Consider the following 115,343-nt stretch of genomic DNA (forward strand, 5'->3'; position numbering starts at 1 on the left):
ATCTGACTATGGGATTTTAGGATCCTTAGTGGGAAGGATTGTAAAGGACGAAGTCCCATATTTTGTATTTAAAAATGGTATCTCTGGAGATAAGTACAGTAAGTTGAAGGCTCTCGGAGCCTCCTTAGCCGCCAGTGGTAGTGTGGCACTCTATCACGTTGAAGGAATAACTCCAGAATGTAGAATGAACAAAATAGATATAGATATCACGGAGAGGATAACTGTAACTAAGGAAGATCTAGAGGAAGAATACCATAGATTAAATACTACAGAAGAGAAACCTGATCTCATATGTATAGGGTGTCCACACTGTAGTTTAGAAGAGATAAAAGAAGTTGTAGATTTTATAGTGAAGAACAACATCAGAAGAACAGGATTTAAATGTGACCTATGGGTATGTACTTCTATACATATCAAGGTCATTGCAGACAGAATGGGCTATACTGAAGTTATTGAAAGGGCTGGAGGTAAGGTGGTATGTGACACCTGTATGGTTGTTGCCCCAATTGAAGAGATGGGTTATAAAAATATTGCCACAAATTCAGGGAAGGCGGCAACATATCTACCTAATTTCTGTGGTAGTAATGTTATATATGGTAGTACCTCGGAGGTATTAAAGAAGGGATTGTGATTATAATTATAAAAAGTTAAAATTCCTGGGACAAATAGGAATTCTAATGAAAATAAAGATAGAATTCTGTTAAACTCTTCTTCTTATTTTAATTTATAACCATACTAATCTCTCAAGAAGTTTCCTAAACATTAGATATAAAATTGAAAAAAGGAGTAAGGGAAGAGTTATCTATTTATACTTTAAAAATTTTATGTTCAAATGAATATGGAGTATTTATTTTTATAATATTCTTTTTCGTTATTTTAATTTTTATTGTTTAATTTGTGTTATAATAGAAAAATAATTTATTCAACACTCACTTATTAAATTACTCCAGTATCCTATATAAGGTATTTCTCTCCTTAGGAATCCTACCTATTTCCTTAATAATGTTTCTTATCTCCTCCACAGATAGGCTGACACCGTATTGAGCACCTGCAGCCCTAGAGATATTTTCTTCCATAAGTGTTCCTCCAAAGTCATTGGCACCACACCTTAGGGCGACCTGAGCCATCTTCACCCCTAACTTTACCCATGACACTTGGATATTCCTTATGAGATCTTTAAACAGTATCCTACTTATTGCGTAGATCTTAAGATCTTCTATACCTGTTGCACCTCTCCTAGCCCTACCATTGAGGTATATAGGAGCGAATCTGTGCATGAATGTTAGAGGTACAAACTCTGTAAATCCTCCAGTCTCTTCCTGTATCTCCTTTAATATAAAGAGGTGTTTAACTATATGCCTGTACTCCTCGATGTGACCGTACATTATAGTGCATGTTGTCCTTATTTCCAACTTATGGGCTGTTTTTATTACCTTTATCCACTCCCTTGTGGAAAGTTTAGAAGGACAGAGTTCAGCTCGGATAGTGTCATCTAGTATCTCAGCAGCTGTCCCAGGCATAGTGTTTAATCCCTTTTCCTTTAATATCATTAATGCCTCCTTTATATCGAGACCTGCATTTTCAGCTGCAAATTTAACTTCCATTGGAGAGAATGCATGGATATGGATACCTCCGTAAGGTTCAGTGACACTATGAACTTTCTCCAGAATCTTTCCTTGGAAGTAGGTATCTACCTTGGGGTGGAGACCTCCCTGGATACATACCTCTGTGCAACCCATCTTTTTTGCCTCTAAGGCTCTCCTGGCGATTTCGTCCACATCTAAAAAGTAGGCCCTTTTATCTCCCATATCCACCCTAAAGGCACAGAATTTACAGTCACCTACACAGATGTTGGTATAGTTGATATTTCTGTTGACTACGTAAGTTACTACATCTCCCACAATAATTTTTCTGAGATTATCTCCTATCTTTAAAATATCAAATAAATTTTCTTCGTCCCTAAAAAGTTCTAAACACTCTCTCCGTGAGATATCTCTTGTATATAGTTTATCTAAATCCATGAAATCACCGAAAAAAAGAGTTAGATGATGAATTAATATAATTAAGTAATAATTAAAAATTAATAACATATTTTATACTATTGGATTTTAGTATATCTAATACCCCATATTAGGTTTTTAGATTGCTCAGAGTATTTAAAGGTTATATTTATATTTTTCTATTTGATTTAAATGGGAATTAAATATATATCATTAATACTAATAGTAACAATAGTAATATAGTGAGTAACAATATTTAGGTGAAAAAATGAAAGTTGGTATAGAGTTTGTACCTAATGAGCCAATAGTAAAGATATGCTATTATGTAAAGTTAGCAGAGGATAATGGATTCCAATACTGTTGGATCACTGATCACTACAACAACAGGAATGTATATATGGCACTAACAGCCATTGCAAGTGTAACAAACAAGATTAAACTGGGACCTGGAGTAACTAACCCCTATATAAGAAATCCTGCCATTACTGCATCTGCAGTAGTTACACTGGATGAGTTATCAGGCGGAAGGGCAGTTTTAGGTATAGGACCAGGTGACAAGGCTACATTTGACGCTTTAGGTATAGAGTGGGCAAAACCAGTATCAACGATTAAGAAGGCTATAGCAGATATAAGAGCTCTTATTAAGGGAGAGAAATTAGAGACAGGTGCCCAGTTGTCTATAAAACCAATATCTGAAATACCAATATATATGGGAGCTCAAGGACCAAAGATGCTTGAAACTGCAGGAATGATAGCAGATGGAGTTCTAATCAACGCATCAAATCCAAAGGACTTTGAAGCGGCAATACCGATGATCAGGAAAGGGGCTGAATCTGCAGGTAGAAACATGGAAGAGATCGACGTTGCAGCATACGCTTGTATGTCAGTGGATAAAAATCCAGAAAAGGCTAAACAGGCAGCAGTCCCAGTAGTAGCATTTATCGCGGCAGGATCTCCTCCAATGGTGCTGGAAAGACATGGCATAGACATGGAGAAAGTGGAGAAGATAAGAAACGCCTTAAAGAAAGGAGACTTTGGTACCGCATTTTCTACAGTGGATGACACTATGTTAGAGGCCTTCTCCCTCTATGGAACTCCTGAAGATGTTGTAGAGAAGATAAAAGGTTTAGCAAAGATGGGTGTTACCCAGGTTGTAGCAGGTTCTCCAATTGGACCTAACAAGGAGAAGAGTATCAAGTTGATAGGTAAGGAGATAATTCCTGCTGTAAAAGAATTGTAATTTTTATTTTTCTATTTTATTAATTTTATTATAAATAAAAATATTATAATAATTTTAACAATAATTTTAAATTATAATAAATCTAAATTTTCACACAGATTAAGACGGTGATAATTATGCCAGTACTCTACGGGAGAGTAACTTCTGGGAAGGGAGAAGGTAGATATTACATGTCTTTAAAACCATATAGGAAGAAATTTAAAAGTTTATTGGGATACTACCCTTACGAAGGAACGTTAAATATTAAATTAAGTGAATATGTACCATTAGACATGTCCAAGTGTTTAGAGATTGAAGGTTTTGAATACAACGGTGAGAGGTACTACGGAGTAAAACTCCTCCCTGCAAAAATATCTAAGGATGAATTTGGTGTATACGGTGCCTTAATCTTCCCTGAGAAATCCCACCATTCCAAGGATATAGTAGAGGTCATATCGCCCCTAAATCTTAGAAACTATTTATCCCTAAGAAACGGAGATGTTGTTAAGATATTGGTAGAGTGATATTAAATGTTTATTAAAATATGTGGTATTAAAACCCAGAAGGAGTTAAAGGTTGTAGAAAAATATGCAGATGCTACAGGAGTGGTGGTGGAGTCAGAGTCTAAAAGGAGAGTAAGTTTAGATAAGGCTAAGGAGTTAATAGAGGCTTCCAGTATTCCAGTATTTACAGTTTCTACATTAGAGGACTTTAAGTCGTGGTCAGAGGTAATAGAAAAAACTGGGACTGAATATATCCAAATCCACTCAGATATGGATACTGATACTGTAGAAAAGTTGAAGGAAGAACACAGTGTATTTATAATGAAAGCTTTCAAAGTGCCTAAGAGGAGCTCTTTTCCTGAGATGGATGCAGAAGATCTTATAAAGAGAATAGTTGAGTATAAAGGCATAGTGGATAGGATCCTCTTAGATACAGGTAAAGGATGTGGTGTTACCCACGATCATAGAGTTAGTAAAATAGTCTGTAGAAAATTTGATGTAGTGCTTGCAGGAGGATTAAACCCTGAGAATGTTAGGGAGATTGTTGATTACGTGCAACCTTCTGGAGTGGATGTATCAAGTGGTGTTGAGAGAGATGGTGAGAAAAGGGAGGAGCTAATAAAATCCTTTGTAGAACGTTTAAAAATGAGATAACGGGATCTTATGAAAATTGCTGTAGTTTTCGACTGCTCTGGTACCTTGGTGGACGTTAAGAGGATCATCAAAGAAATAGAATCCCAAAAGTTTCTATGTAATCACCAGACCGTGGATATCGTAGATAAGAAAAGAGGTAGGGTGTTAATCGTTATAGGAGAAAAGATCGATCTGTTAAATTTAGATCCAAATATGCTAATGAAAAATCTACTTGAGAGGATAAAGTGGAAGATTACTTACTGCCACCCTCCTATTTTTAAGGATAATATTTTAAAAGATAGTAGAACCAAAGTAAAGGAACTACAGGATCCTGCATATATACTTAACAGATTCAAGATCGAGACAGATCCTGGATATGCCCTAATCTGTGACACTATAGAAGGGAAAGTGGAATACACTATCGCCACTGGAGGCTGTCTATTTGATGGAGTACAGGAAACCATAAAAGAATTAAAAGATATGGGTATTGAGATATATATAGCTTCTGGAGATAGCAAGTATGCCATTGAAAAGTTGAGTATGTTGATAGATATTGAGAAAAATCATATCTTTCCAGAGGCTCATCAACACCTTAAGAAAGATTTAGTGTTAAAGTTAAAGAAAGAAGGATATAAGGTAGTGATGGTAGGGGATGGAACTAACGATGTACCTGCAATGCTTGAAAGTGATCTATCAGTCATCAACTTACAGGGAGGTAAAGTTTCAAAAAAAGCCTTAGATATTGCAGATATAAGGATAGAAGATATCAAAGAAGTGGTCGATATTGTGAAGAAATTGAAAGAATGATTATTATAAAAAAAATAATAAAAATAATAGAATAAAAATGAGGAAGAAATTATTAAAATTATTAAATTTTATATCTTTTTTTATAAAACTTCATACATCTTTTCTATCTTTTTTACAACATCTACTGCATCTTCTCCAAATACAATAATTTTATCCCTAAGGTAGATAACATCAGGTGCCCTATCGGACTTCTTACATACAATCTTTACATCCTCTTCAATTCCTCTGTTTTCCATTTTATCAGATAAGGAGAAGAGAGTAAACCCGCACTCTCTCAAAACCTCCAAAATATCTGGAGAGTATCTTATTGTCATTGCACTTCTAACTTTAGGGTTGTAATAGTTGATGGTAATTATCATCTTAGATACAATATTAGGGACTCCAAACTCTACATATTCAACTTTACCTTTCTCTGTAATCCTTAAACTAGCAACATCTTCGATACCTCTTGGAAGGACTAGACACTCTCCAACGTAAGAACCATCTTCTGGAATAAGATGTTGGAGATTCATATCCCTCAGGAGATGGAAGGCATAATATAAACTCTTTAGTACTCCTTCCCTGCTTATATAGACAGGATTGGAGTTATACCCGTACTTAGTCTTAGTTGCATATATCACAGATGTCAGCACCACTCTCTTTCCCTCTTCAATGGCATCTACAATATTATATCCCTTTGCAATAAAGGATGCTACTGCAGAGGCAAATACACAACCTGTACCATGTACTTCTCTGTCTATCTTTCTCCCCCTGAACTTCCTTATTATATTACCTTTATAGAGAAGTTTATCTTCTATCCCAGTGATCAGTATATAGTTATCCTCCTTCTCTAAATCCTTAAAGTATTTAGACCGTCTTATTATGTTGTACTCCTGGAAGTTAGGTAGTATTAAAAGGGATCTTTTGAAAAGTTCAAAATACTTTTTTAGAGTTTTGTCATCTATGAAGGTATAACCTGTTGTGGATCTCAAGACAGGATCACACACTATTTTAAAGTTATACTCTTTCTGATAGTTTAGAAGTATGTCTATGGCATCTCCAGTCAGTACCCCAGTCTTTACAGTGGATACTTGGAAGTCCTCAAAGATAGCCTGGAGTTGGTTCTCTATAACATCCCTTGGGAGATCCACCTTGGAATACACCTTCTTGTTGTTTTGAGGTATTAAGGAAGTTATCACAGTTAAAGGATTACATCCTAGTAACTTAACTGTCTTCACATCTGCAACTATCCCAGCTCCACCTGTAGGATCGTAACCCCCAACCAGCAAGATATTTACCTTTGACATCTTATCCATTCCTCTATAGACAATATTATACATCTTCCATGTTTTTTAAGGTATTCTATCAACTCCTTGGCATACCTTAATTTCTTTATCTTGATATCATCCCCTCTCTCCACCTCTCTCCTCAAGTTAGGCCTTGAGTATTTAGTTATGTACTCTCCAAAGTCCATACCACAGAGCACTATCCTTTTAGCACCACAATACTCTGCAAGGAAGCAACATCTATCGCCGTCTGTAAATCCCCCGTAATTGATAAGCCCTGGAATCTGGAGAGGAACCTGGTAACTTCCTACAATATTTTTCAACTTTGGAAGGTATTTCTTTATCTTATCTATGTTATCTCCATGAGCATGTACTATAACTATGGAACCTCTTCTATTACTCTCCAGTATACTTTCCATGTCTCCATCTAAATCTGAAACTACTATATCTGGAAGGATGTCTTCCTCTAGAAGTGCTTTTGTAGCCCCATCTGCAGAGATAATTACATCTCTCTCTTTTAAGATTTTTAGTATCTTTACATGTCTCTTTATAGAAGGGCCAGCCCCAACTACATAGACTATTTTACCTTCTATAACCTCCCTTAACCTTTTCTCCGGAATATTGTTATTTAACTTATCAATTAGATCCTTCAGTAGCAATCCACTCTTTAAATCTCTCTCCCTGTTAAATTTAAAATCTTCTATAATCTTGGAGTACATAGGTGCCCAATCTCTAAGATCCATAATCTTCACTATTTTATGTGTTTAAGACTTATTATTCTATTTTTTTATTTTTAAATTTTTATATAATTACAATAATGATTATTAAAAATTTAAAACATTGTAAGATTGATATATGGTTATTCAGTTTATAACTATTAGAAATTATGAGGGTGATAAATGTGAAATTTCCAGGAAACGACATGATAACTATAGAGGATGGATTCCTAAAGATAGATGGATACAGTGCAGAGGAACTTGCAGAAAAGTATGGTACCCCTCTATACGTAATGAGTGAAAATCAGATTGTAAGAAACTACAGAGCATACGAAGATGCATTTAAGGAGTATAAAAAGAAAACTGGAAAAGACTTTATCCTATGCTACGCCTACAAGGCAAATTCCAACCTAGCTATTACAAGGTTGTTGTCTAAGTTGGGAAGTGGTGCAGATGTTGTAAGTGGTGGTGAATTGTATATAGCAAGACTCTCCAAGGTACCTCCTGAGAAGATAGTATTCAACGGAAACTGTAAAACAGAGGAAGAAATTGTAATGGGTATAGAGAATAACATAAGGGCCTTCAACGTAGACAGTATAAGTGAGTTGATACTTATAGATAAGATAGCTGGAGAAATGGGATCTGAAGCAAATGTTGCATTTAGGATAAATCCAGATGTAGATCCAAAGACTCATCCTAAGATATCTACAGGTTTAAAGAGGAGTAAATTTGGGCTTGACGTCCAATCTGGTATGGCTATGAAGGCCATAAAAATGGCTCTAGATATGGACAACGTGAATGTTGTAGGGCTACACTGCCATATAGGGTCTCAACTAACAGATTTATCTCCATTTGTGGAGGAAACTAGGAAGGTTATGGATTTTGTTATGGAGTTGGAAAAGGAAGGTATAAAGATAGAGGATATTAATTTAGGAGGTGGTTTAGGGATACCGTACCATAAAGATAAAGATGTACCCGATCCCTATCAGTTGGCAGAGGTTATAATTAATACCGTTATGGAGTATGAAGATAAGGTAGATCTACCTAACCTCCTCCTTGAACCTGGAAGGAGTATAGTGGGAACAGCAGGAGTGCTCCTTGGAAAGGTCTATCACATAAAAGAAACCCCATATGGAAAGTGGATAATGATAGATGCAGGTATGAACGACATGATGAGGCCTGCAATATATGACGCCTACCATGAAATAGTACCCTGTATACTTAGGGAAGAGAAAGAAGTTGTAAATATTGCTGGAGGATTATGTGAAAGTTCAGATGTTTTCGGAAGAGATAGGTATATTCCAAAGGTTGAGGTTGGAGATATAGTGGCTATACTGGATGTTGGAGCATACGGTATAAGTATGGCAAACAACTACAACGGTAGAGGGAGGCCAAGGGTGGTACTAACTAATGATAAGGGGGTCTTTGTTATCAGGGAGAGGGAGACTTACGGTGATCTCATTGCAAAGGATATTGTACCTAGACATTTACTTTAAACCTTTTTAGAAATATCACTAATCTTTTATTGGAAGTTCACCTTCATCTCCAATACTCAGTTATATCTCTATGAAGAATGTTAACAGGGAAAATGATGAAATACTTTAGGTGATAAATTTTAATTATCGAATATTTTTATTAATTTATCTTTTTTCAATCAACTCATTAAAACTCAGGGCTATGGGGGAGATTTTATAGTAATCTACTAGGTAACTTTTACCTTCTACCTTTAATAGGTAGGGGTCTATAAATAGAATTTTTTCCTTTATCTTTACTGCAATATAGGGCTTAGCTCCAAAGGTTTCTGAAAATAGTAAAAGTTTTAAGATATTCTCCTTTGAGATATAAAAACTCTCCCTCGATGTAGATTTACATTCAAAGGCGTAGATATCCCCCTTCTTCCCTGCTATTAGATCTACTCCATGACTACCTGCACTCCTTATCACTGCAAAACCTTCCTTTTCAAGCATTCTTTTAAGTTCCCATTCAAATTTTGCACCTTTTCTGTACTTAGAACCATATCTTCCCAAATTATACACCTAATACTCCTTTTAAACTTTATTAAAAAATTTTAAATTTTTTATAAAATATTATAATTAAAATAAGCAAAATAAATACTAATAATACTTAAAATAAATGAATTAGTTTAGAAATATTGGAGACTACCTGTTAACAAATATAGAGATGTTTTGTCCTTTTTTTATTTTCACGTAAATGTAAAATTAAAATAAATAAATTAAAATAAATTAAAATTAAATATAAACAAAGAGATTTAGGAACCTCCACAAACGTAGAATCCTACACTCTATTACCAGAAACATCCTGAGAGTAATATATATGGGATTTTTACCTTTTGATATTCAACAATCTAATTTTTGTCCAAGAACTGTAATTAACTGTTTTAATTAAAGTTAACTGGTGAGATGGTGATCCTCGGAATAGATATAGGAGGAGCAAACACAAAGATAACTGAGTTAGAGGAAAAATATTACAAAATACACCATATATATTTCCCAATGTGGAAAAAACATAAAAAACTAACTGAGCTCCTAAGAGTGTACAACAGTGGGAATGTTGAAAAAGTTGGTATAGTTATGACAGCTGAACTCGTAGATGCATACAGGAGTAAAAGGGAGGGAGTGGAAGACATACTAAACTCTGTGGAGAGAGCGTTTCCTGATAAAGATATTTATGTTTTTGATGTAGATGGGAATTTTTTAGAAATAGATGTTGCTAAGAAAAAATATATTAAAGTCTCGGCTTCAAATTGGACTGCTACTGCTTACTTTGTAATAAAGGATATTTGCGACAACTGTATACTTGTGGACATGGGCTCCACAACAACAGATATTATACCTATAAAGGATGGAGAGATACTGGCTGAAGAAACAGATCTAAAGAGATTGATGAACAACCAGTTAGTATATGTGGGGGCACTTAGGACTCCTCTTTCATTCCTCACCAATACTGTAGTCTTTAGAGGTTTTAAAACCAATGTATCTTCGGAGTACTTTTCTATAACTGGGGATGTAAATCTTATACTAAACAAGATAAATCCAGAAGATTACACCTGTGATACACCTGATGGTGTTCCAGTAGATAGGAAAAGTTGTATGAGGAGAGTGGCTAGGGTTTTATGTAGTGATTTGGAGGAAGTAAATGAGGAGGAGATTTTAGATATATCACTTCAATTTTACAGAAAACTCTTAAATATGGTCAGAAGCAACTTAGATCGGGTCTTTGAGAGGTATGAGATCAGAGATGTTGTAATTACAGGCCTTGGAGAGGGTATACTAAAGGAAGCCTTGGAAGGTTATAGTATTATATCCGTAGGAGAGAGGTATGGAAAGGAGGTGTCCCTAAGTACACCAAGTTTCGCAGTTGCTAAGTTATTAGAAAACTACTAAGTGAAACTATGGGGTACAGTAGAAGAAGAAAAATAAAAAAGATAAAAAAGATAGCTCTAGAGAGAATAGATATCCTGATGAACCTAGCTGAAGAAGCTTACAGGAAGGGGCGACTGGATAGGATGAGAAGGTATATTGAATTGAGTAGAAGAATTGCCATGAAGGTAAGGGTACATTTTCCAAAGAAGTGGAAGAGAAGATTATGTAAAAAGTGTCTAACTATACTAATTTACGGTGAGAACTGTAAGGTTAGGACAGTTAGTGATAAGAACTGCCCTCATGTTGCTATAAAGTGTTTAAACTGTGGTAACGTTATTAAAATCCCCATGGTGAAAGAAAAAAAGTTAAAAAGAAGACTTAAAAGAATGATTAAAAGTAGTGGTTCTGATACAGGTTCTTCAAAATTATGAGTACCTGTCAATAAACCTGAATAATTATCTACACAAAAAATATTTAATTGGAGTTATTAGATAAAATAAATAAAATCTGAGAATAGGGGTGCAGGGGAAGGTTAATGGATATTTCAGATCCTTTGTTATCTAGGATGCGTCATCATCTCCAAAAAATAAGGAGAGATACTATGGAATCTAAAAACTTAAATGACGGTTTGAAATCTGATGAGAATGTTGATACTGTTGATTACAGTTTAGATGAAGAGGAACTGATAAAAAAATCTGAAACTTTAAAAAAGATAGTAGAAAATTTACAGAATAGAATAAAAAAGGCTATAATAGGTATCCAGTTGGAAGATAAAAGTGAAGAATTTGTAAAGGAGGATCAGAAAAAATCTGAAAGAGAAGAAACAGTTAGCCAGACGGAGTATTTAAAGGAGATTAGTAAAAAACTGGAAGAGTTGCCTAAGGTTATGGAGACTAGCAATCCAAAGATAGAAGAAACACTGAATCAAATATTGGAAAAAATTAATATCCTCATAGATAAAAATACTGAAAATGCCTTAAAATTAGACAAAATAATCGAGAAAATAGATAAGGTTATTTCTAAACTGGAAGACATATCTGAGAAGATGGTAAAATTGTACGAAAGTGGCAGTGTAACTGTGTTGGATATTATAAACCTTATTAGAGAGATACATAGTGGAATCTGTGAAATAAGAGAGATCTTAAGTACATACCGATATGATGAGATAGACAGGGCTATAGAGATAGCAGATAATTTAAACAACAAAATGGATATTTACTTAAAAGAGTTCGAAAAAATTGTTAATGAATCTGTAAGTGTGGCATAAGGTGATCCAATGGTAATCAAAGTTGCTGTAACTGGAGCTCTTGGAAGAATGGGCAGTAGAATAATAAAAACTATACAACAACATCCAGATCTTAAGTTAGTTGCTGCAATTGAAGTCCCTAATCATGAAAAGAGAGGAGAAGATGTTGGTAAGTTGTTAGGTATTGGTGAAATAGGGGTTATACTGGAAACTGCTGATAGATTGGAAGATATCTTAAAGAAAAGTAAGCCAGATGTTCTCGTAGATTTTACAGCTCCCGAGGCCACTGTAAATGCTGTAAAGGTAGCTGCTTCCCAAGGTATAAATTTAGTTATTGGAACCACAGGATTCACTGAAGAACAGAGAAAAGAGATTGAAGATACTATAAAAAAACATAGGGTTGCTGCAGTGATATCCCAAAACTATGCAGTAGGTGTGAATATATTCTTCAAGGTTTTGGAGTTTTTAGCCAGAAAACTTAGAGACTATGACATAGAGATAGTGGAGATGCATCATAGATACAAGAGGGATGCACCAAGTGGTACTGCACTGAGGGCAGCAGAGATAATAAGAGACAATTTGGATAGAGACGTCTCTATCATCTACGGTAGGGCGGGAATCATTGGAGAGAGGAAAAAAGATGAGATATGTATCCATGCTATAAGGGGAGGGGATGTTGTAGGTGAGCATAAAGTTATATTTGCAGGTGATGGTGAGAGGTTGGAGGTTACTCATAGGGCAAGTAGTAGACAGGCCTTTGTAAATGGGGTGATATTGGCAGTTAAGTTTGTTAGTGGAAAGAGAGGAGGTATATATGATACCTTTGATGTACTAGGGCTGAAAGATTAAGGTGGAAGTTTGAGAGAGTTTATACTGAAGGCCAACAAGGCCATAACTTCAGGGAATGTCAATTTAAAGGATCTTCCTGGTAGTTGTGGTAGGTTAGATCTTGTATGTAGGTGCATAAGTAGTGCATTTTTTCTCTCTCATGATATAAGAAGAGATACTGTTTTTTACTCTGTACACTACGGAGAGCCTAATCCTCCAGTAGCCCTGAAATTTGTAGGATCTGAATTGAAAAGACTGAGCCCTGACGAGAGAAGTATAGCTATATTCATAAAGAAGGCACTAAGTAAGGAGCATAACTCCAAATGGAGGGAAAGTACTCCAGGTATATACCACGCCAAGAAGGATTTTAGGGAAATTGTACTTGAGAAAATAGAAAAAGGTAGAAATGTCTATTTCTTACATCTAAGGGGAAAACCTATTAAGGATGTTATAAACTCTAGAACTTATAATGAGATAAAAGATAGGGGGTTTGTCTTTATACTGGGGGATCATATAGGATTAACTGAAGAGGATGAGAGATTCTTAAATGATTTAAAAATAGAGAAGTTATCTTTATCGCCTTTAGAATTACATGCAAACCAGTGTATAGATATAGTCCATAACATACTAGACAAATTAGAATATAGGAGATAGGTCATTTTCCCGGTGATAACATGGAAGAGACTCCTAAAATGGTAGTTTTTAAGTTAGGTTCCAATGAATATGCTTTAAAAGTTGATGAAGTGAGAGAAGTGTTAAAACTTCAAGATATTACTGCTCTACCTAATAGTCCAGATTATGTAATAGGTGTTACTAATATAAGGGGGGAGATCACCCCTATTATCGATCTGAGAAAAAAATTAAACATCTCTGGATACTATGGAGAAGATAGTAAAAGGGACAAAGAAATGTTAGTTATGGTCGTAGAGATTGACGGCGTTCCTGTTGGTATATTGGTTGATGCAGTTAACGATGTTATACAGATACCAAAGGAGAACATAGAAAAGGTAGATGGAATTGGAAGTAATATGGGTGTAGATTATATAGAAGGAATTGGAAAAATAGATAATAGACTTATTATAATACTAAATATTGACAAATTAATTAAACCTCAAGAAGGATTTTAAACTAAAATAGGCCACTTAGGAATTAACAAATGGGGTGATACTTTGGAAAAAATTAGAGTCCTGGTAGTGGACGATTCTGCATTCATGAGAAAGGTAGTCTCAGATATATTGAACTCTGATGAAGAGATAGAAGTGGTAGGTACTGCAAAGGACGGTGTAGAAGCTGTTGAACTTACTCAGAAATTGAAACCTGATGTTATCACTATGGATGTAGAGATGCCGAGGATGAATGGAATAGAGGCTGTTAGAAAAATAATGGAAATTCAGCCAACGCCAGTACTGATGTTATCAGCACTTACTAAAAGAGGATCCAAGGAAACCTTGGAGGCTTTAGAGGCAGGAGCTGTTGATTTTATTCCAAAACCATCTGGTACCATCTCTTTAGATATTAGAGAGATTGGAGATGAACTAATAAAAAAAGTAAAGGCTGTAGCTAAGGCACGAGTAAGGAGAAGGGTATCTATAAAACCCAGTGAAGAAAGTAAAAAGAAAGAAGAGACTCCCAAGAAAGAAAAAAAAGTTACCTCTGGACTTGAATTGGATATTCCTCCCGAGAAACTTTCCAAAATGGCTGTAATGATAGGTTCTTCAACAGGAGGTCCCCCTGTAGTAACTGAGATAGTCTCAAAACTTCCAAAAAACATGCCACCAGTATTTATAGTTCAACACATGCCTGGAGGATTTACAAAGATGTTTGCAGAGAGGCTGAATGCAGAATCTTTACTAACTGTAAAAGAGGCTGAAGATGGGGAGATAGTGAGACCAGGATATGCCTATGTGGCTCCAGGAGGCTATCACATGTTGTTGAAAAAGAGGGGAAACAACGTACATATCGTACTAGACAGTAAGATGCCCAAAGTCCATGGTACAAAACCTTCTGTTGAGGTTACCGCCGAATATGTGGCAAGAATATACGGTGGAAAAACTGTGGCAGTAATGTTAACTGGAATAGGTAGAGATGGGGCAGAGGCATATAAGTTAATAAAGGAGAAAGGGGGGAAAATAATAGCTCAAGATAAGGACTCTTGCGTTGTATTTGGAATGCCAAAGGCCGTTATTGAGTTAGGTATTGCGGATGCTATATTACCTCCCTCAAAGATACCTGAAGCTATTGTTAAGTTTATTAAGAGTATCTACAAGGGATAACTATGGATGAGATGGAACAGTATAAAGAACTGTTCTTGGCAGAAGCGAGGGAACACCTTCAGGCTCTAAATCAGTATTTAGTAGAACTTGAAAACAATCCTGAAAATTTAGAGATAATTAATTTAATATTTAGATCTGCACATACTTTGAAAGGATCGGCGAGAACTGTAGGGTTTGATCATATATCCAATCTCACCCACCATATGGAGGATATCTTGGATTATCTGAGGGAGGGAAAGATACCTGTAACTTCGGAAATTATGGATCTACTTTTTGAGTGTCTCGATGCCCTTGAGACAATGGTCAATGAAATCGAAGAAGGTATTACTGAAACATCTGTAGATGTAGATGGATTAGTTGAGAAAATAAAGATGTTGAAGGAGAAGTATCTCTCAGGTAGTGTAGAGAAGGAAACAGCGCCTGCAGAAGAGGAAAAAAAGGAAGAAGTGATATCTACTACTAAAGAAGAAAAAAAGGAAGAGAAAAAAAACAAAATTAAAGTTATTTTGAAGAACCCTACAACTACTATAAAAGTCAAAAAGACAGTGAAAATTCCAGCAACATCTGAAGAGGAGATAAAAAAACCAAAAAACTTAGAAGATATCCTTGAACAGATGAGTAAATCTGTTGAGGTCCTCAGTATAATTGCAGAAGCCCTTGAGTACAGTGAATTAATAACTGTACTAAAAAAGATAGAGAAGTTAGTAAACAAAGTGATGAATGACAGTATTGTTTTTACTAAGTCGGTAATGGATGCTCTAAAGTATTCTTTAGATGCTATGGAAAAGATAGCCAAGACTGTAGAAGAAGGTAAGGATCTTTCAAATATAGACGTTGACTTATCGGAATTAAGTGATATGTTAGATAAGGCATTATCAACAGAATCTAAGGAAGTAGTTTCTGAAGAAGTTAAAGAGTATGAGGTAACTCTAGACCATACAAAATTTAAAATTGACGAGTATGGAGAGCGTATTAAAGAACTTTTTGAGAAAGGTTATAAATTGTATCACTTAAAGGCCAAAACTGCTGAGGACTGTACTTTAAAATCTGTTAGATTGCTGATGGTATTAAACACAGTACAGAAAATAGGTGAAGTGTTGGATACAATACCTAAGGAAGAAGTACTCAAGGAAGGAGGGGGAGGAGAAGAGTTGGAAATACTCTTCCTCTCAGATAAACCTATAGAAGAAATTCAGAAGGAATTAGATGCAATAAGTGAAATGGAATACATAGTGGTATCTCTCGTTGATGTAGAGTTAGAAGTTGAAGAAGAAGAAATAAAAGAAGAAGAGAAGGAAGAGAAAAAAACTGAAGAAGATCTACAGGATGCCTATAAAGTAGAAGTAGTAATAGACGAAGAGTGTTTATTAAAATCAGTTAGAGCCTACATGGTTATAAAGGAACTTGAAGATTTGGGGGAGATTGTTAAAGTAGAGCCTTCGTTAGAAATGATACAGAAGGGAGAGTTCAAGGATACAAAGGTTATCATATACCTCATAACGGACAAGGAACCTGACGATATAAAAGAGGCTGTACTAAATATTCCTGAAATAAAGGAAGTTTCTGTAGAACTCCCAAAATACATGGAAGAAATAAAAACTGAAAAAAAAGTGGAAACTAAATCTCACAAAAAGGAAGTAGAGAAAAAGAAGACAGAACCTCCTACAAAAAAAGCTTCTAAAGAAGTAACAACAAAAAAATCCTCGACAGTTCAAACTGTAAGGGTAAATATTGAAAAGTTGGACAAACTTATGAACTTGGTGGGAGAGTTAGTAATAAATAGAGCTAATTTTGCCCAAATAGCAGAGAAATACGATATAAAGGAGTTACACAATGCAGTAAATAGACTCAACATGCTAACCACAGAACTCCAAGAGGAAGTTATGGCAATGAGGATGATTCCAGTATCCTTTATATTCAACAGGTTTCCAAGAACGGTGAGGGATCTTGCAAAGGCTCTTAACAAGGAAGTTGAATTGATAATTGAAGGTTCAGATATTGAATTGGATAGAACTGTATTGGATGAACTCGCTGAACCTCTGACTCACATTATTAGAAATGCATTAGATCATGGTATAGAACCTCCTGAAGAAAGGGAGAAATTAGGTAAACCTAGGAAAGGAAAGTTAATATTAAAGGCAGCAAGAGAGAGAAATCATGTACTTATTATTGTAGAAGATGACGGTAGGGGGATAGATCCAGAAGTTATAAAGAGAAAGGCTATAGAAAAAGGTCTTATTACAGAAGAAGAAGCTAAGAGAATGTCTGATCAGGAGGCTATTAATTTGATATTCCTACCAGGGTTCAGTACTGCTGAAAAGGTTTCGGATATATCTGGAAGAGGAGTGGGGATGGATGTTGTAAAGACAAAGATAGAGTCCCTTGGGGGTAGTGTAACTATCTACTCTGAAAAGGGTAAAGGTACAAGAGTAGTACTCCAGTTACCACTGACAATGGCTATCATATTAGTATTACTAGTTAGATTGGAAGATCAGGTATATGCAATACCTCTAACAAGCGTTTTAGACGTTACACATATTAAAAGAGATGAGATAAAAAACATAGAGGGCCAGGATGCTATACTTTACAGAGGAGATATACTACCAGTAATGTGGTTAAAAGATATACTTAACTTCCCATGGAATGATGAAAAATCTGAGGAACTATATATTGTAGTTATAGAGAGAAATAAAGGTAAATTGGGTATTGTTGTAGACGATGTTATAGGACGTGAAGAGATTGTAGTAAAACCTCTCCAAGGTATCTTAAAGAATATTCAGGGCTTTGCGGGGGCAACTATATTAGGAGATGGAAGGGTAGCGTTTATTTTAGATTTAAACAGTGTGTAGGTTGTTTATAATGGTAATAAGGGTAAAAATAGGTGGTTTGGAAGTAGCAAAAAGTCCAGAGGTGCTTGAAACTTTATTGGGCTCCTGTGTAGCCCTGATGCTATACGACAAAGGGAAGAAAATAGGAGGTATGGCACATATAATGCTCCCTTATACCAACGATCCAAATGTGAAAGATCCTGGTAAATACGCAAATACTGCGGTACCTGCATTAATTACTAAAATGATAACTTTAGGGGCAAGACCTAATAAATTAGTGGCTAAGATAGCGGGAGGAGCTGCTATGTTTAAAACTTCCAATACTATAAATGTTGGAAAAAAAAATGTTGAAGCAACAAAGAGAGAGTTAAGTAAGTATAAAATAAGGATAGTCGGTGAAGATGTAGGAGGTGAAGGTAGTAGGACTGTTAAATTTTTTTTAAAGGATGGAAGGGCAGTCGTGATCCATAAAGGAAAGAGTAAGATTATATAATAGTTCTAATAGATATTAAAAATAATATAAATATTATTACCAATTTTAAAAATTTTTAAATTCTAATTCCAAAATTTACAATAAATTCAAAAAAGCTTTTAAATAATACAAAAAAAAAGAGAAATCTGATATTAAAATGTTGGAAAAATTCACTATGGTAGGATTATACCTATGATCATTCTCTGGAATTGAAGTAGATATAAAGATTTAGTATAAATTTAGTATATAAATAAAAGGTGATAAAATGGATTGTAAGAGATTACTAATATTAATTCTAATACTACCTATCTTTTTATTTTTTATAATATTATTGGCAGTATTTTACTTAACGGCTCCTCATATTATCCCTGTCATTCTACAAAATGCTATCTTTATAATCTTGGGAATAGTAATTTCAGTAGGTATATCCTATATTGTTGCATCCAAGCTATTTAAAAGATTAGAAAAATGTAGAAACTTACTTCAAAATATAGTCTTATTATTAGAAATGGACCCCTCTATTATAGATGACCCAAATGTATTTGAAACATTAACTGAAGAGATAGAGAAATTAAAAAAATCTCATAAAAAACTAATAGATTACAAAAAAGAAATTAGACGTACAATTAATGAAATTGTAGAGGCCCTCTCCAAACTTGAACAGGGAGATTTGACAGTTAGAATGGATGAAAATAGGAAGTACAACAGACTCCAGAAAATATTTAATAGGGCTGTATCAAATATGTCACAACTCATCAAAGATCTAAGAAAACATATAGATAGACTAAATGAGGAAATAAATATACTCAGAGAAGAGATAGAGAAGACTAAGGAGATCTCAGATCAGGTAACAGATGCCGCATCCCAGGTAGCCACTGCAGCCACAGATCAATCCGCAAAACTCCAGGATATCACCCAAGAGTTAGAAGAAACTACGAAACTAATTGAAAACACAGCCCAGAGTGCAGAGGAAGGTGTAAAGGCTGCAGAAGAAGTAAGTAACTACTCAGAGGAAGGTGTAAAGAAGGTAGAGAACGCAATAACAACGATGCAAAACATCGCAAATGTAATAGACGAGTTAGGTAAAGCTATCCAGGAACTCGGTGAAGAGAGTAAGAAGATCAACGAGATTACAGTACTTATCAAGGACATAGCAGAGCAGACTGGACTCCTGGCCCTCAACGCCTCTATAGAGGCTGCCAGGGCTGGAGAGGCAGGGAGAGGTTTCGCAGTTGTTGCAAGTGAGATAAAATCCTTAGCAGAAGAGATAGGGAAGTCTGTGGACGACATTAAGAAAACTATCTCCGAGATACAGAGTAAGATCGAGAAAACTGTAGATCTAGGTTTAACTGGTAAGGATGAAGTAGATAAGGGAGTTATTGCAATAGACGAGGTAAATAATGCATTCCTCAAAATCAAGGATGGAGTTTATACAACATTGGAAAAGATAAACGCAATCAAAGAACATGCAGAAGAGTCCAGCAACAACATTCAGAGTGCTCTTAGACACGTCCAAGATATTGCCTCTATATCCGAGGAGTTTGCAGCCACTGCAGAGGAGTTGACTGCCAGTGCTGAGGAACAGAATGGAGTTGTGGAAGAGGTTAGTAAGGTCATTGATGAACTTGCCAAGATATCTGAAGAGGTCTCACATAGTGTAAGTAAATTTAGAGTATAATTTGCTTTAAATAACCTTTCCTCTCACTTTGTTTATATCAAATTTTGCAGTCTCTGCAACTGTCATTACTGCTATTACTCCAGCCTGTACAGGATCAGTCACTACTAAATCTACCACCTTAGGAACACTACCAACCATTTTTAAGGAGATAACGTAAATACCAGTTTTTTCCTTAAGTCTTCTTATCGCTTCAGTTATCTTTCCACCCATAAGAGATCCAGCAAGAACTAACAGTCCTACCCTCGGAAGTTTTTCCACTGAGAGCACAGCATTGGCTATATTCTCTTCCCCAACTATAGGTATAGTATCTATACTTATTCTCTCCCCTCGAATGTTGTGTCTATCTGCTTCTATTATAGCCCCTAGGGCAACCTGGGAAACTTGGGCACCCCCTCCTATTATTATTATTCTCTTTCCAAAGATCTTTTTGAGGGTGGAATGTATCTCCACTTCTATTATCTCATCTAAACTCTTTAAGGTATTTATGAGACTGTCTTCATCTTCTATATTTTCTATCTCCATGTAGATTAATCCGGTATTGTTATTCCTTATAAACTGTTGAGTATAGGTGATATTGCCTCCTAACTTTGAAATAATACCAGTTATTCTATGTAAGATACCTATCTTGTTATATGCTATCAACGTTAATCCTATCTCCATACTTCTACCATTTTTTAATTTTTAAATAACTATAATCGGTAATATAATAAATTATTAAATATTAATAAGTCATTATTAAATTATTGTTAGATAATTATTAGGGTGTAAATGTTATGGTTATACATGTTATAGAAGGAAACTTAATTAAAATATTTGAAGATGAAGATGTAGATAAAATACTAAAGGAATCAAAGAACTTCACTGGCTATATTAAACTTTCGATAAAGAGGGATGGAGGTTTTGAAGAAGGATATATATTTTTGAAGAATGGAACTGTTATCGGTTACTACTACAACTATAATAACACAGAGATTTTTGGAGATAGATCCGTAGAACGCATAGAAGATATGAAAAAGGACAAACCTCTGATAGAAGTATATGAATACACCTTAGAGAAGTTGAATACTATGATGGACATATATAAAGAAATATTCTTAAAAGAAGCAAAAATTCTTAAAAAGGAAAAGGAAAGTACGGAATTTGAAGAAAATCTCCATTATTACAACTTGGATCTATGGATACCCGAAGGTAAGCCTTTGAGGTTAAATTTAGGAAAGAATTATAAGGACTATTTGAAAGGATATACATTAGTGGAGATATTTAAAAAGGATGGAGAGGGATACAAAAAGGGATATATAATATATAAAGATAAAACACCTATACTATCTGCCTATGAGAGCAACAACAAAGTTCTATTTGGTAAAGATGCATGTCACATGATTAAAAAACTTTTAACATGTCAGGATATAGTGGTAGATATCTTCGAGTACGATGAAAATAAGGTAGAGATACTTGTAGAATACTATCCACAGATGGCGTTAGTAAATGTTGAATCTTTGAAAAAAGATGAAGATGTTATTCAAGAAAAGACGGAAAATACAGAAGAAGAAATAAATGAAGAGATTATTTCCGATAAGGAAGAACTTTTAAAGAAATTCAATATTACACCACCAGATGAGGAATTTATTGATAATCTCATTAGAAGTACTTTTGAGCCATCCTATGAAGAATTGGAGAGTATAAAAAAGGACTTAGAAGAAAAAATATATTCCTATTTAAAGAATCAAGGAGATATAAAAAGTTTTAATGTAAATATAGATGTACATTACAATGGGAAATATTATTGTACTTGTGACATAAAAATAAAAATAAATCCAAAATCCATACTTAAACTTATACTCTACCGTGGAAGATTGTTTAAAAATAGGGATGCAGAAAAAATTAAAAAAGACATAGAATGTATAATATCTCAGTATGTTATAGATATAATTCCAAAAGTGAATGTTGAGATAGTGTAAGAACAGGTGCTATTATGGATCTAATATTTTTAATATTTCTGTTTATTATATTTTTTTTGATAGGATTAGTATTTGTAATGTTGGGATGGTATATATACATCACTGAAAAAGAGAAGAAGCGATTATTAGAAAAGGAGAAACTTGAAGATGAAATTGTTAACAGTCTATTGGAGTTAAAGAAATACACCACCGAAAGTATAAATATCAGCGATGAAAAGTTATCAGATAAGTTCGATCTTATAGAAGTTGCTTTGGAAAATGATGTAGGTAGTATAACTATAACCTCTGAAGAAGGTCTTCCCATCATATCTACAATTAGGGATGCTGAAGAGGTATCTGCAAAGTACAGTGCCCTATTCCAACGTACCCATAAATTATTAAAGGATAAACCTAAAAGGGTATCTATTAAATTTGAGGATTACTATATTCATATACTCTCTATCTCCAAGGACGACGTTAATCTCTACGTCATAGTTAGATCTAACTTTGAGTTAGATCCTGTAAATGAGAAAAAGTTAATAAAAGATATTCTCAAAGTTTTAGAAGATTACATACCTAATTAAGGCAGATGATGAAGTTGTCCCCGGCTGATAAGGGATGAGAACCTTTTAAAATCTGATGCCTAATAAAAAAATAAAAAAAAAGAAAATGTTATAATAGGAAATTTATACTCTCTCTCCAAAGGCAAACCTATCCTTAACTGCAGTTATTTTAACTGTAACTGTCTCTCCTTTAGTAGTATTTGGGATAAAGATAACAAACCCTTCTACTCTTGCTATTCCATCTCCTCCCCTTCCCATATCTTCAATTGTTACCTTATATTCCTTCCCCTCAACTACAGGAATTCTTCTATTATTTCTCTGTCTATTAAAGGACATTCTATTCACCATATTTAAATACAATACAATATTATTCAATTCCGTTCTCTCCTTAAGGTTTTATAAGTAAGACCTTAAGGAGTTCTCCCATTCCATCTGTATTTTATTAACCAGATGTCATCAGGAGCTTTCAGGGGGAACGGAACTCCCCACATTTAAATGAATCGTTTTAGATTTCTAAAGTGTTTTTATCAACTGTAATTTTCATCCTATAAAAACCTATCTATCGTTTAGAATTTAAAACGATTATTCCCTAACAGGTCCCACATCTTCAAACCCCTGTCTTAATCCCTTACCAGCGTTTTTCTCCAAGAACTTCCTGTTGAAAAGTAGATAATATACATTCTCAGCATGCTCCTCTGCCCTCCTCTTTGCAAGCCATTCCAACTCTCTCTCATCCTTAGCTTCATCCTCATGGACAAATACCTCTATGATATGTTTGTTGGTCATAAGTTGAGCCATCATAATTCCTTGGGAAGCCTCATGGGCACATATTTTATCCTTTTTCTCCTTTCCAGGCATCCCAAGGGCCATTACAATCTCACATTTCTCCTCCTCAATAAGTTTTTTACAGGCCACAGGCAAATCTTTTATACCAGGTACTGTGTATCTAACTATCTTTATCTTGGGTGTTAACTCCTTAAGTTTTTTTATCGCAGCAGATGCCATATCTACCCTTGCAAAGGTAGTATCGGCAATACCTACCCTTACAGTCATAATATCACCTGTTATCTCTTCCTCTCTAAGTAGTAGTTTATAATATCCTCCCCACTGAGAAATACCAAGTTATGTTTCTCTGCATATCTCCTGGCTTCACTCTTATCCATGGCGTAGCCGTCTTCTCCCATCATCTCACATATTGTGGTGATTGGTGTCATATTTGCCAACTCTGCAAGAGCCACCGTCATTTCTGTATGACCTCTCCTGTTTCTAACAAGACCTTCTGCAGCCCTTAGGAGAATAACATGTCCTGGAGATCTGAACTCTCTACCAAAGTCGTTAAACCTTTTCTCCTTACAAAGATCTGCAAATTTTCTTATGGTAAATGCTCTATCTCTATCTGTGATACCAGTAAATGTCTTTCTATGGTTTATAGTGATGGAGAAGGAAGACTTCTCGTCGTAGGGGATATCAGAGGGGTAAAGTTCCTTCAGTAATGGGTATCTCTTTGAAGCCTCAAGAAGTATATCTACCATAAAGGGAATGCCTATGGAGGTGCAGATCTTGGGATGTACTGCAGTACATATAAGTCCCCCACCGTCTTTTCTCATAGTTTTTATATGCTCAAATGTTATCTTTTCCGAAGCCACTACCATGTCAGTTTCTCCTTCTCTATCGTCGCTGTCGTAGACAAGTACTATCTTCCCACTTCTTAAACTGTAGATTGCCTTTTTTATTAACTCCATTTACTCACCAGGTTTTTGTTATTTTTTTTAGATATTATAATAACATCGTTAAAATTACAATAATATATTATTGTAAATAATATAATTAATAAATAATATAATGTAAAAATAAATTAGTATCTACAACTATAGACCAAATTCCAATATTTTCTCTCCTTCTATTCTTTTTTAGAGGCTTTAATAAGTATAGGCTATTATATATTTTAAATCCTAGTTTCATCAGATACTATTAATAATAAAATTAAAAAATCTTGAGGAGATGAGAAAGTAAACTGAATCTTTTATAATCCATTTCGCAATTTTATGTTATCGAATGATTTAAGTAGTAAGAGAGTTGGCTGTTAGGTTTTAATTCATTGACAATAAGACTAAAGTTATAATTGCTATAATATTAAGATAACTATAAATTAGGATATTAAAACTGGGATATTTATGGAAGTTAAAAATAACTTTCAAGGTATTTTTACTGTTAACAATGTTGGAAAAGGGATCAACTACAGAGGTAGCAACAGAAGTGAAGAGAAATATCTTGTTATTATAGTGGATATAGACGATGATGTAGGTAGGAAGGCCAATATTAAAACACCAGTACTCGGGAGGTCTGACTGTATAAACGCTGCTATTAGACTGGGACTGGCAGATCCTGGTGACACTGATGTAAATTCAATACTTGGAGGTGTAAAACTATATGATGATCTAAAAAAGGAAGAGAAGGATGTAGAGTTAGCACTGATATCAGGTTATAAAAATGTTGAATCTAAGGAGTGTGCCAAAAGAATAAAGGAACAGTTGGATTTTCTCCTCTATCTCTATGAACCTACATTTGTATATTTTGTATCTGATGGTAAAGAAGATGAATTGGTATTGAAATATTTAGAAAACAAGGATGTATTTGTATGGAAAAAAAGAATAGTTGTAAAACAGAGTGAATCTTTAGAATCTACTTACTACTTAGTTCAAGAGTTCCTTGAAAAGACAATGTCACAGTATTTACCTTTTATATTTACATCCATAGGATTTGCTATGGTTATCTATGCTATATTTGCAGATCTTGGGTGGAGGATCATTGTTGGTATAGTAGGGTTATATATTCTCTCAGAAGGCTCGGGTTTAACTAAAGATCTAAAGAAAGCCTTCAAAGAGGGGAAAAAAAGTTTTGAATTTAGAAGACTTACACCTATGGGGAATGTTATAGCCATAGTTATAACAACGATAGGTGCCCTTTACTCTTACAGTATGGCCCATACCAAGGATCTTGTCAATTTTGTGGGAATATTTCTCCACTATTTTACAGATATGTTTGTACTCAGTATGTTTATAATTTTAGTAGCACATTCTATAGACGATATCATTTATTCCAGTAAGGATGTTTTAGATATATTAAAGAGATTTCTCTTTGGAATCGTGATTTTGTTTATACTTAGAGAGATTCTACTTAAGTTTTCAGACCTTCTATGTGGAAAGACTCAGTTCATAGAACTTATAGTATCTGTTATATTATATACCTTAATAACTGGTATTCTATTTGTAGTACTCTTTTATAACAGGAGTAGGAAGAGATATAGATAATAATTGAGATATTGGGATAGACATGCTAAAGATTTTGGGATATAGGGACGAAAATATAATCAAAATAAATTTGGAAGATCTAGAAAATCACAGAGACTATATACTAATATGGATGGATTGCTATGCCCCCTCAGATGAAGAACTTTTAAAACTTTCTAAGAAAATAGGTATCGGTGTAGATGAACTGAGAGTAGGTTTAGATGAACAGGAAGTTCCAAGGGTTGAAGAGGAGGAAGATTACTACTTAATCATCTACAAGGCACCTCTCTTTGAAGAAGATGTTACCACCACATCCTTTGGAATATTTATAAAAGACAATATAGTATTAACCATCCATAGTGACAAGATAAAATCCATAGGAAAGATATACAGTTTACTGAAATCTAAAAAACCAAAGACACTCCTAGGTAAGGGTATAGGTTTTTTTCTCTATGTACTTTTAAATCAGATCACTTTAAACTACTCGAGAATCTTGTTGAACTTAGAAGACAAGTTAGATAGATTGGAGTACGCCCTAATCCACGGAGGTAAGAATGTGACAGAGGAGATTTTACAACTGAGAAAAACTTTGGTATACTTCCACAAGGCTTTGGTATCTAACAAAGACGTCTTATCTATATTAAAGAGAAAGTACCTTCCAATTACTACCCAGGAAGATAGGGAACATTTGGAGGATCTTTACTACGATACACTTCAGTTGTTAGATATGGAGACTACATATAGAGAATTGCTGGTCTCGATGATGGATATGAGTCTCTCCATAGAGAATATAAGGATGAATCAGATAATGAAGATACTAACTATGGTTACCACTGTATTTGCAGTCCCTGTCTGGATAACTGGAGTATTTGGTATGAATTTCAAGTATATGCCTCTGATAGATAGTCCCTACGGGTTTTGGATGGTTATGGGAGTATGCTTAATCACGGTAATTATACTTATGTATGTATTCGTAAAGGAAGGGTGGTTATAGGATGAAGGAAATTGTTATCTGGCCAGTTTATATAGATAGAGAGAAAAGTCGGAAGGAAGGAAGACGGATACCTCAGAGTTTAGGTGTTAAAAATCCAAAGTTGGAGAACATATATAAGACGTTAAAGAAGATGGGTTATTCTGCTGAGATCGTTAGAAACAAGTGCTATCCAAGAATACACTGGGAACTTTGTGGGTATATCAAGGTTAAAGTGGAGAATAGTACTTCAAAGTCAGAGTTACTTAAGGAGATATGTAAAAACTATTTAAGATAAGACATAGGATTCTAGACAGAGAAATATTTATAAAACCGAAAACCTTATATATATGTTTGTAATATTAACAGATTGGATTGGGCTCGTGGTCTAGCTGGCTATGATGCCGCCCTGACACGGCGGTGGTCGGGAGTTCGAATCTCCCCGAGCCCACTATTTTTTGGAAATATTTATTTATATATTTGAATATATTATTAATTTAGGTACAACTTTTTAACTTAACAACAGTTTTTCTCAAATCTCCAGTCTCAAGCAATAACCTTTCAACATCCTCTTTTTTAAATCCTTTTTTCTCCAAAAATTCTACTGTCTCCTTAAAAAATTTGGATTTTCTTAATATCTCTTGAGCCAGTTTTTCTTTCAATTTCATATACTCCTCCTTACTCATCCCAATCCTCATGAGAGCGTTATCTCTGAAGGGACATGGTTTGCTTATCTTGCAACACCATACTAAACTACCAAAACATGTACCTTTTCCTTCCCCCAATTTTGTTTTCTTTCCAAACTCTTCCTTTATCTTTACAAACTCTTCAGGAGTCATCTTCAATATTCTTAGAGCATCGTAGATAGGACAGTTCTTTACAGGAGGACAGCAGAAAGCCAACCCTCTAAGATCTCCCCCTCTACATATGTGAGATGGTGCATCTTTCCACATTATTATCACCTTCTTCATTTTATTTTCCATTTCTCGTTTAGAGGAAGATGTTATTAAATTTGTATTTTTCTCAGTAATTAGTATGAAGTATTGAGATGATTGTCAATAGATAAAATTTTAAAGATAAAAAAACACTGTTATTTATTTGTTTTTAATTTATCAATACCTTTTCCCATATAATAATTAACATAAAAATAATTCCAATAATTAATTTTTTACCTTAATTATAATTATTATTTTTTACCTTTTTGATGGACCAGGGTTTATTAATATTTTATTTTTATATGTTTATCTACAAATGACATTAGGTGAAGGGAATGAAGATAATACACTTTAAAAGTATTTCACTACTCATAGAAGAAGAGAAAATAACGTATACAGGGAAGGAGTTGGAACCTCTATGGGCCTTTGAGAGATACAGTATCCAGAGAGACAGTATTGTTGCATTTAGAGGAAAGATAGAAGTACCTCTAGAGAATATGAAGGATCTAAAGGATGTCAAGGAAGAAGGTTTTAGAAGTAAGGCACTAATAACTTCCTCAGATGCTATAAACTTTATCGTTGAACACTTTGACAATCCAGACCTAAAAATAACATACTTGAGACAGAGACTTTTAGTACTTATAACTAAAGAAGTGCTGGAGGAAATTTCTGGAAAGAGAATAGTAAGAAGAGGTGACGATCTATACTATAAAGGAGGTAAGTTATCGGTATCTATAGCCTCCAGGGGCATATCTTCGGGAAAAATACATATAGGTATAAATATATCTAAGAAAGGTACACCCCCTTATATTAAAACATCCTCCTTAGAGGATTTAGGAGTAAATGTTGAGGAAGACAGTGTATTGGATATTATGGAGAGTGTAGGAAGGAGATATGGAGAAGAGATGGACAAGATAGAAGAAGATATAAGGAAAACTAAATGTTTATTTTAAATCCTTCGTTGTTACCTTTGGTAATCACTACTTCTCCGTCTATACCCCGTCTATCAAAAAACTCCTTAGAGGTTTCAACTACTTTCTTAATATCTTCTCTACCATTACATATAGAGTACAGTGTAGGCCCAAAACTGGACAATCCACTGTAACTTACCTTCTGAAGTTCCTTTAGAAGATCCTTAACTGTATCTCTTTGAAGTCCCACCTCCACCCTTTTGAATCCTAAATATTGAAGTTTGTTAATACTTTCACCAAAAGAGACAATATCCTCTTCAACTACAGCGGGCAGCATTTTCATAAGGATAATATGGCATATTTTCTGAGTTTCTTCCAAGGGCACAGGACAGTACCTTTTAAAGATATCTATCTCCCTCTCCCCATGGATGTTTTCCCCTTTAGGTATTGTAAGTACAACACTCCAGTTGAAGTCATGCCTAAATATTAAGGGAGGTGTTCTAACATTTTTTGAGGCTGAGGACGGAGAGAATCTTTCTTTATCCTTTCCCTTCCCAAAGGTATGTCCTCCATCTACTATGAAACCACCCCTTTCAAAGGCATATACTCCTATCCCCGAGGTTCCACCTCTACCTGTAATACTGGCTAAGGTTTTAACATCCAAGTCCTTTTTGTATATTTTTGATATCAACATACCAGTGGAAAGTGCCATCTGAGTACCACTTCCCAGCCCACTGTGTAGAGGGATGATACTCTTCACCTTTATATAAATCCCATCTTCTCCAATGTAGTTTAAAACCTTCTTAGATACCCACAACAACCTATCTTTTATACTCCTTAAGATATCTTCCTGTATTCCTTTGGATTTTACCTCTATCTCAATTTCTGAACTCTCTTTACCCTCAATATAGAAATTAGGGAAGTCTAATGCAATCCCCACTCCCCCATCTATTCTACCTATACTTCCATTGAGATCTATTAATCCAATATGTATTCTTGAGGGAGATTTAATAGTTAATCCCATAATACTACACCTTATGGATCTTTGGAATCTACATCTAATCTTTTGAAATACATAGAATACACTCTAGGACATAAAAAAGATGAGAAAAGAAGATACTTTAAAGAGCGAGAAGATAAAGATAAGCAGATGATATTTCTTCGTATACTATATATTAATTCATAGGACCAGACCTAATCCCGTAGAGGGTTCTTAGGTTTAGTTTAACATAATTTCTTCCCTACATTCTTAAGGGTAAGATATTTACCGTAGAATATAGACCTCTTTAAGGTTAAATCAACTTCCTTGAGGAGTTCTCTACTTATCTTATCTAAGTATATCTTAAACTCCCCATCGTATATTAACTCGTCCCCTTTACCCGGAGTTTTTAAACTTATGTTGAATTTAGGACCTCCTCATCCAAAACCTTCAAATGAAATCACCAATGTGTTGATTCCAGTTTTTTCAACCTTTTCTTTTATGTATTTTAAGGCATCTTCAGATATCTTAACAGATACCATTTACACCACCTATACTAAAGTTGTAAATCATTTAGACCTATTATATAGTTTATGATTATTGTAGTATTAAGGTTATTGTTATATAATATAATAGGAGTTAAAATTTTTAATATAGTTATGAACAAAATTATATGTACCAAAAAATAAAAAATAATAACCTTAATTCCTATCAAAAAACGATAAATTGAATATTATAAAAATAATAAGAAAAAAATAACCTTATTGAATATAATAACAACCTCAGGATCTTGAATAAAAAATAATAGATAATAAGGATGGTAAATCCTGGACTATAGATAAATTTTTCCTTTTCCTACGACTGTACTTCTACTTCAGTTCATCTACAGTAACTAGAGGTATTAACTTAACTCCTATCTTTTCTAAATTCTCTTTAGCTCCTTCTTCCCTATCCACCACTACAAAAACCTTATCGACATTTCCCCCTATAGATCTAATCTCTTCTACAGCCTTCATTACACTTCTCCCTGTAGTTGTAACGTCTTCGACGAGAATCACTTTATCTCCTTTTTTTAGCTCTCCCTCTATCTTACTTTTAGTACCGTATTCTTTAGATTTTTTACGTATAATTATCAGATCTTTATCTGTTTCAAGAGATACTGCAGTAGCTATTGGTACAGAGCCTAACTCAATTCCTCCAATTTTCAAATTTTCGTCTAATTCTTCATTTAGATACCATCTTATTATTTTTGCTATAGTTTTTAGTATTCCTGGATTTGTGATAGCCCTTTTGATATCTACGTAGTAGTTACTCTTCCTTCCAGATGAAAGAATGAAATCTCCAAATTTGACACAGTTTGTATTCTTTAAAGAGTATATTAATTCTTCTCTTAAATTTGTTATATCTATTTCTATATTCCTCTTCAATATCTCACCTATTTTAATTATATTTTAATTAATTATTATTAATTATTATAACGAAAATTAATAAAAATAAATTCTCTATTATCCTATAAACAAATAACAAATAAGCTGGTGATAACTTTGAGATACATTGCAATAATTAGAATTACCTTAATAGCTCTTTTAATATCTCTAATCCCTCTAAGTTACTCCCTACCTATACTGGATACTCCAACCTTGATAATATCGAACAAGAACACTCCAGATATAGATTACGCAAATATGATTATGGATAAATATTACCTTAAGAGAAAGATTCAGATCTTAAACGATAGTGCAGCAAATATCTTTGAAAGAAAAATAAGATATATTCTTGCCCATGATAAAAACTTTTCAATAATAGGGAACAACTCCAAATTATATGTAGAATACGATATAGAAAATAATACAGTTAAATATAAAAAGATCATCTACTCAGTTAAAATAGCTAAAGATGAAGTAGATCTCTTCGATATTAAATACAGGATATTAAATAGAAGTAGTAACAAAGTAATCCTATACACTCTATCGAAAAAGATAACTACCAACTCTTCCTTTGACTACGGTGATTATAAAGTTGTCCTAAAGTTAGTATCTTTAGATAACAGAATACTGGTTGTAAATATCTACAAAGATAACAGATTGATAGAGAAAGATAAGGAATTATATAAAGATAAGATTTTCTACTTAAATAGAAGTATAGCTTTACTCTACGAGGGGACAGATAGAGGAAAGTATGTTATAACAGTATACAATATTATTATCTTAGAAGATGGTAAAGATTTTGTACTCAATAGGAATTTTAGAGTATCTCTATCGAAGGATAAGATAAGTTTGATATACAAAGATCTTAGGAATATTGGAAATTCTTTTCATATATTCAACTACCATATTGAGGTTATAAATAACTCACCTTTCAAATACTTTAGAGTAACTTACATCAACAACTATACAATAGAGTTAGAAGACAATGATACTGTAGATCTTGGAGAAGGGACATTTTTAATAAAAAATGGCACGAGGATATTTATCTTCAAGGATGGGGAAATATTCGATAGGGAGTTGAAGGAGTACTATACTCCAAGTATTCTCTTGGATAGTGAAAATGTATTAAAGACAGACTGTAATATTATTTTGGTAGGAGGGCCTGAAGTAAACAGATTAACTAAGAATATCTCAAAATACTTAAAGGTGCCTATAACGAACACATATCCGGGGAAAAATACAGGAGTTATACAAACTATAAAGAATCCATACAATCCAAAGTACTCTATAATGGTAGTTGCAGGTTCAGATAGATGGGGCACTAAGGCCTGTGTATTGGCACTACTAGATAACGTATATAGTGGAGGTAATATCACGTATGTTAAATGGATGAATGGTACCTATAGGGTTCTAAATTAAAGATTTTTACCTTTCCTCTTAAAACTCTTTTAGAGTAGTTCACGGATCCTCTCGGCAGTTATTAACTGTATCTCCTCATAGAAGAATCTTATAGATGCAGTTTTTTCACCTTTAAATCCGTATCTCTTTAACATGTCAAAGGTTCTTTTCTCCCCAGTTAGGGAGGACTGTACTATCTGAATTACTCCATCCTCATTTAAATATTTCCCAACCTCTGAGATAAATTTATCTAACACCTTCCTTCCATCTACCCCTCCGTCAAAGGCGTAGTTTATACAATCTTCTAATCTCTCCTCCTGAGAAGTTGGGAGGTAAGGTGCATTAAAGAGAACAACGTCAAATTTATCTATACTAATCTCTTCCATTATTCTATCTATACCCTTAAATAAATCCCCGTGGAAGAAGAAAATCTCCTTACCTACCTCTAAACCGTTTAACTTTGCATTTTCTCTACTTAACTCTACTGCATAAGGATTTATATCTATTCCTACTGCAACATCACATCCTTTTTTTACTGCATTTATAGCCTGTATGCCAGTACCTGTCCCCATATCTAAGACTTTCTTACCTCTAACATCCACCAGGTTATCCATGAGGAGGATGCTATCTTCTGCAGGTTCATATACTAAGGGATGGATCTTTAAAACAATATCTCCAGTCTTTATCGTTCTTCCCATTTATATCCCTACTTAAGGTTCCATATGGCATCTCCAACGTAATGAAGGGTTTTTATAGCCCTGCCTCTATTGGAGTTTTTCATTGTAACTCCATCCATCAATGCCCTACCAATTATAAGGGGCTTTTTGTGGGTTTCATCTACTGCAAAGACTACATCTCCCTCCTTAATATTCTCATCTGCATCTACTATGCCTGGAGCCATAACATCTGCTCCTCTGGCTAAGAACCTCACAGCACCCATATCTACCACAACCTTTCCTCTCTCTATGTTGTACTTCATTATACAGTGAAGTGTGGGATACAACCTATCTTCTACCTTGAAAAGAGTAGGTTCTCCATCTATGAGTATTACCTGATAGTTATCTACCACTAAAACTTCACCTTTAACCTTCTTAGGAATCTCCACACCAAAGGTATCTCTCAACTCTTCCAATACCTTTTTTAACTCCTTCTTTTTTAAATGATGCCTCTTTTTTATCTCCAACATCTCACCGTTAAATCAGCTCTTTGAGTTTTTTCATTACCTCCCTATTCACTTCCTCGTAAATACTTCTTCCATAGGTATCCATTGCAACTACCAAAGGACCGAAGTTTTCAACCTCGAGTTCCCATACAGCTTCTGGCATACCTAACTCAGGTAGATATACTCCCTTTACATCCACCACTGCATCTGCAAGTAGTGCTGCACATCCTCCAGGGGCGGCGAGATAGACAACTCCATACTCTTTAAAGATATTTAGTAAATCTCCCTTCATACCACCTTTCCCAACTATAGCAGAGATACCAGTGATCTTTATAAAATCTGCCTCTACCTCGTTCATCCTTGCAGAAGTTGTAGGTCCTATAGATATACATCTCCATTTATCTCCTACTTTTTTCATAATTGGCCCAGCATGATATATTACTCCCTCCTTTAACTTATTTACAATCTTTCTAATGTCCTTTTCATCTATTCTCTTTATAATGTTTATATGGGCCTCATCTCTCCCTGTATAGATCCTTCCATTGAGATAAACTATATCTCCAACCTTCAATTTGTACACTGTATTTTTTGATATAGGGGTTTTTAACTCCACATTTTCACCATAGATTTATATATTTTATTATTAATACAATAATTAATGCAATATATTGTTATATAACGGCCTATATTATTATATAACGGTTATTAAAAATTATTAGGTGAGAAAATGAGAAAGGACTTCCCAGAAGAAGGAGAGTTAGTTATCGGTACAGTTGTAGATGTAAAACCTTATGGAGCATTTGTAGAGTTGTTGGATTATCCAAATAGAGAAGGGCTGATCCATATATCTGAGGTATCTTCTGGATGGGTAAAGAACATAAGAGATCATGTTAAAAAGGGACAGAGGGTAGTGGCAAAAGTAATGAGGGTAGATAAGAAGAAGGGACATATAGACCTATCTTTAAAGAGAGTTACAGAACAGCAGAAAAAGGCTAAAATACAGGAGTGGAAAAGGTTTCAAAGGGCGGAAAAGTTACTACAATTTGCAGGGGAGAAGCTTGGAAAGTCCCTTGAGGAAGCCTGGGAGGAAGTAGGGTATAAGTTAGAGGAGGAGTTTGGAGAACTCTATCACGCCTTAGAGTGTATTGCCATAGAAGGCAAAGAGATCTTAGAGGAGTTGGATATTCCAAAGGAATGGAAAGATATACTTTACGAGGTGGCTATTGAAAACATAGAGTTGCCTACTGTAAAGGTAGATGGTATATTAACACTTACTACAACGGAACCTAACGGTATCAAAGTTATAAAGAATGTCCTGAAGAAGGCCCTGAAGGCCAACCCCTACGAAGACGTCGTTGTAGATATAAGATACGTTGGAGCTCCAAAGTACAGGATAGAAGTTGAGGCCCCAGATTACAAGAGTGGAGAAGAGGTACTGAGGAAAGTTGCAGATACTGCTATAAACTCCATCAAGAAGTATAAGGGAGGGGAAGGTAGTTTCGTAAGGGAGTACCATTAAAATAAAAGTTATGATGAAAACATGAGGATAAAAAAGTGTCCAAGATGTAAGAGATATGCATTGAAGGATATCTGCAATATCTGTGGAGAAAAGACTGTAACTGTCAAACCACCGAGATTCTCCTTAGAGGACAGATATGGTGAGTACAGGAGAATGTTGAAAAGATCTTTAAAAAACAAAAGATAATAAAAAATAAAGTAGAAGCCTTGTTTTAAATCAAAGGAAGACAGTCTCAAGATTTAAATAGGATTAGGATGGAAGGTTTCCCTTTATTATTATTACCTTTTCTCCCGATATTTCTAACGTAGAATAATTATTCCTCTAGTGAAATTATGGACAGTAGTGTTTTGATTAGAAGATGTAATGAATTTTTGGAAGAGTTGTCAAAATTTAGAGAGGAGATGTCATCAAAATTTTCAGAGAATTTAGATAGTGATTTCTATAGTAATCTGATAGATATCTTAAGTAGAAATTTAAAGATTTTAGAGGATTTAAAGGAGAAGATGGAATTACAAGGTTTTGACACTCCCTTTATAGGCGTAGGGAAGTTAAAAGGGTGTGATGAGGAAGATCTCTACGAGATAAAGTCTTACGTCTCTTATCTTAGGAGGATGGTAGATGAGAAGAAAGGAGTGTTAGAGAGGGTAAGATACGCCATAGTATCTCATAGAATAGCCTTGGGACATCTAAAGGAGAAGGAAGGAAATAGGAGAATAGTACATTTTCTACCTTACGACGGCTCCAATAAAAATATACTTTTTAATATGCCAACACTCTTTGTCAGAACGTACAAAAGACTTTTAAATATATTGGAATCTGAAGGCAAGGGAATACTAAGTTCTGTCACTATAACCTTTATAGTGGTGGAGGATGGGAAGAGGAAGTTGAAGAGGATAAAGATAGAAGATGAAAATTACGAGGAATATCTTAAGAGAAACTATGGAGATGTACTTATAACTTCTATAAAGAAAAATTATACTAAGAATAAACTGATATCTGACAGTTATGTAAGAAAGACTCTGGCACTATCTTATTTACTGGCATACTGGAATGAGATAGAGAGAAAGATAAAGAAAGAATATGAAGAAAAACTCTCTGAACATCAAAAGGAATTGATAGAGAAATACAGGAATACAGTGTTGGACCTGAGGGAAGATGTAGAGGGGGGAGTGATAGATATTAGAGCTTTGGAGGAGTTGAAGATAAAGAGGATTAGGATGAGGGAAGAATTGGAAAGGTTAGGGATCTACAAGGAGGGAAAACTAGTAGAAGAGTTGGAGAGTGCTCTCAGGGTAGAGAAGGAGATCTCGGAAAAATTTTCATACAGTATAGCTGTAGAATATCTCTCTCAAGATATTTTCAAGTATTATCTCTACAAGACCCCAGATGAGAGAAGTAAATCCAGTATGTTCCCATCCATTCTTCCTACACCTTCCCCTTTAAATCTAAGGTGGATGGAAATTGAGGGAATAGATCCTGTAAATGTTTTAGATGTTAAATTCCTACTTGAGAAGGAACTTCCAAAGTACAGTATTTCCATTAAGGACCTTGGAGGAGTGGCTCTATATTTGATCCATGGTTGGGATGAAGTCCAGAGGTATGGGTTCAGGAGGAAGGATGTTGAGGAGATTCTTAAAGATATGGCCCCTATAGATAGATTGAGATCTCTACTGAGTAAAAAAGGAGTAGATATAAAGAAGTTGGAAAGATACGACTCTATAAAAAGGGAGAGGACAAAGAGATTCTTAGATGCCCTTAGTAGGTTGTAACCATGCTTAACCCTCTAATACTCTGGGGATCTATAGTAGTTGATAGAATCCTTGGAGAACTTCCCGAGAGGATACACCCCGTAGTCTGGATAGGTAAGTTGATCTACTTCCTGGAAGATATTTTTAGATCTACTTACTCAAGAAATAAGGTTAGAGATCTCTTTTTTGGATCCCTTACTACACTAATTACATTGACGGTGGTATTTTTAGCATCTTATGTCCTAGAGGCATTTATAAGTAGATTACCTGAGATCCTTCAATATCTCCTTTACCCTTTTATCTTCTCAACAACAATTGGATACAAATCTCTCTTAGATTTCTCAAGGAAACCTATAGACTGTGTGAAAGAAGGGGACATAGAAGGTGCGAGGAAGTGTCTTCAGTGTATAGTAAGTAGGGATACTTCGAAGTTAGATATAGAGCATATTCTATCAGCATCGGTAGAGAGTCTATCTGAGAACATAACAGATAGTATTATCGCCCCCCTCATATACGGGGCACTCTTTGGACTTCCTGGAGCCTTCCTATACAGGGCTGTGAATACATTAGATGCTATGATAGGATACAGAAATGAGAAATACGAATACTACGGTAAGTTAGCTGCCCGTTTAGATGATATATTAAATATTATACCTTCACGTATTGCAGGTTTACTCCTTGTAATAACATCACCACTATATGGAGGAAGTATAAAAGGGGCACTCTACGGTTTCTTTAGGGAAGGTTCTAAAACTCCCTCTCCAAATTCAGGATATACTATGGCCACGATAGCCAACAGTTTAGGCATTATCCTTGAAAAAATAGGGTACTACAGATTAGGAAGGGGAAATATAGATATTAAAAAGGCTTACGATTCCTTGAAAGCTGTAGATATAGTAGTAATATCCTTTCTTGTAGTTTATACTCTTTTGTATCTTTTTATTGCTAACTAAAAAACTACTTTTCATAGTAGTAATTAATATAATAATAAAAATAATTAAGTAATTAATAATAATTATTTATATATAAGAATGAAATATAAAAAATTAAAACCAGAAAGAAAAGATTAACAGAGATCCAGTTTTACTTCTTCAGTATATGTAACCCAGATTTTGCATTTCGTTATTAACCATCACTTTAATGGGAACTAAACTTGTTATTTTATCTGATAATGTAAGGTTTATTTTCCAGATCCCTTATCAGTTTCTCCAACCTCTCTCTATCCCTTTCAGGAATATCTACGAAGAACACTCTGCCCCCTACCTCTCCCCTCTCCTTCAAGTTTGTAATTCTGAAGTATCCCTTCTTAGTGGCTACGTAACCTGTGGTATAAGATGGATTATCTGAAGTACACAACTCTGCAATAACTCCCAAATCTATAACCTTAGTTGCTATCGCTATGGCATCGACAGTCCTCTCTGTTCCCAAATTCCCCTTTAATATCCTTTCCCTTAATTCCTCAGATGTAGATATACACTTCACCCTTACACCTCTCTCCCTATCAGGTTCCAACCTATATCCCTCCAAGTTTAATATACTTGCTCCCCTCATACCTCCCTCGTCAACTATTCTAAATGCTTTATCTATAACATCTTCTTTTATTCCTTCTTTTCTCAGGATATTCCTGGCAACTTCCCTGGCCTCTTCCTTACTTCTACACTTAACAGTTATTATAGGTAGGTGATCTCTATACTTTATCTTCTCTTTGATCTCTTCAATCTTTATGTTTATAAAATCTGGAGTCCCATTTTCATGGAAAAATGCCCTTCTTATAAACTTGATAGTGTATTCTTCTACCTTCTCCCTCTCTACTATAGTCTCTGCCCCCGAAATATGCCTACCATTTTTCGACGCCCTCATTTTTACACTGTACATATTTATCCCAGGTTATTTTTTGTAAAGTATCCTCCAGTGTCTAAAATAGTTGAGTGATAACCAGAATTTATTCTTTTTTTATATGGTAGGTTTTTTATCATCGATTTTATTATAGAGAGTAAAAACCTAAAAGGACAGAGCAGAAATCTCGTTTTACTCTTTTAGTAATCAGTGTAAACTAGAAAATATTTCTTATCTTTCTTTTTATATCAATTAAATTATTTAATTACTTTTAAACGACTACTTTGATGGAAACTAAGATTCTTAATACACATGTTGATATAATACAGTAGTACTAACAATAAGTTATAAATTATAAAAATGACAATAATCATAAATTTGTATAACCATTATAAATTAACTATAAATTAGGTGATAGTTGTGATACTATTTGAATGGGGTACTTACAATGCACTCTCCACTCTTAAACAGGCTGCACTTTTAGGTACTAGGATTACAGAGATACCTCCTGCTGTCCTATCTAAGAAGATGTCTCTAGATTACTATGAAAGTTATAGAAGAATGGGGGAGAGATACTTTACACTGATAGTAGCACATGGTCCTTACTACAATCTAACATCTGAGAAGGGATTAAAAGCTCATCTTGCAGCGATAGAAAGAGCTACAGTCTCTGGGGCTAAGATATACAACTACCATCTTGGTAGGAGAATAGGAACGGGAGATATAACCGTCCAGTTGGAGATCTTAAAAAAGTTCAAAGAGATAAACAGTGAAATGATATACTCTCCAGAGCCTGCAAGTAACGAAGGGGAGTTTGGTACCTTAGATGAGATCGAGGAGCTTGTTAAAGCTGCAAAGGAGGAAGAAATAAAGATAATACCTTCTCTACAGTTGGAGAATATCTTCCTAAATGAGTTAGGAGTTTATGAAACTGGTGATTTTGTAGAAGCATCTGAAAAGGCAGATGTGAAATGGTGGTTGAAGATCCTTGAGAGGATGGACAAGATATCAGAGAATATGATACATATTAGGTTCTCCCAGGTAGTGGGTATTAAACATGGAGGTAGATTCTATAAAAAGAGGATGCCGTTAGGAATGGGATATCCTCCACTTCGACCTTTGGCAGAGGCCCTATCTACATACTTTGTAAATAACAGTATGGAAAAGGTAGTTAAAAAGATACTCTTCCTATATACAGGGTTGCCGGAGGTTAAATATAGAGATCTAATAGATATCTACGCTACAGTTATGAAGTTATCTATAGATAAGTTGGTAAATAAGAAGAACCAGATGGAGTACGGAAAATTCTATGCCTCCCTTAAGATGGAGGAAGATAACGATTAACTTATAAATTTAGATATCTCTTATTATAATGACTGTAGAAATATCATCAGGATAGGAAATTTATTCCCTATCCTATTTAAAATTATCTTTTTACTTTTTTGAATTCGTAGCTTCAATATTGTTGTAGAAGAAGTTTGAAAATTCTATAATTTTGTTTGACTATATTGTTAATTATTTTTATTATACTTATTAATATTAGATTTACATTAAAGAAGAGGAGTGATAACATGATAGATAAGTGTCCAATTTGCATGGGTACTGGAAAAAAGATAGTAAGATATAAAACCTGCCCCGAATGTGAAGGAACCGGATATATATGTGAGTTCGATACAAAATCTCACTTCAAGGGAATTTCAAAGAGATCGAAGTACGACTTAGATCTAGCCGAAGTGCCTTGTCCAAACTGTGAAGGTACTGGAAAGGTACCTGTTTATGATACCTGTGATTACTGTGGAGGTTCTGGAAAAGTTGTAAAGTGTGATAAATGTGGAAGGTATATTGGAAAATATCCTGAGTATAAAAATGTTACATTGTGTGAGATATGTAAAAAAGAGGAAGAAGAAAGGAGGAAAAATTTAAAAACTGTTTACGAGCTGGATAACCTATGTAATGTTGGGGATGTAGAAGAAGGTAAATTCTATAAAGGTATTGTATCGAGGACAGAGAGATACGGGGTATTTATCTCCCTTAACGAACAGACAAGGGGGCTACTTAAACCAAGGGAGATGGTGGGTAAAAAACTAAGTGATTTCAAAATAGGAGATGAAGTTATAGTACAGGTGATAGATGTAAGGCCTGAGAAGAGAGAGATTGATTTTAGATACATACCTCTCGCTAACTATACTATCGAGAAACTTGAAAAAAAGGTACCTCTAACAACTATAAAAGAGATTGTCGATAAAGGTTTAGTGGAAATGAAGGATGAGATCGTCCATATTATTGGGGAGGTTATCCAGATAACTCAGACACCTGGGCCAACTATATTTACAGTGACAGATGGAACTGAAACTGCCTGGGTTGCAGCCTTGGATATTGCAGGTTTAAGAGCCCATCCAGAAGTGCATATTGGAGATATAATAGACGTTATTGGATGTGTATCTATAAGGGAGGGGAGACTCCAGATAGAGAGGTTGAAATTGAAGAAGTTGGAAGGTGAAGAAGCTAAGAAGGTTAAAGAAGAGATAGAGAAAAAACTAGATAGAAAATCAGAACCTTACAGAAATATTAACTTCCTTGTATACTCTTCAGTTCTGGAGAAGTTGAGACCTAAGATGGCCCATGTGGCAAAGAAGATCAGGAGAGCTATACTAGATGGAAGACCTATAATTATAAGACACCATGCAGATACAGATGGGTACTGTGCAGGGTTGGCATTGGAAAGAGCGATACTTCCGATACTCAGTGAGTTTTCCATAGATGTAGATGCCCAGTGGCACTACTTTAAAAGGAGTCCTTCAAAGGCCCCATTCTACGAGTTAGAGGATGTTACCAAGGATCTAGTATACTCCTTAGAGGATAAGTTGAGGTTTGGCCAGAAGATGCCTCTGGTGGTATTAGCCGACAACGGTAGTACAGATGAAGATATCCCTGCAATCTCCCAGGCTACAGCCTTTGATATAGATGTGATCGTAATAGACCACCACTACCCTGGAGAAATTATAAACGGTAGGGTGGAAGTAGATGACTACATATCGGCCCATGTAAATCCATATCTAGTGGGGGGAGACAGTAATCTCACAGCAGGGGTATTGGCGACAGAAGTTGCAAGGATGATAAACAAGGACGTAACTGAGGAAATAAACCACCTTCCAGGTATCGCTGTAGTTGGAGATCATGCCAAAGGGAGAGAAGTGGAGGAGTATATAAAAATAGCCCTCAGAGATCTGACGAAGTGGAGTAAGAGGTACGGAAGTGGTAAAGAATATACCGTAGAGGATCTTGAGAAAATCGCCCTCTGTATGGACTTTGAAGCATTCTATCTAAGGTTTATGGGTGGGAGGGGAATAGTAGAAGAGATACTGGCTACAAACAAGAAGGAGATATACAGGCATGAGAGATTAGTAGATATCCTATATAAGAGGGCAATGGAGATGATAGATAGGCAGATGAGAGCTGTACTACCTGCCTTAAAAACTGAAAAACTGGAGAATGGGATAGTACTGAATACCTTGGATGTGGAAAAGTATGCCCATAAATTTACCTTCCCACCTCCAGGGAAAACCTGTGGATTTGCACATGACAGTATAGTTAAAAAGTATGGAGAAGAGACACCTATAATAACTATAGCTTACGGTCCAGATTTCATAGTAGTTAGGGCTACAGATGTAGTAAGTGAGAAGTTCAACTTCAACCTAAACCTTATCGTAGAGCAACTTATAAGAGAGATACCTGAAGCTTCCATAGATGGAGGGGGACATGAATGTGCTGGAAGTGTCAAGTTTGTAGAAGGTTTGAGGGATAAGGTACTCTCCAAGTTTGTAGATATCTTGAAGAAGATGTAAGTTAAAACAACTCTATAATAAAAAATAAAAAATAATAAACAATATTGTGCAGAGTTACGAACTTCTTTTTTATTATTAATTTGTTATAAAGTAATAATTAAAAAAATTGAAAAATTTAGCTCTTACTAACAATATTATTATAATATTTATTATAATTTTTAGCATAAAATTTTAGAAAAGAGACAACGTTCCTTACTGGACAACATTTTTTATCAACTACTATAAAAAAATAGTAAATAATAATAACAAATATTATAGATATATCCAAAAATGAGGGCCGGGACCGGGAATTGAACCCGGCTCAGGGGATCCACAGTCCCCCAGGATGACCACTACCCCACCCCGGCCACCCATACTTGTTAAAAAATGGTGCAGGGGGGGGGATTTGAACCCCCGAACCCCTATGGGACAGGATTCTAAGTCCTGCGTCTTTGGCCAGGCTCGACAACCCCTGCAGTATTTAAAGTAAAGTTTTATAAAAAAAATATGCCCCAGTCGGGATTTGAACCCGAGTCGCAGGCTCGAAAGGCCCGCATGATAGGCCGGGCTACACCACTGGGGCACTAATGGTGGGACCGAAGGGATTTGAACCCTTGACCCCTCGGTTATGAGCCGAGTGCTCTAACCAGGCTGAGCTACGGTCCCTCAAATATAAAAAAATAAAAAAATTAGTTTTGGCGCCCCCAGCAGGACTCGAACCTGCGACCTACGGATTAACAGTCCGTCGCTCTACCTACTGAGCTATGGGGGCTCCTAACTTCACAGGTATTTGCACAATAACAATCTACTTTCTACTATATAAACTTTTCGGCGAAAAGTATATATATTAGTTGTGCAAATTAATTGTGATTGTGGTAGAGCCGTGGAAAGCCGTGGTAGTTCAGCCTGGGAGAACGCTGGACTGAAGATCCAGTTGTCGGGTGTTCAAATCACCCCCACGGCACCATTGTTTTTATTTTTATATGTAATAATCTATATATCTAAATATTTGGAATTATTGGTTTAATGCCTAAGGTGAAAGACATGAAGAGAATATGTGTATATGGAAAAGGCGGTATTGGGAAATCTACAACTGTGTCTAATGTAGCCGCTGCACTGGCAGAGTCAGGTAGAAAAGTTATGGTGATTGGATGTGACCCAAAGGGGGACTCCACAAGGAATATAATGGGAAAGAAGATACCAACAGTCTTAGATGTTCTTAGAAAAAGGGGAGAAGATGTCCAATTAGAAGATGTTGTTTTTAGAGGATTTCAAGGTATCTACTGTGTTGAAAGTGGAGGCCCTGAACCAGGAGTAGGATGTGCAGGAAGGGGAATAATTAAGGCCATAGAAATATTAAACAGATTAAATGTTTTTGAGATCTTGAAACCAGACATAATAATTTACGATGTGTTAGGAGACGTTGTCTGTGGAGGTTTTGCCATGCCCCTTCAAAGACATTTAGTTGATGAGGTGTATATAGTAACAACCTGTGATCCCATGGCCCTCTACGCTGCAAACAATATCAGTAAGGGTATAAAGAGGTACGCCCACAGGGGAAATGTCGCATTAGGTGGAATTATATACAACGGTAGAAGTGTAGTAGATGATATCTCCATAGTATCAGAATTTTCCTCAAAGTTAGGTACAGAAGTTGTGGGATATATCCCGATGAGTGAGATCATAGTAAAAAGTGAGATACGTAAGAAAACTGTTATTGAGTATTCTCCCGATCATCCTCTATCTAACCTCTTCAGGGAGTTGGCCAATAGGATCTTTAACAATAGTAAGAAGGTGATTCCTATTCCTCTATCTGAAGAGGAATTAGACAGAATATCGGAGAAAATAGAGAAATTAATTGAGAGAGGTGTATAATTTTAAAATCGTAACTATCCAAAGGACTATATGATAGTCTAAACCACAGTTCCTGACCGTAGTAGTTATAATAATTAAAATAATTAAAAACCATAAAATAATTATAAAATATAATTATAAAATAAATAATTGATTAAAAAATAATGGAAAAGTTATTTTAAAAATAAAAACTCTTTTTAAACCTTAAATAGTGCAATTAGAACTCCAAGAAATCCTACTGCACAGGTATATAAGGATATAGGATATAGCTGTCTGAAGGTTAGTAGTGGAGAGTACGCCCCTAAGATACTACTTAAAATAGGTAGTAGAAATGCAATTCCAAAGTTTATAACAATAGTTATTGGGTTATTTATATCGGGATATACCCCCAGGTAGACTGTTGCAAATAGACTACCTAAGGTTATCATAAGTAACTCCTTAAATGAAAGGTATATCGCCCTGTATCTCCCAGAGTACTCTAAAGTAGGGCCTTCAATGACATCGGCCTTTGTATGCATTATTGAAAAGGGGTACTCTCCAGTTAATACAAGATAGCCTATAAAGTATGCTATCGCCCCAAAGATACCTGGGAGGGTAAATAGAAAGTTATTTCCAATCACACTATCTAAGAATATACTCTTCTTGGAGATAAAGGGAAGTATCAAACCTATATAGAGTGGAAAGGATCCTACAGTGATCAACTTATAGGCCCTAAGTGCTCCAAGTTGTTCAAGGGACATCCTCAGTATATCTTTAAAGTCACTGCCTTTACAGATGTCAGGAATAGGCATCCTAACTCCCATGATGGAGTTGCTCAAAGATCCCATAATAATATACATCATCTCCTTAACTTTCAGGAGACCTGTGATAAATATTAAATTGGAAACAACATGTATATAGGGCACTGTAGTAGAGGCTAAAATAATCCATACTACGAGGAAACCAAAAAGTGATAATAAGTTATACAAGTTAGGCATCTTACTAAAGGGTTTTTTTACTTCCTTTGCCAGAAATTTAAAGAGTGCCCACAACCCAGGTGTTAGGATAGATGGGCCTATCCTCCTCTGGATTCTAGCCTGGATCTTCCTCTGTATCCCCGGAATCAGAGTAGAGACTGCAAAAGCTATAAGGGGAATACCTACTACAGAGAGTACGAATTCTAAAAGTGATAGGTTGATATCCATAGGTACACCTTTTTTATTATATTTCAATATTTTATCAAAATGGTTAGCTTCCCCCGAGGTTTTTAATTTTTAATTTTTAATAATTATGACAGGGAATTCTATACTTTCCAGATGCCTTAAGAAATAAATCCACCCTGCTTCTCCAGTATATAGTTTAGTCCAAATTTACTTTTACTTTAAGTTCTAATATTCTTTAATATTCTTTTAATTCTTTATATTTTAATTATTTTTAATTATAATTATTATTTTATTTTAAAATCTATCCCCTAACTATCTTTGGAATAGCCTTTATTATACCGTCTATAATATCCTCTGGTCTCGGTGGGCATCCGGGCACCTTAACATCTACTGGAATAATCCTATCTACAGGACCCTCTATAAAATCCGAAGTGCCTAAATAACCTCCTATGTTTCCATAAACCCCTCCCATCAGAGCACAGCAACCTATGGAAACTACAGCCTTTGGTTCTGGAATACTCTCATATATCTTTCTCAGAGGCTCCTTCATAACCTTGGTAACACAGCCACTTACAAGTAGTATATCTGCCTCCCTTGGATTCCAGGTTAAAAAGACGTTGTACTGTTCAGCGTCATAGTAGGGGGAGTAGAAACAGTTAACTGCCTCAATATCACAACCATTACATCCTCCTGTATATGCCAACATAACATGAATACACTTTTTTCTAGCGTACTCCTTTATCATATTACTTCCCTCTATCTTTCATCAACTTTCTGAGATTTATAGAGAGGATACTGGCAATCTTCTTCAACTGACTTTCGGGGATATCCACAGGTTTCTCAAAGATCTTAGATAGATCCACCTCTACGTACTCCTCTCCCACATCTCTTGGATGTATTGGTGATATCTCGTTGAATATGGAAAACACCGGACAGAAGTCGTGACAGTATAGACAGTATATACACTTTGTAGGATCTATTACAGGAATACTTTTTTTTATATAGTTTTCAGCCAGCTTAACAGGTTCAATCTTCTTCATCTGAATACATCCTGTTGGACAGGCGTTGGCACATCCTTCACATCCGATACAGAGATTCTCTAAGACGGTTCTTGGGAGCTTCACCCCCGAAAGTATCTCTTTCCTCATCTCCTCTGAAGTATAGGTATCTGTCCCGAGGAGTATTCTCTCTATATTTTTATAGGCTCCTAGGATTACCAACTTAGCGAGGTTCTTAAGGGATTGATCCATAGTTACACCTTAATCCTTCTCCACCCAAGTTCTATAGATGTTAATAGCATTAGTAGGACATATGTTTACACAGGCAGAACAGTATTCACATCTCTCCACGTCTATATCTCCCATATCTATAACATCCACTGGGCATATCCTGTTACACAGTCCACATCTGATACATAGATCAAAGTCTGTCCAGATATAGGAGTTCTCCCTATCTACAACTTTTTTATAGCCTGTGGTATTTGGAATAACATCCCTTGGACAGTGGATTGCACAGTTTTCACACATTACACAGTTCTCGTTAAAGAGCACTTCTCCTGTATCACCATCTCCCTTTCTAAGTTTTATCTTTACAGTTATGGCATCCACTGGACATACATCTGCACAGGTACCACAGTATATACATCTTTCATCTCTGATAACCTGAAACTTCTCAATCTTTTTAATGGATATAGCATTCTCTGGACACTCCTCTATACATATTCCACAGAGAGTACAGGCCCCAGTGATCTTTCTATCTTTCTTTATTCTAACTTCCTGAGGACATACTTTTACACAGGTTTCACATAGATTACATATACTCTCGTCGTAGAGAATTCTACCGTCCTTCATCTTTAAGGCTCCCCTTGGACAGTTATCTACACATAACCCACAGTTTATACAGTACCTCGATGGGGTGGTTTTTTTATCTTCCTTAACCTTAACTACCTTAAAATTCTCTATCCTTAGGGCATCCTTGGGACATTTCCTTATACAGTTTCCACATAGGACACACTTCTCTTCATCTACCACCCCTTCAACTATAGCATTCCTTGGACATACGTCACCACATATATTACATCCAGTACAGCCGTCTACAGTATCTTTCTCCAATATCGTTTCCCTAGGACAGAGATATATACATCTACTACAGTTTTTACAGAGGTTCTTATCTATGTATATAGATGTCCTGAAGCTGGAAACCTTCTTAGGTTTTGAGTCCTTCTCTTCTTCAACAGGTAGTTTCTCCCTCTTTCTAATTTTCGCCAATATCTGTATATATCTGTCTAGAAGTGCTCTGTTCTTTCTATCCTTCAGATCTCCACTGTAGAATAATTTCCTGGCATCATGAGGGCATGCCTCTACACATAGACCACACATTACACAGATACCTTTAGGATAGACTACAACCTTTTTCCTATTATTAACTACCTTCTCTTCTTTTACCATCTTTATTATACCAATGGGACAGAGAATCTCACAGGTACCGCATCCGTTACACCTTCTCCTATCTATGTAATAACCTCCAAATTCATTTTTTTTAATAGCTTTATTTGGACACTCCCTTGCACAGGTACCACAGGTTATACAGGAGTATGATTTGTCCTCTATTAAAACAACAGCTCCAGTAGGACATACCTCAGCACAGATAGGTGTATTTTTATCAGATCCTTCTGTACATTTTTCATCCTTTAGACACTTGAACACATCTGTTACTATCATATACATCACTTCTTATCCCTAACAGTGAGATTTCCAATTAGAAGTCCTACTAAGGAGAATAGAAAGGAGTAAGAAAGTGGAAAGTTGTAGTAAGGTAGAGATCCTAAGAGGTATCCGACAACCAGTCCTACAACTAAGTAGAACCATACATTTAACTTGACCGTAATCCTCCTACCTAAGATAAACCCTAATATCATCCCTGTAAAAGGTAGAAAGAAGTAATCTATCACATTACCCCTTCTCTATGTTTTTTAAAATTATCCTCTGGGATATAAGGAGGGTTGTTATTGTAGATAGCCCTGCAAGTACCTTCAAACCTACTCCTATGTTTAAGTAGGGAATGATACCTACATTTCCTATACCTGAAGGAGAAGGAAAGAGATTTATCCCATAAACATCAGTGACGTTAAGTAAATAATACCCTGAAGTTATCATACCCATCAATCCTAACATGAGAAATAGGAGGGCTCCAAAACTCTCTAAAGATTCTAAGAACTTATGGGAAAATCTCACTGGACATTCCCTTCTACCAAAGGCCACCGTAGTTAAAATATACCCTGCAGATATCAAGGCACCTCCCTGAAATCCCCCTCCAGGTGTAATATGTCCCCCAAGTATTATAACGATCCCTAAAGCCATAAGTAAAACTCCCATAGGTGCTGCTAAAACCTTTATTATAGGTGTAAATCCTAGATCAACATCCTTACAATCCTCCTTACCATACACCTCTTTAAGGAAATCACTGTTAAAGAGCCCCTTTCCAAATACTACTCCAGTGACTAATACTGAAGTTATCAGTATCAGACACTCTCCGAGGGTATCAAATCCCCTCCAATCGAAGAGTATAGCACTTACAAAGTTAGGAATTATCAAGGTATTGGTATATACAGCATTTACACCTTCAACCACGTCAATACTGTAGATGGAGTAAAATACGCCTGCACCAAATAACAGAAAGGATAGAGAAACTGCAATCTCTCTACCTACAGAGATCTTCATAGAATCACCAAGAACCTGTAATAAATATTATCATGGATATGGCGCCTAAGAGCATGGAGATCCAGAAGAGTTGGAGAGCTATATTGTTCGAATTCTCCTTCCTGAATTTAAATACCATGGGTATAGCCTGTAATCCCATACCTATGGCAAGTATCCCCACCATGGCAAGAAGCACCTTCCCAAACACCCTGGAAAGAAGAAAGAGACATACAACTAAAAATCCGTAGAGTATAAACTCCCCAGTTAAACCTGCACCTGTAAAGATGCTGTCTCCACAGATTTCTTTATCCATCTCCTTTTTAAACCTGTCGTAATTCATAGTATCACTTAAATAATTCCTTAGTATATTGCTTTTTATTTCTATCTTAGAACCCACTTAATACCGATCTCTTCCCCTATAGGATACAACCTATTTAACACTATATCTGGATAAATACCAAGTATTAAACAAAGTATGACCAACAACCCTAAGGAGAATATATAATATTTCGAAATTTTAAAATTCCTGTACTCCTTAAGTTGCTCTTCACCACATGGCTTCAAGAATATGAGATAGAATGCCTTCATCATATAGAGAAAAGTACCTATACTGACGATCAGCATTAAAACTACAAGTTCTGGCATATTTGCATGCATTACAGCTTCTGCAAGTAGTAACTTACTCTGAAAGCCGTTGAAGGGTGGGATTCCAATACTTGCAAACGTGGCAAATAACATTAGAAATGCTACAGTAGGTATAGTAAATAGGAGTCCTCCAACCTTTCTCATATCTGAGGATTTTATCTTATCTACAATATGAGCTCCGATAAAGAGGGCACTCTTATAGAGGACATGGTTTATCCCGTGAAATATTCCTGCTACAATACCTAACGGTGTTCCAAGAGCTAATCCCAGTGCAACATAACCGCCCTGACTTACAGTATGATAGGCAAGTAGTTTTCTATAATCTTTCTGAAGTAGTGCCATAACTGTCCCGAATACCATGGCAAATACAGAGAGCGCTATCAGTATCCCCCTGGTAGTGTTGAAAATAGGGAGGTTTCCAAACAACTTTAATATAACCAACATAAGTACAATAAGTACAAATTTTGAGTAGGTTTGAAGTATAGCAGCTACAAAGGGCTTAGTCCTAGCGTATAGATCAGCCTTTAAGGTATGAAAAGGAGGAAGCCCTCCTCCGTAGGCTAAACCTACTATCAACATTAATAACCCTCCATATACAGTAGGAGTCGATGGATTAATGGCAAGATATCTTTTCATATCCTCTATATTCAAGGTACCAGTTGCAGATAGTAGGAGACCTATTCCCAGAAGTAGTATGGATCCTGCCATAGTTCCAACTAGGAGGTATCTAAAAGCAGATCTGTAGGCATTCTCTGTACCTGCTAAAATTACTAAACCTGCCTGTACGATTGCTGCGATTTCGTAGAACACGTATAGGTTGAAGAGATCATCAGTTAGAATTACTGCAGAGACACTTGCAAGTCCCATCAACACTAAGGATGTAAAGATTCCACTTAGATTCTTCTCCTTGGTGGATAGTATAAGTACTAAAGAACCTACCAACATTAGTGTAAATAGTAGGACCTCCTTTAGAGGGTTTAATGTATAGAGAATCCCAGATACGAAAGGAATACCATCTATGTATGTTATACCATGTCCGCCAAAGAAGTAAGGAGTGTATGTCCCTAGGAAGGGGAGAACAAGGAGGATCAGCGCCATCAAAAGTGTAAGAAATCTAACGTACTTACTCCTGTAGATATAACTAAAAATTATCGCCATAATTAGGGGAATAACTACTATTAAGGGAAGAAGGTTCATCTTTCCACCATTCAGTCTTCCTTTAGAATAACAGAAGTTTTCAGTGTTTTATACTTCTTATAAAATACTATGGATAGGGCTAACATTACTGCCAACATAGAGGCTTCAATAACTATGTTAGTTAGAACAAGCGCCTGAGGAAGGGGATAAGCCATCTCCTTGGAGAATATCTGGAACTCTATAGTAGGGATGTATATAGGGACGTATCCTCCTTCCTTATATCCCATTGCCACCAATGTAAGATTGATGCCGTTACCTATAATTGATAACGCAATAACCTTTTTAATTACATTATCTACAAAGAAAAAACCGTACAATCCTAGCACAACCAAGGCTCCAGCAGTTATAAAGGATGCAAGTTGTAGATCCATATTTCCACCTAAAAGGATTGGGATAAATGAAAAATGTTGTTATCACTAATATATATAATTTGTCATTAATTATAATGATAAATTATATATAAGAAAAATAAAAATAATATAAACACCAATCCCATTGAGAAATCCTGATAAAATAAAATAATTAGAAAAATAATTAGATATCAATTATAATTACTATTACGGTAAAAAACAAAAAATTAATCAATCACTAACTAAATAATGTCCTAATCAATGATAAAAATATTCTTCAAGTTTCAAAGATCTAATATTTTTTATTTTTTATTGATATTTATATTAACTTGTTTTTTAGTTTTATAATCGCCTAACTTGGTGAAACCTTGGATAATTTAACTGCTCTAAAAGAGCAACTGAAATACTGTAGAAAGTTGGCAGTTTTAGGTATAGGGAATACCATAAGGGGGGACGACGGTTTAGGTATATTTATTGTAAAGAGTATAGTAAGACATTATACAGATAAATACCCCCAGCAAAACTTAAATATAAATAAGGAAGTAAATAAAATCTTCGATAAGGTAATACTAATAAACTGTGGAACTGTCCCTGAAAACTTTACAAATGTTTTAAAGGAAGAAAAACCTGGTAAAATAGTTTTTATAGATGCTGCAGTAATGGGAGAGAAACCTGGAACTGTGAAGTTGATAGATGTAAGAGATATATACAGAGTAGGGTTTTCAACACATACGTTACCACTTAACGTAATTGTTAAATATCTAACGAGATATATAGACAGTGAAATACTTATAGTGGGTATGGAACCTGAGAAGTTAGATTTTGGAATAGAGAGATTATCAGAGAAAATTTACAAAAAGTGTTTAGAATTTACAGAGATTTTAATAGAGTTAATAGATTCTATTTTAGAAAAATATTAATAATTATTATTTTTATTTTAAAAAGGGTGATCTCATGTTCTCCATTAAATTTAAAACTACCGAAGAATTACCTGAACCTTCTTCAAGATTGATAGATCAGATAATTGGGCAGGATGAAGCTCTCAATATAGTATTAAGTGCAGTTAAAAATAAGAGGCATGTAATCCTCCTGGGAGATCCTGGAGTAGGTAAATCCATGATAGTTAAGGCTGTAGGGGAGCTTATTGAAAAATCCCCTTCTGACGATTTTACACCTTACACTATAATAGCAAAACCTAATTTAAAAAATCCTGAGAAGCCTATAGTAGAGTTAATAGAAGGATCCTACAAAGAAGACATAGAGGACATTAAACCAAAGATGATCAGACAACCTCCAGGTCTCTTAACACTTATGTTAATTATGGTATTCTTCACATTACTTACCTCCTACTTAGTTAGAGGGCTCTCCCAGACCTATTTACTTGCAGTAGTAGCTACAACAGCTATTGTATCCTTTGCCCTAGCATTTGTAGTGGTATTCTTAGCCATGTTTGGAGCAACAAGGGGAGCCATGTCGAACACCGTTAGTCCATTGGATCTAAAACCTGTAGTGCTCTACGAATGTAAAAAGAGACCCGTAGTAAGGGCCAGTGCATATAATGTAACGAAATTACTTGGAGACGTTAGACACTGTCCACTAGGTGGCAAACCACCTCTTGGAACACCTCCACATAAGAGGATAATCCTAGGCGCTATTCATGAGGCCCATAAAGGTATCCTCTACGTAGATGAGATAAAGACCATGCCTCCAGAGGTACAAGACTACCTCCTAACTGCACTCCAGGATAAGTGTCTTTCTATAAGTGGTAGGAATCCGAACTCCAGTGGTGCCACTGTAGAAACTAATCCAATACCCTGTGATTTCATCCTCATCATGTCTGGAAACATGGACGACATCAATAACTTAAGGGCTCCCCTCTTAGATAGGATAGATTACAAGATTATACTGAAAAACAAGATGGATAACACCCAGGAGAACAGAGATAAACTTCTACAGTTTATAGTGCAGGAGATAAAGAACAACAACTTAAACCATATGACTTATGAGGCATGTTGTGAGATAGTAAGAATAGCCCAATTGTTTGCAGGATCCAGGGATAAATTAACTTTGAGACTTAGAAAACTCTCTAACATCATAAAGATGGCAAACGATATTGCAATGGGCAAGAGTATTCAGGAAATTGTGGAGGAACTCTCCGGAAGAGAAAATACTACTAAAGAAGAGGAAAAAGAGGGTAAGTTAAAGAGTATTATAGAAGTATTAAAGATAGGTGAGAGGAATAAAAAGAGGGAAGAGTCTAAGGATAAAGGTGTTACAGCGGCGAAGAAGGTGTACATAGATGTTGAACATATCCGTAAAGTTATAGAGAGTGGTATATACAGTATGTCAAAGCAGGTTGCTATAGATTACCTCAGGGAGTTTAAGAGATATAAACATATAGTTCCAAATGATACGCCAAAGATAGGAGTTATATACGGGCTAGCAGTTATAGGTTCAGATGGTATGGGAGATGTAACTAAGATCATCACCCAGATAGTAGACTCCAAAAACCCTGGAACTCACCTGTTAAATATAAGTGGAGATATTGCAAAACACAGTATTACGCTGGCATCAGCTCTCTCTAAGAAGTACATATCTGAAGGTAAGTTACCACTGAAACCGGAAAAGGATATCGATCTAAATAGAAAGGAGATATACATTCAATTCAGTCAGTCCTACTCTAAAATAGATGGAGACAGTGCAACCGCTGCAGTATGTCTCAGTATTATATCTGCCCTCCTTGAGATACCTTTAAAGCAGGACTTTGCAATAACTGGAAGTTTGGATTTAAACGGTAATATCTTAGCTGTAGGTGGTATTAACGAGAAGATAAACGCTGCTAGAGAGTATGGATTTAAGAGAGTTATCATTCCAGAGTCAAATATGATTGATGTAATAGACGATAAAGGTATCGAGATTATTCCAGCTAAGAGGTTAGACGAGATAATACCTTTAGTATTTGAATACGATAATAAAAAATATATAAAACAATAAACAAAACTTTTTAAATTAACAATAGCCATCAAGAATATCACAAAATAATAAGAATAATAATTAGAACGAGATTTTAATTGTCACTTTTTATTGAGATTTTTCATCGTCGTTGTCTAGATACTGATAGTTGTTAGATAATCCACTTCTCATAAACTTTATATAATAAAACATCTTAAAGAGATTAGACATTTTGTAATAATCGTTATGGTGATAGTATGGGGTTGAGACCAGGTAAATGTTATAGGGATGTAGATAAACCTGCATATACAAGAAAGGAGTATGTAAGAGGAGTACCTCAGCCTAAGATAGTCCATTTCGTAATGGGCAACCTAAGTGGAGAGTTTCCCGTAGAGGTGCATTTAGTATCTAAGAACGATGTACAGATAAGACACAATGCATTAGAGGCTGCGAGGGTTGTAGGGAACAAGTACATCCAGAGTAAATGTGGTAGAATGGGATACAGGATGTTGATTAGGGTGTATCCACATCAGATACTTAGGGAAAATAAGATGGCATCTGGAGCTGGGGCAGATAGGATCTCCGATGGGATGAGACTTGCATTTGGAAAACCTATTGGCACTGCAGCAAGAGTAAGGAAAGGACAAAAGATTATTACTATATACACCACTCCAGATAAGATAGATGATGCCAAGGAGGCTCTAAGAAGATGTGCTATGAAGATACCTGCTAAGTGTAGAATCGTTGTAGAGATGAAGGAAGATGTATCTTCTAAGAAGTAGATTTAAAATTCAGAAATAGACTTGTAGATATTTGCTGCCGGTGAAAGGGTTTTTTCCTTCATTACTATTTTAGAAACACTAAAAAAAGCCTAAATTAAGATTTTTATCTTTCTCATTTACTTTATTTTATCATTTCTTCCTTTATTTTTTATCTATATAAGGAAGTAGGAGATAGCATAGAAAACCATATAGATATTTGCCCTCTTTTAGAGATTATTTTTTCATTATCATAATACCTATGCTTTTATTTATTCTTCATTACATAATTGTACTATTCTTGAATATATAAGGCATTTTTTATCTATTTTTTAGTAAGGAAAGTTTTTTTCCTATCATCATCTTTGTTCTACAGGAGTGAAACTGTATATGTGTAGTAGTTGCGGGTTATCAGGAAATATAGTATATCCTAAATATTAGGACAAAGAATAATATCAAAATAAAAAACATAAAAGAGATACTGAACAAAATATTTATTCATTGAAATATTTAGGTTTAACAATATAAAACACAGTAATAAAAGGAAGCTAAAAATAGTTTTCAGAGATTTAAGAGATTTAGAAAACAATATCAAAATTGATAATAATAAATAATAAAGTTAATAATAAAGTTATATATAAAAATTAAAAAATTGATTGGTATCTTTATCCTCCTAAGATATTAGATATTCTCTCTGTATAATTTTCCGCTATATTACTTAAATTACCCGTTACAGCAGTAGCCCTATCTCCTGCATCCTCTGCAGCATTTTCAACATTTGATACATAGAGATACACAGCAATTGTAGCAACTGCAACAGCGGCTGCAATTAACATACCTATCTCTATGGATATTTGTGCTCTTTTGGATAGTAATTTTTTCAGTATCATAATCTATCGCCTCTCTATTTATTCTTCATTGGAATTATATTATCTCCATTATAGTATAAAAATATTACTCTTACTTATTATAGAATCCGCTATTAATATTAAAGATATACTTCTTATATAATAATAAAGTTATATATAAAATATTAAAAAATTGATTGGTATCTTTATTCTAAGAGATTAGATATTCTATTTACATAATTTTCCACTGTATTACTTAAAGTATTCGTTACAGTAGTAGTACTATTATTTATATTTTCCGCACTATTTTTAACACTTAATATGTAATAATACGCAGCAATTGCAGCAACTGCAACAGCGGCTGTGACTAATATACCTATCTCCATAGATATTTGTGCTCTTTTGGATAGTAATTTTTTCAGTATCATAATCTATTGCCTCTCTATTTATTCTCCTTTAGGACTATATTATCTCCATTATAGTATAAAGATATCACCCTTACTTATTATAGAATCCGCTATTAATATTAAAGATATACTTTAATTTATTATTATTAATAAGATAAAACAAAAAAGTGAAAGTGATGGTCTGGAATAAGGATAATATCTGGGAGAATAGTATCATTAGAAAGAGGTTAAGTTGGTATTATAAGGTAATGGACAATAAAACTCCTGCAAAGTTCATATTATGCAAAAAGATAGAGAGTGAAAATCCTACTAAGTTAGACATCGAAAACCTATGGGATCTTCACAGGAAACTTTCTAAAGATTTTGATAAAATATTAAAAGATATCAAAAGTGAGAGAATCCAGATAGAAGACATTCCCACTCCAAGATTCAACTTCTTAGATGTTAAAGTTGAGATAGCAAAAAATATATTTAAAAGTTGTCACTTCTGTGAGAGGAGGTGTAGGGTAGATAGAAAGAAGATAGAAGGGAATTGTAAAGTAGATGATACTTATGTCCACAGTTGGTTCCATCATTATGGAGAAGAATCTCCATTAATACCCAGTGGTACCATATTCTACGGAGGATGTAACTTCCACTGTATATTCTGTCAGAACTACGATATAAGTCAGGAGTTTCCTAAAGGTGGAGTTAAGGTAAATGGGAAGAAGTTGGCACTGATACAGAAGGAGTTGAGAGTAGAGGGGGCGAGGAATATAAACCACGTAGGGGGAGATCCTATCCCAAATACATACGCTATCCTCGAGAGTTTCAAGTACTTAGATGTAAATGTACCTCAACTTTGGAACAGTAATATGTACTGTAGTATAGAAACCATGTCCTTACTCAGGGAGGTAATAGATATCTGGTTACCAGACTTCAAATACGGCAACAACAGATGTGCCGAGAGATTAAGTTTAGTGGAAAATTACTGGGAGATAACTACTAGAAATATAAAGATAGCCTATAACTCAGGGGATATAATAATTAGACACCTTGTGCTTCCAAATCATATAGAGTGTTGTTCAAAACCTGTACTTAGATGGATAGCAAGGAATTGTCCAAAGGCCCTGGTGAATATAATGGGGCAGTATAGACCTGAGTACTTAGTCTCTAAGTATCCGGAAAAGTGGCCAGATATAGGAAGAACCCCAACCTTTGAGGAGATGGAACATGTATATAGATATGCCGAGAGATTAGAGATACTATATAGGTTTTGAATCATTAAAAAAATTCCTATTATAAAATAAGAAAAAAATAATTTAATTAAAAAATAATGATAAAAATAAATAACAAATCTAAACAGGATTTTAAAGGAAGGACTGGGAAAATAATATTCTAATCCCCCTGATCTTTATCTCAACTGGACATATATTTCTTTTTTCATATGTCATAAGGTTAAAAAATGATAAAAAGTGTCTTAAAAACAAAAAACTCTAATTTATCTCAAAATTATAAATAAATTTATATCCCCTCTTATTAATATCGGGGAAGAGGTAATTCTCCCTAACAGAAATGGAAATCTTATACTTCTGAATATTTTATGGTATTTAACGGTTTTTTATTTTTAAAACCTTCTCCGTTACATTTATATAATATTATAATTATAATGATTATTATACTATCATAAAGTACATATAGAGGTGGTCAGACATGAGAAAAGGGTTACTGAGTATTGGATTGTTAGCCTTGGTGGTTAGTTTGGTGATTGGAACAGTTGCAGCATATCATGTAGTGTCTGAAAATTCAGTACAAACAACAGACAGCTGTGTATGTGGATGTGGATGTTATACCCATGCAAGATACATGTATGGTCAAAATGGTAACCACGAAAGGGGAACTCCTCAGTTCATGGGACTTGGAGTTAAGGGGCACTACCTGGGAGAAGTAGAGATTGATAAGGAACAGGTGGAAGAGTACTTAAGCAACGTTACTATTGAGAAGTTTGTAACTCCAAGAGGTGTCACAGTACAGAAATTAATACTTGATGGGCAATGTATCGGGAAGATAGTTGGTGACTACGACTTCAGTTCACTTGATGTGTATAAAGCATATAATACACAAAATGGAATAAAAGTCTTCCTGAGCTATAATGGAAGCATTGTAGGATTCCTCCTTATGAAGTAACTTCTTATGATGTAACCTATTCTTTTTTTATTTTTGATTGGCCTAAGAAGGACTGCAAGTGATGAAAATGAAGGTACCAGCTTGGGTAAAGGGGGTTATAGATTTACTCTTGATAGTAGTGTTTATAATAGTGGGACTTTCAGGGATAGCGCTTTATTTAGCACCATCAGGGAAAATCGCAAAAATGATTGGATGGACATTCCTTGGGCTGTCCAGAGATACATGGATAAACCTGCACGTTTATTTCGGACTGATTATGATTGGTCTTGTAGTAGTTCACATCGTCTTAGGCTTTAACAGAATGGTTGCAATGCTAAAGTCAGCATTCAAAAATAGTTAATAAGGGTCCTTCCTTATGAATTGACTTTTTTCTTTCTTTTATTTTGAGGGTAGTTGATATGGAATTAATGAAAAAGCTTGAAGTTTTTGCTCTTATCATTAATTGTTGAAAAAAATGATTGTATCCTACTGTGTCTAACGACTCAAAAAAAGAAGTAATCCACAAATAAAGGTTGTAGTGATGAAAATGAAGGTACCAGCTTGGGTAAAGGGGGTTATAGATTTACTCTTGATAGTAGTGTTTATAATAGTGGGACTTTCAGGGATAGCGCTTTATTTAGCACCATCAGGGAAAATCGCAAAAATGATTGGATGGACATTCCTTGGGCTGTCCAGAGATACATGGATAAACCTGCACGTTTATTTCGGACTGATTATGATTGGTCTTGTAGTAGTTCACATCGTCTTAGGCTTTAACAGAATGGTTGCAATGCTAAAGTCAGCATTCAAAAGGGAGAAAGCTAAAGTAATAGGGGGACTGGCTGTAATGACTTTGGTTCTAATTGGAGGCTACTTTGCCTTTGAGAAAATAACTGGGAAAGAAGGAACTATAATAAAAACAACATCTGGGAAATATATAACAACAGATAGTACAACAATTGAGATAACTGGTGCTATGTTGAAGAGTTTTACACTTGAACAGCTCGCTGAAGCATACAATGTCGATGTTCAAAAGCTTGTCGAAATCTTAAAGACAGACTATGGTATCGAGGCTAAACCTAATGAACTACTGGAGACTATAGAAATCAATAATGGGTTTAATAGAAGACAGTTTAAGGAAGTATTATCTGAAGCAGTACAAAAAGCTAAGGGTGATTAAAATCCCAATCTTTAATTTGCTTAAAAATAGTAGAGGTGATGGAATATGATGTGGAAAAAGATATTGCCAATAATATTTGGTTTAATGATGCTGGCAGTCCCAGTAACCTTCAAGCCAGTCAGTGCGGCAGATACTACAGTAGTAATTCTGGTGAGCGACAATGAAGCTGATTGTGCACTGGCAAACTATCTTGCAAACTTAACAGCCAATGTAGTGGTAGTTAAGACACCATGGGGAATTTATGATCCAAATATAACTGCAAAAATAATCAGTTATGCTCCCGCTGAAGTAATTATCATTGGTGGACCAGTTGCAGTTCCAGATGAATACGTTGAAGACCTGCAAAACCTGGGCATCACAGTCGAGAGATGGTGGGGGGAAAACAGGTATGAAACAGACTTAGCAGTAATCAAGAACGCTACAGAGAAGTTCCAGCTCCAGTTGCAAAACAGAGTTATCCTTGTGGCAGGTACAGACTTAGCAGGAATTGAAAAAGCATTACAGCTTGCAATTCAGAAGAGAGCAATGATAATCTTAGTAAACCAGACTACAAATATTACAAAAATAATGGATAGGTTAAGAATAAGAACAGAGAATTTTACAATAGTGGAAACACCGGTTATGAACCAAACAATGCTCATGATACAGAAACAACTTAAGGAACACCTCAAAGAATGTAACTGTACAAAAGTTCAAGTTAATATGACCGCTGAGAGAGCTCTTGAAGCAATACAAATGGCCGAGGAAAAGATAAACGCAGCAAAAGAACTAGCTGAAAATGCAACAAATCCAGCCATTGATAACATACTTACAACTGCGGAGAAGCAGCTTGAAGATGCAAAAGATGCGTATAATACTGGAAAATATGGCCTGGCTTATGGCCTTGCACTGGCTGCAAAGTCGAAGGCAGAAGTCGTCGTTAGGCTTGCTGGAGAAGACATTAGAAAGATGATAATGAACAACACAAAGATGAGACTGGAAAGAGAGCTTGTAAGAGTTGAAGCGCAGATTAGAGTTATGGAGAGGTTAGGTGTCAACATGACAACAGCACTGCAGTTAATGGAGCAGATAAAGACAGCAATAAGGAATGGTGATTATGACACTGCCCAGGAGCTTATGGTTAAGTTAAAGGAAGAGATCAGGACATCTTACATGGGTAGTAGAGATATAATCAAAGAGAAATCCCATATACCAGTTAGAGGTAGAGGAAAGCCATAAATACTTTTCTCAATCTCTCCTTACTTTGTTTTTAACTGTCGTTTTAATTGTATTGAGGATGTTAATGTTATCACCTTTGATAAGTGAATTAGAGGAAGAGATTGCCAATGCTCACCATAATTACCCATGCTTAGGAAGTATGGAGTATAATAAGGAGTTGGAGGATACCATACTCCATGAGGCAGGATATATAGCATTGGAGACCTTAAAAAAAGCCCTTTTACCCTATAAATGTAAAAATAAATAAGGTCTTTTTTAAAGGATGATATTCCCTCTCAAAAGGATAGAAAGAAGATCTTAGAGGAGGTATTTAACAATAAAAAATTTAATATGTACTCCTCAAATACATAAATACTTAAAAATGCTTACTTAAAAATGCTTTAAAAAAATAAAAAAAGTATTATATTTTATAATTTAAAAAAAGAATTAATAATTATTTAGTTTATTTTAAGACTCTGCCATCTCCATTATTAGGGCTACATCCTTATAATCTATTATTCCGTTGTTATCCATATCAAGCCTTTTTTCATCGTCATTTGTTGCTATTTTACCAACATACTGGTTTAATGTTATGTAAGCATCATCTAAGTCGATCCTATAGTTTCCATTGGCATCTCCCTTTATAACGCCAACTCCATTTGTAATTATCATTCTATCTCCGCCAAATAACATTAAATCGGCAATTTCTTTACTTGTATCTACATGGTGCCTAAATCCTCTAAAGTGCTCTGCTCCAGGACCGTATGCCATGATAGGAACTGGAACTCCAGTATGTTTGTGGGATACAAATCTTACTCCTACCTTTTCACTGATAATCTCTCCTATGGCATTTCCAAGGGCATATTTATTATCAGATTTCATGGCATCTTCAATTTTCTTGACTTCCTCATCTGTTAAGTCCAATCCAGTGTATTTTTTAATAACTTCCTTTGGATCCCCTCCATTCTCTATTTCTTTTGCCATTGTTTCAGTGGAGGCCTTGATATTGAGTATTTCCTTCTCATCTATTGGATCTCCATAATCTATTCCAACCCCTAATCCTCCAGTTTCATGATCTGCAAGGACTATTACTAAGGTATTTTTATTTTTTCTTGCGTAATCGAGACAGTAGCCTACAACTTCATCAAATTCCTTAGTTTCTGCTACAACAGAGGCAATATCATTGCCATGGGCTGCATGATCTATTCTTCCCCCCTCTACCATTAAGAAGAAACCCTTATCTGAATCCTTTTCCAATAACTCTATGGCCTTCTTTGTCATCTCCAATAATCCCACAGTTTTATTATCTCTATCCAATACATAGGGTATGTGGCTATCGGCAAATAATCCTAAAACATACTTTCCATTGGCACTTTCCAACCCTTCTCTAGTATATACTACTTCATATCCATTTTTCTTGGCTAATTTTAATATATCATCACTAAATTTTTCCTTACCTCCCCCAAATAATACATTGACCTTTTCCTCTATTAATTGACGTGCTATTTCTTCTTCCATACTTCTTTTTTCTACGTGGGATGCAAACACTGCTGGGGTAGCATGGGTTATCCTTGTAGTGGTTACCAATCCAGTTGCTTTACCACTGCATTTAGCCAATTCTAAAAGGGAAGTCACATTTACTAATTTATCATTAACTTTTACAGTAGATATCATTCCATTGTAGGTTTTAAATCCTGTAGCTATGGCAGTTCCTGCCGCTGCAGAATCTGTTACTGGACCACTTAATGAATCTGTAAGTTCATATCCCGTATAGGGCATATCCTCCATATTTAAATGTCCATAACATATCTTTGTTATCTCAATGTGAGCAAGTCCCATACCATCTCCGATCAATATAATTACATTCTTTACTCCACCATTGGATTTAATAGTTATATCTTCCATGGCATAGTTTTTTGCCACACTTGCCTGGAATGCAATTAGGATAAATATTGTAAATAATACACCTAATATACCTATTTTTTTATTCAATTTATCACCCTATTGTGGTTAGATTATGTATCTACATGGTTATTGTGTTCATATACTAGTATATAAATTTTTTCATTTTTGAAATATAATTCATAAAGTAGGAACAATAATATAGAAAAAATAAGTGTTATTATAAAAATTAAAAATATAAAGGAATAAAAATAGTATTATTTTTTTATAAAAAATATTTTATAAGATTTTTATAGTTCTAATAAAATTATAACAGAAAATATTATATATCAAAATATTATGAAGTAAAGGCAACTACTAATAACTATTTTAAAGATTTAAAGAATGCTTTAAATAACATTTTCTTTAAAATATATGGTGAAAGAGGATGGATTTAGAAAAAAAACTGGAGAAAACTATACTACCTCTTTCAATAAGGAAAGAGTTGATAGATAAAATAACGAAGGAGAACATTACAGATGAGAAAATTATAGATGAGATAATATCTGAAACTGTGGAAGCGTACAAAAAAACACTTGTGGAACCTACTGAAGCTGTAGGTATTGTTGCAGCTCAATCTATTGGAGAACCCAGTACTCAGATGACTATGAGAACTTTCCACTACGCAGGGGTTGCAGAACTTAACGTTACCTTAGGTCTTCCAAGAATGATAGAGATCGTGGATGCTAGAAGAGAACCCTCAACCCCTACTATGACGATATATTTAACTGAAGAGTACAGATACGATAGGAAAAAGGCTGAAGAGGTTGCCAGGAATATCGAGAGTATAACACTTGAAGACATTGTAGATGATATAAATATCGACTTAGTTAACAACTGTATAAACGTAATCTTAAACAGAGAGAAAATGACTAAAAGGGATATTGTAGTGGAGGATGTGGTTAACGCTATTAAAAGAAAAATGAAATTAAAAATAGAAGTAGATGGGAATATACTCCGGTTAATAATTAAGTCCCCTTTCTTAAAATCCTTGAGCAAAAGAATTCCCAAGGTCAAGTCTATACATCTCAAGGGAGTACCAAATATCTCAAGAATAATTATAAGGAAGGATGAAACTACAGGGGAATACGTCCTGTACAGTGAAGGTTCTAACCTAAGAGAGGTATTTAAAGTGGAAGGTGTGGATACAACAAGGACTATTACAAACAACATAATAGAGATACAGGAAGTACTAGGCATAGAGGCTGCAAGGAACGCTATTATTAACGAGATGAGTGATACCTTAAGTCAGCAGGGGCTTACAGTGGATATTAGACATCTTATGTTAGTTGCCGATATTATGACAGTGGATGGTGTAGTAAAACCTATAGGAAGACATGGAGTCAGTGGAGAGAAGGCTTCAGTTCTTGCAAGGGCGGCATTCGAAGAGACAGTAAAGCACCTATACACTGCAGCCCAGCGAGGATATGTGGATAAGTTGAATGGTGTTATAGAGAACATTATCGTTGGAAAACCTGTGTCCGTTGGGACTGGATGTGTGGATGTTTATATAGATAGAGATTACGAAGAAGGTAAGATGAAAGTTAATGAGGAAGAGGAAGGGAAGGAAAAAGTATAAATATTTAAATGAGTAACTGGAAATATAGTTACTTTTCTTACATAATTTATAATAATTATAATAATAATATATTGTTTCTTCCTGTTTTTACTCTTTCTTAAACTACTTTTTTATACCATCAATTAAGATGAAAGGAGGTAATAACAATGGACATCAACAAGGCTATAAGAACTGCTGTAGATACTGGAGATGTAGTACTAGGTTCAAGGGAGAGTATAAGATCTATAAAACATGGAGAAGGTAAGTTGATAATTATAGCAGAAAACTGTAAAAAGGATATTATGGAGGATGTGAAATACTACGCTAAATTGTCCAATATTCCCGTTTATATTCACGATGTAACATCCCTGGAGTTGGGGGCTATCTGTGGAAAACCTTTCCCTGTCTCTGTGATGGTGATATTAGATCCTGGAAACTCAGATATCCTGAATATAGTCAAAAGTTAAAGATAGGTGATACTTAATGAAAGTTAGACTGACGAGAGAAGACATAATGAAGATCAACTTCTTTGAAAAATTAACTGGAGCGGAGGTAATTGACTGTGTATCTGATGATGAGAGGATCGTCTTTGTTGTCAAAGAAGGTAACATGGGCGCAGCAATTGGAAGAGGAGGAGAGAATGTCAAAACTGCCATGGAAAAGTTTAACAAGAAGATAGATATTGTAGAATATTCTAAGGATTTAAAGAAGTTTGTTAGAAACATATTTGAACCTCTTAAGTTAGAGGATGTATGGATAAAAAAACAGAATGGTAAAGTAGTGGTATATGTCAGGGTAGATCCAAAACTTAAAAGAGCTATCATTGGAGAAAGGGGAAAAAATATAAATAGAGCAATAACTATAATGAGTAGACTTTCTGATGCAAAGAATATAAAGGTAATTTCAGGATTTAGAAGACCAAGATTGGCATATAGGAGGTTTAGAAGGGGGAGATTTACGAAGAGAGTGGTGAAAAGGCCTAAAATAAAGGAAGAAACACCTAATAAAACCAACCAAGAGGAGAATCAACAATAAATGAGGTGATAGGATGCCAGGAAGTAAATCTCCAAGGGGAGAATTTGCAGGAAGAAAGTTAGTATTAAAGAGGAAGAAGTGTAGATGGCACGACTACAAGTATGTAAGAAGAGTTTTAAAGTTGAAGGAGAAGTATGACCCCCTCGAAGGGGCTCCTATGGCAAGAGGTATTGTGATTGAAAAGGTAGGACTGGAGGCAAAACAGCCAAACTCTGCTATTAGAAAGTGTGTTAAAGTGCAGTTGATCAAGAACGGTAGGGTAGTTACAGCCTTTGCCCCAGGAAATCATGCTATTAACTTCATAGATGAACATGACGAGGTAATTATCGAAGGTATTGGAGGTCCAAAGGGACAGGCTAAGGGAGATATTCCAGGAGTTAGGTATAAAGTTGTTATGGTAGGTAAGAACTCCCTGAAGGAACTTGTTAGAGGAAGACAGGAGAAGGTTAAGAGATAATAAAATTAGAGGGGTGAAAGTGTGGAGATCAAGCTATTCAACAGATGGGACACTACCGAAGTTGTTGTTAGAGATCCGAGTTTGAGGAGTTATATAAATATAAGACCCATAATTGTACCTCATACTGCAGGGAGAAACACGAAGAAGATGTTTGACAAAGTTAAGATGAATATTGTAGAGAGACTTGCCAACAACCTTATGAGAAGGGAGCAGAATACAGGTAAGAAACATAAGGCTTTAAAGACAGTTGAAGAGGCTTTTGAGATCATAGAGAAGAGGACAAAGAAGAATCCTGTCCAGGTACTAGTTGAGGCTCTGGAGAATGCAGGACCTAGGGAAGAGACAACTAGAATATCTTATGGAGGTATTACCTTCCTACAGTCAGTGGATGTTTCACCTTCTAGAAGGTTAGATATAGCACTGAGGAATATTGCCCTAGGGGCACAGTATGCTGCACGTAGAAACAAGAAATCCTTTGCAGAGTGCCTTGCCGATGAGATAATATACGCTGCAAAGGGAGATATACAGAGAAGTTATGCGGTAAGAAAGAAGGAAGAGAAAGAGAGAGTAGCAGAATCTGCGAGATAACCTAATTACATATTTATATCCAGAATGTATATCATAAAATATGACATTTTAATCATAAAAAGTTATTAATAATGGGTATTATAATAAAGATTATCATTAAAATCTAAAGGAGGAGATTATGGGAAGAAGGGCAAAGATGGTTGAAAAGATTAAAAAACTAATGGAGATACATGACAGGATCAGGAATATAGGTATCTGTGCTCATATAGATCATGGTAAAACAACTCTATCTGACAACTTACTTGCTGGGGCAGGAATGATCTCCAAGGAACTTGCTGGGGAGCAGCTGGCACTGGACTTTGACGAGGAAGAGGCTGCAAGAGGTATTACTATCTATGCAGCAAACGTCTCCATGGTCCACGAATACGAGGGTAAGGAGTACCTTATTAACTTAATAGACACTCCAGGGCACGTAGACTTTGGAGGGGACGTTACAAGGGCAATGAGGGCTATAGACGGTACCATCGTCGTTGTATGTGCTGTAGAAGGGGTAATGCCTCAGACAGAGACTGTATTAAGACAGGCACTCAAGGAGAAGGTTAAACCTGTCCTATTTATAAACAAAGTAGATAGACTTATAAACGAGTTGAAACTGACACCTGAAGAATTGATGAATAGATTTACAAAGATTATTAATGACGTCAACAAGTTGATACTTAAGATGGCTCCTGAGGAGTTCAGGGATAAATGGATAGTGAATGTAACTGATGGTAGTGTGGCATTTGGTTCTGCCTACTACAACTGGGCAATATCTGTACCCTTTATGAAGAAAAAAGGAGTGTCCTTCAAAGATATTATTAAATACTGTGAAGAAGATAGACAGAGAGAACTTGCTGAGAAGGCTCCACTCCACGAGGTAATTCTAGACATGGTAATTAAACATCTACCAGATCCACCAACTGCTCAGAAGTATAGAATTCCAAATATCTGGAAGGGAGATCTTAACTCAGAGATAGGTAAGGCTATGGTAAACTGTGATCCTGACGGTCCTTTAGCAGGCATTGTAACAAAGATTATAATGGATAAACATGCCGGTGCAGTGGCTGCCTGTAGGCTCTTCAGTGGTAGGGTAAAGCAAGGGGATGAGTTATATTTAGTTGGTATAAAACAGAAGGCAAGGGCTCAGCAGGTTGCTATATTCATGGGTGCAGAGAGGATACAGGTCCAAAGTGTTTCAGCTGGGAACATCTGTGCAATATCTGGGTTGAAGGAGGCAAGTGCAGGAGAAACTATCTGTAAGCCCGATTGTATAATAGATCCACCATTCGAGTCTATAACCCACGTAAGTGAACCTGTTATTACAGTGGCAATAGAGGCAAAGAACACCAAAGATCTTCCAAAGTTAATCGAGGTTCTTAGACAGATAGCAAGGGAAGATAACACTGTAAGAGTGGAGATTAACGAAGAGACAGGGGAACATCTAATCAGTGGTATGGGAGAACTTCATATAGAAGTTATTACAAAGACTAAGATAGGTAGGGATGCAGGTATCGAAGTAGAGGTTGGAGAACCTATAGTAGTATACAGGGAAACTGTAACTGGTAAATCTCCAGTAATAGAGAGTAAGTCTCCTAACAAACATAACAAACTGTACTTCGTAGTAGAACCTTTGGATGAAGGAGTACTTCAGGCCTACAAGGAAGGTAAGATAAAGGATGAGGACTTCAAGAAGAGGACAACACCAGAGGTAGAGAAGGTGCTAGTAGAGGCGGGAATGGACAAGGAAGAAGCTAAGAGGGTAATGTCCATATACGGAGGAAACATGTTCATCAACATGACTAGAGGTATTATCCAGTTGGATGAGGCTAGGGAGTTGTTAATTGAAGGTTTCAAAGAGGCTATGAAAAGTGGTCCTTTAGCTGCCGAGAAGTGTCTTGGAGTGAAGGTTAAACTTGTAGATGCAGTATTCCACGAAGATGCTATTCACAGGGGACCATCCCAGTTAATACCTGCTGTAAGATGGGGTATAAGAGAGGCAATGATGCAGGCAAAACCAGTGCTCTTAGAGCCTATCCAGAAGGTATTCATCAACACACCACAGGACTACATGGGGGATGCAATGAGGGAGATAAGCAACAGAAGAGGGCAGATATTAGATATAGAACAGGAAGGAGATATGACAATTATAAAGGCAAAGGTACCAGTTGCAGAGATGTTTGGATTTGCCAGTGCAATTAGGGGTGCTACTCAGGGTAGGTGTCTCTGGAGTATAGAGTTTGCAGGTTTTGAGAAAGTACCTAACGAATTACAGGATAAAGTTATAAGAGAGATAAGAGAGAGAAAGGGGTTAAAGGTAGAGTAACACATTACCACAAAATATATATATCCCTTTATAATAATAAGTATAGCAATCTTTTTCAAATATATAATAAAATATCTTTTAATTTTTTATTATTAAACAATTGAAAACAAAAAAATAGAACGAGGTAGGAGTATGGCAAAGAAGAAGCCAGTACTAAATGTAGCATTTATAGGACACGTAGATGCAGGTAAATCCACAACAGTAGGTAGGTTACTCCTAGACAGTGGTGCTATAGATCCACAGGAATTGGAGAAGTTAAGAAGAGAAGCTGAAGAAAAGGGTAAGGCAGGATTCGAGTTTGCATATATTATGGACAAGTTGAAAGAGGAGAGAGAAAGAGGAGTAACCATAGACGTTGCCCACAAGAAGTTTGAAAGTAAGAAGTACGAGGTAACAATCGTAGACTGTCCTGGACACAGAGACTTTATTAAAAACATGATTACAGGAGCATCCCAGGCAGATGCTGCAATATTAGTAGTTGATGTAAATGACGCTAAAACGGGAATTCAACCACAGACAAGGGAACACATGTTCCTAATTAGAACTCTTGGAGTAAACCAGTTAGCAGTAGCAATAAACAAGATGGATACCGTCAACTACAGTGAAGAAGAGTATAAAAAGATGAAGGAGATGCTCTCCAACCAGTTGTTGAAGATATTAGGTTACAACCCTGACAACATCCACTTCGTACCTACCGCAGCATATCATGGAGACAACGTTGTTAAGAAGTCAGAAAAGATGCCATGGTATAACGGACCTACATTAGTAGAAGTTATAGACACATTCAACCCACCAGAGAAACCAGTAGACAAACCACTGAGACTCCCAATCCAAGATGTATACTCCATTACAGGAGTAGGTACAGTTCCAGTTGGAAGGGTAGAAACAGGAGTCATGAGACCAGGAGATAAGATAGTATTTGAGCCCGCTGGAGTTACAGGAGAAGTTAAATCAATAGAGATGCACCACGAACCAATACAACAGGCAGAACCTGGAGACAACATAGGGTTCAACGTAAGGGGTGTTAGTAAGAAGGATATTAAGAGAGGAGATGTAGTAGGACATCCAGACAATCCACCAACAGTGGCTTCAGAGTTCACAGCACAGATCGTAGTCCTACAACACCCAACTGTAATTACAGCAGGATACACACCTGTATTCCATGCACATACTGCTCAAGTAGCATGTACCTTTGCAGAACTTCTTAAGAAGTTAAATCCTGCTACTGGTGAAGTTGTAGAGGAAAATCCAGACTATCTAAAAACAGGAGATGCTGCAATAGTTAAAATAGTGCCTACAAAACCAATGGTAATTGAGAATGTAAGAGAAATTCCACAACTTGGTAGGTTTGCAATAAGGGATATGGGAATGACTGTTGCGGCAGGTATGTGTATAGATGTCAAACCAAAGAACAAGTAATATCTTTCTTATTTTTCTTTTTTGAATTAATTTTTTACAATACTATTCTTTTTTATCTATTAATGAGGATGAGATTATGCAGAGGGCTAGAATAAAGTTAAGTAGTACAGATCACAGAGAATTAGATGAAGTCTGTAGGCAGATAAAAGAGATCGCCGAGAAGACAGGTGTTGATATATCGGGGCCTATTCCTTTACCTACGAAGAAGTTAAAAGTAGTAACAAGAAAATCCCCAGATGGAGAAGGTTCCTCCACCTTTGACAGATGGACAATGAAGATACATAAGAGATTAATAGATATTGAAGCAGACGAGAGGACTATGAAACGTATTATGAAGATAAGAATACCAGATTCTGTTCAGATAGAGATTGAACTGAGAAGCTAATTTTAAATAGCCTTAATATTCATAGGTAGATTGCTGTTGCAATAGTATTAAACTATTGCAACAAAAACCTCTTTTTAAAATCCTTATCCCATAGTGGATAAGGAGAAAAATATCGTTATAACTATATTCCGTAGTGGATATAGTGTATTTTGTTCACTTTTATAAATTTATTTAGTTAAAAATTTGATTAAAAAAATAAAAATAATTTTTAGTTTTCCAACGTTTATACTACGACATTAGTTAAAACAGTAATAAAAAAATAGAAAATATAGAAATAGAGTGATATATTTATCTTATTATAAATCCCTTCCTCTGAAACCCCATCCACATCTCCTACCTCTTCCAGGACCTAATCCTCTTCCCCCTCCATCTATCCTATGGATACAATTAGCAGGAGCACCACAGTGTGGGCAGGTTTCAGGTTTTGGGGTCCCATAGGGCACTTCAATTACCTTCTGACAGTTACTACATACGAATTTTTTCATATCCATTATATCCCATTACTCCCTTTTAATATTTCTTAACTCTTCTTCTAATATTTTTAATTCTTCTTTTAAGTATTTTATCCTTTCTCTCAGGTACCTCTCTCTATCTTCTTCTGATATATCTTCGAAGAACAGATCCCATGCATGGACCAATCTACCTCTTTCATCTACGTAGAATGCATGAGGCCCAAATCCACATCTACATGGCCCTACATACCTAAATCTACCGGATATTCTTGGGAATAAAAAGTGTCTATGCATCCCTCTGAAAAACCTCCATCCAAACATGATTTATCACCTTTTATTTTTTTCTAATAATAACACATATGTGTATTAATATATATACTTTTCGGTTTCTATTTATTAAAATAGGTTATTTAATACTTTAAGAGGACATAGATTTTCTATATATAATCAACATATTTTCTAATGGGCACTTCTTATAGACACTCTCTAAGTTCCCTAAATACTCTCCATCCACAAACTTCTTTAACTCCTTCCCTAGAGGGCCCACAAGTATAAATTTAAAGTATTTTTTATACTTACTTAGTACATCTCCTAATTTTTTCTCATTTATTTCCTCACAGGTGCATCCAAAATCTCCACCTATTACAACTACTCCTCTGTTAAACACACTTTTGAAATCTCTTATTGCGTAATCTATAGATTTCACATCAAGACCTGGATTTATATTCTCAACAATAATGGGGTTGTAGGATCTTATATTCATCCTACCTCTAATTTTGAAGTAGTAGATCCTATTAAGTATATTTTCTATATCTAAGAAATTTTCACAGATTCTTATAGCGAAGAGAGAGTTCTCCACATAATGAGTTCCAAAAACACCCCTGTTAAACTCTACAACCTTATCTCTGTATCTGTACTTCAAGGGATACTTGGAGAGAATCTCTAAATTATCACAGTCTATTTCAACTATATTTCCTTCAATACTCCTCCCTGTTCTAAGAGAATATTCCTTAATAACTCTCTTATTTATATATACTTTCTCACCCCATTTCATAGAAGCTACCTTTGCAACAAGAGCATCCCTTAAACCCCCACCTATGGAGTAATTCTCCAGGACATTTATAAGAGCTCCGTATCTACAAGATGTTATGCCCAAAGATACCTCGAATATAAAGAGATCGTAGTTATCTATGGCATCTTTTTCGTATAACCTATCTATATTTTTCAATACTGACACTGGAGTGATAGAGCCTCTATTACTGTTGTTTATAAAAGTCCTGTACTCTCCACTTAGTATGTGATATACAAGTTCCGTGGTAGTGGTTTTTCCCTTCACCCCTGTAACCACTATAAATTTCCTATGTATATTACCGTATTTTTCCCTTATAATCTCTGAGACGGCATCATGGAAAGAAGTAAATTTACAGTCTATGGGACAATGTATTGGAGCTACTACTTCCTGATAATTAGAGATATCTGGTTTCTCCTTACGTGGAACTATTTTTAAATGTTTAATTATATCCCTGTATTTTTTTATGATATTCTTATCTTTCTCTAACTTTCCATAGATATCCCAGAGATGGATGTCTCTATACCCTAAATTGTAGTATTCCCTTGCAACATCCAGTGCTCCGTGGTTTATATCTACAATAAGTATCAACTTTCTTCACCTTATCAATATCCTTTCTTCATTTCTAAATGTCCTTCATTTCCTACCCATTAAACAGTTTATCTATCATCCACTCTACACTGAACTCCTCCAAATCCTCATACCTCTGTCCAGTCCCTAGGAATAAAATAGGTTTCCCAATGGCATAGGCTATAGAGAGTGCAGCACCGCCCTTGGCATCAGCATCTACCTTCGTTAAGATAACTCCCTCAATATTTACAGCCTTATTGAACTCTTCAGCCTGGATTATGGCATCGTTACCTGTGAGGGCATCCCCTACGAATATCACCAGATCAGGTTTTGTCACTCTTACAACTTTCCTAATCTCCTCCATGAGATTTACATTTGTAGCCTGCCGTCCTGCAGTGTCAGCCAGTACCACATCTATACCTCTTGCCTTTGCATGCTCAATAGCATCGTAAATTACAGCTGCACTGTCAGCCCCCCTTTGCTGTTTTATCACCTTAACACCTATTCTCTTCCCATGCTCTTCAAGTTGTTCTATGGCACCAGCCCTGAAGGTATCCCCTGCCGCCAGGACTATAGAGTATCCTTTTTTCTTCAGTAGGTAGGCTAGTTTGGCGATTGTGGTAGTCTTCCCAGTTCCATTTATTCCAACAAACAGTATAACTGTGGGTTCTCCCCTCTTCTTTTTCTCCTCGATAATCTGGTAGATATCTACAGTCTTTTGAGACAATACTTCCTTTATAGCATTCTTCAGAGCCTCTCTAATTACCTCTTCAGGATCTTCCTTAGGTCCTATCTTCCTACCTATTAGTTGATCCCGAAGAGATTGAATAAGTTTTTCGGTAACTTCGTAGGCCACATCAGCCTCCAACAATTCCAACTCTAACTCCTCTAAAACTTCCTCTACATCTTCTTCAGTTAACACAACCTCCTTCCCAAGGGCTCTTTTTATTGTTTTAGTTATTCTAAATCTATCGAAGAAGCCTATATCAGCCTTTTCTTTACTCTCTTTTTTATCCTCCTTTTTTACAGTTGTATCTTCTATCCTAGATTCTTCAGTTTCTTCTTTACTCCCCTTTAAATATATCATCTCACTTAATTTAGACACCGCTTTGTTGAGTTTTTCCTTTAAACTTTTGAACATAATGTCACCATTTTTATAGTTAAAGTTAAAAATATTACAAAGAATATGATTTTCATTATAACAATAATGATATAAATAAAAAAGGGATAAATATGCCAAATGTAGATATATCAAATATCAACATCTCTGCTATATCTCATGCTACAGAAGATGACGATAAAGTATTAGAAGCCATGATCTACTTTTTACCGGAGGATATAGAGGAAGATAGTGTATATATCGAGACTGTTGAAAATGAGGGATGTTTCGGAAATCCAATAAAGATCCACACCATTACTATAAATAAAGGTAAGGTTGCCAAGAAGGTATTTAAACATATCATGGAGTTGATAAAATCTAAGGAAAAAAATGTAAATAAGTTAAAAGGGGACATAGATTTGAGAGTAGAAAAAAGTAAGATATACCTTAGATTTAATAAACAGAAAGCTTATCTTGGAGAGTGTGATCTAGTTGATGGAGACGATACAGTAAGGATAGTGATAAACTTTAAGATATTCTCCCCTAAGAATAAAGAAGAGAAGGTTAAGGAGATAGTGTTAAAGGAGTTGGAGTAATATATTAATTATTATAAGAATAAACACTGAAAAGAGTTGAAAAAGATAGGTACCTTTTGAAATCTGGAATTGTTATTGGGTTTTCTTTCCTTTTATGGTTTAATCCTTTTTACTATTAACAATTTTTTATTATTTTTTTATAAAATTTTATTACTATTTTACTGTTTTTTACAATTTTCACCAACTTAATAAAAATTTAAAAGGTGTACCTATGAAAAGTATAGTTGTAGATTTCAACAAATTTAAAATGATAACAGATGTTAAATTAAAAGGTGATTCCTTAAACATTGAGATATGTAAAAATTACGAGATATTCCTCCCCCTAGATAAAATACTGGATCACCACTATCTATTAGAAGATAAAAAACTTCTAATAGAAGGTAAAATAACCGAGTATAAATTACACTCTCTGAAGGCCAGTATCCTCAATCTTATCTCACTCTCTATCTCCCAAGGTATGAAGAGTAAAATAACTGGGAGAAAAACATACTACATATGTGAGCCAGTACCTCTACTGGGACATACTGCCTTTGGTTTAATAGATAGAGGGACTAACATTATTCAAGTTAGAGGATTATGCGGTTGCAACATAAACTGTCCCTTCTGTTCCGTTGATGAAGGTAGATACTCCAAGACTAGGAAGAACGACTACTACGTAGATATGGATCATTTATTAAAGTGGTATCTGAAAATAGTGGAAGTTAAAGGTAATAAACACCTGGAGGCACACTTAGATGGGCAGGGGGAACCAACACTATACCATCCTCTACCAGATCTTGTGCAACACCTCCATGAGATCAACAGTAAAGGGGATGGAATAGTAACTATCCAGACAAACGGAGTAGGTTTAACCTACAAATTGATAGACGAATTAGAAGAAGCTGGACTACACAGAATAAACCTATCCATAAACGCCATAGATGAAAAGATGAGTAGAGCCTTAGCAGGTAGTAGATCCTACGATATAAAACGTATATTGGAGATAGCGGAGTACATCAAGAATACAAAGATACACCTTCTGATAGCACCTATACTCCTCCCAGGTATAAACGATGAAGAGTTCAAGAAGGTGATAGATTACGCTGTAGAGTTGGAAAGGAGGAACCCTCAAAATACTATAAATCCCATCACAGGTAGAAAGGATCCAATACTTGGAGTCCAACTATGTCTGATATACCAGTTCGGTAGAAAGATGAAGAAAATGAAGGTGTGGAATTTTAAGAAGTTCTATAAACTACTGAAAAAGTACGAAGAAGAGTACAGGAAAAAAGGTGTAGATATCCAACTGATAACTCCACTCTCCAAGACTTTTGGGAGTCATAGAAGAAAGAGATTTCCTATACCTTTCAAGGTAAATAGTAAAGTTAAAGCTAAAGTAATACTGGATGGGAGGATCAAAGGGGAAATAATTGGATGTGCTAAGGATAGACTTATACAGATAATAAATGTAGGAGATCCTGAGAGATGGATAGGGAAAGAAGTTAAGGTAAGGATACTTAGTACTAAAGATGGAGTATTTGTAGGGGAGTTGTCTCATTGAAAGAAAGCATCCAACGTCATCTGTTTTCCTTTAGTTTCTTTTTTATCCTTTTCTTTTTCCTTTTTCTTTTTATTTTCCTCTTTTTTTACCTTCTCATTCTTAGTATCTTTAACCTTAATCTCCTTCTTTTCAACCTTTTTATACTTTTTCTCTTTATCCTTAATATCCTTTAGTATCTTGAATATCTTCTTTGCAGTGTCCTTATCTGTTAAATACTCTACTTCATCCTCTGTAAATTCGTAGAAATCTACTATCTTGGCTCCTAATTTAGAATTCTCCTTAAGTATGGTAGATAGATAATGGAGATCTTCCCTAGCCCTTTTAATGGATACATGAGTTTTTTCACTGATCTTGGAGAGTATTTTCTTTAAGATTTCTCTCTCCGATTTAACCTGCAAAAGTTTATTAAATACCTTTGGCCTTACATAGGGAGTAAATCCTCTATACTTCTCCTCCTTTGCAAGGGCCACTCCAGCAGTCATGAGACTTGAAGCGTATCTCCAGAAGCTGTAATTCTGTCTCCTGTTTGCCCTCCCTAAAAAGAGATCTGCTTTTGAGAGGTAGTCGTAGGCGGTGGCAACTTCGTTCATCTTCTTATACTCCCTTGGAATATTTTCAGCCAGCCACTCTTCTAAGGTTTCAAGATCTTCCTTAAAATCCCAGAGTGCAAGTAGTGCGATGTTGTAGTGAGTAGTTTTTAGTATCATCCTTATAGTATCGAAAATAGTCTTTTCAACGTTTCTACTGTCTAACTTCTTGGCATCTTCTAAACTTAAACTGCCTCCAAGTGCCAAAGATTCCAGATCGTTAATTGCAGCCCTCAGATCTCCCTCTGCATGTCTTGCTATAACTCTAAGGGTATCTTCATCTATATCTAAACCTTCATTACGTGCAATTTTTTTTAAGACGGAGAAAATCACAGTTGTAGGTATTGGCTTTAAGTTAATAACTTTACAACTCTCCCTGAGAGGCTTAAGGGATGGTTTGTAGATATCATTTGCAGTCAGTATCAGCGGGTTTTTTGCAACTTTTACTATTTTCAGTATCTCTTTTAAACCACCTTTGTCACTACTTCCAGATATACCATCTACCTCATCTAACACTATAAGTATCCTCCTACCGAAGATGGACTTAGATCCTGAGGCACTTCCTACTATACTTCTGATAACTTCAGCACTCCTTCTATCACTTGCATTTAACTCTATTACATCGAAGTTATAATCCCTTCCAAGAGCCTTAGCCATTGTTGTTTTACCACATCCTGGGGGGCCGGCAAGGAGGACAGGTTTTCTTTCTTTACCACTGATGAAATCCTCCATCCATCTTTTCAACTCCTCTTTAGCCACCTTGTTACCAGCTACTTCATCTAAGGTTTTCGGCCTGTACTTCTCAACCCAGTTCATGTAATCACCAAAAAGATTTATTGTAAAAAGATAAAAAATTAGAAGAATTAAAAATGTTTTATACCCAATAGGGAATTTTATTTTATCCTTCCAATACTCAAGAATATCTTTTTTTTAATTTTAATTATTTTATACTAATAAAATAAGTAGGAGTTGCTAAGAAACGATAGTAAGATTTTTTACTCTTAATACCTAATTTACTCTTTTAGATGTTTGGATACTATCTCGAAGTTTGATATAAATAACTTTGTTTAAGACTATATTAACTAATAACTAAGTATATCTATTACTTTAATTAGTATTTTGTTGTTCTGAGAATTCTAACAAAAATTAAAAACATCCAAGTGATACCATGTGTGGCATATTTGGGGCTTACTCTTTCTCCGGAGAGGATGTAGTTAAAAAGATATACTACGGTCTCTATGCATTACAACATAGAGGACAGGAAGGAGCAGGGATTGCTGTAAGTAATGGAAAGAATATTTACAGTTATAAGGGCCTTGGATTAGTTTCTGAAGTGTTCAGTAAAGAAGTGATAAATTCTCTGAGGGGACAGGTAGGTATAGGGCATGTTAGATATTCCACTACAGGAGGTACCTTCGTGGAAAACTGTCAGCCCTTCATCGTAAATAGTACTCTTGGTAATTTAGCAATAGCTCATAATGGGGATATCCTGAACTCCCATATATTAAGAGAAGAGTTGGAGAAACAGGGGCATATATTCACATCTTCAACAGACTCTGAGGTTATAGCTCACCTACTTGTGAAGGAATTATTGAGGACAGGGGATATTATCCGATCTATAGAAGAAGTTTCAAAAAAGATCGTAGGGGCCTACTCACTTGTTATCCTCTACAATAACAGTCTTATTGCTGTAAGAGATCCCTACGGTTTTAAACCTCTATGTATAGGGAAAGACGAGAAGGATAACTACTATATCTCTTCTGAGAGTTGTGGTTTAGATGTTATAAATGGAGAACTTATAAGGGATGTATCTCCAGGAGAAATTATAATAATAAACAGAAATGGTATTGAAACCTACAGGATAGAAGAAAACCCAGGAGGATCCACATGTATGTTTGAGTATGTCTATTTCGCCAGACCAGATTCTATAATAGATGGTATAAGTGTTTATAACGTTAGGAGGAGATTAGGAAAGGTACTTGCCAAAGAGGAACCCTGTGAGGGAGATCTTGTATCTCCTGTCCCAGACTCTGGAGTAACTTCTGCTATAGGCTACTCTGAGGAGTTGGGCATTCCTTACTACGAGGCACTGATAAAGAACAGATATGTAGGTAGAACCTTTATTCTTCCATCTCAGGAAGAGAGGGATCTCGCTGTGAGGTTGAAGTTGAACCCTGTAAAACCTATAATAGAAGGCAAAAGAGTAATATTGATCGATGACAGTATAGTGAGAGGTACAACCTCTAAGAGGATAGTCAATATAGTAAGAAAAGCTGGAGCAAAAGAGGTACATCTTAGGGTAGGCTCTCCAAGAATAATCTCTCCCTGCTACTACGGTATAGATATGCCAACTAAGGAGGAGTTAATTGCCAGTTCCAAGTCCCTCGAAGAGATTAGGAGATATATAAATGTGGATTCCTTAGGCTATCTCAGTGTTCAGGGGTTGATAAGAGGTATAGGAAGAGAGGATCTCTGTTTAGCCTGTGTCACAGGGAGGTATCCAACTGACGTATCCTGTAAGTTTTGTTGTAAATAAAAGATTATAATATTCCAGTTCCTATTAAAAATCTTATAAAAAAATTTAACAGTTATTACAATTATTGTGTATATATTATAATAATAATGAAGTTAAAAAATAACGAAAACTGTTTCAAAACTTCTATTCTCTTCAAATATAGATGTATTCTCTTCTACTTTTTAAATATTTGGAAAAAAAGAGTTCTCTTAAATAGGACTATAGTAAAATGATTATAAAAATAAAAAATTAAAAAATTAGAATAAAGAGAGTAGATATTCCAGGAGATAATAGGAGATTTACTCTTTTTACCCATATATCTTACTACAAAAAATTTAAAACCCTCTTTTTGCCATGTATTGGATTATCCTTGCAAATGCAGGTCTCGTAATAAATACTCCTATAAGTACTCCAATTATTGTAGTAATTGCAAATCCTTTTAACATTCCTATACTCATAACAAAGAGTGGGAGCATTGCTGCGATAGTTGTCCCTGCAGCTGCAAATATTATAAAGAACGCTCTCCTAATACTACTTTTAATTTTTTTTGATCCCTTAGATAAGGTTTCATCGGTAATGACGATCTGGTCATCTACTCCTGTACCTACAGAGGCTATAATTCCTGCAATAGACGCTAAATCCAGTCTCCAATTTATCAGAGATGCCACTCCAAGTATAATTAAAATCTCAGAGGCACAGGTAATAAGTATGGGAATTATAATTGAAGGTTTTTTATATCTAATTGATATAATAGCACCTACAGCAAGGAATGCAAAAAAACCTGCTATTAACGCTCCCTTTATAAACTCTTCTCCTAAGGTTGGTGATATGGTATTTATATATTCTATTTCCAATTTTACTGGAAGAGATCCTGATTTAAGTGCAGTATAGATAGCCCAAGCTTCATCTATGTCTTCCTTAGTAGGATTGTTCCCTGCCACTGTAATTATCTGATCCTTATGGGGCTTTCCATCTGCTAAACCTGGCGATAGTACTGGAGCACTTATCAACTTACCGTCCATGTAGAGTTCTACTCTATGGCCAGCTTTTCCATAGGCCACCTCTGCAAACTTCCTAGCTCCTTCATCCGTCAATTTAAGTACCACTCCATAGCCATTTGGTGTTAAGGTAGGTTTCTCTACATACTCTATATCTCTTCCAGTGTAGGCAGTTATATTGTCGATCTTTGCTACAAATACTCCCTGCTGAGTTAAGATCTTTTTTATCCTCTCCACATCTGCATTCTTTGGGATTTCCACTACAATCTCGTCGTTGCCCCTAGAGTATACGGTAATATCGCTTAAACCGTAGGTATTGAGCCTACTTCTAAGTACCTCGGTGATTATAGTCATATTCTCCTGGGATACTGCTTTACTGGTTTTCAGTACTATAATAGTACCTCCACTTAGATCTACTCCAAAGGATATACCCTTAAAAGAAATTATAAGTATTGAAAGTATTACAGACACAACTAGTATCAATATCTTACTATCCTTCAGTATATTCATCTCTATCCCTCAAATTGAATTTATTTTCTCTTCCTGTACTCCAAGAGGTAGTACTTTAATATACCAACGTTTGTCAGCCAAGTTGTCAGTAGATCTGCAGTCAATCCAAAGAGTATAACTAGAGCTATATTTCTCAGTAGGATTGCTGCAGGTACTATATAGGTAACCACTACGTAGAGAACAAGCATGGCCACTATGGTGGTTAAGGACATGGTTATACCAGTTTTCATGGCCTCTCTTATCCTTTCCTCTATATTTCCAACTTTTCTCTTTAACACCCTTGTGGTCAGTAATATGTCTGTATCTACACTGTAGCCTATGAGCATAAGTAGGGCTGCAATTGTTGCTGTAGAGATAGGCACACTGAATATACTCATAAGACCCAACGCCATAACTATATCGGACACTGCAGCGAGGACCACTGCCAAGGATGGTATAAGAGATCTAAATACCAGATACACCACAACAGCCATAAATAGAAAGGCGAAGGTAATAGCTTTTAACCCATCACTCCAGAATCTCTTACTTAATGTAGGGCTTATTTCCTTCTGGGAGTATTTGAGTTCCTCTAAGTTAGATACCTGGAAGAATTTTTTCAGCCCATTTATGATCTTGTCAGTATCTACGTTGCTCCCAGCCCTTATTATAATAAAGGTCCCAGAAGGAGAAAAAGATTTCTTTACCTCAACATCTGGAGGAAGGTATTCTTTTAATTTTTCCACATTTACATCTTTGGGGACGGTAATTGTTATCTCTACACCACCACTTACATCTATACTCTCCTTTAACCCATGTGTATATACAATTATCACTGAGATTAAAGTTAGTATCACGGGAACAAGTGCCAGTACCTTGTAATCCAACTTCATTTAAATACCTCCTTATAATTAAATCGGTGATAAAAATAAAAATATAAAAATTATATAAATAATAAATAATGGGAAACTTTAGGATTAAACCTTTAAATTAAACAGTACCTTAGCATTTATATAAGACACCTTTTTAATAATCTCTTCCTCTATCTCCTCCATCTTCATCTTTAGAACAGTCCTTGGAACAGCTAAAATATCGGAAGGTGCTGAAGAAGAGTCGCTATTTAATAGGGATCTATCTCCTTCATATTCTTTAACTATCTCTACCACTTCCCCTGGTGTTAACTTGCCGGGTTGTACAGTGAGCCCTATATACATCCCCCTGTCGTATATCATCGAAACTGTCTCCTTATTACAGTGATCTATTACTATCCTTCTCTCCATATCCTTCTTTAAACTTAGGGAGTCAATAATCTCCAATATAGTTTTTGTAACTTCCTTTTTGTTTCTCCTAGGAGTATGGACAACTGCCGGCAAGTTTAACCCCTGAGCTATCAACAACTGCCTCTCAAAAACTTCTATCTCCTCTTTACTACTCTTCTCTAAACCTATCTCTCCAACACCTACTACATGTTTATTTTTTAGATATTCCTTCAACATACTGTAATTTACATCTGGTGGTATCATCCTGGGATGGATACCTAAGCAGACGAATACCTTTAAACCATTCTTCTTCCCTCTTTCTATCTCACCTTCTATTAATCTATCAAAGTGAGCTCTAAGAACATCCATAGAGTAGGGCTTTAAGGGATCGTGGGCCAAGGTAATAACTCCATCTAAGGAAAGTGCCATCCTTTCAAAATCTTCATAGGGCCTTGTATCTGAGTGGATGTGTGTATCTATCATATTTTCCACCTTAGTAATTTTCTTAATTAACATTTTTTTAATTATTATCTAACGTTTAAATATTTTATAGTTAAAACTTATAAAGAGAGATTTCGGTGAGACAGTTTTTTCCTAAGGATATTATGAGTTGAGTGAAGATAAAGGATATAAAAGGATATAATAGAATAAAAGGAATCTCAGGAAGGGATAAAGATAAAGCCGTAAGGTATCAGAAATAAGGAAAAGAGGTTTGGATAAGTCTATTCACTTATAGAAAAATCACTGACTGATTCTCAATACCTCTCCAAATAACCCGAAGGTTTTGGCATCCGTTATCTTCACATCTATAAAGTTTCCAACCTTTAGGCCATCCTCCCAATTAAACTTCACTACCTTACAGTTATGAGCAATACCTTTTCCCTTCTCGGTGATAAGCACCTTTAAAGTTTTACCAATATACTTTTTGTTATTCTCGTAACTAAGTTCCCTTCTTAACTTATCTAAAATCTTCGATCTCATCTTTCTTATTTTGGTATCTATCTGTTTCATCTTGGCAGCTAACGTATGTCTCCTTGGAGTATATTTGGCTCCATGGATGTAGTCAGGTTTTATCTTCTTCAACACCTCCAAGGTGTTCTCAAAGTTCTCCTCACTCTCTGTGGGAAACCCAACAATTATATCTGTGTTAAAGTTAAGATCTTTTACCTTTCTCTTAAACTCTTTAACTATATCTATAAACTCATCTACTGTGTATTCTCTCTTCATATCTTTTAGCACTTTATCATCACCACTTTGAAGAGGTAAATGTAGGAACTTTGCTATCTTATCACTTCTATAGCAATCTAAGAGATCGTCTATAATCTCAGGTACGTTTTTGGCATGCATCATTCCTATTCTCATAGTATAGACACCTTCAACCGAGAAGATAATATCCTTCAGTAGATCTGGAAGAGTATATCCCTTATCAAACCCGTAGCATGCAGTATCTTGGGCTGTTATAAGTATGTGCTTTACTCCACTATCTACGTACTCCCTCGCCTTTTTAACTAGAAGATCCTTATCGTAGGATAGGAGATCTCCTCGGGCAACCTTCACTATACAGTATGTACACTTCCCAACACACCCCTCAGAGATGGGAAGAGGCATAATTAACCCCTCAGGTTTTAGATATTTCAGTTTCTCATTTATATTTACATTTGAGGGTCTAGATACCCCCTTATCTTTGAAGTGCCTATAGATCATTTCTCCACTTAGATGAGCTTCTCTAGGCATTATAAGGAGATCGGCCTTATCAATAACTTTCTCCCTTAGGGCTTTTGGCATACATCCTGCAACTACAATCTTCTTGTTTAGAGATCTGAAGTACTCTATCCTGGAGATCATCCTGTTCTCAGTCTCCAATCTAACTACACAGGTATTGATAACTACAATATCTGCATCCTCCACGGTATCTACTATTTGGAAATCTTTAAATAGTTTCAGTGAGTTTTTTATAATTTTAGTATCTGCGGTGTTGAGGGTGCATCCATAACCTTCTATGTAGATATTCATAACCTTCACCTTTGATATTTAGTAACAATTATAATATTCTAATATATAAATCCTAAAATACAAAATTATAATCCTGAACTCATTATATATTTAAACAACAATGTCAGGAAACCTCAACAAATTACTGGCTCTGACAAAAGTTACTCACTCTAAGAAAATAATCAATAAAAATCGAAACTATTAACTATATCTCCAAATATTTTTTCTAAACATTAGAATATGGTGAAAGATTCCTGTCGTGATATTGTTATTCGAAGGTTCTCTTCTTCCAACTATCCGAGTTGATATAAAAATTGCCTATCTCTTTATATTTTATTTTTTAATAACTTTTCTATTATATTATTCAAATATTTATAATATACTCTAAAACAAAGTAATATAAAAAAATAAAAAAGTAAAAAAAGTGAATTTTCTATAAATTCTCCTTCGCAGAAGTTTTTTATTTCGTTTATTAATTTTTTGTTTTTATTTGATAAAAAATAATAAAAGGAAGTAAAGCATTGACTGTATCTATGTCTCACGATATTTCCTGAACATTAAGGAAGGTGAGAATTCTATTGTGTGATATAAAGGATATCTTAACAGTTGTAGTAGATATTTTGGGAAATTCTCTTTTCTCTAATGCCAAGAGTAGGAGGATATATTTATATTCAGGTGGATGGAATTTTTTATTTTTTAATTATTTTTAAACTATCACTTTTGATGAATATTGGGGTAATATTATTTATAATTATTATTTAACTATAAAGATTAAAAAAGAACTCCAATATAGTACTTCAAATACTTAGAAAGTGATAAAATTTTCCTAAGTAGGTAGTGTACTTTCGATATTATATAGTTGAGAGTTAAATACTATATAAGGTTTTAATGGGGGTGATTCTATGCATCTACTGACACTCTATCATTTAGAGAGGAAAGATATTCTAAACATCATAGAAGATGGTATCTATTTTAAAAAACATAGGGGAAAAGAGGATCCTATACTAAAGGGTAAAACAATAGCAATGATATTCGAGAGTCCCTCTACCAGGACGAGGATAAGTTTTGACATAGCAATAAGGGAGTTGGGAGGACACTCTCTAATACTCAACGTTGGAGAGATTCATCTGGGGAAGAAGGAAAGTATAAAGGATACTGCCAAAGTTCTAAGTAGATACGTCCACGGTATTGTTGCAAGAGTGAAGAATCACCGGATTTTAGAGGAGTTGGTAGAGTATGGAAGTGTCCCTGTCATCAACGCCCTTAGTAACCTCTCCCATCCCTGTCAAATACTTGCAGACCTCCTAACGATATATGAGTATAAAGGTAAGTTTAAAGGCCTTAAACTCGCCTTCCTTGGGGATGGAAACAACGTCTGCAACTCATTGATAGTAGGAGGTACCTTAGTTGGAATGGATGTATATGTGGCTACCCCAAGAGGTTATGAACCTAATGGAATGTTTGTAAAGAAGAGTTTTGAAATTATAGATAGATATGGAGAAGGTAGTTTAACACTGACTAACGATCCTATAGAAGCTGTTGAGGATGCTGATATTGTATATACAGACGTATGGATAAGTATGAGTGATAAAAATAAAAGTATAGAAGAGGTTAAAAAGATATTTCCTCCTTATCAGGTTAACAGTAAACTTCTAAGTTATGCTAAGGATGACGTCATTGTAATGCACTGTCTCCCTGCAAGTAGGGGGATGGAGATAACAGACGATGTAATAGATGGAGAACACTCTGTAGTGTATGATGAAGCAGAGAATAGACTCCATGTACAGAAGGCTGTATTTAAATATATATACTCAAAGGGTTAATATTCTATTCTTCCTTTTTTATATTCAATAGATTTTTTTCTTCCCTCTCTCTAACAGCTTTCTCTATTATCACATTCTTAGGTAGTACCAATATCCTGTTGTTACATACTCTAACTATTTTACCTCCCATTTTTACAGTTTCATCTCTTAAGTATTTAATGACATTTAAATATTTTTCATCTAAACACTTCTCCAGATCTACGGTATTTGCAATTACTATGCATCCATTCTCTACCCACACCAATATCTCGTTAGCATCCTTCTGATTCTCTAGATCTAAAACTTTTATCCTGATAATATTATCCTCTTCTTCATCAATATCTAAATGGAGTTCTTCATACATCTCAACTGGCAAAATATCGTTGTTAGGTTTTTTTCCAAATTCTATATTTTTCTCCTCTCCTTTTAGGAGTTTCAAAAGAGATTTAAATACCATACCCTCACCATTTCTCTTTTAAATTATAGTTTTTAAGATGTTGGTAATGGCATCTATTAGATCAGATATTCCCTCATAGGTCACTGCGGATGTGAAGATACACCTGTTATTTAGCCTATCTTCAACGTACCTTTTCAACTCTTCCCTACTCCTACTATCTAGCAGATCACACTTATTTATTACCACTATAATAGGTTTTTGATAACGGAATTTAAGACTATGATGAATCTTCTCAAAACTTTTAAGTAACCCTTTTTCCCCATCTATAACATGAATGATAAGGTTTGCATCTTCTATCTCCCTGTAGGTTCTTTCCAACACCTTTCCAACCATTACAGGGGATCTCTTCTCACCTGTAAAGAGCCCTCCTAGATCTACAAATATCACATCTACCATCTTTGGATGTCTCTTAGATCTACCACACTTCAACCGTCCCCAGAACTTCCGCACTGGGTTCTTGGTAGTACCTCCTACCTCAGAAACTCTTGAAATATTTTTTCCAAAGATAGCATTTATTAGAGCAGATTTCCCTGAATTCTCAGGCCCTATCATTACAACCTTAAATATCTCTTCCCTATATACATCTTCCATAGTTATCTTATTAATTTTTTAATCTCCATTATTATAATAATTTTTATTATTTATCTTTAACCCTTAATAACACCTATAGGTTTCATCCTACAGACCTTCATGGATATACCTATATTATGGACTATATCTGCCACAATATCTATATCTTTGTAAGCTTCGGGACACTCTTCTGCAAGAACCCCTTTAGAATCAGCCATAACGTATATACCCATACTCTCTAACTTACTTTTAATTTCCTTTGAACTGTAGATCTTCACTGCTTTAGCCCTACTAAGTACTCTACCTGCTCCATGTGCAGTGGATCCAAAGGTCTCCTCCATGGCTCTCTCTGTACCGTGCATAAGGTAGGATGCACTTCCCATATCTCCCGGAAGTATAATTGGCTGGCCAACACTCTCGTACTTTGAAGGTATGTCTTCACAACCTGGCCCGAAGGATCGTGTAGCACCCTTTCTATGCACCATTAACCTTTTCAATTTACCATCTACTTTATGCACCTCCCTCTTTGCTATGTTATGAGCTACGTCGTATATAATGTCCATCTCTAGATCTTCTGCAGGTATTCTCAGTACATCCTCGAAACTTTCCCTTACCCAGTGAGTTATAAGTTGTCTATTTGTCCAGGCATAATTTGCACCACAGTTCATGGCCTTAAAGTACCTTATACCTTCTTCCGAATTTATTGGAGCACAGGCCAACTGTCTATCAGGTAGTTTTATACCATATTTTCTAGCAGCTTTCTCCATGTATCTAAGATAATCTGCACATATCTGATGGCCCAACCCCCTTGAACCACTGTGAATCATTACCAATACCTGGTCCTTCTCAACACCGTATACCTTTGCAACTCTATCGTCAAATACCTCATCTACGTACTGAATCTCCAAGAAGTGGTTACCACTGCCTAAGGAACCTAACTGGGGCAGTCCTCTCTTCTTAGCACTGTCTGATACTAAGGAGGCATCAGCGTTCTTTATACATCCATTCTCTTCTATATACTTAACATCCTTCTTCCATCCATACCCATTTTTAATTGCCCAGTAAACACCTTCCTCGAGTACATCATCTATCTCTCCCATACTTAACTTTATCTTCCCTTTACTCCCTAAACCTGATGGTATGTTTCTAAAGAGAGTTTTAACTAACTCCTTTATAAAGGGCTGAACCTCTTCTCTTGTAAGATTCGTCCTTATAAGCCTAACACCACAGTTTATATCGAAACCTACTCCCCCTGGACTTATTACACCATCCTCCTCATCAAATGCTGCGACTCCACCTATACAGAACCCATAACCGTAGTGACAGTCTGGCATAGCCAGGGAGTACTTCTGAATTCCAGGAAGACAGGCTACATTTGCCACCTGCTCCAAAACTTCCTTCTCCAACTGTTCAACAAGTTTATCGTTTAGATATAACCTTCCAGGAACCAACATACATCCTTTATAATTCTTCGGAAGTTGCCAGATATATTCATCGATTTTAACTAATATGTCTTCCAAGGTATCACCTTAATTTTTTTAATTTTAAATTAATGTAACCATAACTGTATAAAAAGATAAAAATAAATAAAAAATCCTAAGATAATTAATAATAATGGGAAATATATGAAGATCTTTTCTGAACACTGGAATAAAGAAACTGTATTAGAGGTATTCAGAGAACCGTCTTCCTCCAATCTTCAGGGGGGGATATAACTGTTCTTTTATTTTCTAACGACCATTTTTTATTATTAATTATTTTTTAAAATTATTTTTTCTAAATATTTATGACTTCTAGTGGGAACAGAGGTTAAATATCAGAAAGTTAAATATTTTTAAGGTTTATCAAAAAACTTTCATCATCGTATATTGTAGTCGTAGTAATATTCCTCTACAAACCATAGTATGTTGTACTTCTTCGCCAGGACAAATAACTTCTCTACAACTTCCCTGTTCCCTCTCTCGAATATCTCATGGAGTATCATATCCAACATATCGTATAGTTCTTCGTCCTCAAAATAAGAAGAAGATAGTATATCTTCCAAAAGTTTAAGTAATTCTTCATCCTTGGAGTTTTTTAAAAACCTATTCCTTAGAAATGATTTAAAGGTATAGATATTTTTCCTCTCGTATGGAATAAGTTTTAAAATAGAACGACCTTCCTCTAAGAGATTGCTGTCCTTCTTAATAATTACTTTCCATAGGTTGTATTCTACAACTACATTCCTTAAGATCTCCAATATTTCTTCTTTCGATTTCTTTTTCAAATCTTCAAATATCTTATCTCCATCTACATAATCATTGTTTAAAAAAGCCTCTATAAGAGCATAGGCATGTTTGCAGTTGTATCTATAGGAACAGGAACAGGTACCTGAATAATCCTTCAAATCTACAACAGTATTGTAGAGTTCTCCACCCAATACTTTACCGTATAGTTTGTTACCAAACTTTACACAGTATTTTACCAAGTTGTTTCTATAATAGTTTCTACCTCTCTCTCTTATCTTACTTTCATATATCCATTTATACTTCATAGTATAACCATAATAAAATTTTTATAATATAAATAATTTTTTATTAAATAAAATTAAACTTATGAAATATAATAATACTTTGTTATATAATCTCTTTTTTAATTCTATTATACTTTAATCGGACCTAAATTGGAGGGCTAAATATGTGTGGCATTATTGGATTTATAAGTAGAAAGAAGAGGTTGATAAGAGGAGATAAGATAGCGATAGCATTAGATAGTTTAAAGGAGAGGGGAAATGGACAAGGTTCAGGATACGTAGGTTATGGAATTTATCCAGAATATAAGGATTACTATGCCTTACATGTTTTCTTAAAGAACATCCCTACTTACCATCAGATAATAGATAAGATAAAAAATATACTGAGTAAATATGGGGTTGTAGTCAAGGATGAAGAGATCCCGGTAAAGGAAGGGGTTTTAAAAAAGGAGTTTATACCTTGGAGGTTCTTCTACGACTTTCACGACTCCTACAAGGATATTGAAAACGATCTAATGGTAAATATAGTTATGGAGATAAACGACAGGGTTAATGGAGCCTTTGTATTCTCCAGTGGTAAGAACTTAGGTGTCTTCAAGGCTACAGGATGGCCTAAGGAAGTGGCAGAATTCTACAGGTTGGATGAGTACGAGGGTTATATGTGGCTGGCTCATGCAAGGTATCCTACAAACACGAGAGGTTGGTGGGGAGGCGCCCATCCTTTCAATATACTCAACTGGTCTGTTGTACATAATGGGGAAATAACAAGTTACGGCACAAATAAGAGGTATGTGGAGAGTTTCGGTTATAAGTGTAAGATGTTCACAGATACAGAGGTTGTGGCCTATATCTTCGACCTTCTCATTAGGAAACATAAACTACCTGTGGAGTACGCCCTAAGTGCCATAGCACCTAAGTTCTGGGATGAGATAGATAGGATGGATGAGGAGGAGAGGAGGATACATGAAGCAATAAGGATGACCTACGGTCCGGCAGCTCTAAATGGACCCTTCGCTATAGTGGTTGGTACCCATGAAGGAATGATATTTATGAATGGAGATATAGAGAAAAACAATACCATGATAGGACTTACGGATAGAATAAAACTTAGACCTCTTGTAGCCGCTGAGAAGGATGATTTAGTATTTGTATCCAGTGAGGAAGCTGCCATAAGAAGAATATGTCCTGAATTAGATAAAGTGGAGATGCCTAATGCTGGGTCTCCTGTAATCGTTAGAATAGAGTAAAGAGTAGAATATAGAGGAGGAGTGTAAAATGATACCCTCAGCAGTTCCACCAAAGTACAAGGTAGAAATAGATAGAGATAGGTGTATGCTCTGTGGGAGATGTGTAGAGGAATGTTCCTGGGGAGTTTATAGAAAGGAAAAGGATAGAATAGTCATATACTCCAATAGATGTGGAGCCTGTCAGAGATGTATAGTTATGTGTCCAAGAGATGCTATAACGGTAAGGAAAAATACAACATGTTGGAGAGATCACCCACTTTGGACAGCAGAAGTAAGGGAAGACATTATAAATCAATCTAAGACTGGCTGCGTATTACTAAGTGGTATGGGAAATGCTAAGGAGTATCCAACCTATTTCGACCGTATAGTCCTAGATGCCTGTCAGGTGACCAACCCATCTATAGATCCCCTTCGAGAACCTATGGAATTGAGAACTTATATAGGAAAGAAACCAAAAAAGTTAGAGTTTGAATTTGTAGAGGAGGAAATAGACGGTAAAAAAATTAAGAAAGCTAAGTTAAAAACTAAAATAGCACCTAATTTAAAGTTGGAGACACCTATCATGATAGCACATATGTCCTATGGGGCCCTGTCTTTAAATGCTCATTTAGCAATGGCAAAGGCTGTTAAGGAGTGTGGAACCTACATGGGTTCTGGAGAAGGGGGTCTCCATAAGGCACTCTATCCATATGCAGATCATATAATTACTCAGGTGGCAAGCGGTAGGTTCGGGGTAAATGTGGATTACTTAAACAGAGGAGCTGCAATTGAGATAAAGATAGGACAAGGTTCAAAACCTGGAATAGGAGGCCATCTACCGGGAGAGAAGGTAACTGCAGAGGTTTCTATGACAAGGATGATCCCTGAAGGTACTGATGCCATATCTCCAGCCCCACACCACGATATCTACTCTATAGAAGATTTGGCACAGTTGGTAAGGAGTTTGAAGGAGGCAACAAGATGGAAGAAACCTGTCTTTGTAAAGATTGCAGCAGTACATAACGTAGCAGCTATTGCAAATGGTATTGCAACATCAGATGCAGATGCAGTTGTAATAGATGGATTTAAGGGAGGTACAGGAGCAGCTCCAAAGGTATTCAGAGATCATGTTGGGATACCTATAGAGATGGCAATTGCAGCAGTTGATGAAAGACTTAGGGAAGAAGGTGTTAGAAACGAGGTGAGTATTATAGCCAGTGGAGGTATTAGGAACTCTGCAGATGTGTTTAAGGCTATAGCCCTTGGAGCGGATGCAGTATATATTGGAACTGCAGCTATGGTGGCCTTAGGTTGTAGAGTATGTGGTAGATGCTACACTGGACAGTGTGCCTGGGGTATTGCAACACAGAGACCTGAGTTAGTTAACAGGTTAGATATTGAGGAAGGAGCTAGGAGAGTGGCAAACCTTATAAAGGCCTGGACTCTCGAGATCAAGGAGTTACTTGGAGCGGCTGGAATTAATTCTATAGAGAGTTTAAGAGGAAATAGGGATAGATTAAGAGGTATTGGGTTAAATGAGGTGGAGTTAAAGGCTTTAGGGATCAAACACGTTGGATTTTAGATAAACAATAATTATAACAATTACTGTTATAATAAAAACAGTTACAATTGGAATCAGTTGTAAAAAGAGATTCTTCAGGATATTAAACCACTCAATATTAACTAATCTTGCTGTTTAAGGTTTTAATCTCTATCTTTTAACAGGTGAATAAAAAATAAGTGAATAAAAAATAAGTCTATAGAATATTTTTTAAAATATCTTTTAATTTTTTAATTTTTTAAGGTGAAATCATGGGGAATGAGGAGATAGTAGTAATAGACGCCAAGGACATGAATTACAGGGAGTTAAATGAAAAAATCCATGAAGTTCTGAATAAAAACCCCAACATAAAAAAGATAGTCTTAAAAAATGTTTTAGGACAGAGATACATAGGAAACGGTATCCAAAAGAGGGGTCTAACCATTGAGGTCTACGGAGTACCTGGGGGAGATCTTGGGATGTTCATGAGTGGTCCTACTATTATAGTCTACGGTAATACAGAACATGCTCCTGGGAACACCATGGATGACGGTAAGATTATAATCCACGGAAGTGGGGGAGACGTAACTGGACACTCTATGAGAGGAGGAAAGATATTTGTAAGGGATGATGTGGGTTATAGAAGTGGTATCCATATGAAGGAGTATAAGGATAAGTTTCCAGTACTGGTTATAGGTGGTAGGGCTAAAGATTTCTTGGGAGAGTATATGGCAGGAGGCATGATATTGGTGCTGAATATAGATAGAGAAGGTAAAGACCTTGGAAAGATTGAGGGGAGGATGATAGGGACAGGTATCCATGGAGGTAGTATTTATATAAGGGGAGAAGTGGATGGGTTCCAACTTGGTGTAGCGGCAGATATTAAGGAATTTACAGAAGAGGATAGAGAGAAAATAAAGAAGTATATAGAGGAGTTCTGTAATTATTTCAACCTAAATGAAGATATAAGGGAGAAATTGATTAACTCGGAATACACGAAGATAGCACCAGTATCTAAGAGACCTTTTGGAAAGTTATACACTCACGATTTAAGATAAAAGATAAAGGTGGAAGGAATGAAGTCCTACTTGAACTTAAAGGAGGAAGTGTGGGATAGAAACATATGTTCAGGATGTGGGGCCTGTGTTTCAGTATGCCCTGTGGATAACATATACTTCAAGGAGGAGAGTCCTGTAAAGTTTGTATGTGATGAATGTGCCTGTATTATAGAACCTGTGGAGGGTATTGAACATCCAGTATCTGCAGAGTTCTGTAAAACTACACTCTACGATGTAAGATGTGGAGCCTGCTACGACGCCTGTCCAAGGACAGAGAAAGCCCGTATCTCAGATACTGAACCTGGTTTAGGTAGGATACTGAAAAAATATAGGGTCAAGGCAAAGATAGATGTAAAGAACGCCCAAAATGGAGGGGTGGTAACTGCAATACTTACCAACGCCTTTGAGGAGGGACTTATAGATGGGGCATTAGTTATGAAGGAGGATAAATGGACATTAGAACCAGAACCCTATCTTGCCACCTCAAAGGAAGAAGTTATAGAATCTGCAGGGAGTAAGTACAGCTGGAACGTCCCTATACTTAAAACCCTTAAGGATGCAGTGATGAATAAAAAACTGAGGAGAATAGCGGTAGTAGGAACTCCCTGTGTAATGGATGCCATATATCAGATAATGTCTTCAAATAACGATCTACTTAGACCTTTCAAAAATGCCATAAGACTGAAGATAGGACTATTCTGTTTTGAGACTTACGACTATGATAAGATGATAAAGATACTTGAGGAAAGAAATATCAATCCTTGGACAGTGAGGAAGATGGAGATAGTAAGGGGGGAGTTGAGAGTTACACTTATAAATGGGGATACTGTTAGATTCAGCTTGAAAGATATAGAACATGCAGTTAGAGTAGGTTGTAAAGTTTGTAGAGATTTCACAGGAGTTACTGCAGATATCTCTGTAGGAAACGTAGGGACACCCCTTGGATACTCCACTGTACTTGTAAGAACACCTTGGGGCGAGGGATTTATAGATAGAGCATATAGAAATGGGTATATTTCTATAGAGGGAGACGTAAATTTAGATGCTATCAGAAAACTTTTGGAGTTAAAGAAAAAAAGAAAGACTGTGTAGATTTTCGATCTAATTTTATATTGGAAACTTTAAAGATTTCCCTAATATCTCAATATCTCCTATTTCTTTCGAAGATCCTAATTTCTATCAAGTAGTAGTTAAAGTTAAAAAAATAATTATGATAATATATTAAAAATTAATAATAATAGTGAATAATAAAAAATTATTTCAATAATTTTGAATTATATGAGATTGAGGAAAATCAGCAATGAGTTGATTTTTCATGTTGAGAAGAAGGATTGTCTCTTAACACTCGAAGAATACTACCTTATACCTTTTTAACCAATCCCTTTAGATACACTATAGGTACATGTATTATATATCCCAACATCCCTAAGAAACATATCCCTAAACCTGTAACCTTTGCAACATTTAAATACTCTTCTGTTGTAGGTTTCCTCAGTACCATCAGCACCCTTTTGCACTGATTTAGGAAGGATTTCAATCTTTCTATTTTTTCTTCTATCTCTATTTTCCCTTTCATATCATCCCCCATTTAGATACTAGGAAGTATATCGATAACTACTGGTTTTTTACCCTTTGGTGTGCTAAATGGTGCTATTTCAGTGGATTTAGTACCTGTAATTATAAGTAATACTTTGATAGTATTCTCCGCATTTTCATCAATTGTAGTACCCCAAATTATAGTAGCATTCTCATCTAATCTCTCTGTAACTGTTGAGACTATTTCCTTAGCTTCCTCTACACTCATATCCTTTGGCCCTGTAATATGTATCAGTGCACCTTTAGCCCCATCTACCTCCACACAGAGGAGAGGACTGTTCAACGCCATATTTATAGCTTCTTTAGCCCTGTTCTCGGAATCACTCTCTCCTATACCTATCATTGCTATACCGCCGTTACTCATCACAGCCTTTACATCTGCAAAGTCTAGATGAATATCACCAACGTTCTGCACAAGATCTATCATACCTTTTACAGAGTTAATGAGGATCTCGTCAGCAACCTTAAATGCCACTCTCAGAGGTACATTTGGAACTATCTCTAGGAGTTTGTCATTTGGGATTATAACTATGGTATCTGCTACTTTTTTCAACTTCTCCAGTCCCTGTATAGCGTTGTTCATTCTGATCTTTCCCTCCATGGAGAAAGGTAAGGTAACCACTGCAACAGTTAAGGCCCCTAACTTCCTCGATATCTCTGCCACTATTGGAGCAGATCCTGTTCCAGTACCTCCACCTAGCCCACAAGTTATAAATACCATGTCAGAGTCCTGTATAGCCTTTTTAATATCCTCAGCATTTTCCTTGGCAGCCTCTTCCCCCTTCACAGGATCTCCACCAGCACCCAACCCCCTTGTAAGGTTTTTACCTATGAGAACCTTTACATCTGCCTTTGTCTTTATAAGTTGTTGGGCATCGGTATTTATAGCAACAGTTTTTATCCCTTCTATCTTCTCCTTTGCTAGTCTATTTAAGGCGTTATTCCCTGCACCTCCACAACCTACTACAGTTATTTTAATCTTAGACTTCTCGATAAATTCCAAAAGTTCTTTATCAACTTCCGACATTTCCATATCTTCTTCTATAGGTTCAATCCCTTCCTCAACTATACCCTTTAAAAACTTCAAAGTATTACCTCCTGCTACTTTTTTATCTGATTATTTTTAACATTTAATTTATTAATCTTTTGATAAGATTACTATATAAATTATTGAGAATAATAATAATTGGCGATCTATAAAGAATTATATTATATGATATTATATCATAATTTATATATTTTTATATTTATGAGGTGGGTTAAATGATATCATCCAAAGCAAGAGAAAAGGCTAAAAGGAAGATTATAGAAGTTGCCAACAGTATGTACGATCTTATATTAAAGGGAAAGAGACCAAAACTCAAAATACCTATTAGAAGTTTAAGTAATGCAAAGTTTGATAGAGAAAAAGGCACCTTTGTACTGCTGGGAAAGGAGAAAGAGAGGACTTTAACAGTCAATCAGGCAAAGGTCTTTGCACAAACTATTAAAATGATGGAATTTGCAAAGGAACTCTTAGATAATAACGACTTTTCAACTCTAAGGGAGGCGTATTACGTTTCAAAGAACTGGGGGGAAGCGAGATTTGATGATCAACAGCCATCTAACGAGGTTATAGAGGATCTCGAGGCTGCACTTGGGTGTCTAAGGGAGGAGTTGGGATTTATTCCAGAGGAAGATGGTTCTGCAGTGGTAGGCCCCTTGAAGATAGTGGATAGGACTGTAGAAGGTGAAGAGTTGAAGGTAGACTGTAGAAAGTTAGGTAGTGGTGCCTACAACATTCCCAATGATGTTACAAGGTTGGAGTTTGAGACAGATGCAGATTTTATACTTGCAATAGAGACTGCAGGTATGTTTGCCAGATTAAACGCTGAAAAATTCTGGAAGAAGAAGAATTGTATCTTAGTATCTTTAAAGGGAGTCCCTGCAAGAGCTACTAGGAGATTTATAAAGAGATTAAATGAAGAACATGGTCTTCCAGTCCTAGTATTCACAGATGGAGATCCCTATGGGTATCTAAACATCTATAGAACATTGAAGGTAGGGAGTGGTAAGGCCGTCCATCTTGCAGAGAAGCTGGCTGTCCCAAGTGCCAGGTTGATAGGAGTTACACCTCAAGATATAGTGGATTACGATTTACCAACACATCCCTTGAAGGAACAGGATATAAAGAGGTTGAAAGACGGGTTAAAGAATGATGACTTTGTAAAGAGTTTCCCCGAGTGGCAGAAGGCACTTAATCAGATGTTGATGATGAAGAAAAGGGCTGAACAGCAGTCTCTCGCTAAGTATGGTTTAAAGTACGTTGTTAATGAGTACCTCCCAGCGAAGATAGAAGATCCGAAGAGTTGGCTACCTTAGGGAAAATAATAAAATTCTTTATTTACTTATATATAATTTTAATTGAATTTTGGCTAATAATTATTTAAAAAATTATTATAATAAAAATAATATAGAATAAGATCTCTCTAAACAGAATGAATCTTTTTTCTAGCTATTCCTGACCACTGGAGAGTAAAAGTGAATTCTGAATTTTACTAAACCACTGACAAAGATGGGTATTTCTATTATTCATGTCATGAATTTTAATCCTCAGATATAGGTAGTCCTGTTAATTTTATACTATATCCATACTCCTTAGTATTCCTTCCTGCGAGCATATCTACAATTGAGGGGTATTGCTCTAAAGGATCTTCTACAAAATATGGGTTATAACTAACTCCTTCTCCGTAATGAGTTCCATAGGCTCTATCTGGTGAGATGTAGATTAGTGGGTATATCCTTGTAATTTTTCCACTGACATATACTTTAGGTTCTATAGGTGCATACTTTCTAACTCTGAAGTTATCGAAGTATACGTACTGATGACTGTCATTATGGTCTCCCCAAGAGGTACCAAGTTCAAAGCGTCTTCCATAGGGGTTGGTTATTATTGTATCTATCATCCATGGGTTTTCAATATTGTATTTTATATAGTCTTCTAGAGGAGTATATGTCCCCTTTACTTCTTTTACCTTAATTCCATTTACTTCCTTTTCAGTAATAAGGATCTTTATAAGGTACCAAGTTCCTCTTTCGGGTGATGTGATGTTGTTATAATCTACTCTTGTTCTATAGATATACTTAATGTCATAGGGATAGGGATATTCCTCACATACCATTACTTCTCGAGATATTTGAGCTACTTGTGTCCAATATAAATCTATATAATCTGACCATAGTGCGCTCCATACGCCCCTTCGTCTTCCATATCCTTCCCCTAGATCAAACCTACCCCCTAGATCAAAGGTATAGAATGCATCTGGGTGGACAGTAAGCAACCAATAGTATTGAGGGTCTGCAAAATACCCCACCATTATATTTGGAGCTTGAGAAGAGGTATAATCATTATCCCCCCTTGCAACAACCTCTATTATATAACTACTCAAATTTGTATAGTTTGTGGAAATTATTCTTGCAACTGGAGGAGCATCTTCACATTCTATTACCTGTCTATTATATAGATCGTTATATAGAGGATAATTGCTGTTATTAAATCTCCAGCTCCCATAAAGAATATTCCACTTGGTACCTGAACTGTTTTCAAAATCATCAAATAACTCAAATACCGAATCTCCATTACTCTCCGATATTTTTGGATAGGTGGATGCTAAGTATATGGTAGTATTTTTGTGAGCTTTTAATTCCGGGACTTTTATCCATATAATAGCCTTGTCGTTTTTAATACCGTCATTTGTATAGTTCCAATACTCTATCCAATAAGGTATATAGGTATTATTATATACAAATCTTAACCCTGTACCATTTGGATCTATAGAAAAAATAAAATTACTGTTGTTTAGGGTAATATTAACCTGAAAATCTTTTAAATCGTAGTTATTAGGATTGTATATATATATCGGCATAATATATGTAGGTTTTCGATAGTGGTATGCATCCAGTATAGTTTTTACAGTGACATATTGGGAAGAGTTTATATTTTCTGTTTTATTTATGGTCCCATTGTAGGAGAGAGTATAGTTAAAGATATAAGATATTTTAAATGTAAATCCATCAACCATGGTAATATTAGTTATATGGAAAAAATATGTAAAGTTATATCCTTGATCACTGTAATATCTACTAATATTATCTAAATAATTATTTATACAATTCTCCGTATTATTTTCTAAGTATTCAATAACCTCTTCAGGACTGTCGAAAAATCCTTCATTGGCAACTTTTAAACTGGCATTATTCAACACCTTACTGAATACGGACGATATTGAAGAAGACACCACATGCTCTATAGAAGAAGACTTTAAATCAACAGATGTAGCCCTCATCTCTTCTATTATCTGTCTTCTTTGGAAATCGATAGTATTATAAAAAAGTGCTGCAGTTAGTAGTAGTAAAAGAGCCAATATAAGCATACTCTGGGAAGTATACATATTAACCACCGTAGATTAAGGTAATATTAATAGGATCACTTGATCTAACGTAATATACGGCTCTTTTAAGAGGGTATTTAAAATTATTTAAATAATCATACGTCTCATTCTCACTTAGAAAGTGTCTGTCTGTTAAATTGAGTGTAGTGCTGTCTCCATATATGCCGTACCACCCCTCTGTTCTATTCAATACTACAACTGTAGATACTATAACTAAATCTTTGTTACTTAGATCTCCCTCCGATATATTATAGCCTCCAATACGTAGAATGTAATTATCTAGATTAATCCTGTTTTTCAATATATTCTCCGCTATATATCCATAACCGTTATTTATAAGGAGTATAGCAGATTCCAAAGTGCCATCAGATACAAGGGATTTTAACTGATCACTTGCCTTATCGTATAGAATATTCATCCTAACAGCTTCGGTATAACTACCTATATGTTCTTCCATAGAGAGAGTAAAGAACCCCATTCCAACAATAAGAATAATCACTCCTAACATTACATCACTGTCAAAAATCATAACTATCCCCTAATTCCTCAGAGGTATGACACAGGATATATTTGCAGGTCTTAACACCAATACGTATATTGTAGAAGGTTGAGTGTATCTAATATACAAAGTTATAGGTACATCTCTGGATATATTTAATATTTTTATTTCGTTGGGTTGATAACTGTAGGTATTTATAACCTTTCCAAAACCACTTATCCTTGGAGTACTATTAATTTCCATTTCAAATGGAACCCCATTAACAGAAATTGTTACATTTACAGATTCTGGAGCAGAAATATTGATATATTCTAATTTAGAAGACACATTAGTGCCAAAATATAATACTTCCCCTATAGATATATCTTCAGATATATCGGTACTACTATTATATTTCCACATTTCTACAGGTACCAACAGATTCTTTGTTTTAACGTAAATATTACCAAAATTTTGTATTTGTGTAGGGATAGACATATCTGTTATATTTACGTTAGATATTATATTTGGAACATTTCTAAAGTAATAGATAACATTTGAAAAGTAATAGGCAGCATTTGAATATGGATCAAAGGTCCCTGGAATAGTTTCTCTTGAGGTATAATACATTTCCCTTACTCTATCAACAAATCTTAAATAATCTGGAACATAGGAATCTGATGGAAACTCATAATCCTTAAATATTTTATCAGCTATGAGATTACTCTTTTCAAAGGCTTCAATATTCCTTTTCTCTTCGTGAAATGTTAAGATGTTATAAGTAATAGTAAAGTATCCAACGTAAAAGATAAGAAGTACAGCCATAACTGCTACAATAGCTTCAAAGGTAAATATATATCCCTTATTTGATTTCAACTTAGATAGTCCTACCATACACATCTCCTTCTTAATGATCAATAATAAAAATAATCAAATATTAACAATATCTTATTATCTCAAATGATATTTATAAAGGTTATATCTAAAAATTAATAGTAAATGATAATAAATATAAAAATAACGCATAAAATAGTAGATCTTCTGTTAATTCTCTAAATCCTCAAAATTCCCTCTCCAATTTAATATACTTTATTTTCTCTACGTTGTACTTCTGTTCAAACTCTTCCTCCTTTATCCGCTCTCCAGTGATCATATAAACTACCCTATCTCCAATAGATGCTATTATATCTCCACTTCTCTCCAAGTACTTGGCCATGAATATAGTTTCAGTAGCCATGGTAATATTTCTCGGATCTTCAATGATATAACTGATCATCTCTCTGTAAAGTTGTTCGTAGAGTTTATCTATCTTTTTATCTCGTGCATATACGTCCCTGGCCAACTTCTCATCTCTATTTTTAAATGCCTGGAGAGCATCCCACAACATTTCTCCAAGGCGCTCCGTCATAGTTATTACAATCTCATTCTCCCTCTTAATGTTTAACTTAGATCTTAGAGTGATATCTGCAATCTTAGAAGCACAGTCCCCTATTTTCTCCAGTTTTGATATTATCTTTATAATGGTTAATATAGTCCTCAAGTCTGTTGCCACAGGCTGATAGAGTGCTATAAGTTTAATACATTCATCCTCAATCTCCATCTCTTTTAGATCTATAATATCGTCTCCTCTCTTTATCTTTTCTGCAAGTTCCTTATCCCAGTTCAAAAATGCTTCTGTAGATTTATTTAAAGCAGATATACAGATATTCCCCATCTCAATGACATTATCTTCAACAATTTTTAACTTGGAGTAAAATACATCCTTTGTCATATATATCACCCAGTTACTTATCCAAATCTACCACTGATATAATCTTCAGTCTCCTTCCTTGAAGGTGCAAGGAATATCTTCTCAGTTTTGTCGAACTCTATAAGTTCCCCCATTAAAAAGAATGCTGTATAATCTGACACCCTACTTGCCTGCTGCATGTTGTGAGTAACAACTACAACGGTGTAATCTTCCTTTAACTCCACCATAAGATCTTCTATTTTCTGAGTAGAGATAGGATCAAGTGCAGATGTAGGTTCATCTAACAGTATAACCTCGGGTTTAACTGCTATGGTACGGGCAATACAGAGTCTCTGCTGCTGTCCCCCCGACAGTTCAAATGCAGATTTTTTCAAGTCTTCCTTAACCTCATCCCATAATGCTGCCTTCTTTAGAGCCCACTCCACGATCTCATCTAACGTATCTTTATCCTTTATACCATGAATCCTTGGACCAAAAGCTACATTATCATAGATACTCATTGGAAAAGGATTTGGCTTTTGGAAAACCATGCCTACCCTCTTCCTCAGATCTACCACATCTACATCTTCATCGTATATATTCTTTCCATCTAAGAGTACTTCTCCTTCAATCCTTGCATTGGGGATGAGATCGTTCAACCTATTGAGACATCTTATAAAGGAACTTTTACCACATCCACTAGGCCCTATAAGGGCTGTTATCTTGTTCTCGTATATTGGTAAGTTTATATTTTTAAGGGCGTGAAAATCCCCATAGTATAAGTTTAAATTTTTGGTTTCTATCTTTATCTTTTTACTCATTACACCACCGTAGATAAATTTTATTTTTATGAAAATGATCCTAAAGCTGTTTTTTATTAATTTTTAAATTTTAATGTATATTATTCATTGATATTTTAATTAAATTTGAGAGTATATTTTATATAAATGTTTCTATAATGTCAAATTTAATTCACAAAATATAAACAATTAAACAATATTAACAACTATATTTATAAAAAATAAACCCCGATAACATATAAAAGGAGTTTCTTTTTTAAATTTTTTTAACTTTTTAATAGCTTCTAATAATTGTATATTATTTTATTAATTTTAAATGAGTTTAAAATGTTATGTGTGTTTAATGTAATTATAACAACATAAAAATAAAAAATGATAATTTAGTAAGCCTTTGATATTACTCCTGGGAACAATTATAACAAATTATATAAACAACCTTTAACCAATATTAAACTAACAATAAAATATAGGAGGAGCATCATGAAATTAATAGCCTGGTTAGATGAGTTGTCCAATAGGGATGTTGATATTGCCGGTGGAAAAGGAGCCTCTCTTGGAGAGATGTGGAATGCAGGTCTACCAGTACCTCCTGCATTTATAGTTACTGCAGAAGCATATAGGTACTTTATAAGGGAGACGAAACTTGATAAAAAAATAAGGGAAATTCTAAAAGATGTGGATGTAAATAATCCTGAAGAGTTAAATAAAAAATCAGAAGAGATAAGAAAACTGATACTAGATGCTAAGATGCCTAAGGATCTCGAAATAATTATTATCGAGAGTTATAACAGACTCTGTGAAGAGAGTGGTGAAGAGGAGGTATTTGTTGCAGTTCGAAGTTCTGCTACTGCAGAGGATCTACCTGATGCAAGTTTCGCTGGACAGCAGGAAACTTACTTAAACATAAAAGGGGCTGAAAACGTTGTTAAAGCTGTTCAGAAATGTTTTGCTTCCCTATTTACTCCAAGGGCCATATTCTACAGAGAGCAGAAAGGATTTGATCACTTCAAGGTGGCACTGGCTGTAGTAGTACAGAAGATGGTAAACTCTGAAAAGGCCGGTGTGTTATTTACCGTGAACCCTATAAATCAGAATTACGAGGAAATGGTAATAGAAGGAGCGTGGGGACTTGGAGAGGGGGTAGTAAGTGGTGTAGTAACTCCAGATACTTATATCATAGATAAAAAAACCTTAACCCCAAAGAGCATCTCCGTAGCAAGAAAAGATGTAATGTTTATAAGGGATGAAAAGGGAGAGACAAAAAAGGTAGAGACTCCTGAAGATCTAAGGGAGAAAAGAGTACTCTCTGACGAGGAACTTAGAAAACTAGCCGAGATGGGATTGACTATCGAGAAACACTATGGAAAACCTATGGATATTGAATGGGGTATAGAAAAGGGAAATATATTTATGCTCCAGGCTAGACCGATAACTACCTTAGATAAGAAGAAGGGAGAGACATCTAAAGAATCCGAAGAGTTAGGGGAGATAATACTAAAAGGTATTGGGGCTTCTCCAGGTTTGGCTTCTGGTAAGGTGAAGATAATCTATGACATCAAAGAGATAGATAAGATAGAGGAAGGAGATATCTTAGTAACAAAGATGACAACGCCAGATATGGTACCTGCCATGAAGAAGGCCAGTGCCATAGTTACAGATGACGGGGGATTAACCTGCCATGCGGCCATTATATCAAGAGAGTTAGGTACGCCCTGTGTTGTAGGTACCCAGAGAGCTACAGAGATATTGAAGGACAATATGGTAGTTACAGTGGATGGAGAGAAGGGTATTGTATATAGGGGAGAGATAAAGAAGGAGAAGATAGAAAGAGGTGAAGACATACAGATAAGTACAGGAGCACCAGTAATCATAACTGCAACTGAGATTATGGTAAACGTTTCCATGCCTGAAGTTGCAGAGAGGGCTGCTGCAACTGGGGCCGATGGAGTAGGACTTCTAAGGGCAGAACATATGATCCTTGGGACAGGTGTTCATCCAATTAAGATACTTAAGGAGAAGGGTGAAGAGGCTCTTGTAGAGGTTTTCGCAGAGGGTATTAGAAAGGTAGCAGATGCTTTCTATCCAAGACCTGTAACATACAGAACCTTGGACGCTCCAACAGATGAATTCAGAGGGTTAGAAGGAGGAGAGGATGAACCTGTAGAACAGAACCCTATGTTAGGTTGGAGGGGGATTAGAAGGGGGTTAGATGAGAAGGAAATACTAAAATGTGAATTACTTGCAATAAAGAAACTGAGAAGTGAAGGTTATAAAAACATAAGGATAATGATACCTCTAGTTACAAACCCTTCAGAAGTTAGAAAGGTAAAAGAACTGGCCAGGGAGATAGGTTTAGAGTTAGGAAAAGATGTTGAATTTGGCGTGATGGTGGAGACACCAGCGGCTGCACTTATTATAGAGGATATTATAAAGGAAGGAATTGACTTTGTTTCCTTAGGTACAAACGATCTAACCCAATATACAATAGCTATAGATAGGAACAACGAACTTGTTGCAAAGTATTACAGGGAGAATCACCCTGCAGTTTTAAAGTTAATAGAGCATGTCATAAGGACATGTAAAAAATACGGTGTGAAAACTTCCATATGTGGCCAGGCTGGAAGTAGACCTTCTATGGTGGAGAAACTTGTTAGGTGGGGTATTGATAGTATTTCTGCAAACATAGATGCGATAGATACTATAAGGAAAACTGTGGCAAGAACTGAGCAGAGAATAATATTGGAGACTATTAGAGATAAGAAGTTCAAGATGGATTAAAAGATTTATAAATAACATATTTTTTATTTTTATTATTATTTTTTTAATTATTATTTTATTATATTCTGGATGGTAGCATGGTAGATAAAAAGATCCTAAATAGAATTACCAAGGAGAAGGTAGAGGAGTATCTCAGGAAAACAGAAGAAGCAATAGGAATTATTAAAAAAGGCCTACCTCCAGAGAGGAGTTTACTCTACGATGTCGCTTTGGACTTTCTATCTATGATAGAGTGTTATTTTAAGGATGCAAAGGTATTTATAGAGAAAGGGGATTATATAAATGGATTTGCTTCTCTGAATTACGCCTACGGCTGGATAGATGCTGGAGTCCGTTTAGGTATATTCGATGTTGGAAATGACGATGTAAAATTCACATTGGCGAAGTAAAATTAAAAAATACGGTGAGAGGAAGATGCCCAATTATCATGTAACCCTACAGGCCCCCTACATAGTAAAAAACGTTGAAGATGTGGAAGATGCTATAGGTGTAGCAATATCCAGTGTGGGAAAGTTGTTAAACAAGAACAACATGGAGTATGTGGATATAGATGTAGGATTAACCATATGTCCAAAGTGTGGAGAACCTATAGACTGTGTCTTAGTGGTTGCCAGGACTGCCATGGTAGGGCTGTTACTCTCTATGAAAGTCTTCAATGCAGAGAATTTAGAGCATGCCATAAGAATAGCTAAATCCACCATAGGTAAGGCTTTGAAAGACATACCTCTCGAGGTAGTGGATGTAGTGGAAATATAATATTTAATAACATTTAATAACTTATTATACTTATTTAGAAAAATCTTTATATAATATCAATAGTTTTGTTTCCTAACCTTCCTTTCATTTTTCCACACTTCTAGAAATAAAATCCTACCACTAATTATTCTTTTTAGGTAGAAACCACATTCCACAGAAGGTTTTCTAAATACTGAGACACTGAGAAATATAAAGTTGTCCCTATCTTTAGTTAAGAGTTAATTCGGAAACTTCCGTTTCTCTATTATTTTTCTTTTTTCTTATTTTTTAATCTTATAATTATCATTTTAATTAATTATTATTTTAATTTTTATTTACAGGAACTAGGGTTATAAGTTATAATAATTAATAAATTTAGGTGTAAATATGCTCCCAAATAAGGTTGCCATAGATATTATCAGAAGATACATGGCAAGATTTGAAAAGGGGGAGGATATAGAGGAGTTTAGAAGAGACCTTATTAAGGATCTTCTGAATCACGGCGTTTTAGTTAAAACTGAAGATGGTACCTACACATTGGTATCAGAATGTAAAGAAGAACTTATGCATTCTAGAATAGGGGCATTAAAGGAGAGTGTTGAAAAGTTCGTAATACCTTCAAATCTAAAACATATAAAAAATCCAAAGATACTGGATCTCTGTAGTGGAATAGGTTACAACTCTATAGGGGCTCTTCACTACAATAGAAACTGCAAAATAGATATGGTAGAGTGTTGTAAAGAAGTGCTCTTTCTATCTCTATGTTTAGATATACCCTACGAGGAACATAATATAATTAAAAATAGGATTAAGGATTTTCTCGAAGGAGATGTAAACAGAAGTACTATAAACATATACCTTGAAGATGGAAGGAACGCTATCAAGAAGTTGGAAGGTGGATATAATGTAGTATTTCACGATGCATTTTCTCCCCAACGGGATGCTGTACTGTACACTGTAGATTTTTTAAGGAAGGTTTACAAAAAGATGGACGATAACGGTGTTTTAATCTCCTACTCTTCTTCCATACCCTTTAGAAGTGCACTGGTAGAGGCTGGTTTTATCCTATCGGAGGGACACCCTGTAGGTAGAAGGAGGGGAATAACTATAGCCTACAAGAATCCTTCTCCAGATAGAAAGATAAGGAGAATATCTCCGACGGATGAAAGACTTATAGCAATATCTACAGTTGGAATACCCTACCGAGATCCTAACTTAAACTTCACCCATGAAGAGATTGTAGAGCATAGAAAGTTGGAGAGGATGGAATTTAAGAAGAGACTGTTAGAAATAGGTAGATACTATTCTACGAAGAAGGTTAAATTGGGAAAGGTAGATAAGAGGTTTTTAAATATTCAAAGGTTGGATTTAAACTCCACTCAGGTAATTTTAAAGATGAGAGAGGTTTTAGGGATATAAGTTATTTTTTAAAAACATCCAATTTAAGAGAGTTCTTGAGATCCGTCACCATATACTTCGCAACTTCTACCATAACATCGAAGATCTTCTTGGTGGTAATATAAGAATAAGCTTCTGGATGATATTCAACATCTATGTATTCTTCTACTATCTTTGCCCGTTTTTTAGCTAACTGTATAGCCACTAAATGCTCTACACTGTACCCTTCTCCAAAATATATATCTTTTAGGAGATCAGCTCTGATGATCCTAAACCCACACTGTATGTCCCTAAAAAAGTATATCTTACCCACATAAAGGGAAATCAAAACAGACATGAAAACACTGGCTAAGAAATTAGATACCTGCCTGTGGAAAGGTATAGAAGAGTATCTCCTTATACCAAAAACAGCATCCCCCTTACATTCTTTCAATTTTTTAAACATCTTTGGAATATCCTTAGGTTTATGTTGATAATCTCCATCCATAAATACGATGTATTTATATCCTAATTCCAGTGCTAACTCTGTTCCACTTTTAAGAGCCTCTGATTTACCTTCGTTCTTCTCTTTAAATATAGTGTATATTTTATTTTTATACTCTTCTCTACTTAGATACTCCTCAATAACTTTTTTAGTGTTATCCACGCTTCCATCGTCTACAATGAGTACATCTACAGGTATAGTATTTAAATCCTTTAAAACCTTTAAAATATTTTTTTCTTCGTTGTAAATTGGGATTATTACTATGGACTCTTTCATACGATTTCCTCTAAATTCTTAGTATAAATAACTAAAAAATAGTTAAGAGAGATGTAGAAAATCTGTATTAGATTATTATTAGATTGGTTATTTTTAAGCTTTTGTTTATGAAAGAGTTATTAAAATAATAGAAATCATAATTATAAAAATTATAAAAAGGATTTAAATATTTATTTTTTATCCATTATAGGGATTGATATGAAAATAAAGAAAATAATTATAAAGGGGATAGTGCAAGGTGTCGGATTTAGACCTTTCATCTACAGAATAGGCAAGGAGAACAACCTAAGAGGTTATGTAAAAAATATGGGAAACTACGTTGAGATAGTAGTTGCTGGTGAAGATAAAGATATAAAAAACTTTCTAAAGGATATAAAAAATAAAAAACCACCTTTGGCTCACATAGAGAAGATAGTGGTATTGGATTACAACGCTCCTCTACATTACAGGGATTTCGTTATAGAAGGTAGTGATAGTAAAACAGATGAAGACGGGGGGACTGTACCCCCGGATGTATCTATATGTGAGGAGTGTCTAAAAGAGATGTGGGATAGAAATAATAGGCGATACATGTATCCTTTTACGGCATGTACAAACTGTGGTCCAAGATTTACCATAGTAAGAAAACTTCCCTACGATAGAGAGAATACTTCTATGGCTCAATTTCCTCTATGTGAGGAGTGTCTAAGAGAGTACAGAGATCCATTAGATAGAAGGTTCCACGCCCAGGCTACATGTTGTCCAAAATGTGGTCCAAAGGTGTATCTAGTAGACAGTGAGAGTGATGTATTAGATGAAGGGAATAGTGCTATACTTAAAAGTGTAAAACTTCTAAATGAGGGCTATATTCTCGCTGTGAAGGGTATTGGAGGTACCCATCTTGCATGTAGATGTGATATAGACGATGTTATTCTAAAACTCAGGGAACGTCTAAATAGACCAACCCAGCCCTTTGCAGTAATGACAAAGGAGGAGAATGTCAAACTCTTTACAGAGATTGATGAAGAAGAGTTATCTCTTTTGAAGTCTCCAAGGAGGCCTATTGTAGTACTGAAGAAGGGAAGGGATTACAGTAGATACTTCTCAGAGTACATCTCCAACTTAGATACAGTAGGTGTTATGCTACCTTACTCTGGGTTGCACTATCTCCTTTTGGAAGGTTCAGAGGCTCTGGCCTATGTTATGACATCTGCAAATCTCCCTGGCTATCCTATGGTTATAAATAATAGAGATATATTCTATAAACTGAGAGGTATTGCAGATTACTTTTTGATCCATAACAGGGAGATAGTTAATAGATGTGATGACAGTGTGGTTAAGAAGGTGAATAACAGGGTGGTATTTCTTAGGAGATCGAGGGGATACGTCCCAGAGCCTGTTGTTGTGGTAAATCATAGGGATATTAGGGAAAACAAAGAAAATATAATTGCTGTAGGTCCTGAAATGAATTCAACGGCATGTTTAGTTAAAGGTAATAGATTTTACCTATCTCAACATATTGGAAACACCTCGAAATATGAGACGTTTATATACTTAAGTAAAGGGATAGAGAACTTACTGAGGATCACAAATACCAAGGATATTCATGGAGTTGTATGTGATCTACATCCAACTTATAACTCAACTAAGTTGGCTGAGGAGTTGGCAGAGAGGTTTAATGCAGAACTCTACAGGATCCAACATCATAAAGCCCATGCCTACTCCCTCCTTGGAGACGAGGATAATTTTCAGGAGTCTATAATTATTGCAGTGGATGGTTTGGGATACGGAGAAGATGGTAAGGTATGGGGCGGCGAGATACTGAGATATAGGAATAATAGTATGAAGAGGATAGGACACTTAGAGGAACAGTATATGCCTGGAGGAGATCTATGTACAGAGTACCCTCTCAGGATGTTGATGTCCATACTCTATAAAAAATTAGAAGAAGGGGAATTACTGGAGTTTATAAGGAGTTACAATATTTTCGACGATAGAATTTTGGAACTTATACTCTTCCAGTTAGATAGAAAGATAAATGTTATGGAAACTACTTCCTGTGGAAGGGTGTTAGATGCCGTATCTGCTCTGCTCTCCATCTGCCATAGAAAAACCTACGACGGAGAACCTGCTGTAAGGTTGGAAGGTTTTGTAAGATCCAAAGGTTATGGAGATGATGAATATAAGAGATGCCTAGAAATGGCCAGGGAAGATATAAAGATAAAAAATAAAAAACTTATTACAAGTGATCTGGTATATAGGGCTTATAATATGTTGTTAGAGGGATACGAAAGGGAGTTCATAGGGTTGTACATCCATCTTGCTATAGGGGAGGGGTTATCTTCTATGGCCGTAAAATTTGGGGAGAGAGAAGGAGTGGAGTATATAGGTATTACTGGAGGAGTGTCCTATAACAGTATAATATGTAAAGTAGTAAAAGATAGGGTTGAAGAGGAGGGTTTCAAGTTTCTATACCACAGTAAGGTGCCAAATGGAGATGGAGGCGTAAGTTTTGGTCAGGGTATTGGGTATATTTTGAATAAGGATTTAAAATAATATAAAAATAATGGGGAATTGTAAAAATAAGGAAAGTGTATTTGTGCCCAGGAAAAATCCGCGATATTTCAATTAATTATTCCCATTAGGATTTTTACTATAATTATTCTCCCTCGTTTTTAATAGAAAACTCGGGTTAATCATAATAACAAAAGTCGAATATCCAATAGAGCAAACACGTGTAATGTGAATAATTAGTTTAAAATGTTTATATAAACGAAGGAATTAAGCATCATTCTCTTCATCCTACCTTCGAATTGTATCTTCATATTTGAATCACTTCATTTATCTTCTACGTTAGATCGTACTCCCTCTTAAAAAATCACTCATACAACTCACATTTCAGAGAATATACCACAGTATTCTTTGGAAATAGGTTTTTAATTTTATCTCTTATCTCTTTAAGTTCCCTCTCTTCAGGTCTATATTTTACCTCTTTATCTAGGGTAAATCCACATCTGTAATAACAGGTATCTCCAACAATCATTCCAATCTCTGGGAACTCTATAGATCTCACCACTACATCTTCCCCAACGATCTCTACAATTTTCTCAAGTATCTTCTTGAAATCTATTTTCTCTTTGGTGTAAAATACTCCATCTATCATTATTTTCATAGTATCCCTTTAATAAAAAAAATATTAAAGATAATAATAAACATAATTAGTAGTATTATAAAAAATTTCTAAATAAAAAATAATTTCTAATGGGGATATTTATGTTAAAGTTTGGTGAAGGAGTTCTTGGAAGAGATATTACCGCCATCGTCAATGTAGTACTAGGTAAGGGAGAAACAATAGATACTGTATTCACAAATGCTCTAACAAGGGTGCCTACTCCTATTCTAGCAAACCTAAGAGATAACCTTATAGTAAAACCCTTAACTCTGGTAGTGCCTAGGAATACCTTAAATAGTGACATCCAGTGCAACCTTCTACACGGTCCTATACAGTATGGAGTGGCAAAAGCTGTTGTAGATTTAGACCTAGATGGAGATCTGAAGTTAATAGTTACAGTCTCTGTACCAGATGTACCTTATACCACCTTAAACAAGAGAAAACTGTTCCAATACTACTACGGTGCTACGAGATTGGCTATAAGTAGGGCTTTAAATGACTATCCATCGAAGGAGAAGATAAAAAGGGAGAAGTACAGAGCACTTCATCCACTAGTTGGCTTTAGAGATATAAGGTTGGAGCGACCTCCTTATCTACAGGTTGCATTGGATGTGCCTTCTATGGAGAATGTGGAGTATGTATTGGAGTCTCTCCCTCCAAGTGATAGGATAATAGTTGAAGCAGGTACTCCTCTTATTAAGAAGTACGGTATTGAAGTTGTCGAACGCATAAGGGAAATATACGACGGTTTCATCGTTGCAGATCTGAAGACATTAGACACTGGAAGAGTCGAGGTAAGGATGGCTTTTGAATCTACAGCAAATGCAGTGGTTTTAAGTGGTACTGCACCGAGGGAGACTATACTCAAAGGCATACATGAGTGTGAGAGGTGTGGTATTATGAGTTATTTGGATACTATAAATGTAAGGGATCCTTTTGGCCTCTACAACTCCTTGGAGTTAAAACCTGATGTCCTACTTCTACACAGGGCTATAGATGAGGAAGAGAAGGTCCCAATGAAAGAGTATAGGGATGTTAAGAGAAGGGAAAAACTTCTCCTTGGTATAGCTGGAGGAGTTACCTTGGAAAACATAGAAAAGTTGAAGAATAGATATCATATCATCGTTGTAGGTAGGGGGATCACAAAATCTAGGGATCCAGGTAGGGTTGCAAGGGCTATAGTGAATAAATTAGGAGATGACATAGATCAGTACAGGTTGTACTTAGAGGAGGATGAGGATGTTCCTATCAGATAATATAATCTCTATTAACGATAATAACTTCCTGGAAAATATTAAAGGTAAAAAACCCCTTTTTATTTCTGTCATCTCCAACATAGAGACAACTAAGTATCTTCCTATTTCCGGAGTTAACAGAAAAGTAATAGAATATACACCTGCGGCAGATATGGAGTTGGTAATACTTGGAAGAAGCATCTCCCTCCCTTCTCCTCCAGTGGACACTACCATGTGTCCAAGTCCTGCAACTATAACTAGGGCTAATGTCTATCTGAAGGATATTCCTGTCTTAACTGTAGATGCTGGGGCTGAGATAAAACCAAAGATACCTACCTCTACCTACATCCCAGTGGATAGAAAACCTACTGGAGATATCTCCAAGGGTCTTGCAATGGAGAACTCTAAAAAACTCTTTGAAACTGGTAGAAAGATAGGAAAGAAATTAGTAGTGGAGAGAGATTTTCAGGTTGCCGTTATCGGAGAATGCGTACCTGGAGGTACAACTTCTGCCCTCGGAGTACTCTTAGGGCTGGGATACGATGCAGAGGATAAAGTAAGCTCTGGCTCTGTTAAAAACCCTAAAGAGTTAAAGTTAAAGGTTGTTGAGGAGGGTTTAAAGAGAGCTAAATCTCAGGATGTATTCGATATACTCAATGCAGTTGGAGACAAGATGATGCCTGTTGTTGCAGGAATGGTATTTTCACTGGTTAAATGTAAAAGGTACGTTATTTTAGGTGGGGGTACCCAGATGGCCTCGGTGCTTGCAGTTATAAAGGAGATAGATAGGAAGTATGTAAAAGAGGAAGTTCTAGATTCAGGTTATATCTCTATAGGCACTACAGAGTTTCTTTTAAGGGATAGAAATTCAGATATTAAAGGATTAATAAAAGAGATAGAATGTAATATTCCATTATACGCCTCAAGGTTTTACTATGAAAGATCTAAGATAGAGGGTTTAAAGGCTTACTGTAGAGGTGCTGTAAAAGAAGGTGTTGGTGCTGGAGGGATCTCTGTGTATTCTTATACGAATGGATTATCCCCCGATAATATCAGAGAGTACGTTGAGAAAAATTACTGGGAGTGGTACAAGAGTAAAAGTAGTGATTAAGGGAGATATTTATCATATTTTTAAAATAATAAAAAACAATAAAAAAGATAAAAACCCCTTAGAAGAAATATTAACAAAAATTCTATTCTGTTTCCCCAGTGTCCAATATAAGTCAAAAGATACTGTAAGATTTTTATTTTTTTACCTGTATTTATTTGTGATAATTACTCTTCTTATTTAGAATTTTATAATGAGAGGTATATATTGTTATATTAACACTATAAAAATATGAGTAGGTGAGCTTGTGAAACACTTTCTTGGAAAGATTCATTTAAGGTGGTGTAAATATTGCAACCTTCCCGTGTTGGATAGAGTTTGTAATATATGTAAAAGAGAAACTGTTCAAGTGAAGATAACTCCTCCTGGAGACGTTAGACCTGCATTTCCAAAGGATATAGAAATGATAAACAACATTTTGAAGAATCAATTCAACATTCAAGACAATATATTTAAAAACAAGATAGTATTGCTGAATAAAACCCCTGGAGTAGACTATATGAAGGAGATTATCTTAGATGGTACAGTCTTCGCTATCTTGAAATATGACGTTGAAAAGAGTAACTGGTCCATACTACCTACTGTGGAAGGGGCACGTAAGATAATAAAAGGAGGAAGTTGTAAAAAAGTAGTTGGGATCAGAAAAGATGTTGTACCTTATATATTAGAGAGGCATGCTTCAGTTTTAAGACCTGGAGTGGTGTATTTCTCCAAGGATATTAAGAAGGGAGATGACGTTGTTGTAGTAGTTATGGAGGAGGATACTAAGAACTTTAAAGACACCCAAGTTTTAGGAGTGGGAAAGGCAAGGATGGATTATCAGGAGGTTAGGGAGAGAAGTAAAGGAATGGTAGTTAAGATAAGGCATGCCGAACCTCCGAAAGAGGCTACATACTTGAGGGAAACGGGAGATTTTGAAGAATCCATAGAGAAGATGATCCAGGCCAACGAACATGTTATTACAAAATATGAGAAAGAGACTATAGGATTTATGAGAAACACTACAGAGAGAATAAAAAAGCCTATTGTTATAGCCTATTCTGGAGGTAAAGATAGCCTCACAGTACTACTGTTATCTCTGAAGGCCTTGAGAGGGAAGGGGATTAAATTTGATGTGATCTTTATAGATACTGGATTGGAGTTACCTGAAACTTTGGAGAACGTAGAAGAGGTAGAAAGAAGGTACAACTTAGAAATTGTCAGGATAAAGTCTGAAGATTTCTGGGAGAAACTTGAGGAGTACGGTCCTCCGGGGAGGGACTATAGGTGGTGTAGTGAAGTATGTAAGATGAAACCTGTTGAAAAGTTCATCAGGAGTAGATACATAAACGGGTGTTTAACCTTTGTAGGTCTTAGAAAGTACGAGTCTATAAACCGTTCAAAAAAACCAAGTGTCTGGAAGAGTAAGTATATAGAAGGGCAGATACAATGTGCTCCAATACTTCACTGGTCTGCAATGCATGTGTGGTTATATCTCTTTAAAAATAGAGCACCTTACAACAAGCTCTACAAGTTAGGTTTTGACAGGGTTGGATGTTACATCTGTCCTGCCATGGAACTTGGAGAGATTGAGCTGATTAAAAGATACTATCCTCAACTCTGGGAAAAATGGGAGAGGTATTTAAGGGAATACGCTGAGAAGAACAACTTGGATGAGGAATGGGTTAGAGGAGGTTGGAGATGGAGATATAGAGAGAGTAAAGTAGCTTCAAGTAGTTGATACGAAATTACTTCATTTATTACTACAATCGTTGTGTTGAAATCCCTTTTATTGTTATATCTTAGTCCCATCAAAAAGGTAATATAATGGTTATAAGAATAATAACAAAATAATAAACAAAAACTGTTTTTGTAATAAAATAAAAACCTCTATACATCCTAAATATAAATGCATTTCTCCTACTCTTCCTGAACATTGAGAAAGGGATAATTCTTTAGAGATTTTTATCAATTTTTTTATTATAATTAATATTATAAATATAATATTAACCACTACTTTGATGGGAACTGAAGTTAAGTTTAAAATGTTAGATATTTGAAATAATATAAATAATAATCGTTAAGATTAATTTAAGAGGGATCAACAATGCCAAAGATGATACTACCTCCAAGATTAACCATGGCATTAGGGGGGTATATAAGAGAAACTGTAGTACCTTACAGTAAAGATGAGGCAGAACCCTTTCCCTACAGAAATGTAATAGTAGGTAATCCTACAGATAAGCCTGTAAAGATAGATGTCCCAGTTTATGACAAAGAATGGATAGATAGGCATAGGAAGTTGGGACTTATAGTTGTACCTGTTAAGGTTGAAGACGACTTTGTGGGGCTCTTTAATATGGTAAGGAAGAAGGTAAAGGGATCTAAATAAAAATACTAAAAGGTGCCTAAATGACTATAAAGGGAGTA

General features: G+C 35.5%; 115 protein-coding genes, 7 tRNA genes and 2 pseudogenes (2 of these 124 cut by a window edge). 69 read left to right on the forward strand and 55 right to left on the reverse strand.

Features of this window, described 5'->3' with window-relative positions; all coding sequences use genetic code 11:
* Positions 1-631, forward strand: the 3' portion of a protein-coding gene (locus MHHB_RS02870; protein WP_131007119.1) for an aconitase X. 587 nt of this gene lie to the left of the window's left edge; the window shows 631 of its 1,218 coding nt (coding positions 588-1,218); its start codon lies beyond the left edge, outside the window; it ends in the stop codon at positions 629-631.
* 310 nt (positions 632-941) lie between these two features.
* Here the strand turns inward: MHHB_RS02870 and cofH are convergent, their stop codons facing one another.
* The gene (gene cofH, locus MHHB_RS02875; RefSeq protein WP_131007120.1) at positions 942-2,021 is read right to left on the reverse strand and encodes a 5-amino-6-(D-ribitylamino)uracil--L-tyrosine 4-hydroxyphenyl transferase CofH; all 1,080 of its coding nucleotides are present in this window, start codon (positions 2,019-2,021) and stop codon (positions 942-944) included.
* Between the two features lie 247 nt (positions 2,022-2,268).
* Between cofH and mer the strand changes: the two genes are divergently transcribed.
* The 4 genes from mer (at position 2,269) to MHHB_RS02895 (ending at position 5,162) form a co-directional block, all read left to right on the forward strand.
* Positions 2,269-3,240 carry a 5,10-methylenetetrahydromethanopterin reductase gene (mer, locus tag MHHB_RS02880; protein WP_131007121.1) on the forward strand — a complete coding sequence of 324 codons (972 nt, stop codon included), beginning with the start codon at positions 2,269-2,271 and terminating at the stop codon, positions 3,238-3,240.
* Between the two features lie 116 nt (positions 3,241-3,356).
* Positions 3,357-3,743 carry a CTP-dependent riboflavin kinase gene (gene ribK / locus MHHB_RS02885; RefSeq protein ID WP_131007122.1) on the forward strand — a complete coding sequence of 129 codons (387 nt, stop codon included), beginning with the start codon at positions 3,357-3,359 and terminating at the stop codon, positions 3,741-3,743.
* Between the two features lie 6 nt (positions 3,744-3,749).
* On the forward strand, positions 3,750-4,376 hold the full coding sequence (locus MHHB_RS02890) for a phosphoribosylanthranilate isomerase (RefSeq protein WP_131007123.1): 627 nt from the start codon (positions 3,750-3,752) through the stop codon (positions 4,374-4,376).
* A 9-nt stretch (positions 4,377-4,385) separates the two neighbouring features.
* Entirely contained in the window at positions 4,386-5,162 is a 777-nt protein-coding gene (locus MHHB_RS02895; protein WP_131007124.1) for an HAD family hydrolase, read from the forward strand.
* Between the two features lie 80 nt (positions 5,163-5,242).
* On the opposite strand, the gene MHHB_RS02900 is transcribed toward MHHB_RS02895, so the two are convergent.
* Positions 5,243-6,457, reverse strand: a complete 1,215-nt coding sequence (locus MHHB_RS02900) for a bifunctional hydroxymethylpyrimidine kinase/phosphomethylpyrimidine kinase (RefSeq protein ID WP_326830414.1) — start codon at positions 6,455-6,457, stop codon at positions 5,243-5,245.
* Positions 6,436-7,170, reverse strand: a complete 735-nt coding sequence (locus tag MHHB_RS02905) for a 6-hydroxymethylpterin diphosphokinase MptE-like protein (RefSeq protein WP_131007126.1) — start codon at positions 7,168-7,170, stop codon at positions 6,436-6,438. Before MHHB_RS02905 ends, MHHB_RS02900 begins: the two co-directional genes overlap by 22 nt.
* A 158-nt stretch (positions 7,171-7,328) precedes the next feature.
* On the opposite strand from MHHB_RS02905, the gene lysA reads away from it, so the two are divergent.
* Positions 7,329-8,639, forward strand: a complete 1,311-nt coding sequence (gene lysA, locus MHHB_RS02910) for a diaminopimelate decarboxylase (RefSeq protein WP_192893810.1) — start codon at positions 7,329-7,331, stop codon at positions 8,637-8,639.
* A 144-nt stretch (positions 8,640-8,783) separates the two neighbouring features.
* Here lysA and hjc read toward each other — a convergent pair whose 3' ends face one another.
* Positions 8,784-9,170: a Holliday junction resolvase Hjc gene (gene hjc, locus MHHB_RS02915; RefSeq protein ID WP_268220475.1), complete on the reverse strand. Its 387-nt coding sequence runs from the start codon at positions 9,168-9,170 to the stop codon at positions 8,784-8,786.
* Between the two features lie 393 nt (positions 9,171-9,563).
* Here hjc and mfnF point away from each other — a divergent pair, with 393 nt between their 5' ends.
* The 10 genes from mfnF to MHHB_RS02965 all read left to right on the forward strand — a co-directional run bounded on the left by mfnF (position 9,564) and on the right by MHHB_RS02965 (position 19,851).
* Positions 9,564-10,547 (forward strand): (4-{4-[2-(gamma-L-glutamylamino)ethyl]phenoxymethyl}furan-2-yl)methanamine synthase, encoded by a 984-nt coding sequence (gene mfnF / locus MHHB_RS02920; protein ID WP_192893811.1) that lies wholly within the window; start codon positions 9,564-9,566, stop codon positions 10,545-10,547.
* Positions 10,548-10,555: 8 nt separating this feature from the next.
* Positions 10,556-10,957: a ribonuclease P protein component 4 gene (locus tag MHHB_RS02925; RefSeq protein WP_131007128.1), complete on the forward strand. Its 402-nt coding sequence runs from the start codon at positions 10,556-10,558 to the stop codon at positions 10,955-10,957.
* A gap of 104 nt (positions 10,958-11,061) precedes the next feature.
* Positions 11,062-11,793, forward strand: coding sequence for a coiled-coil domain-containing protein (locus tag MHHB_RS02930; RefSeq protein ID WP_131007129.1), 732 nt, complete (start codon positions 11,062-11,064; stop codon positions 11,791-11,793).
* A 9-nt stretch (positions 11,794-11,802) separates the two neighbouring features.
* On the forward strand, positions 11,803-12,621 hold the full coding sequence (gene dapB, locus MHHB_RS02935) for a 4-hydroxy-tetrahydrodipicolinate reductase (RefSeq protein ID WP_131007130.1): 819 nt from the start codon (positions 11,803-11,805) through the stop codon (positions 12,619-12,621).
* A gap of 9 nt (positions 12,622-12,630) precedes the next feature.
* Positions 12,631-13,254, forward strand: coding sequence for a tRNA (pseudouridine(54)-N(1))-methyltransferase TrmY (gene trmY, locus MHHB_RS02940; RefSeq protein WP_131007131.1), 624 nt, complete (start codon positions 12,631-12,633; stop codon positions 13,252-13,254).
* 20 nt (positions 13,255-13,274) lie between these two features.
* Positions 13,275-13,727, forward strand: coding sequence for a chemotaxis protein CheW (locus MHHB_RS02945; protein ID WP_131007132.1), 453 nt, complete (start codon positions 13,275-13,277; stop codon positions 13,725-13,727).
* Positions 13,728-13,769: 42 nt separating this feature from the next.
* A complete protein-coding gene (locus MHHB_RS02950; RefSeq protein ID WP_131007133.1) occupies positions 13,770-14,873 on the forward strand; it encodes a protein-glutamate methylesterase/protein-glutamine glutaminase in 1,104 nt (367 codons plus the stop codon).
* A gap of 2 nt (positions 14,874-14,875) precedes the next feature.
* A complete protein-coding gene (locus MHHB_RS02955; RefSeq protein ID WP_131007134.1) occupies positions 14,876-17,722 on the forward strand; it encodes a chemotaxis protein CheA in 2,847 nt (948 codons plus the stop codon).
* Positions 17,723-17,732: 10 nt separating this feature from the next.
* Complete coding sequence (locus MHHB_RS02960) at positions 17,733-18,194, forward strand: chemotaxis protein CheD (protein ID WP_131007402.1); 462 nt, start codon at positions 17,733-17,735, stop codon at positions 18,192-18,194.
* A gap of 244 nt (positions 18,195-18,438) precedes the next feature.
* Positions 18,439-19,851 carry a methyl-accepting chemotaxis protein gene (locus tag MHHB_RS02965; RefSeq protein WP_131007135.1) on the forward strand — a complete coding sequence of 471 codons (1,413 nt, stop codon included), beginning with the start codon at positions 18,439-18,441 and terminating at the stop codon, positions 19,849-19,851.
* Between the two features lie 6 nt (positions 19,852-19,857).
* On the opposite strand, the gene MHHB_RS02970 is transcribed toward MHHB_RS02965, so the two are convergent.
* Positions 19,858-20,511 (reverse strand): DUF5612 domain-containing protein, encoded by a 654-nt coding sequence (locus MHHB_RS02970; RefSeq protein ID WP_131007136.1) that lies wholly within the window; start codon positions 20,509-20,511, stop codon positions 19,858-19,860.
* Positions 20,512-20,624: 113 nt separating this feature from the next.
* On the opposite strand from MHHB_RS02970, the gene MHHB_RS02975 reads away from it, so the two are divergent.
* Together MHHB_RS02975 and MHHB_RS02980 are read left to right on the forward strand one after the other, a co-directional pair.
* On the forward strand, positions 20,625-21,809 hold the full coding sequence (locus MHHB_RS02975; protein WP_131007137.1) for a DUF2226 domain-containing protein: 1,185 nt from the start codon (positions 20,625-20,627) through the stop codon (positions 21,807-21,809).
* Between the two features lie 14 nt (positions 21,810-21,823).
* A complete protein-coding gene (locus MHHB_RS02980) occupies positions 21,824-22,372 on the forward strand; it encodes a hypothetical protein (protein WP_229701910.1) in 549 nt (182 codons plus the stop codon).
* A gap of 102 nt (positions 22,373-22,474) precedes the next feature.
* On the opposite strand, the gene MHHB_RS02985 is transcribed toward MHHB_RS02980, so the two are convergent.
* From MHHB_RS02985 to ribB, 3 genes are all read right to left on the reverse strand, one after another.
* Complete coding sequence (locus tag MHHB_RS02985; protein WP_131007405.1) at positions 22,475-22,699, reverse strand: TRAM domain-containing protein; 225 nt, start codon at positions 22,697-22,699, stop codon at positions 22,475-22,477.
* A 234-nt stretch (positions 22,700-22,933) separates the two neighbouring features.
* On the reverse strand, positions 22,934-23,404 hold the full coding sequence (ribC, locus tag MHHB_RS02990; protein ID WP_131007138.1) for a riboflavin synthase: 471 nt from the start codon (positions 23,402-23,404) through the stop codon (positions 22,934-22,936).
* 11 nt (positions 23,405-23,415) lie between these two features.
* Entirely contained in the window at positions 23,416-24,093 is a 678-nt protein-coding gene (gene ribB, locus MHHB_RS02995) for a 3,4-dihydroxy-2-butanone-4-phosphate synthase (protein WP_131007139.1), read from the reverse strand.
* 432 nt (positions 24,094-24,525) lie between these two features.
* Between ribB and MHHB_RS03000 the strand changes: the two genes are divergently transcribed.
* The 4 genes from MHHB_RS03000 to MHHB_RS03015 all read left to right on the forward strand — a co-directional run bounded on the left by MHHB_RS03000 (position 24,526) and on the right by MHHB_RS03015 (position 27,062).
* Entirely contained in the window at positions 24,526-25,662 is a 1,137-nt protein-coding gene (locus tag MHHB_RS03000; protein ID WP_131007140.1) for a DUF373 family protein, read from the forward strand.
* Between the two features lie 22 nt (positions 25,663-25,684).
* Positions 25,685-26,635: a magnesium/cobalt transporter CorA gene (gene corA, locus MHHB_RS03005; protein ID WP_131007141.1), complete on the forward strand. Its 951-nt coding sequence runs from the start codon at positions 25,685-25,687 to the stop codon at positions 26,633-26,635.
* Between the two features lies 1 nt (position 26,636).
* The gene (locus tag MHHB_RS03010; protein WP_131007142.1) at positions 26,637-26,909 is read left to right on the forward strand and encodes a signal recognition particle subunit SRP19/SEC65 family protein; all 273 of its coding nucleotides are present in this window, start codon (positions 26,637-26,639) and stop codon (positions 26,907-26,909) included.
* Positions 26,910-26,988: 79 nt separating this feature from the next.
* A tRNA-Val gene (locus tag MHHB_RS03015) sits at positions 26,989-27,062 on the forward strand.
* Between the two features lie 46 nt (positions 27,063-27,108).
* On the opposite strand, the gene MHHB_RS03020 is transcribed toward MHHB_RS03015, so the two are convergent.
* Positions 27,109-27,567, reverse strand: a complete 459-nt coding sequence (locus MHHB_RS03020; RefSeq protein WP_131007406.1) for a methanogenesis marker 9 domain-containing protein — start codon at positions 27,565-27,567, stop codon at positions 27,109-27,111.
* A 314-nt stretch (positions 27,568-27,881) separates the two neighbouring features.
* Here MHHB_RS03020 and MHHB_RS03025 point away from each other — a divergent pair, with 314 nt between their 5' ends.
* Positions 27,882-28,499, forward strand: a complete 618-nt coding sequence (locus MHHB_RS03025) for a DUF366 family protein (protein WP_131007143.1) — start codon at positions 27,882-27,884, stop codon at positions 28,497-28,499.
* Here the strand turns inward: MHHB_RS03025 and MHHB_RS03030 are convergent.
* The 3 genes from MHHB_RS03030 to pyrE all read right to left on the reverse strand — a co-directional run bounded on the left by MHHB_RS03030 (position 28,483) and on the right by pyrE (position 30,839).
* On the reverse strand, positions 28,483-29,481 hold the full coding sequence (locus MHHB_RS03030; protein WP_131007144.1) for a beta-ribofuranosylaminobenzene 5'-phosphate synthase: 999 nt from the start codon (positions 29,479-29,481) through the stop codon (positions 28,483-28,485). The two genes, MHHB_RS03025 and MHHB_RS03030, sit on opposite strands and share 17 nt — an antisense overlap.
* A gap of 200 nt (positions 29,482-29,681) precedes the next feature.
* Positions 29,682-29,978 (reverse strand): HesB-like protein, encoded by a 297-nt coding sequence (locus tag MHHB_RS06600; protein WP_268220479.1) that lies wholly within the window; start codon positions 29,976-29,978, stop codon positions 29,682-29,684.
* A 327-nt stretch (positions 29,979-30,305) separates the two neighbouring features.
* Positions 30,306-30,839, reverse strand: coding sequence for an orotate phosphoribosyltransferase (gene pyrE / locus MHHB_RS03035; RefSeq protein WP_131007408.1), 534 nt, complete (start codon positions 30,837-30,839; stop codon positions 30,306-30,308).
* A gap of 141 nt (positions 30,840-30,980) precedes the next feature.
* Between pyrE and MHHB_RS03040 the strand changes: the two genes are divergently transcribed.
* The gene (locus tag MHHB_RS03040) at positions 30,981-32,282 is read left to right on the forward strand and encodes an S-layer protein (RefSeq protein WP_131007145.1); all 1,302 of its coding nucleotides are present in this window, start codon (positions 30,981-30,983) and stop codon (positions 32,280-32,282) included.
* A gap of 29 nt (positions 32,283-32,311) precedes the next feature.
* Here the strand turns inward: MHHB_RS03040 and MHHB_RS03045 are convergent, their stop codons facing one another.
* Genes MHHB_RS03045 through MHHB_RS03055 form a run of 3 tightly spaced genes read right to left on the reverse strand, consistent with a single transcriptional unit; the run spans position 32,312 to position 34,036 of the window.
* The gene (locus MHHB_RS03045; protein WP_131007146.1) at positions 32,312-32,959 is read right to left on the reverse strand and encodes a HemK2/MTQ2 family protein methyltransferase; all 648 of its coding nucleotides are present in this window, start codon (positions 32,957-32,959) and stop codon (positions 32,312-32,314) included.
* A gap of 8 nt (positions 32,960-32,967) precedes the next feature.
* A complete protein-coding gene (locus MHHB_RS03050) occupies positions 32,968-33,444 on the reverse strand; it encodes an RNA-binding protein (protein WP_131007147.1) in 477 nt (158 codons plus the stop codon).
* A 10-nt stretch (positions 33,445-33,454) separates the two neighbouring features.
* Positions 33,455-34,036: a FumA C-terminus/TtdB family hydratase beta subunit gene (locus MHHB_RS03055; RefSeq protein WP_131007148.1), complete on the reverse strand. Its 582-nt coding sequence runs from the start codon at positions 34,034-34,036 to the stop codon at positions 33,455-33,457.
* A 114-nt stretch (positions 34,037-34,150) separates the two neighbouring features.
* Here MHHB_RS03055 and MHHB_RS03060 point away from each other — a divergent pair, with 114 nt between their 5' ends.
* The 4 genes from MHHB_RS03060 to cbiB all read left to right on the forward strand — a co-directional run bounded on the left by MHHB_RS03060 (position 34,151) and on the right by cbiB (position 37,643).
* Positions 34,151-34,942, forward strand: a complete 792-nt coding sequence (locus tag MHHB_RS03060; protein WP_131007149.1) for a translation initiation factor IF-2 subunit alpha — start codon at positions 34,151-34,153, stop codon at positions 34,940-34,942.
* A 21-nt stretch (positions 34,943-34,963) separates the two neighbouring features.
* Positions 34,964-35,128, forward strand: a complete 165-nt coding sequence (locus MHHB_RS03065) for an RNA-protein complex protein Nop10 (protein ID WP_131007150.1) — start codon at positions 34,964-34,966, stop codon at positions 35,126-35,128.
* Between the two features lie 146 nt (positions 35,129-35,274).
* A complete protein-coding gene (locus tag MHHB_RS03070) occupies positions 35,275-36,711 on the forward strand; it encodes a DUF530 family protein (protein ID WP_131007151.1) in 1,437 nt (478 codons plus the stop codon).
* 2 nt (positions 36,712-36,713) lie between these two features.
* Complete coding sequence (gene cbiB, locus MHHB_RS03075) at positions 36,714-37,643, forward strand: adenosylcobinamide-phosphate synthase CbiB (RefSeq protein WP_131007152.1); 930 nt, start codon at positions 36,714-36,716, stop codon at positions 37,641-37,643.
* Positions 37,644-37,851: 208 nt separating this feature from the next.
* Here the strand turns inward: cbiB and MHHB_RS03080 are convergent, their stop codons facing one another.
* Positions 37,852-38,565, reverse strand: coding sequence for a 6-carboxyhexanoate--CoA ligase (locus MHHB_RS03080; RefSeq protein WP_131007153.1), 714 nt, complete (start codon positions 38,563-38,565; stop codon positions 37,852-37,854).
* 381 nt (positions 38,566-38,946) lie between these two features.
* On the opposite strand from MHHB_RS03080, the gene MHHB_RS03085 reads away from it, so the two are divergent.
* Positions 38,947-39,870: an apurinic/apyrimidinic endonuclease family protein gene (locus MHHB_RS03085; RefSeq protein ID WP_131007154.1), complete on the forward strand. Its 924-nt coding sequence runs from the start codon at positions 38,947-38,949 to the stop codon at positions 39,868-39,870.
* 227 nt (positions 39,871-40,097) lie between these two features.
* Positions 40,098-42,371: a DHH family phosphoesterase gene (locus tag MHHB_RS03090; RefSeq protein ID WP_131007155.1), complete on the forward strand. Its 2,274-nt coding sequence runs from the start codon at positions 40,098-40,100 to the stop codon at positions 42,369-42,371.
* 275 nt (positions 42,372-42,646) lie between these two features.
* Here MHHB_RS03090 and MHHB_RS03095 read toward each other — a convergent pair.
* From MHHB_RS03095 to MHHB_RS03115, 5 genes are all read right to left on the reverse strand, one after another.
* Positions 42,647-42,718 (reverse strand) — tRNA-His (locus tag MHHB_RS03095).
* 20 nt (positions 42,719-42,738) lie between these two features.
* Positions 42,739-42,826, reverse strand: a tRNA-Leu gene (locus MHHB_RS03100).
* Between the two features lie 32 nt (positions 42,827-42,858).
* Positions 42,859-42,933: transfer RNA gene (locus MHHB_RS03105), tRNA-Glu, on the reverse strand.
* 5 nt (positions 42,934-42,938) lie between these two features.
* Positions 42,939-43,016, reverse strand: a tRNA-Ile gene (locus MHHB_RS03110).
* A 30-nt stretch (positions 43,017-43,046) separates the two neighbouring features.
* A tRNA-Asn gene (locus tag MHHB_RS03115) sits at positions 43,047-43,122 on the reverse strand.
* 118 nt (positions 43,123-43,240) lie between these two features.
* On the opposite strand from MHHB_RS03115, the gene MHHB_RS03120 reads away from it, so the two are divergent.
* Positions 43,241-43,317, forward strand: a tRNA-Phe gene (locus MHHB_RS03120).
* Between the two features lie 59 nt (positions 43,318-43,376).
* A complete protein-coding gene (gene nifH, locus MHHB_RS03125; RefSeq protein ID WP_131007156.1) occupies positions 43,377-44,225 on the forward strand; it encodes a nitrogenase iron protein in 849 nt (282 codons plus the stop codon).
* Positions 44,226-44,401: 176 nt separating this feature from the next.
* On the opposite strand, the gene MHHB_RS03130 is transcribed toward nifH, so the two are convergent.
* The 9 genes from MHHB_RS03130 to MHHB_RS03170 form a co-directional block, all read right to left on the reverse strand.
* The gene (locus MHHB_RS03130; protein WP_131007157.1) at positions 44,402-45,388 is read right to left on the reverse strand and encodes a respiratory chain complex I subunit 1 family protein; all 987 of its coding nucleotides are present in this window, start codon (positions 45,386-45,388) and stop codon (positions 44,402-44,404) included.
* 259 nt (positions 45,389-45,647) lie between these two features.
* Positions 45,648-46,091 (reverse strand): NADH-quinone oxidoreductase subunit B family protein, encoded by a 444-nt coding sequence (locus MHHB_RS03135; RefSeq protein WP_131007158.1) that lies wholly within the window; start codon positions 46,089-46,091, stop codon positions 45,648-45,650.
* 1 nt (position 46,092) lies between these two features.
* On the reverse strand, positions 46,093-46,596 hold the full coding sequence (locus MHHB_RS03140) for a 4Fe-4S binding protein (protein ID WP_131007159.1): 504 nt from the start codon (positions 46,594-46,596) through the stop codon (positions 46,093-46,095).
* 9 nt (positions 46,597-46,605) lie between these two features.
* Positions 46,606-48,066 (reverse strand): 4Fe-4S binding protein, encoded by a 1,461-nt coding sequence (locus MHHB_RS03145; protein WP_131007160.1) that lies wholly within the window; start codon positions 48,064-48,066, stop codon positions 46,606-46,608.
* A gap of 5 nt (positions 48,067-48,071) precedes the next feature.
* Positions 48,072-48,296 carry a hypothetical protein gene (locus MHHB_RS03150; protein ID WP_229701912.1) on the reverse strand — a complete coding sequence of 75 codons (225 nt, stop codon included), beginning with the start codon at positions 48,294-48,296 and terminating at the stop codon, positions 48,072-48,074.
* Position 48,297: 1 nt separating this feature from the next.
* On the reverse strand, positions 48,298-49,065 hold the full coding sequence (locus MHHB_RS03155; RefSeq protein ID WP_394342768.1) for an MnhB domain-containing protein: 768 nt from the start codon (positions 49,063-49,065) through the stop codon (positions 48,298-48,300).
* A gap of 4 nt (positions 49,066-49,069) precedes the next feature.
* A complete protein-coding gene (locus MHHB_RS03160; protein WP_131007161.1) occupies positions 49,070-49,384 on the reverse strand; it encodes a hypothetical protein in 315 nt (104 codons plus the stop codon).
* A gap of 41 nt (positions 49,385-49,425) precedes the next feature.
* Positions 49,426-50,886 (reverse strand): energy conserving hydrogenase EhbF, encoded by a 1,461-nt coding sequence (gene ehbF / locus MHHB_RS03165; protein ID WP_131007162.1) that lies wholly within the window; start codon positions 50,884-50,886, stop codon positions 49,426-49,428.
* Positions 50,887-50,897: 11 nt separating this feature from the next.
* Positions 50,898-51,257, reverse strand: a complete 360-nt coding sequence (locus tag MHHB_RS03170; RefSeq protein ID WP_131007163.1) for a cation:proton antiporter subunit C — start codon at positions 51,255-51,257, stop codon at positions 50,898-50,900.
* 347 nt (positions 51,258-51,604) lie between these two features.
* On the opposite strand from MHHB_RS03170, the gene hycI reads away from it, so the two are divergent.
* The 3 genes from hycI to rplJ all read left to right on the forward strand — a co-directional run bounded on the left by hycI (position 51,605) and on the right by rplJ (position 54,970).
* Complete coding sequence (gene hycI, locus MHHB_RS03175; protein WP_131007164.1) at positions 51,605-52,156, forward strand: hydrogenase maturation peptidase HycI; 552 nt, start codon at positions 51,605-51,607, stop codon at positions 52,154-52,156.
* A gap of 34 nt (positions 52,157-52,190) precedes the next feature.
* Positions 52,191-54,230 carry an ATP-dependent protease LonB gene (gene lonB, locus MHHB_RS03180; RefSeq protein WP_131007165.1) on the forward strand — a complete coding sequence of 680 codons (2,040 nt, stop codon included), beginning with the start codon at positions 52,191-52,193 and terminating at the stop codon, positions 54,228-54,230.
* A 215-nt stretch (positions 54,231-54,445) separates the two neighbouring features.
* Positions 54,446-54,970, forward strand: coding sequence for a 50S ribosomal protein L16 (gene rplJ / locus MHHB_RS03185; RefSeq protein WP_131007166.1), 525 nt, complete (start codon positions 54,446-54,448; stop codon positions 54,968-54,970).
* 641 nt (positions 54,971-55,611) lie between these two features.
* Here the strand turns inward: rplJ and MHHB_RS03190 are convergent.
* Together MHHB_RS03190 and MHHB_RS03195 are read right to left on the reverse strand one after the other, a co-directional pair.
* On the reverse strand, positions 55,612-55,836 hold the full coding sequence (locus MHHB_RS03190; RefSeq protein WP_229701913.1) for a class III signal peptide-containing protein: 225 nt from the start codon (positions 55,834-55,836) through the stop codon (positions 55,612-55,614).
* Between the two features lie 164 nt (positions 55,837-56,000).
* Entirely contained in the window at positions 56,001-56,222 is a 222-nt protein-coding gene (locus tag MHHB_RS03195; protein WP_131007168.1) for a class III signal peptide-containing protein, read from the reverse strand.
* 155 nt (positions 56,223-56,377) lie between these two features.
* On the opposite strand from MHHB_RS03195, the gene MHHB_RS03200 reads away from it, so the two are divergent.
* The 7 genes and pseudogenes from MHHB_RS03200 to MHHB_RS03225 all read left to right on the forward strand — a co-directional run.
* On the forward strand, positions 56,378-57,460 hold the full coding sequence (locus MHHB_RS03200) for a radical SAM protein (RefSeq protein WP_131007169.1): 1,083 nt from the start codon (positions 56,378-56,380) through the stop codon (positions 57,458-57,460).
* A 484-nt stretch (positions 57,461-57,944) separates the two neighbouring features.
* A complete protein-coding gene (locus MHHB_RS03205; protein WP_394342771.1) occupies positions 57,945-58,367 on the forward strand; it encodes a hypothetical protein in 423 nt (140 codons plus the stop codon).
* A gap of 67 nt (positions 58,368-58,434) precedes the next feature.
* The gene (locus MHHB_RS03210; RefSeq protein ID WP_131007171.1) at positions 58,435-58,707 is read left to right on the forward strand and encodes a DUF4405 domain-containing protein; all 273 of its coding nucleotides are present in this window, start codon (positions 58,435-58,437) and stop codon (positions 58,705-58,707) included.
* Positions 58,708-58,893: 186 nt separating this feature from the next.
* A pseudogene (locus tag MHHB_RS06650) lies at positions 58,894-59,103 on the forward strand (DUF4405 domain-containing protein); the annotation flags it as partial.
* 33 nt (positions 59,104-59,136) lie between these two features.
* On the forward strand, positions 59,137-59,526 hold the full coding sequence (locus MHHB_RS06535) for a hypothetical protein (protein WP_229701915.1): 390 nt from the start codon (positions 59,137-59,139) through the stop codon (positions 59,524-59,526).
* 45 nt (positions 59,527-59,571) lie between these two features.
* Entirely contained in the window at positions 59,572-60,744 is a 1,173-nt protein-coding gene (locus MHHB_RS03220; RefSeq protein WP_131007173.1) for a cell wall-binding repeat-containing protein, read from the forward strand.
* A 79-nt stretch (positions 60,745-60,823) separates the two neighbouring features.
* A pseudogene (locus MHHB_RS03225) lies at positions 60,824-60,991 on the forward strand (DUF166 family protein); the annotation flags it as partial.
* 200 nt (positions 60,992-61,191) lie between these two features.
* Here the strand turns inward: MHHB_RS03225 and MHHB_RS03230 are convergent.
* Complete coding sequence (locus tag MHHB_RS03230; protein ID WP_131007174.1) at positions 61,192-62,715, reverse strand: alkaline phosphatase; 1,524 nt, start codon at positions 62,713-62,715, stop codon at positions 61,192-61,194.
* Between the two features lie 337 nt (positions 62,716-63,052).
* On the opposite strand from MHHB_RS03230, the gene rpoA2 reads away from it, so the two are divergent.
* The 8 genes from rpoA2 to rpsJ all read left to right on the forward strand — a co-directional run bounded on the left by rpoA2 (position 63,053) and on the right by rpsJ (position 70,408).
* On the forward strand, positions 63,053-64,243 hold the full coding sequence (rpoA2, locus tag MHHB_RS03235) for a DNA-directed RNA polymerase subunit A'' (protein WP_131007175.1): 1,191 nt from the start codon (positions 63,053-63,055) through the stop codon (positions 64,241-64,243).
* A gap of 146 nt (positions 64,244-64,389) precedes the next feature.
* Entirely contained in the window at positions 64,390-64,689 is a 300-nt protein-coding gene (locus MHHB_RS03240; protein WP_131007176.1) for a 50S ribosomal protein L30e, read from the forward strand.
* 16 nt (positions 64,690-64,705) lie between these two features.
* The gene (locus MHHB_RS03245) at positions 64,706-65,257 is read left to right on the forward strand and encodes a NusA-like transcription termination signal-binding factor (protein ID WP_131007177.1); all 552 of its coding nucleotides are present in this window, start codon (positions 64,706-64,708) and stop codon (positions 65,255-65,257) included.
* Positions 65,258-65,270: 13 nt separating this feature from the next.
* The gene (locus MHHB_RS03250; protein WP_131007178.1) at positions 65,271-65,714 is read left to right on the forward strand and encodes a 30S ribosomal protein S12; all 444 of its coding nucleotides are present in this window, start codon (positions 65,271-65,273) and stop codon (positions 65,712-65,714) included.
* Between the two features lie 21 nt (positions 65,715-65,735).
* Positions 65,736-66,302 carry a 30S ribosomal protein S7 gene (locus tag MHHB_RS03255; RefSeq protein WP_131007179.1) on the forward strand — a complete coding sequence of 189 codons (567 nt, stop codon included), beginning with the start codon at positions 65,736-65,738 and terminating at the stop codon, positions 66,300-66,302.
* A 118-nt stretch (positions 66,303-66,420) separates the two neighbouring features.
* Positions 66,421-68,604, forward strand: coding sequence for an elongation factor EF-2 (locus MHHB_RS03260; protein WP_131007180.1), 2,184 nt, complete (start codon positions 66,421-66,423; stop codon positions 68,602-68,604).
* A gap of 132 nt (positions 68,605-68,736) precedes the next feature.
* A complete protein-coding gene (gene tuf, locus MHHB_RS03265) occupies positions 68,737-70,023 on the forward strand; it encodes a translation elongation factor EF-1 subunit alpha (RefSeq protein WP_131007181.1) in 1,287 nt (428 codons plus the stop codon).
* A 76-nt stretch (positions 70,024-70,099) separates the two neighbouring features.
* Entirely contained in the window at positions 70,100-70,408 is a 309-nt protein-coding gene (rpsJ, locus tag MHHB_RS03270) for a 30S ribosomal protein S10 (RefSeq protein WP_131007182.1), read from the forward strand.
* Between the two features lie 296 nt (positions 70,409-70,704).
* Here the strand turns inward: rpsJ and MHHB_RS03275 are convergent, their stop codons facing one another.
* From MHHB_RS03275 to ftsY, 4 genes are all read right to left on the reverse strand, one after another.
* Positions 70,705-70,899, reverse strand: a complete 195-nt coding sequence (locus MHHB_RS03275) for a hypothetical protein (protein ID WP_131007183.1) — start codon at positions 70,897-70,899, stop codon at positions 70,705-70,707.
* Between the two features lie 9 nt (positions 70,900-70,908).
* Complete coding sequence (locus tag MHHB_RS03280) at positions 70,909-71,181, reverse strand: hypothetical protein (protein WP_131007184.1); 273 nt, start codon at positions 71,179-71,181, stop codon at positions 70,909-70,911.
* Positions 71,182-71,278: 97 nt separating this feature from the next.
* Positions 71,279-72,520, reverse strand: a complete 1,242-nt coding sequence (cfbE, locus tag MHHB_RS03285; protein WP_326830415.1) for a coenzyme F430 synthase — start codon at positions 72,518-72,520, stop codon at positions 71,279-71,281.
* 52 nt (positions 72,521-72,572) lie between these two features.
* Positions 72,573-73,640 (reverse strand): signal recognition particle-docking protein FtsY, encoded by a 1,068-nt coding sequence (gene ftsY / locus MHHB_RS03290; RefSeq protein WP_131007185.1) that lies wholly within the window; start codon positions 73,638-73,640, stop codon positions 72,573-72,575.
* 92 nt (positions 73,641-73,732) lie between these two features.
* Between ftsY and MHHB_RS03295 the strand changes: the two genes are divergently transcribed.
* Positions 73,733-74,194, forward strand: coding sequence for an RNA-binding domain-containing protein (locus tag MHHB_RS03295; protein ID WP_131007186.1), 462 nt, complete (start codon positions 73,733-73,735; stop codon positions 74,192-74,194).
* Between the two features lie 211 nt (positions 74,195-74,405).
* On the forward strand, positions 74,406-75,734 hold the full coding sequence (locus tag MHHB_RS03300; protein ID WP_131007187.1) for a radical SAM protein: 1,329 nt from the start codon (positions 74,406-74,408) through the stop codon (positions 75,732-75,734).
* On the opposite strand, the gene MHHB_RS03305 is transcribed toward MHHB_RS03300, so the two are convergent.
* On the reverse strand, positions 75,728-77,137 hold the full coding sequence (locus tag MHHB_RS03305) for a replication factor C large subunit (protein ID WP_131007188.1): 1,410 nt from the start codon (positions 77,135-77,137) through the stop codon (positions 75,728-75,730). The genes MHHB_RS03300 and MHHB_RS03305 overlap by 7 nt on opposite strands.
* Before the next feature lie 352 nt (positions 77,138-77,489).
* Here MHHB_RS03305 and purF point away from each other — a divergent pair, with 352 nt between their 5' ends.
* A complete protein-coding gene (purF, locus tag MHHB_RS03310) occupies positions 77,490-78,857 on the forward strand; it encodes an amidophosphoribosyltransferase (RefSeq protein WP_131007189.1) in 1,368 nt (455 codons plus the stop codon).
* A gap of 314 nt (positions 78,858-79,171) precedes the next feature.
* Here the strand turns inward: purF and MHHB_RS03315 are convergent, their stop codons facing one another.
* The 4 genes from MHHB_RS03315 to MHHB_RS03330 form a co-directional block, all read right to left on the reverse strand.
* A complete protein-coding gene (locus MHHB_RS03315) occupies positions 79,172-80,344 on the reverse strand; it encodes a preprotein translocase subunit SecD (RefSeq protein ID WP_131007190.1) in 1,173 nt (390 codons plus the stop codon).
* Positions 80,345-80,364: 20 nt separating this feature from the next.
* A complete protein-coding gene (locus MHHB_RS03320) occupies positions 80,365-81,213 on the reverse strand; it encodes a protein translocase subunit SecF (protein WP_131007191.1) in 849 nt (282 codons plus the stop codon).
* A gap of 84 nt (positions 81,214-81,297) precedes the next feature.
* On the reverse strand, positions 81,298-82,062 hold the full coding sequence (locus MHHB_RS03325) for a TatD family hydrolase (RefSeq protein WP_131007192.1): 765 nt from the start codon (positions 82,060-82,062) through the stop codon (positions 81,298-81,300).
* Between the two features lie 258 nt (positions 82,063-82,320).
* The gene (locus tag MHHB_RS03330) at positions 82,321-83,592 is read right to left on the reverse strand and encodes a tRNA (N(6)-L-threonylcarbamoyladenosine(37)-C(2))-methylthiotransferase (RefSeq protein ID WP_131007193.1); all 1,272 of its coding nucleotides are present in this window, start codon (positions 83,590-83,592) and stop codon (positions 82,321-82,323) included.
* An 881-nt stretch (positions 83,593-84,473) separates the two neighbouring features.
* Here MHHB_RS03330 and argF point away from each other — a divergent pair.
* Positions 84,474-85,394: an ornithine carbamoyltransferase gene (argF, locus tag MHHB_RS03335; protein ID WP_131007194.1), complete on the forward strand. Its 921-nt coding sequence runs from the start codon at positions 84,474-84,476 to the stop codon at positions 85,392-85,394.
* Between the two features lie 4 nt (positions 85,395-85,398).
* Here argF and MHHB_RS03340 read toward each other — a convergent pair whose 3' ends face one another.
* The 4 genes from MHHB_RS03340 to MHHB_RS03355 all read right to left on the reverse strand — a co-directional run bounded on the left by MHHB_RS03340 (position 85,399) and on the right by MHHB_RS03355 (position 88,933).
* Positions 85,399-85,830, reverse strand: a complete 432-nt coding sequence (locus MHHB_RS03340; RefSeq protein WP_131007195.1) for a cell division protein SepF — start codon at positions 85,828-85,830, stop codon at positions 85,399-85,401.
* Positions 85,831-85,848: 18 nt separating this feature from the next.
* Positions 85,849-86,421: an Era-like GTP-binding protein gene (locus MHHB_RS03345; protein WP_131007196.1), complete on the reverse strand. Its 573-nt coding sequence runs from the start codon at positions 86,419-86,421 to the stop codon at positions 85,849-85,851.
* Between the two features lie 56 nt (positions 86,422-86,477).
* Entirely contained in the window at positions 86,478-87,854 is a 1,377-nt protein-coding gene (locus tag MHHB_RS03350) for an RtcB family protein (RefSeq protein ID WP_394342772.1), read from the reverse strand.
* Between the two features lie 404 nt (positions 87,855-88,258).
* A complete protein-coding gene (locus tag MHHB_RS03355) occupies positions 88,259-88,933 on the reverse strand; it encodes an SWIM zinc finger family protein (RefSeq protein ID WP_192893812.1) in 675 nt (224 codons plus the stop codon).
* A gap of 143 nt (positions 88,934-89,076) precedes the next feature.
* Here MHHB_RS03355 and MHHB_RS03360 point away from each other — a divergent pair, with 143 nt between their 5' ends.
* The 4 genes from MHHB_RS03360 to MHHB_RS03375 all read left to right on the forward strand — a co-directional run bounded on the left by MHHB_RS03360 (position 89,077) and on the right by MHHB_RS03375 (position 93,828).
* On the forward strand, positions 89,077-90,159 hold the full coding sequence (locus MHHB_RS03360) for a class II glutamine amidotransferase (RefSeq protein ID WP_131007198.1): 1,083 nt from the start codon (positions 89,077-89,079) through the stop codon (positions 90,157-90,159).
* Positions 90,160-90,187: 28 nt separating this feature from the next.
* Positions 90,188-91,720, forward strand: a complete 1,533-nt coding sequence (locus MHHB_RS03365) for a glutamate synthase-related protein (RefSeq protein ID WP_131007199.1) — start codon at positions 90,188-90,190, stop codon at positions 91,718-91,720.
* Positions 91,721-91,950: 230 nt separating this feature from the next.
* A complete protein-coding gene (locus tag MHHB_RS03370) occupies positions 91,951-92,736 on the forward strand; it encodes a GltB/FmdC/FwdC-like GXGXG domain-containing protein (RefSeq protein ID WP_131007200.1) in 786 nt (261 codons plus the stop codon).
* An 18-nt stretch (positions 92,737-92,754) separates the two neighbouring features.
* Positions 92,755-93,828, forward strand: coding sequence for a Coenzyme F420 hydrogenase/dehydrogenase, beta subunit C-terminal domain (locus MHHB_RS03375; RefSeq protein WP_131007201.1), 1,074 nt, complete (start codon positions 92,755-92,757; stop codon positions 93,826-93,828).
* Between the two features lie 268 nt (positions 93,829-94,096).
* Here MHHB_RS03375 and MHHB_RS03380 read toward each other — a convergent pair whose 3' ends face one another.
* The gene (locus MHHB_RS03380) at positions 94,097-94,312 is read right to left on the reverse strand and encodes a protein translocase SEC61 complex subunit gamma (protein WP_131007202.1); all 216 of its coding nucleotides are present in this window, start codon (positions 94,310-94,312) and stop codon (positions 94,097-94,099) included.
* A gap of 12 nt (positions 94,313-94,324) precedes the next feature.
* Positions 94,325-95,419 carry a cell division protein FtsZ gene (ftsZ, locus tag MHHB_RS03385; protein ID WP_131007203.1) on the reverse strand — a complete coding sequence of 365 codons (1,095 nt, stop codon included), beginning with the start codon at positions 95,417-95,419 and terminating at the stop codon, positions 94,325-94,327.
* Between the two features lie 176 nt (positions 95,420-95,595).
* Between ftsZ and MHHB_RS03390 the strand changes: the two genes are divergently transcribed.
* Entirely contained in the window at positions 95,596-96,693 is a 1,098-nt protein-coding gene (locus MHHB_RS03390; RefSeq protein WP_131007204.1) for a DNA topoisomerase IV subunit A, read from the forward strand.
* Between the two features lie 224 nt (positions 96,694-96,917).
* Here the strand turns inward: MHHB_RS03390 and MHHB_RS03395 are convergent, their stop codons facing one another.
* From MHHB_RS03395 to pstB, 5 genes are all read right to left on the reverse strand, one after another.
* A complete protein-coding gene (locus MHHB_RS03395) occupies positions 96,918-98,762 on the reverse strand; it encodes a DUF2341 domain-containing protein (protein WP_131007205.1) in 1,845 nt (614 codons plus the stop codon).
* A 1-nt stretch (position 98,763) separates the two neighbouring features.
* A complete protein-coding gene (locus tag MHHB_RS03400) occupies positions 98,764-99,291 on the reverse strand; it encodes a hypothetical protein (protein WP_131007206.1) in 528 nt (175 codons plus the stop codon).
* 9 nt (positions 99,292-99,300) lie between these two features.
* On the reverse strand, positions 99,301-100,134 hold the full coding sequence (locus tag MHHB_RS03405) for a hypothetical protein (RefSeq protein WP_131007207.1): 834 nt from the start codon (positions 100,132-100,134) through the stop codon (positions 99,301-99,303).
* Between the two features lie 166 nt (positions 100,135-100,300).
* Positions 100,301-101,011, reverse strand: a complete 711-nt coding sequence (phoU, locus tag MHHB_RS03410) for a phosphate signaling complex protein PhoU (protein ID WP_131007208.1) — start codon at positions 101,009-101,011, stop codon at positions 100,301-100,303.
* Positions 101,012-101,028: 17 nt separating this feature from the next.
* Positions 101,029-101,790, reverse strand: coding sequence for a phosphate ABC transporter ATP-binding protein PstB (gene pstB, locus MHHB_RS03415; RefSeq protein ID WP_131007209.1), 762 nt, complete (start codon positions 101,788-101,790; stop codon positions 101,029-101,031).
* A gap of 459 nt (positions 101,791-102,249) precedes the next feature.
* Between pstB and ppsA the strand changes: the two genes are divergently transcribed.
* The 4 genes from ppsA to MHHB_RS03435 all read left to right on the forward strand — a co-directional run bounded on the left by ppsA (position 102,250) and on the right by MHHB_RS03435 (position 106,701).
* The gene (ppsA, locus tag MHHB_RS03420; RefSeq protein WP_131007210.1) at positions 102,250-104,547 is read left to right on the forward strand and encodes a phosphoenolpyruvate synthase; all 2,298 of its coding nucleotides are present in this window, start codon (positions 102,250-102,252) and stop codon (positions 104,545-104,547) included.
* 77 nt (positions 104,548-104,624) lie between these two features.
* Entirely contained in the window at positions 104,625-104,936 is a 312-nt protein-coding gene (locus tag MHHB_RS03425; RefSeq protein WP_131007211.1) for a DUF357 domain-containing protein, read from the forward strand.
* A gap of 25 nt (positions 104,937-104,961) precedes the next feature.
* On the forward strand, positions 104,962-105,303 hold the full coding sequence (locus tag MHHB_RS03430; protein ID WP_131007212.1) for a DUF555 domain-containing protein: 342 nt from the start codon (positions 104,962-104,964) through the stop codon (positions 105,301-105,303).
* A gap of 366 nt (positions 105,304-105,669) precedes the next feature.
* Positions 105,670-106,701, forward strand: a complete 1,032-nt coding sequence (locus tag MHHB_RS03435; RefSeq protein WP_131007213.1) for an MnmC family methyltransferase — start codon at positions 105,670-105,672, stop codon at positions 106,699-106,701.
* 1 nt (position 106,702) lies between these two features.
* On the opposite strand, the gene MHHB_RS03440 is transcribed toward MHHB_RS03435, so the two are convergent.
* Entirely contained in the window at positions 106,703-107,440 is a 738-nt protein-coding gene (locus MHHB_RS03440) for a glycosyltransferase family 2 protein (protein WP_131007214.1), read from the reverse strand.
* 198 nt (positions 107,441-107,638) lie between these two features.
* Between MHHB_RS03440 and hypF the strand changes: the two genes are divergently transcribed.
* Complete coding sequence (gene hypF / locus MHHB_RS03445) at positions 107,639-109,975, forward strand: carbamoyltransferase HypF (RefSeq protein ID WP_131007215.1); 2,337 nt, start codon at positions 107,639-107,641, stop codon at positions 109,973-109,975.
* A 322-nt stretch (positions 109,976-110,297) separates the two neighbouring features.
* On the opposite strand, the gene MHHB_RS03450 is transcribed toward hypF, so the two are convergent.
* Positions 110,298-110,591, reverse strand: coding sequence for a hypothetical protein (locus tag MHHB_RS03450; protein WP_131007216.1), 294 nt, complete (start codon positions 110,589-110,591; stop codon positions 110,298-110,300).
* A 101-nt stretch (positions 110,592-110,692) separates the two neighbouring features.
* Here MHHB_RS03450 and MHHB_RS03455 point away from each other — a divergent pair, with 101 nt between their 5' ends.
* The 5 genes from MHHB_RS03455 to MHHB_RS03475 form a co-directional block, all read left to right on the forward strand.
* On the forward strand, positions 110,693-111,847 hold the full coding sequence (locus MHHB_RS03455; RefSeq protein ID WP_131007217.1) for a bifunctional 5,6,7,8-tetrahydromethanopterin hydro-lyase/3-hexulose-6-phosphate synthase: 1,155 nt from the start codon (positions 110,693-110,695) through the stop codon (positions 111,845-111,847).
* A complete protein-coding gene (gene cobT / locus MHHB_RS03460) occupies positions 111,831-112,937 on the forward strand; it encodes a nicotinate mononucleotide-dependent phosphoribosyltransferase CobT (protein ID WP_131007218.1) in 1,107 nt (368 codons plus the stop codon). Before MHHB_RS03455 ends, cobT begins: the two co-directional genes overlap by 17 nt.
* A gap of 244 nt (positions 112,938-113,181) precedes the next feature.
* Positions 113,182-114,654, forward strand: coding sequence for a phosphoadenosine phosphosulfate reductase domain-containing protein (locus tag MHHB_RS03465; RefSeq protein WP_131007219.1), 1,473 nt, complete (start codon positions 113,182-113,184; stop codon positions 114,652-114,654).
* 366 nt (positions 114,655-115,020) lie between these two features.
* Positions 115,021-115,305 carry an energy-converting hydrogenase B subunit EhbP gene (ehbP, locus tag MHHB_RS03470; protein WP_131007220.1) on the forward strand — a complete coding sequence of 95 codons (285 nt, stop codon included), beginning with the start codon at positions 115,021-115,023 and terminating at the stop codon, positions 115,303-115,305.
* Positions 115,306-115,325: 20 nt separating this feature from the next.
* Positions 115,326-115,343, forward strand: partial view of a TIGR02253 family HAD-type hydrolase gene (locus MHHB_RS03475; RefSeq protein WP_131007221.1) — the beginning only. It continues 672 nt past the right edge of the window; only the first 18 of its 690 coding nucleotides appear in the window; it begins with the start codon at positions 115,326-115,328; its stop codon lies beyond the right edge, outside the window.

The sequence above is a fragment of the Methanofervidicoccus abyssi genome (genome assembly GCF_004310395.1).
GTDB lineage: Archaea > AGJL01 > Methanococci > Methanococcales > Methanococcaceae > Methanofervidicoccus > Methanofervidicoccus abyssi.

What these genes read in the sequence shown, in the direction of transcription:
- cofH (WP_131007120.1), bottom strand. Translation starts at nt 2,021, where the DNA reads ATGGATTTAGATAAACTATATACAAGAGATATCTCACGGAGAGAGTGT.
- mer (WP_131007121.1), top strand. Translation starts at nt 2,269, where the DNA reads ATGAAAGTTGGTATAGAGTTTGTACCTAATGAGCCAATAGTAAAGATA.
- ribK (WP_131007122.1), top strand. Translation starts at nt 3,357, where the DNA reads ATGCCAGTACTCTACGGGAGAGTAACTTCTGGGAAGGGAGAAGGTAGA.
- MHHB_RS02890 (WP_131007123.1), top strand. Translation starts at nt 3,750, where the DNA reads ATGTTTATTAAAATATGTGGTATTAAAACCCAGAAGGAGTTAAAGGTT.
- MHHB_RS02895 (WP_131007124.1), top strand. Translation starts at nt 4,386, where the DNA reads ATGAAAATTGCTGTAGTTTTCGACTGCTCTGGTACCTTGGTGGACGTT.
- MHHB_RS02900 (WP_326830414.1), bottom strand. Translation starts at nt 6,457, where the DNA reads ATGGATAAGATGTCAAAGGTAAATATCTTGCTGGTTGGGGGTTACGAT.
- MHHB_RS02905 (WP_131007126.1), bottom strand. Translation starts at nt 7,170, where the DNA reads ATGGATCTTAGAGATTGGGCACCTATGTACTCCAAGATTATAGAAGAT.
- mfnF (WP_192893811.1), top strand. Translation starts at nt 9,564, where the DNA reads ATGGTGATCCTCGGAATAGATATAGGAGGAGCAAACACAAAGATAACT.
- MHHB_RS02925 (WP_131007128.1), top strand. Translation starts at nt 10,556, where the DNA reads ATGGGGTACAGTAGAAGAAGAAAAATAAAAAAGATAAAAAAGATAGCT.
- MHHB_RS02930 (WP_131007129.1), top strand. Translation starts at nt 11,062, where the DNA reads ATGGATATTTCAGATCCTTTGTTATCTAGGATGCGTCATCATCTCCAA.
- dapB (WP_131007130.1), top strand. Translation starts at nt 11,803, where the DNA reads ATGGTAATCAAAGTTGCTGTAACTGGAGCTCTTGGAAGAATGGGCAGT.
- MHHB_RS02945 (WP_131007132.1), top strand. Translation starts at nt 13,275, where the DNA reads ATGGAAGAGACTCCTAAAATGGTAGTTTTTAAGTTAGGTTCCAATGAA.
- MHHB_RS02955 (WP_131007134.1), top strand. Translation starts at nt 14,876, where the DNA reads ATGGATGAGATGGAACAGTATAAAGAACTGTTCTTGGCAGAAGCGAGG.
- MHHB_RS02960 (WP_131007402.1), top strand. Translation starts at nt 17,733, where the DNA reads ATGGTAATAAGGGTAAAAATAGGTGGTTTGGAAGTAGCAAAAAGTCCA.
- MHHB_RS02965 (WP_131007135.1), top strand. Translation starts at nt 18,439, where the DNA reads ATGGATTGTAAGAGATTACTAATATTAATTCTAATACTACCTATCTTT.
- MHHB_RS02970 (WP_131007136.1), bottom strand. Translation starts at nt 20,511, where the DNA reads ATGGAGATAGGATTAACGTTGATAGCATATAACAAGATAGGTATCTTA.
- MHHB_RS02975 (WP_131007137.1), top strand. Translation starts at nt 20,625, where the DNA reads ATGGTTATACATGTTATAGAAGGAAACTTAATTAAAATATTTGAAGAT.
- MHHB_RS02980 (WP_229701910.1), top strand. Translation starts at nt 21,824, where the DNA reads ATGGATCTAATATTTTTAATATTTCTGTTTATTATATTTTTTTTGATA.
- MHHB_RS02985 (WP_131007405.1), bottom strand. Translation starts at nt 22,699, where the DNA reads ATGGTGAATAGAATGTCCTTTAATAGACAGAGAAATAATAGAAGAATT.
- ribC (WP_131007138.1), bottom strand. Translation starts at nt 23,404, where the DNA reads ATGACTGTAAGGGTAGGTATTGCCGATACTACCTTTGCAAGGGTAGAT.
- ribB (WP_131007139.1), bottom strand. Translation starts at nt 24,093, where the DNA reads ATGGAGTTAATAAAAAAGGCAATCTACAGTTTAAGAAGTGGGAAGATA.
- MHHB_RS03000 (WP_131007140.1), top strand. Translation starts at nt 24,526, where the DNA reads ATGGAAGTTAAAAATAACTTTCAAGGTATTTTTACTGTTAACAATGTT.
- corA (WP_131007141.1), top strand. Translation starts at nt 25,685, where the DNA reads ATGCTAAAGATTTTGGGATATAGGGACGAAAATATAATCAAAATAAAT.
- MHHB_RS03010 (WP_131007142.1), top strand. Translation starts at nt 26,637, where the DNA reads ATGAAGGAAATTGTTATCTGGCCAGTTTATATAGATAGAGAGAAAAGT.
- MHHB_RS03025 (WP_131007143.1), top strand. Translation starts at nt 27,882, where the DNA reads ATGAAGATAATACACTTTAAAAGTATTTCACTACTCATAGAAGAAGAG.
- MHHB_RS03030 (WP_131007144.1), bottom strand. Translation starts at nt 29,481, where the DNA reads ATGGGATTAACTATTAAATCTCCCTCAAGAATACATATTGGATTAATA.
- MHHB_RS03045 (WP_131007146.1), bottom strand. Translation starts at nt 32,959, where the DNA reads ATGGGAAGAACGATAAAGACTGGAGATATTGTTTTAAAGATCCATCCC.
- MHHB_RS03060 (WP_131007149.1), top strand. Translation starts at nt 34,151, where the DNA reads ATGAGAAAGGACTTCCCAGAAGAAGGAGAGTTAGTTATCGGTACAGTT.
- MHHB_RS03065 (WP_131007150.1), top strand. Translation starts at nt 34,964, where the DNA reads ATGAGGATAAAAAAGTGTCCAAGATGTAAGAGATATGCATTGAAGGAT.
- MHHB_RS03070 (WP_131007151.1), top strand. Translation starts at nt 35,275, where the DNA reads ATGGACAGTAGTGTTTTGATTAGAAGATGTAATGAATTTTTGGAAGAG.
- cbiB (WP_131007152.1), top strand. Translation starts at nt 36,714, where the DNA reads ATGCTTAACCCTCTAATACTCTGGGGATCTATAGTAGTTGATAGAATC.
- MHHB_RS03080 (WP_131007153.1), bottom strand. Translation starts at nt 38,565, where the DNA reads ATGTACAGTGTAAAAATGAGGGCGTCGAAAAATGGTAGGCATATTTCG.
- MHHB_RS03090 (WP_131007155.1), top strand. Translation starts at nt 40,098, where the DNA reads ATGATAGATAAGTGTCCAATTTGCATGGGTACTGGAAAAAAGATAGTA.
- nifH (WP_131007156.1), top strand. Translation starts at nt 43,377, where the DNA reads ATGCCTAAGGTGAAAGACATGAAGAGAATATGTGTATATGGAAAAGGC.
- MHHB_RS03130 (WP_131007157.1), bottom strand. Translation starts at nt 45,388, where the DNA reads ATGGATATCAACCTATCACTTTTAGAATTCGTACTCTCTGTAGTAGGT.
- MHHB_RS03135 (WP_131007158.1), bottom strand. Translation starts at nt 46,091, where the DNA reads ATGATAAAGGAGTACGCTAGAAAAAAGTGTATTCATGTTATGTTGGCA.
- MHHB_RS03140 (WP_131007159.1), bottom strand. Translation starts at nt 46,596, where the DNA reads ATGGATCAATCCCTTAAGAACCTCGCTAAGTTGGTAATCCTAGGAGCC.
- MHHB_RS03145 (WP_131007160.1), bottom strand. Translation starts at nt 48,066, where the DNA reads ATGATAGTAACAGATGTGTTCAAGTGTCTAAAGGATGAAAAATGTACA.
- MHHB_RS03155 (WP_394342768.1), bottom strand. Translation starts at nt 49,065, where the DNA reads ATGAAGATCTCTGTAGGTAGAGAGATTGCAGTTTCTCTATCCTTTCTG.
- MHHB_RS03160 (WP_131007161.1), bottom strand. Translation starts at nt 49,384, where the DNA reads ATGAATTACGACAGGTTTAAAAAGGAGATGGATAAAGAAATCTGTGGA.
- ehbF (WP_131007162.1), bottom strand. Translation starts at nt 50,886, where the DNA reads ATGAACCTTCTTCCCTTAATAGTAGTTATTCCCCTAATTATGGCGATA.
- MHHB_RS03170 (WP_131007163.1), bottom strand. Translation starts at nt 51,257, where the DNA reads ATGGATCTACAACTTGCATCCTTTATAACTGCTGGAGCCTTGGTTGTG.
- lonB (WP_131007165.1), top strand. Translation starts at nt 52,191, where the DNA reads ATGTTCTCCATTAAATTTAAAACTACCGAAGAATTACCTGAACCTTCT.
- rplJ (WP_131007166.1), top strand. Translation starts at nt 54,446, where the DNA reads ATGGGGTTGAGACCAGGTAAATGTTATAGGGATGTAGATAAACCTGCA.
- MHHB_RS03190 (WP_229701913.1), bottom strand. Translation starts at nt 55,836, where the DNA reads ATGATACTGAAAAAATTACTATCCAAAAGAGCACAAATATCCATAGAG.
- MHHB_RS03195 (WP_131007168.1), bottom strand. Translation starts at nt 56,222, where the DNA reads ATGATACTGAAAAAATTACTATCCAAAAGAGCACAAATATCTATGGAG.
- MHHB_RS03200 (WP_131007169.1), top strand. Translation starts at nt 56,378, where the DNA reads ATGGTCTGGAATAAGGATAATATCTGGGAGAATAGTATCATTAGAAAG.
- MHHB_RS03210 (WP_131007171.1), top strand. Translation starts at nt 58,435, where the DNA reads ATGAAGGTACCAGCTTGGGTAAAGGGGGTTATAGATTTACTCTTGATA.
- MHHB_RS06535 (WP_229701915.1), top strand. Translation starts at nt 59,137, where the DNA reads ATGCTAAAGTCAGCATTCAAAAGGGAGAAAGCTAAAGTAATAGGGGGA.
- MHHB_RS03220 (WP_131007173.1), top strand. Translation starts at nt 59,572, where the DNA reads ATGATGTGGAAAAAGATATTGCCAATAATATTTGGTTTAATGATGCTG.
- rpoA2 (WP_131007175.1), top strand. Translation starts at nt 63,053, where the DNA reads ATGGATTTAGAAAAAAAACTGGAGAAAACTATACTACCTCTTTCAATA.
- MHHB_RS03240 (WP_131007176.1), top strand. Translation starts at nt 64,390, where the DNA reads ATGGACATCAACAAGGCTATAAGAACTGCTGTAGATACTGGAGATGTA.
- MHHB_RS03245 (WP_131007177.1), top strand. Translation starts at nt 64,706, where the DNA reads ATGAAAGTTAGACTGACGAGAGAAGACATAATGAAGATCAACTTCTTT.
- MHHB_RS03250 (WP_131007178.1), top strand. Translation starts at nt 65,271, where the DNA reads ATGCCAGGAAGTAAATCTCCAAGGGGAGAATTTGCAGGAAGAAAGTTA.
- MHHB_RS03260 (WP_131007180.1), top strand. Translation starts at nt 66,421, where the DNA reads ATGGGAAGAAGGGCAAAGATGGTTGAAAAGATTAAAAAACTAATGGAG.
- tuf (WP_131007181.1), top strand. Translation starts at nt 68,737, where the DNA reads ATGGCAAAGAAGAAGCCAGTACTAAATGTAGCATTTATAGGACACGTA.
- rpsJ (WP_131007182.1), top strand. Translation starts at nt 70,100, where the DNA reads ATGCAGAGGGCTAGAATAAAGTTAAGTAGTACAGATCACAGAGAATTA.
- MHHB_RS03275 (WP_131007183.1), bottom strand. Translation starts at nt 70,899, where the DNA reads ATGGATATGAAAAAATTCGTATGTAGTAACTGTCAGAAGGTAATTGAA.
- MHHB_RS03280 (WP_131007184.1), bottom strand. Translation starts at nt 71,181, where the DNA reads ATGTTTGGATGGAGGTTTTTCAGAGGGATGCATAGACACTTTTTATTC.
- ftsY (WP_131007185.1), bottom strand. Translation starts at nt 73,640, where the DNA reads ATGTTCAAAAGTTTAAAGGAAAAACTCAACAAAGCGGTGTCTAAATTA.
- MHHB_RS03295 (WP_131007186.1), top strand. Translation starts at nt 73,733, where the DNA reads ATGCCAAATGTAGATATATCAAATATCAACATCTCTGCTATATCTCAT.
- MHHB_RS03300 (WP_131007187.1), top strand. Translation starts at nt 74,406, where the DNA reads ATGAAAAGTATAGTTGTAGATTTCAACAAATTTAAAATGATAACAGAT.
- MHHB_RS03305 (WP_131007188.1), bottom strand. Translation starts at nt 77,137, where the DNA reads ATGAACTGGGTTGAGAAGTACAGGCCGAAAACCTTAGATGAAGTAGCT.
- purF (WP_131007189.1), top strand. Translation starts at nt 77,490, where the DNA reads ATGTGTGGCATATTTGGGGCTTACTCTTTCTCCGGAGAGGATGTAGTT.
- MHHB_RS03315 (WP_131007190.1), bottom strand. Translation starts at nt 80,344, where the DNA reads ATGAATATACTGAAGGATAGTAAGATATTGATACTAGTTGTGTCTGTA.
- MHHB_RS03320 (WP_131007191.1), bottom strand. Translation starts at nt 81,213, where the DNA reads ATGAAGTTGGATTACAAGGTACTGGCACTTGTTCCCGTGATACTAACT.
- MHHB_RS03325 (WP_131007192.1), bottom strand. Translation starts at nt 82,062, where the DNA reads ATGATAGATACACACATCCACTCAGATACAAGGCCCTATGAAGATTTT.
- MHHB_RS03330 (WP_131007193.1), bottom strand. Translation starts at nt 83,592, where the DNA reads ATGAATATCTACATAGAAGGTTATGGATGCACCCTCAACACCGCAGAT.
- argF (WP_131007194.1), top strand. Translation starts at nt 84,474, where the DNA reads ATGCATCTACTGACACTCTATCATTTAGAGAGGAAAGATATTCTAAAC.
- MHHB_RS03340 (WP_131007195.1), bottom strand. Translation starts at nt 85,830, where the DNA reads ATGGTATTTAAATCTCTTTTGAAACTCCTAAAAGGAGAGGAGAAAAAT.
- MHHB_RS03345 (WP_131007196.1), bottom strand. Translation starts at nt 86,421, where the DNA reads ATGGAAGATGTATATAGGGAAGAGATATTTAAGGTTGTAATGATAGGG.
- MHHB_RS03350 (WP_394342772.1), bottom strand. Translation starts at nt 87,854, where the DNA reads ATGTTGGTTCCTGGAAGGTTATATCTAAACGATAAACTTGTTGAACAG.
- MHHB_RS03355 (WP_192893812.1), bottom strand. Translation starts at nt 88,933, where the DNA reads ATGAAGTATAAATGGATATATGAAAGTAAGATAAGAGAGAGAGGTAGA.
- MHHB_RS03360 (WP_131007198.1), top strand. Translation starts at nt 89,077, where the DNA reads ATGTGTGGCATTATTGGATTTATAAGTAGAAAGAAGAGGTTGATAAGA.
- MHHB_RS03365 (WP_131007199.1), top strand. Translation starts at nt 90,188, where the DNA reads ATGATACCCTCAGCAGTTCCACCAAAGTACAAGGTAGAAATAGATAGA.
- MHHB_RS03370 (WP_131007200.1), top strand. Translation starts at nt 91,951, where the DNA reads ATGGGGAATGAGGAGATAGTAGTAATAGACGCCAAGGACATGAATTAC.
- MHHB_RS03375 (WP_131007201.1), top strand. Translation starts at nt 92,755, where the DNA reads ATGAAGTCCTACTTGAACTTAAAGGAGGAAGTGTGGGATAGAAACATA.
- MHHB_RS03380 (WP_131007202.1), bottom strand. Translation starts at nt 94,312, where the DNA reads ATGAAAGGGAAAATAGAGATAGAAGAAAAAATAGAAAGATTGAAATCC.
- MHHB_RS03390 (WP_131007204.1), top strand. Translation starts at nt 95,596, where the DNA reads ATGATATCATCCAAAGCAAGAGAAAAGGCTAAAAGGAAGATTATAGAA.
- MHHB_RS03395 (WP_131007205.1), bottom strand. Translation starts at nt 98,762, where the DNA reads ATGTATACTTCCCAGAGTATGCTTATATTGGCTCTTTTACTACTACTA.
- MHHB_RS03400 (WP_131007206.1), bottom strand. Translation starts at nt 99,291, where the DNA reads ATGATTTTTGACAGTGATGTAATGTTAGGAGTGATTATTCTTATTGTT.
- MHHB_RS03405 (WP_131007207.1), bottom strand. Translation starts at nt 100,134, where the DNA reads ATGGTAGGACTATCTAAGTTGAAATCAAATAAGGGATATATATTTACC.
- phoU (WP_131007208.1), bottom strand. Translation starts at nt 101,011, where the DNA reads ATGACAAAGGATGTATTTTACTCCAAGTTAAAAATTGTTGAAGATAAT.
- pstB (WP_131007209.1), bottom strand. Translation starts at nt 101,790, where the DNA reads ATGAGTAAAAAGATAAAGATAGAAACCAAAAATTTAAACTTATACTAT.
- ppsA (WP_131007210.1), top strand. Translation starts at nt 102,250, where the DNA reads ATGAAATTAATAGCCTGGTTAGATGAGTTGTCCAATAGGGATGTTGAT.
- MHHB_RS03425 (WP_131007211.1), top strand. Translation starts at nt 104,625, where the DNA reads ATGGTAGATAAAAAGATCCTAAATAGAATTACCAAGGAGAAGGTAGAG.
- MHHB_RS03430 (WP_131007212.1), top strand. Translation starts at nt 104,962, where the DNA reads ATGCCCAATTATCATGTAACCCTACAGGCCCCCTACATAGTAAAAAAC.
- MHHB_RS03435 (WP_131007213.1), top strand. Translation starts at nt 105,670, where the DNA reads ATGCTCCCAAATAAGGTTGCCATAGATATTATCAGAAGATACATGGCA.
- MHHB_RS03440 (WP_131007214.1), bottom strand. Translation starts at nt 107,440, where the DNA reads ATGAAAGAGTCCATAGTAATAATCCCAATTTACAACGAAGAAAAAAAT.
- hypF (WP_131007215.1), top strand. Translation starts at nt 107,639, where the DNA reads ATGAAAATAAAGAAAATAATTATAAAGGGGATAGTGCAAGGTGTCGGA.
- MHHB_RS03450 (WP_131007216.1), bottom strand. Translation starts at nt 110,591, where the DNA reads ATGAAAATAATGATAGATGGAGTATTTTACACCAAAGAGAAAATAGAT.
- MHHB_RS03455 (WP_131007217.1), top strand. Translation starts at nt 110,693, where the DNA reads ATGTTAAAGTTTGGTGAAGGAGTTCTTGGAAGAGATATTACCGCCATC.
- cobT (WP_131007218.1), top strand. Translation starts at nt 111,831, where the DNA reads ATGTTCCTATCAGATAATATAATCTCTATTAACGATAATAACTTCCTG.
- ehbP (WP_131007220.1), top strand. Translation starts at nt 115,021, where the DNA reads ATGCCAAAGATGATACTACCTCCAAGATTAACCATGGCATTAGGGGGG.